The organism is Arhodomonas sp. SL1 (assembly GCF_052060015.1).
Lineage (GTDB): Bacteria > Pseudomonadota > Gammaproteobacteria > Nitrococcales > Nitrococcaceae > Arhodomonas.
Genome location: NZ_JBPODZ010000001.1, coordinates 509,088 through 618,378 on the forward strand (window position 1 = coordinate 509,088; position 109,291 = coordinate 618,378).

Sequence of the window (109,291 nt, forward strand, 5' to 3'; positions counted from 1 at the left end):
CCTGTGAGTCACCGCCTCACGGCGGCGGACATGGGCGAGTTGATCCGCCGCAGCGGGGCCCGGGCGGTGCTGGCGGACCCACAACTGGATACGGTGGTGGCGGGCTGGCCGCAGCTCGAGCTGCCGTGGTGGTGGCTGGACGAGTCGACCCTCGCGGCGGAGCCTGTGGTCCCGATCCGGCCCGTGAACCGGCCACTCCGGCTCAACGACCCGTTCCTTTATGTCCACACCGGCGGCAGCACGGGCACGCCCAAGCTTTGCGTCATCTCCCACCGGCAGATGCTGTGGAACTCCTTCGAGCTCATCGCGGCGAATCCCGAGGGCCTGGGCCGTCGCCGGGAGCTGGTGATCTTCCCCTTCGGCCACATCGGCGGCTGGAACACGGTCACCCCGGTACTCCACGCCGGCGGCTGCGTGGTGTTGCTCCCGGCGTTCGATCCCGGGGCGGTGCTCGAGACCATCGCCCGCTACCGGATCAACCATTTCGGGGCCGTGGAGGCGATGCTCACGGCCATCGCCGAGCATCCCGCTTTCGCAAGCACCGATCTCGCCAGCCTCCAGGCGATCACCACCGCCGGGGCGCCCTGCAGCGACGTCACCATGGCCCCGTTCCGGCAGCGGGGGATCGCCGTAGGGCAGTCCTACGGGCAGACCGAGGCCGGCCCGTCCAATTTCATCCATCTCGCCCGGGAGGGCGACCCGGAGTCCCTGGCGCGTCACTCCCAGAGCATCGGGACCGCGCTCATGCACTGCGATTACCGCATCGTCGACGCCCACGGGGCCGATGCCGCGGACGGGTCTGCCGGCGAGCTCTGGCTGCGCAGCCCGCACAGCTTCGACGGCTACGTGGGCGACCCCGAGCGCACCGCCCGCGTGCTCGATGACGACGGCTGGGTCCATACCGGCGACCTCGCGCGCGAGGAACCGGACGGCCGGGTGTATCTCGTGGGCCGGGCGGATAACATGTTCGTCAGCGGGGGCGAGAACATCGCGCCGGAGGAGATCGAGGCGGTTCTCGGTGGGCATCCGGCGGTGGCGGAGGCGGCGGTCTATCCCGAGTCCGATCCGCGCTGGGGGCAGGTAGCCGCGGCGCTGCTGGTGCCCGCCGGTTCCGGGCGACCCGACGCGGAGGAGCTCGGGCAATGGCTCGAGCCACGACTGGCCCGGTTCAAGCATCCTAGGCGTTATCATTGGTGCCGGGCGCTGCCGCGTACCGGGACGGGCAAGATCGACCGCGCCCGGCTGGCGGCACCGGTAAGCCCCGAGTGACGGGAGACGAGAGGATCATGGCCCCACCCCGTGTGCTGATCATCGCAGGTTCCGATTCCGGCGGCGGCGCTGGAATCCAGGCGGACATCAAGGCAACCACCAGCCTGGGCGCCTACGCCACCACCGCCATCACCGCGCTCACGGCCCAGAACACCCTAGGCGTACAGGGCGTGTACCCGGTCCCGGCGGAGTTCATTGGGGAGCAGATGGACGCGGTCCTCACCGATATCGGTACCGATTGCGTCAAAACGGGAATGCTCCACGACACCGCGGTGATAGAAGCGGTATGTGATAGACTGGATAAGAATCGGGTAACGATCCCGGTGGTGGTCGACCCGGTGATGATCGCTCAGAGTGGTGACCGCCTGTTGCAGGAGGCCGCCATCGCGGCCCTCGTCGGGGAGTTGTTGCCCCGGGCGACCCTGATCACCCCGAACATCCCGGAGGCGGAAGTCTTGCTGGGCGACTCGGTGAGGGGGGAGGCGGACCAGCGGGAAGCGGCCGAGGCCCTGCGGGCCATGGGTTGTGCCGCGGCACTCGTCAAGGGTGGGCACGCCGAGGGTGACGAGGTCGTCGACGTCCTCGCGAGCGCCGCGGGGGTGACGGTGCTTCGTTACCCGCGGATTGAGACCACCAACACCCACGGCACCGGTTGCACGCTGGCGTCGGCCATCGCTGCGGGGCTAGCCGCGGGTCGTGAGCTGCCGGCGGCGGTGGCACGTGGCCGGGCCTATCTGCAGCGGGCCCTGGAGACGGCCCCGGTGCTCGGCCATGGCCACGGTCCGGTGAACCATGGGCACACGGTAGCGCCCTTCGAGGAGACCTGAGGATGCTGCGACTCTCCACCAAGAGCCGCTATGCGGTGAGCGCGCTGCTGCACCTGGCCATTCACGGCGGGCGACAGCCGGTGCCACTGGCGGAGATCTCCGTCTGTCAGGGCATCTCGGTATCCTACGTGGACCAGATCTTCACTCGGCTCCGCCGTGCCGGGCTGGTCCAGGGCATACCGGGCCCCGGTGGTGGCTACCGCCTCACCCGTGACCCCGAGGACCTCGCCATCGGCGAGATCATCCGGGTCATGGACAACGACAGCCGGGGCGGGCCGCGGGGTAGCGCCCTGACCCGGGCGCTGTGGGCGCATCTCTCCACGCGGCTCGATGACTACCTCGACCGGCTCAGCCTTGCGGATTTCGTGGAACGGCCGCAGATTCGCGAGACCCTGGCCCGCCAGTACCAGGGGGGGCGCTGGCGCTGCGAGGTTTGTGGCGCGCTCGCCGAGCGCAGTGCCCCGGCGCTGGAGTCGCGGCGATGACCTATGTGGTCACCGAGCCCTGTATCGGCTGCCGGTACACGGACTGTGTGGCCGTCTGCCCGGTGGACTGTTTCCATGAGGGACCGAACTTCCTGGTCATCGACCCGGAGGAATGCATCGACTGCGCCCTGTGCGTGACTGAGTGCCCGGTGGACGCGATCCATGCCGACGACCGACTGCCCGCCGGCCAGGAACGGTTCCTGGAGATCAACGCCCGGCTTTCGCGGCAGTGGCCGGTGATCACCGAGCCAAAGGCGCCACCGCCGGACGCCGATGCCTGGGTCGAGGTCACCGACAAGCTACATGCGCTTCAGGAGGATACGTCGCCGCCGTAGCGCCGGGCGACGTACTCCTCGACGATGGCGACGAACTCCTCGCCGATGCGCTCTCCCTTCAGGGTGACAGTCTTCTCGCCGTCCACGTAGACCGGGGCCACCGGTTTCTCACCGGTACCGGGCAGGCTGATGCCCACGTTGGCATTGCGGCTCTCGCCGGGGCCGTTGACCACACAGCCCATCACCGCCAGAGTCATCGCCTCAACGCCGGGATAGCGTCGCCGCCACTCGGGCATGCGCTCGCGGACATGGGCCTGGATCTGCCCGGCGAGCTCCTGGAAGAAGGTGCTGGTGGTGCGCCCACAGCCGGGGCAGGCCGTGACCAGGGGCGCGAAGGCGCGCAGGCCCATGGTCTGGAGCAACTCCTGGGCGACCACCACCTCCCGGGTGCGGGACTCGCCGGGCTCCGGGGTCAGCGAGACCCGTATGGTGTCGCCGATGCCTTGCTGCAGCAGCACTGCCATCGCCGCCGAGGAGGCGACGATGCCCTTCGAGCCCATGCCGGCCTCGGTGAGGCCAAGGTGCAGGGGGTGATCGCAGCGCGCGGCCAGGTCCGTGTACACGGCGATGAGGTCCTGGACCACGCTCATCTTGCAGGAGAGGATGATGCGGTCGTGGGGCAGGCCGAGCGCCTCGGCCTTCTCCGCGCTGTCCAACGCCGAACGCACCACCGCCTGCCGCATTACCGCCTCCGGGGGCAGGGGCTCGGAACGGCGGGCGTTGTCGTCCATCATCGTCGCCAGCAGGTCCTGGTCCAGGCTGCCCCAGTTGACGCCGATGCGCACGGGTTTATCCAGGTCGCGGGCGATCTCGATCATGGTGGCGAACTGCGGATCCCGCCGCCGGCCCTTGCCCACATTGCCCGGATTGATACGGAGCTTTGCCAGAGCCTCGGCGCAGGCCGGGTAACGGCTGAGCAGGCGGTGGCCGTTGAAATGGAAGTCCCCCACCAACGGGACGTCCAGACCCATGTCGTCGAGGCGCTGGCGGATGGCCGGCACGGCCTCCGCGGCCGCCTCGTTGTTGACCGTGATGCGCACCAGCTCCGAGCCGGCGCGGGCCAGATCCGCCACTTGTACGGCGGTGCCGACCTCATCGGCCGTGTCGGTGTTGGTCATGGACTGGACCACGATGGGCGCTTCGCCGCCGACGGTGACGCCGCCGACATCGACGGGTACGCTGGGCCGCCGGTGGATCAGGGGATCGGACATGGGTGCGTGGTCTTTCGTACAGCCGCCTGCGGGAATGCCATGGTAAAACATTCGCGGCGTCACGGCATCGCCCGCGCCGTGACATTTGCCCTGCTTGCGCCGGTGTTGCTGGCCGGCTGTGCGACCCTGACGGCGGGTCCCGGCCGGGAAGCGGCGGATGCCGCCTACGAGGCGAACCAGTGGCGATCCGCGGCCCGCGGTTACCAGCGATATCTGGAACGCGCGCCCCGGGATCCCCATGCCTGGTATCGCCTGGGCAACGCACGGACGGAGCTCGGCGAGCTGCCGGCGGCCGAGCGGGCCTACCAGGCGGCGCTGGAGACGGCTCCCGAGCTCGCCCGTGCGCGACATAACCTGGGACTGGTGCAGCTGCGAATGGCCGTGGAAAACCTGCTCGGCGCGCGCGAGGGGTTACCGGCGGACGCTCGTCGGGAGGCGCGGACGCGTCGTCTGGCCACCTGCCTCCTGGAGGGACTGGAACGTGGGACGCTGCCCAGCGCCTGCCCCAACGGCAACGAAGGAAACGAGGAGCAACGATGATCGACGTCTACAGTTGGCCCACCCCGAACGGACACAAGGTGCATATCGCCCTGGAAGAGCTCGACCTGGATTACCGCGTCCACGCCATCAACATTGGCAAGGGGGATCAGTTCGGGGAGGAGTTCCTGCGCATCAGCCCGAACAACAAGATCCCCGCCATCGTCGACCAGGAGGGTCCGGAGGGGCGGCCGTTCAGTGTCTTCGAGTCCGGCGCCATACTGTTGTATCTGGCGGAGAAGACGGGTCGGCTCCTGCCCGCCTCTGGTGAGGCGCGCTATCGGGTCATGGAGTGGCTGATGTTCCAGATGGGTGGGCTCGGCCCCATGCTTGGCCAGGCCCACCACTTCCGCAACTACGCGCCCAAACATATCCAGTACGCCCACGATCGCTACACCAATGAGGCGGGGCGCCTCTATCGGGTAATGGATCGCCAGCTCGCCGCGCATGCCTGGTTGGCGGGTGAGGAGTACAGCGTCGCCGACATCGCCGCCTTCCCCTGGATCCGGCCGCACCGCAACCAGGGTCAGGACCTCGACGACTACCCGAATCTCAAGCGCTGGTACCAGGCGATGGACGCGCGGGAGGCGGTGCAGCGCGGCGTGGCCGTGCTCGCCGAGGCCCGACAGCAGGGCTTCGACGAGGAGGCGAAGCGCCTGCTCTTCGGCGAGGGGCAGTACCAGCGCCGCTGACCCGGCGGGGCGGCATTCAGCGGGAGGTCTCGTCCTCCGCCGGGGGGCGAAGGCCGGCCTCGATGAAATCGAGCACCGTCTCCACCACGGATTCCTCGGGCAGGCGGCCCTCCCAGTTCGCGTAGCGGATGCCGAAGAAGTAGGTCATGCCGATCAGCGCCCACGCGAGCGCCTTCGGATCGCCCTGACGCACCTCCCCGCGGCTTTGAGCCTCGGCGATGCGATGCTCGTAACCGGAGAGCAGCCGCTCGTAGTACTGGCGGTGGATGTCGCGGTCGACGAACTGTGACTGCATGACGATGCGGTAGAGATTCTTGTGCTCCAGCGCGAAGCGCAGGAACTGTCGGAAGCCGGTGCGCTCCGCCTCGATGCGGTCGGTGCAGTCGCTGACCGCCTCGCTCTGGCTGCGCCGCAACTCCTGGCTCATGTGTTCGACAAGCGCTCGGAGTATCGCCTCCTTGGAGGCGAAGTAGATGTAGAAGGTGCCCTGGGCTACCCCGGCGCGCTTGGTGATGTTGCTGATCGAGGCGTTGTGGAAGCCGCGTTCGCCGAATTCCTCCTCCGCCGCCTCGAGCAGTCGCTGACGGGTCCTTTCCCCCTTGGGGGTGGCGGGCGTTACGGGTTTAGCCACGACAATCCTCTCTGCTGCTGCCCGGCCGGGGCGGGGACCGGCCGCATTGTGGTTATCGGATGCGTGTTTCGCTTATTCTGGCCGCCCGGACAGGCAAGCGTCCACACCAGCGGCTTCGGAGGCGCCGAGTCACGATGAGTCACAGCCCCATGGATCGACTGCTGGCGGTCATGGCCGCCCTTCGCGACCCGGAGACCGGCTGTCCCTGGGATCTCGCCCAGGACTGGCGCAGCATCGTCCCCCACACCCTGGAGGAGGCCTATGAGCTGGCCGATGCCATCGAGCACGGTAGTGACGACGAGGCATTGCGCTCGGAGCTCGGCGACGTGCTCTTTCAGGTGGTCTTCTACGCCCGGCTGGCCGAGGAGGAGGGCCGCTTCGATTTCCAGCAGGTGGCCGCCGGGGTGGCCGACAAACTCGTCCGCCGCCATCCTCACGTCTTTGGCGGCGCAGCCGAACGCGACGCAGCCAGCCAGTCGGGTTCCTGGGAGGCGATCAAGGCCGTCGAGCGCAACCAGCGCGCCCGCCGCCAGGGCCGGGCGCCGGGTCTCCTCGACGACGTGCCGCTGGCTCTGCCGGCGCTCAGCCGCAGCGCCAAGCTGCAGAAACGTGCCGCCCGGGTGGGTTTCGACTGGCCGGAGGCGACGCCGGTTTTGGCGAAGATCCGCGAGGAGGCCGGCGAGCTGGAGGAGGCCATGGCGGCGGCGGACGACGCCGCCATGGCCGAGGAGTATGGCGACCTGCTCTTCGCCATGGCCAACCTCGGGCGCCACCTTGGGGTGGACCCGGAGCAGGCCCTGCGCGACGCCAACGCCAAATTCGAGCGTCGCTTCCAGGGCATCGAGGCGGAGCTCGAGGGTCGGGATCAGCCCCTGGAGGGGGCCGGTTTCGAGACGCTGGAGGCCGCCTATCAGCGTGCCAAGGCGCGCGACAAGAACGGTGGTTGACCGCCCCGGTCAGGGTTCCAGCAACAACACGTGCACGCTCCGCGGACCATGGGCGCCGAGCTCGATGGTCTGCTCCACATCTCCGGTCCGCGACGGACCGGTGACGAGATTCACCCCCCGTGGCAGGGACCCGGCGGCGTGGACGCGCGCCCAGGCATCCTCCATGTAGGCGACGATGGACTCCGCCGGCAGCAACACGAAGTGATACTCCGGCAGGAAATTCAGGCTCGCCGGATTGTCCGGCCCCGAGGTGAAGGCGAGGGTGCCGGTCTCGGCGATCCCGGCCACCGCTACCGTCACCGCAGCCGGTGCGTCGCCGGCGCCTTCCAGACCCTCGATCACCGTCGCCTCCGAGGGCCAATCCAGCTCGGCGAGCCGCGGGTCGGCCCCGACCTGTATGCGCGGTGCCACCCCGCGCTCGACAAGGAACCGACACACGGCCCCGGGTAGGGCTCCGGGGGTGCCAATGGGCTCCCAGGTAGCGGCGGCCGCCTCCAGGCGCGCAAGGAAGCGGTCGCGGTCGTTCGCCTCCCAGGCCGGCCGTGGTGCCGGTTGTGCCATCATCGAGCGGCGCTCGCGTTCCACTGCCTCGGGATCGGGGGCACTGCCGCGGCCGAGGGCACGGCGGATGGTCTCGATCATTCGATCCGCCTCGCCGGTCATGTCGCCTTCCTCCCGGCGCGCCGCCAGGCGGCCTGGAAGGTCGAGCCCTCGGGTAGCGGCAGGTCACGGCTGCCCGTCCAGCCCCCGGCCAGGGGCAGACGGCGGGCGGATCCACGGCCTCCAACCAGGCGCAACGCCCGTGTCCCCACCCGGGTGAGTCCGTGATAGAGGCGGGGATGGCGGGCCACCCACGCCCAGGCCTGCAGCCCCAGCCGGCTGGTGCGGCTGCCGAGGCCGGCATCGAACTGCCAGTCCCGCAGGCGCCGGATGAGATCGGGCAATGGGATCTTCACCGGGCAAACGCTGGCACAGCGGCCGTTGAGCGTGCAGGCATTGGGCAGATCCACCGTGCCGTCGAGGCCCCGGAACATCGGCGTGAGCACCTTGCCCATGGGGCCGGGATACACCCAGCCGTAGGCATGCCCGCCGATGGCGCTGTAGACCGGGCAGTGATTCATGCACGCCCCGCAACGGATGCAGCGCAGCATGGGGCGGAACTCATTGCCGAGCATGCCGGTGCGGCCGTTGTCCAGCAGCACTACGTGGTACTCGTCCGGGCCATCCGGGTCCTCGGGGCGCTTGGCGCCGGTGAGGAAGCTGGTATAGGCGCTGATCTCCTGGCCGGTGGCGCTGCGGGCGAGCAGCCGTAGCATCGTCGAGGCCTCGTCGGTGCCGGGCACGAGCTTCTCGATCCCGGCGATCACGATATGCACCCGCGGCCGCGTCGTGCCGAGATCGGCGTTGCCCTCGTTGGTCACCAGGGTCACCGTGCCCGTATCGGCGATCAGGAAGTTGGCCCCGCTGATGCCGACATCCGCACTCAGGAATTTCTCGCGCAGGACCTTGCGGGCCTCGGCCACCAGCTCCGGGGCGGGCCGCAGCGGGCCGTCGAAGCGCTGGTGGTGGTGCTCGTCGAACAACCGCGTGATCTCGGCCCGGGTCTTGTGCACCGCCGGCGCGATGATATGACTCGGCGGCTCCTTGGCAAGCTGGATGATGTACTCGCCGAGATCCGTCTCCACCAACTCGAACTCGCGCTCCAGGGCCTCGTTGAGCCCGATCTCCTCGCCGGCCATGGTCTTGGACTTGATCACCCGCCGTGCTTCGACGTCCCGGCAGATCCCCAGGATCGCGTCACGGGCCTCGGCGGCGTCCATGGCGTAGTGGACGTTGCCGCCGCGCTCGGTCACCGCCGCAGAGAAGCGCGCGAGGTAGTGGTCCAGGTTGGCCAGGGTGTGGTCCTTGATCGCCGCGCCGCGCTCACGCAGTGCCTCGAAATCCGGGTAGGCCGCCACCGCATCGGTGCGCTTGCCGACGAATCCCCCCTTGGCCTTGGCCAGGGCCTGGCGGAGGTTTTCGTCCGCCAATGCGGCCCGCGCGTTGGCCTTGAAGGTATGCGTGCGTGCCTCCATCAGCGCTTCTCCTCCTCGCCGATCGCCGGGCCCTCGCCCATGCCCGCGAGTACCTCGGCGGTGTGGAAGGCGCGGACGCTGCCACCGCGCCGGCGCAGCCGTCCGGCGATGTTCATCAGGCAACCGAGGTCGCCGGCGAGCACCGTATCGGCACCGGATTCCACGATACGATCCGCCTTGTCGTCGACCAGCCGTTCGGAGATCTCCGGGTATTTCACGCAGAACGTGCCGCCAAAGCCGCAACAGATTTCGGTGTCCGCCATCTCCCGGAACTCGAGGCGGTCCACGGAGGAGAGCAGTTTACGGGGCTGTCCCCGCACCCCGAGCTGGCGCAGACCCGAGCAGCTATCGTGATAGGTAACCGCGGCCGGGAATTCCGCCGTGACCCCCTCCATATCGCACACATCCACCAGGAAGGCCAGCAGCTCCCAACTGCGCTCCGCCAGGGCCTCCGCCCGGCGTCGCCAGGGATCGTCGTCGTCGAAGAGCTCCGAGTACTTGCGTAGCTGACCGATACAGGAGCCGGAGGGGCCGACCACGTAGTCGTAACCCTCGAAGGCGGTGATGGTCTGCTGGGCCAGGGCCCGGGTATCGTCCAGGTCGCCGTTGTTGTAGGTCGGCTGGCCGCAACAGGTCTGGCCTTCGGGGACCCCCACCTCGCAGCCCGCCTGCTCGAGGAGCCGGACGCTGGCGAAGCCGACCCTCGGGCGGAAGAGGTCCACCAGGCAGGTCACGAAGAGGCCGACCCGCGGCCGGTGTTGTCGGTCATTGTCCGTCATTATGCCGGTTCTGCGGTGCGTTCTGGTCAGACCACAGTACCGCCGGGGCCGCGGAGGCTCAAGCGTGGGGCGTTGGAATTCATTGTGCTCTGCCCCAAGGTAGGAAAGGAGAGTTACGGCACCGGAGGTCAGCGATGAGCCTGAGCGAGAAGCACTGTGTCCCCTGCCAGGGCGGGATCCCGCCCATGGATCGCGACGAGGCCGAACGCCACCGCGAACAACTCCCCGACTGGGAGATCACCGGCGAGCCCATGCGACTGCGTCGGGCGTTTCGCTTCCGGAACTTCCAGCAGGCCCTGGATTTCGTCAACCGGGTCGGGGAGATCGCCGAGGCCGAGCAGCACCACCCGGAGATCCACTTCGGCTGGGGCCACGTCGAGGTGGAGATCTGGACCCACAAGATCAACGGCCTCCACGAGAACGACTTCATCCTGGCGGCGAAGATCGACGCTACGCTCTAGGCGTTCCAGTCCCCGGAGCGGCCACCGCTCTTGTGGCGCAGGCGCACGCCGTCGATGATCATGCCACGGTCCAAGGCCTTGCACATGTCGTAGACGGTGAGCAGCGCAGCCTGCGCCGCATTGAGGGCCTCCATCTCGACGCCGGTACTGCCGTGGGTTTCGGTACGCGCCCGGCAATGCACCGCACCGGCGGCGGGATCGGCCTCCAGGTCCACGGCGACGTGGGTCAGCGGAAGGGGATGGCAAAGCGGTACCACCTCCGCGGTGCGCTTCGCCGCCATGATCCCGGCCACCCGCGCCACCGCGAGTACGTCCCCCTTCTTCACGTTGCCGGCCTGCAGGGCGGACAGGGCCTCCGCGCTCATACGGATGCGGCCCTCGGCGACTGCGACCCGGTGGGTGGTGTCCTTATCGCCCACGTCCACCATATGGGCCTCGCCGCGCTCGTTGATATGGGTCAGTTCGCTCATGCTGTTACCGGTACTGTCCAAAAGCGCCATTCACGGTTAGGATTGCCGCCCCTCATCATAGGCGTGGGGGCTCGGTAGGGATACAGGAGGCCGATACGGTGGAGCGTCGACCGGCGACAGGGACCATGGCGGGGCGGAGGCGAGCCGCGGCGGGCCCGGCATGATCCTGCGCATCCTCGAGATCATCGTCCCGGTCTTCGGGCTGGTCCTGGTCGGCTTCGTCTACGGCCGTATCCGCCCGGCGGATATGTCCACCGCGAACCGGCTCAACGTCAACCTGTTCGTGCCCGCGCTCATCTTCTTCGTGCTCTCCGAGCGCATGGGCGCCGACCTGACCCTCGGCGGCGCGGCCCTGGGTGCCGCCGCCATTATCCTCGGCTCCGGGCCGCTGGCCTGGCTCATCGCCCGGCGCGTGGGCTGGGATTCCCGCACGGTGGTGCCGCCGGCGATGTTCAACAATGCCGGCAATTTCGGGCTGCCGCTGGCGGTATTCGGCTTCGGTGAGCACGCCCTGCCCATCGCGGTGGTGATGTTCGTCGTGGAGAACACCCTGCACTTCACCGTGGGCCTGTGGCTGCTCACCCGCAAGGTGGGCCTCACCCAGCTGCTCGGCAATCCCATGGTCCCGGCCACGGCGGCGGGCCTGCTGTGCATGGCCATGGACTGGCATGCCCCGGCGATGATACTGCCGGGCATCGAGATGCTGGGCAACGTGGCTATCCCCTTGATGCTGGTGGCCCTGGGGATCCGGCTCACCGAGATCGATCTGTCGTACTGGCGTATCGGCCTCGGCGGCGGGCTGCTGGCACCGTTGACCGGCCTGGCCATCGCCGTGCCCTGGGTGGTGATCTTCCAGCCACCGCAGCCCCTGGCGGGGCTGCTGCTGCTGTTCGGCGCACTGCCGCCGGCGGTGCTCAACTACATGCTCTCCGAGCATTACGACCAGGAGCCCCAGGCGGTGGCCTCTATCGTCGCCATGGGGAACCTGTTGTCGCTGGCCGTGATCCCACTGGTCCTCGTCTTCGCCCTGTAGGGGGGCCGTCCTACCGGGGGGCGCGAAATAGACGCAAGATCAACGCGATAGATCACGTATTTCACGTGGCGTCGCGCGCACCTGGCGGTTTTTCCCGAGTGCGGGGGGTCGCCCCTCGCGGACGACCGCCCCCTAGCGGAACAGCTCGTCGATGGCCGCGATCTCGTCCAAAGATTCCGGGTTGGCCAGGGCCTCGCGGTTCTCCACCTTCTCGCCCCGCAGGATCTTGGACACCGCCAGCTCCACCTTCTTGCCGCTGCGGGTGTAGGGGACTTGGCTGACGGCCACGATCTTTGCCGGCACGTGGCGGGGGCTCGCCCCCTCCTTGACCCGGCTGCGGATCTTGCGCTTGAGCGCCTCGGTCAGGTCCTGGCCTTCGTTCATCACCACCATCAATACGACCCGGACATCATCCTTCCAGGGCTGGCCGACGACGATGCTGTCGGCGATCTCCTCGATGGTCTCTACCTGGCGGTAGATCTCGGCGGTGCCGATGCGCACGCCGCCCGGGTTGAGGGTCGCATCCGAGCGGCCGTGGATCACGCAACCGCCGCTGTCGTGGAAGCTGATGAAATCCCCGTGGGCCCACACCCCCGGGAAGGTCTCGAAGTAGGCGGCACGGTAGCGCTTGAAATCCGGGTCGTTCCAGAACTTCACCGGCATGCTCGGCGCCGGCTGGGTGCAGACCAGCTCGCCGCGCTCGTTGACCACGGGCTGGCCCTGTTCGTTGAACGCCTTCACGTCCATGCCGAGCATGGCGCACTGGATCTCGCCGCGGCGCACCGGCAGGATCGGGCAGGCGCCGACGAAGCAGGAGAGGATATCCGTGCCGCCGGATATGGAGCCGAGCAGGCAGTCTGCGCGGACGCGCTCATAGACGTAATCGTAGTCCTCCGGCAGCAGCGGCGAGCCGGTGGAGAAGATCACCCGCAGGGCGGAGAGGTCGTGGTCCTCCCCCGGGGCCATCCCGGCATTGCGGCAGCCGCCGAGGAACTTGGCGCTGGTACCGAAGTGCGTGACCCCCTCGTCCTCGGCCATCTGCCAGAGCACATCCAGGTTCGGATAGCCCGGTGAGCCGTCGAAGAGCACCAGCTCGGCGCCGGTCAGCAGCCCCGAGACGAGCCAGTTCCACATCATCCAGCCGGTGGTGGTGAAGTAGAAGAAGGTATCGTCCCGCTTGATGTCACCGTGGAGCTCGAGCTCCTTGGCGTGCTGGAGTAGCACCCCGCCACTGCCGTGGACGATGCACTTGGGCACCCCGGTGGTGCCGGAGGAGTAGACGATGTAGATGGGATGGTCGAAGGGCAGCTGCTCGAAGTGCACCTCGCCACCACGCCCCTCGGCCACCGCGGCATCCCAGGAGACCATTCCGGGTTCGTCGGGGATGGGCTCCTCCGCGAGATTGGAGATGATCACCACCGCCTCGATGGAGGGGATGCGGCGCCGCAGCTCGCGGATTTCCTCGAGCCGGGAAAAGGTCTTGCCGTTGTAACCGTAGCCATTGACCGCGACCAGCACCTTCGGCTCGATCTGGCCGAAGCGGTCCTCGATACCGTTGACGCCGAAATCCGGCGACGCCGAGGACCAGATGGCGCCGAGCCCGGTGGTGGCCAGCATCCCGATCACCGCCTCCGAGGTGTTGGCCACCACGCCGGCGACACGGTCGCCCACGCCCACACCGCGCTCGCGAAGGAAACGCTGCAGGCCGGCGACCTCGCCGAGGAGCTCGCCGTAGGTGAGCTGCCCGCGGGGACGGGTCTCGGAGCGCTCGATGATCGCCACCCGGTCCGGGTCCCCCTCGAGGGCCTCGCGCAGGAGGTTCTCGGCGAAATTCAGCCGGGCCCCGGGGAACCATTCCGCCCCGGGCATCTCGCGGCTACCGAGGACCCGCTCGTAGCCCCGCGTGGCCCGCACGCCGGTATATTCCCAGATGCTCTCCCAGAACCGCTCGATGTCGTCCACCGACCAGCGGTGCAGGGCGTGGTAGTCGGGAAACGGCCCATGGCCCTTGCCCTCGAGCCAGCGGATATAGTTCGCCATGTTGCTGCGGTTGAGCTCGTAGTCGGAGGGCTCGCGAACAATGGGGTAGTCGGCGCTCATGGTTGGTTGATCCTTGTCTCCTGCCTCTTGGGCGGAATCGTAACCGATTGCCCGCCGTGCTTGCATACCGACGGAGCCGGCGCGCGATAATAGCGCTTCGACAGGACAACGGAGCGAACCCGGACATGGCACTCACGGACAAGGCAGCGGTGGTCACCGGCTCGACCAGCGGCATCGGCAGGGCGGTGGCGGAGGCCCTCGCCGCGGAAGGGGCGAGCGTGGTCATCAACGGCATAGAGCCGCGGGAGGAGGGCGAGCGCGTCGCCGCGGAGATCGCGGACCGCCACGGTGCGGCGGTGCGCTTCAACGGCGCCGACATGAGCCGCCCCGACGAGGTCCGCGCGCTGATCGAGGATTGCGTGAATGCCTTCGGCGGTATCGATGTGCTCGTCAACAACGCCGGCATCCAGCACACGGCGCCCACCGAGGAGTTCCCCCCGGAGAAATGGGACGCCATCATCGCGATCAACCTCTCCTCGGCGTTCCATGCAGCGAGCGCCGCGCTACCGCACATGCAGCACAAGGGCTGGGGCCGGATCATCAATACCGCTTCTGCCCACGGTTTGGTGGCCTCGGTGAACAAGGCGGCCTATGTCTCCGCCAAGCACGGTGTGGTCGGGCTGACCAAGGTCATCGCCCTGGAGAATGCCGGGCGCGGGATTACCTGCAACGCCATCTGTCCGGGCTGGGTGGAGACGCCGCTGATCCGTCCGCAGATCGAGAAGATCGCCGCCGAGCAGGACCTATCCATCGACGACGCCAAGGTCGAGCTGGTGCGCCACAAGCAGCCGTCGCGGCAGTTCGTGCAGCCCGATCAGATCGGCGCCCTGGCGGTGTTCCTCTGCTCGGAGGCGGCCTCCCAGATCACCGGGACGTCGCTACCCGTGGATGGCGGCTGGACCGCCCAGTAGGCGCCTGCCTACCAGCCCACCGGTTCGCCGTGACGATAAAGCACCCCGCTGGGGGCGCCATCCGGCAGGCAGGCCACTTCGACGACCCGCGCGGCGGCGTCCTGGGGGGTGCTGGTGGCCTGGCGCCCGCCCATGCGGGTGCGCACCCAGCCCGGGTCCACTGCGTTGACCAGGATGTTCTCGCCATCCGTTTCCGCGGCCAGTAACCGGGTGATGGCATTGAGCCCCGCCTTGGAGAAGCGGTACGCGGGGTAGCCGCGACCCATGCGCGCGAGCTGGGCATAGCCACTGGTGAGATTGACCACCCGCCCGTAGCCGTGGCGCCGCATCATCGGGATCACCGCCTGGGCGAGCCGTAGCGGCCCGAAGGCATTCACCGACAGGTGCTCCTGCAGGGTGGCCTCGTCCACCTCGAGAATCCCCGGCGAGGGCGTGCCGTCGCTGCCCGCATACTCGGGGAAGATCCCCGCGTTGTTGATCAGCACGTCCACCCGGTGGAAGGCGTTGCCCAGGAAATCGGTGAACCGGCGTATGCTCTCGCCGCGGGTGACGTCGAGGGGGTGGTAGGCGACGTCCAGCCCCTCGCTCTGCAGCTTGTCCGCGGCGGCCTTGCCGAGGATGCCGTCCCGGCTGGTGAGCACCGGCTTGAGGCCGGCGCGGGCGAGCTGCCGCGCCGTCTCGAAGCCGATCCCCCGGTTGCCGCCGGTGATCACCGCGATACGTTCGGGTTCGCTCATGATGGCCCCGCGTCAGTTGTCCCGCAGGTAGTAGCTTCGCGCGACCCGGCAGTCCCCGTCGAGCTCGTAGACCAGTGGCTGCCCCGTCGGTACCTCCACGCCGGTGATGGCGTCGTCGGAAACGCCGTCGAGGTGCTTGATCAGCGCCCGCAAGCTGTTGCCGTGGGCCGAGATGAGCACGGTGTCCATCCGTTGCACCACCGGAAGGATGTCGCTCTCCCAGTAGGGTAGCACCCGCTCGAGGGTGGATTTCAGTGACTCGGTGGCCGGCAGCTCGTCGGCGGGGAGATCCCGGTAGCGGGGATCGAAGCGCGGATGGCGCGGGTCGTCGGCTACCAGGGCCGGCGGCGGGGTGGCATAGCTACGCCGCCAGGTGTGTACCTGTTCCTCACCATATTCCGCGGCGGTCTCGGCCTTGTCCAGCCCGGTAAGGGCCCCGTAGTGGCGCTCGTTGAGATGCCAGTCCTTGGTCATGGGGATCCAGAGCTCATCGAGCTCGTCGAGCACCATCCAGGCGGTGCGGATCGCCCGGGTGAGCACCGAGGTGAAGGCGTAGTCGAAGCGGAACCCGCGTTCGGCGAGCAGCCGACCGGCGGCGGCGGCCTCCTCCCGGCCCTTCTCGCTGAGGTCCACGTCCTTCCAGCCGGTGAACCGGTTCTCCAGGTTCCATACGCTCTGCCCGTGGCGCAGCAGCACCAGACGCTTCATGCCAGCTCCTGTCGTTGCCGTTGAATGGGGGACTGGCGCGGAGTGTACCAGAGCCACCGCTCAGGGCAGGGCGGCGAACACCCCCTCGAACCGGGCAGCGGGTTGGTTTGCGTCCGGGAGATGGACGACCAGCCGGCTCCGCGCCCGACGGCCCCGCCGCAGGGGCTCCAGCAACGCAGCTGCCTGATCGTCGGTGATGGCGAGCACCGCGCGTAGCTCGCCGTGCGCGGGGTGGAGGTACTGGATATCGCCCTCGGCAAGCACCAGCTGCGGCTCGAGGCCGTGGCAACGCGTACAGGCGTACAGCCACCCCCAGCCGGCGAGACAGGCCAGGCTGTAGAGGCTGCCGGCGAAGCCGGTGCCGGCATGGTTGTGATTGGCGTCGATCGGGGCGCTCACCGCCACGCCGTCGTCGCCGAGATATTCAACGCGCACACCCATGAAACGGGCGGGTGGTATGAGCTCCCGGAGCCGGGTCTGTAGATCGATCGCGTGCCACATGAGCCGTTCCCTGCGCCCTGGTCGCTTGTAGGATACCATTGCCGCCTGAATCAAGCCGCAGAGGTCGGGCATGGCGACGGAGATCGAGCGCAAGTTCCTGGTTACCGGCGACGGTTGGCGGGCGCAGGCGGATGCCGGTGTGCGCATCCGCCAGGGGTATCTGGCCAGCGGGGAAAGGGCGAGCGTACGGATACGCCGGGCCGGCACACAGGCGTGGATCAACATCAAGGGGGCGACCCTCGGGGTGGAGCGCCAGGAGTACGACTACGAGATCCCGCTCGGCGAGGCGGAGGAGATGCTCGAGCAGCTCTGCCGCACCCCACTCATCGACAAGACCCGTTACCACGTGCCTGTGGGTGGCCATGTGTGGGACGTGGACGTCTTCGAGGGCGAGAATGCCGGGCTGGTGGTGGCCGAGATCGAGCTCGACGCCGCCGACGAGCCGTTCGAGCGCCCGGACTGGGCGGGCGAGGAGGTCTCGGACCGTCCCCGATACTATAACGTCGCCCTGGTGGACCACCCCTACCGGGACTGGAGCGCGGCGGAGCGACGCGGTGACCCCTGACGGGCGCTGGCTGCATGTGAGCCTGGTTCGCCAGCGACTCACGCTGCTGGAGGGCCGGCGTACGCTCGCGGTGTGGCCAGTGTCCACCGGTGCCGCCGGTGCCGGCGAGCGACAGGGCAGTGGCGCCACACCGCGCGGGTGGCACCATATCCGTGCCTGTATCGGCGCCGACCTGCCGGCGGACGCGGTCCTGGTCGGACGGCGTCCCACCGGCGAGCGATACTCGCCGGCGCTGGCTGCACAACACCCGGGGCGCGACTGGATCCTCGGTCGCATTCTGTGGCTGAGCGGCCTGGAAGTGGGGCGCAACCGCCTGGGCCGCTGTGACACCATGCGGCGCTACATTTATATCCACGGTGCCCCACCCGAGGCCCCCCTGGGGCGAGCACTCTCCCATGGCTGTGTGCGCATGCACCCGGAAGCGGTGGTGGCGCTGTTCGATCGGGTCGGCCCCGGTACCCGGGTGCTGCTGGAATAGCCATGTCCTTGGGACCACTGATGATCGGCCTCTGTGGACCGGCGCTTACCGGCGAGGAGCGCCGGCGCCTGCTCCATCCCGGGGTGGGCGGGGTGATCCTGTTCCGGCGGAATTTCCGGGATGTCTCTCAGCTGATTGAGTTGGTAGCGGAAATCCGCTCCCTGAGAACCCCGCCGCTGATCGTTGCCTGCGACCACGAGGGCGGGCGGGTGCAGCGCTTCACGGAGGGCTTTACGAGCTTGCCCGCCGCCGCCCGGCTCGGCCGTCTGCGCCGGTGCGATCCCGCCGCGGCCCGGGACGCGGCGGAGCGGCTGGGCTGGTTGCTGGCCGCCGAGCTCCGCGGCATCGGTGTCGATCTCAGCCTGGGCCCTGTGGTGGACGTCAATTACGGGGTGAGCGGGGTCATCGGCGACCGGGCGCTGGCAGATACCCCGGAGGGCGTCACCGAGCTCGCCGCGTCGCTGGTCCGGGGCATGCACCGTGCGGGCATGGCGGCGGTGGCAAAGCATTTCCCCGGCCACGGGGGGGTGCAGGCGGACTCCCATGCGGCCTCCCCGAGCGACCCCCGGGACTATCAGGACCTGCTCGCGACGGATCTGCAACCGTTCCGGCGGTTGATACTCAACGGTATCGAGGCGGTAATGACCGCGCATGTGATCTACCCCGGCGAGGATCAGTGGCCGGCGAGTCTGTCATCGTTCTGGATCGGTACGGTACTGCGCCGCCGCCTCGCCTTTCCCGGGGCGGTGATCAGCGATGACCTCTCCATGGCTGGGGCGGCGGTGGCCGGCGATTTGCGTGCCCGGGTCTCCCGCGCCCTGGCGGCGGGTAATGACCTCGTCATCATCGGCAACGAGGGGCGGGCGGTGGATGCACTGCTCGACGAGCACGGTCGTGGCGCGGATCCAGCGGCCGCCCTGCGTCGCGCCCGCCTGCATGGCCGGCCGGCGGTGCCGCTGGGACGGTTGCAGCGTGAGCGCCGCTGGCGGGAGGCACGCGCGCTGGCGGCACGGCTGGCCGGCGGTAGCCCCGAGGGAGACGGGTGCCTATAATTCCGCGCCTTGATGGCCAAACCCGCTCGGGATAGGGAGACGCCGATGAGCGATCATAATCCGGTCACGCCGCAGCAGCTCGACGAGATACTCAGTAGCGCGGAGATCCTGCACAGCGAGGAAGCGGTGGAGCGGGCCCTCGACGACCTGGGCCGGCGCATCGAGGCACGGCTGGGCGGAACCATGCCAGTGGTGCTCGGCGTAATGACCGGCGCCATCGTCCCCCTGGGACGGTTGCTGCCGCGGCTGCAGTTTCCCCTGGAGGTCGACTACATCCACGCCACCCGCTACCACGGCTCCACCATCGGGCGGGATGTGGTCTGGCTCGCACGGCCCCAGACACCGCTGAAGGGACGCACCGTCCTGGTGGTGGATGACATCCTCGATGAGGGCCATACCCTGGCCGGCATCATCGAGGAGTGCCACAACGAGGGGGCCCGCGAGGTCTATACCGCCATGCTTTTCGACAAGCACCACGACCGGCGTTATCAGGGGCTGGAGGCGGACTTCGTCGGCCTTGAGGTGATCGACCGCTACGTGTTCGGCTCCGGCATGGACTATAAGGGCTATTTCCGGAACCTGCGCGGTGTCTATGCCGTCCACCCGGACCACGAGGGTGGGTGATGGGGACGCCGGCGAACCCTCCAGGTTTCCGCAAGCCGCAAGCGTACGAGTGAAACCATGACTTTGGCGATCATCGGCGGCACCGGCCTGACTTCGCTGCCCGGTCTTGAGATCGACCGGCGCGAGATGGTGCACACCCCCTTCGGAGAGCCCTCGGGGCCCCTGACCCATGGCCATCTCAACGACCAGCGAGTGATCTTCCTTGCCCGCCACGGCTACGGCCACACCATCCCGCCCCACGGCATCAACTATCGTGCCAATATCTGGGCGTTGCACCAGACCGGGGCGACGAAGGTGCTGGCGGTTGCGGCGGTGGGGGGCATCTCCCCCGAGCTCGGCCCCGGCCAGCTCGGCGCACCGGACCAAATCATCGACTACACTTGGGGCCGGGCCAATACCTTCTTCGATCAGGACCTGGAGCGGGTGACCCACGTGGACTTCACCCATCCCTATGATGCCCGGTTGCGGGGTCGGCTCCTGGAGGCCGCCGAGCGCTGCGGCGTGGCCATGGTGGACGGGGGCTGTTACGGCGCCACCCAGGGACCTCGCCTGGAGACGGCCGCAGAGATCCGCCGGCTTCGAAACGACGGCTGTGACATGGTGGGGATGACCGGGATGCCCGAGGCGGTACTCGCTCGGGAGCTGGAGCTACCCTATGCCAGTTGCGCAGTGGTGGCCAATTGGGCGGCGGGGATCAATGACGACGAGCCCATCTCCATGGCCGCCATAGAGGAGATCCTGAAGACCGGCATGGGCAATGTGCGTGCGGTACTCGGCGCGCTGATTAACAGCCTCTAGGCGTCATTGTCGAGCCGTCGGGCCTGGATGATCACGCCGAGTATCGGGTGATCCAGGTAGTGGAGCTCGCCGCTGCGCATCCGCCGTCGGGTGCGCATGGGATAGACCGTGTCCTCATCGCGCAGGCGGAGCTCGGTCTCCACGTGTAGGTAGCGCCCGACGTAGACCCGCATCCCGCCATATAATCCCGGGGCGTCCCCGTCCCGGCCACGGCCCACCGCGACCCACGGTGCCCGTGACTCGGGCAAGTCCGCCTGGATCCAGCCGAGGTGCTCCAGGACGCGGTAGCGCCCCGAGCCATCCAGGCGCTGGCGAACGCCCCCGAGCTCCATGGCCGAGCCCGATAGCCTGCGCACCGGGCCGTCCCCGGGGCGGTGGAGCCGAACGCCCTGGACGAGCTCCGCCACCTCGCCAGGCCAGTGCTCACGGTCGACACCGCCGGCCTCCTGCTGCTGAAAGACGATGACCTCCACCGCGTAGTCCCGCGCCTGCGCAGGGAGGGCGAACGCGGCGACCCAAACCAGTAGCGCGACGGGCAGGGCCCGTGACAGTGGCATGCTCATGATCCTCCCTCGCCGGTGCTCGAACCGCCCCCCAGCGTGGCCAGCAACCCCGCCACCTGTTGGATGCGGGTATCCGCGTCCTCGGCGGGCAGGTGGAAGCGCAGCCGCTCCTGGCCCTCGAGACGATACACCCGGGGTTGCTCCTGGACCAGCGTCACCAAGGCGCCGGGATCCACCGCCGGCTGTTCGCCAAACTCCAGCTTACCACCCCCCGAGCCCGCCTCGATGCGGCGGATACCGAGTGCCTCGGCGTCAAGCTTCAGCTCAGTGACCCGGAACAGATTCTTTGCCGGCTGCGGCAGCAGCCCGAAGCGGTCGATCATCTCGACCTGGAGATCGCGGAGCTGGTGGCGGTCGCGGGCGTTGGCGATGCGTTTGTACTGCACTAGGCGGGTGTGTACGTCCGGGAGATAGGCCTCGGGCAGTAGCGCGGGGATGCTGAGATCCACCTCGGCGCCGTGCTGCATGGGTCGCTCCAACGCCGGCTCGCGGCCGGCGCGGATGTCGCGCACGGCACGCTCGAGGAGCTCGGTGAACAGCGAGAAGCCGACCTCCTGCATCTGTCCGCTCTGATCCTCGCCGAGGAGCTCGCCGGCGCCGCGGATCTCCAGGTCGTGGCTCGCCAGGGTGAAGCCGATACCGAGATCCTCGTGGGCGGCGATGGCGTCCAGGCGCTTGGCCGCGTCCGCGGTCATGCTCCGCCGCGGGGGCGCGATCAGGTACGCGTAGGCGCGGTGATGGGAGCGGCCCACGCGGCCGCGGAGTTGGTGGAGCTGGGCCAGGCCGAGATGGTCGGCGCGGTTGATGACGATGGTGTTCGCGGAGGGCACGTCGATGCCGCTCTCGATGATGGTGGTGCACACCAGGATATTGAAACGCTGGTGGTAGAAATCCAGCATCACCCGCTCGAGCTCGCGCTCGGGCATCTGGCCATGGGCGATGCGTACGCGGGCGTCCGGCACGAGTGCCTCCACGTCCCGGGCCATGCGCTCGATGCTGTCCACGTCGTTATGCAGGAAGTACACCTGGCCGCCACGGTGGAGCTCGCGCAGGCACGCCTCCTGGACCAGCGCGTCGTTCCACTCGCTGACGAAGGTTTTGACCGCCAGCCGCCGGGCCGGTGGCGTGGCGATGATGGAGAGGTCGCGCATCCCCGACAGCGCCATATTCAGCGTCCGCGGAATGGGCGTGGCGGTCAGGGTGAGCACGTCCACGCTCGCGCGCAGGCCCTTGAGGCGCTCCTTCTGGCGGACGCCGAAGCGGTGCTCCTCGTCGAGTATCACCAGGCCCAGATTGTGGAATTTCACGCTCGGCTGCAGCAGTTTGTGGGTGCCGATGACGATGTCTACCTTTCCCGCGGCAAGGTCGGCAAGGACGGCATCCTGCTCCTTTTTCGAACGGAACCGCGAGAGCAGCTCCACCCGCACCGGCCAGTCGGCGAAGCGGTCGCTGAAGTTCTGGTAGTGCTGCTGGGCGAGCAGGGTGGTGGGCACCAGCACCGCCACCTGGTGACCCTCCTGGACACCGATGAAGGCCGCGCGCATGGCCACCTCGGTCTTGCCGAAACCGACGTCCCCGCAGACCACCCGGTCCATGGGCTTCTCCGAGGCGAGGTCATTGACCACGGCGGCGATCGCGCTCTCCTGGTCCGGCGTTTCCTCGAAGGGGAACTGCTCGGCGAAGCGACGGTAATCGTCGCGATCGAAGCGATAGGCGTGCCCGCCCCGGGCGGCACGGCGGGCATAGATGTCGAGCAGCTCCGCGGCCACGTCCCGGGCACGCTCGGCGGCCTTGCGCCGGGCGCGTTCCCACTGCTCGCCGCCGAGGCGGTGCAGCGGCGCCTGCTCGGTATCCAGCCCGGTGTAGCGGGAGACGAGATGGAGGGAGGCCACCGGGACATAGAGCTTGTCGCCGCCGGCGTACTCCAGGGTCAGGAACTCGGTGGGGACGCCACCCACCTCCAGGGTCTGCAGCCCGCGGTAGCGGCCGACGCCGTGATCCTCGTGGACCACTGGCGCCCCGATGCTGAGATCGGTGAGGTCGCGGATGATGGCGTCCGGGTCCCGCTCGGCGCGCTGGCGCCGCCGGCGCTGGGTGGCCCGCTCGCCGAACAGCGCGGCCTCCGGTATTACCGCGATCCCGCGTCCCGAGAGGATGAAACCGTGTTCCGCCGGGGCAGTGGTGATGGCGAGGGCCGCCGCGTCCTCCAGGAACCCCTGCCATCCGGCCAGCGGTTTCGGCCGGAGCTCGGCGGGTTCGAGGCGCTCGAGCAGCCGTTCCCGACGGCCGGCGGTTTCGGCGAGTAGCAGGGCGCGTCCGTTGTGGTCGGCCAGGAAGTCGTTCAGCCGGGTCAGCGGCTCGCTACCGTGGCTGTCGGCGCCTAGCTCGGGGAGCGGGTCCACCGCATAGCGGACCACATCGCCACGCTCGCGGGCCGGTGGGCCGTGGTTGGCGGAAACCTGACGGTAGCCGTTGAGCCTTGCGCGCAGCTCGTCAGGCCGAAGGTACAGCGCCTGCGGTTCCAGCAACGGCCGCTCACGGTCATGGCGGCGCTGCTCGTAGCGCTCATGGATCTGCCGCCAGTCCTCCTCCAGGGCCGCGTCCGCACCCTCGATCCGTATCGCGAGGGTGCTCTCCGGGAGATAGTCGAACAGCGTCGCCGTCTCCTCGAAGAACAGCGGCAGGTAGTACTCCACACCGTTGGGTACATGGCCCTCGCTGACGTCCCGGTAGACAACGCTCTCCGTGGGGTCACCGGAGAAGCGCGCCCGCCAGTTGCCGCGGAACCGCCGGATCCCCTCCTCGCCGATGGGGAATTCCCGGGCCGGCAGCAGCTCGAGCGCCGAGACGCGTCCGCTGCTGCGCTGGGTCTCCGGGTCGAAATGCCGGATGGTCTCAATCTCATCGTCGAACAGCTCGATGCGGACCGGGGCCTCGCTGCCCATGGGGAAGAGGTCGAGGATGGAACCGCGGACCGCGAACTCCCCGTGTTCCATGACTTCGGAGACGCAGCGGTAGCCGGCGTGCTCCAGGCGTGCGCGCATCGCCTCGAGCTCGAGGGGCTCCCCCTCGCCGAGCAGCAGGGTGGTGGCGCGGAGGAAAGCCGGCGGCGCGATGCGCTGCATGAGCGTAGCCGCCGGCACGATCACGATACCCTGGCGGATCTCCGGGAGGTGGTAGAGCGCGCGCAAGCGCTGGGAGATGATGTCCTGGTGCGGCGAGAAGACGTCGTAGGGCAGTGTTTCCCAGTCCGGCAGGATATCCACCGGCAACCCTTCGCCGGCAAAGAAACGCAGGGTCTCCGCCAGTGCCTGGGCCTGCTGCGGCGCCGGCGAGACCACAAGCAGCGGCCCGGTATGGGCACGGGCAGCGGCGCCCAACGCCAGCGCCAGGCTGTCGCCGCTGAGGTCGTGCCAACGCAGCCACTCGCCGGGGGCCTGTGGGAGCTTGGGTTCGAGGGGATCGTGTCGATGTCCGGGCATTGAGTGATGTCGGGAACGCCGGCGCGGCCGGTGGATTGCGTAGGCGGGAGAGTGTACTCAATGGTCCCCGCCCACGGAAGCGCCGGGCACGGCGGGGCCAGTTCTGGCATCATTGCCGCCTCCACGGTGAGGGAGCGTAAATGGGGGGCGAAGCCAACGCGAACATCGCGCCGGTGACCGGGGGGGCGACCCTGGCGGCGGCGCTGGCAGTCTACGAGCGGGTGTTCCCGGGCCGGGAGCGCGAGCCCCGCGAGTCCATCGAGGCGCGGATAGCGGCGGGTCGCTATGAATGCCTCGCCTTGTCGCCATCCCCCGGCGCCGTGGCGGCAATGAGTATCACCGACCAAAGGCCGATGCTGGGATGCACGGTGCTGACCTTCCTGGCCGTCGCCCCGGAGCGACGCCGGCAGGGGCTCGGTACTACGCTGCTGTCCGCCGTGATCGAGCGCTTCCGTGCCGGCGGCCCCGGCCACTGGTTGTTCGTGGAGGCACGGCAACGGCCGGCACGCCTGTATCGCCGCTGCGGTTTCCGACGATTGGCGATGGATTATCATGTGCCCCACTACGGTGCCGAGGCCGGCTGCGAGGCGATGTCGCTGATGGCCCTCCCGCGGGCCGCTGACCATGCCGCCACGGTGGACGGTGCGTTGGTCGCGGCGATGGTGCGCGATGCCTTCGTCGACGGCTATGGCCTTGAGCCGGGAGATGCCCGGCTCGCCGCGCAACTGGCACGAATACCTGCGAGGGTGGAGTTGGAAGGATGCTGAGCTTCGGACAACACAGCGAGGACGGTGACTGGGTGGAGCACCGCGTCGATACAGTGATTGCCGCCGGCGAGACCGACTATCAGTCCTACCTGTTCTTCCGTTCGCCGGTCCATGGCGTGTGCGTGGCCCTGGACGGCGATATACAGTCCTGCGCCGAGGACGAGGCGATCTATCACGAGGCGCTGGTCCACCCCGCCATGCTGCTCCATCCCGACCCCCGTCGCGTGCTCATCATGGGTGGGGGCGAGGGCGCCACCGCGCGGGAAGTGCTCCGCCATCCCGGTGTAGGCGAGGTGGTGATGGTCGATATCGACCGGCGCTTCGTCGAGCTCTGCGGCGAGCATCTTGCCAGCTGGAACGCCGAGGCCTTCGCCGATCCGCGCTTGACCGTGCTCTGTCGGGATATCAACGAGTACCTGTGCGAGCCGGGGCCCGGCTTCGACGTGGTCATCGGCGATCTGGTCGATTTCAGCGATCCCGCCGACCCGGCGGCGGCGCTGTACAGTGACCCGCTCTACGCACGGCTGCGGCCGCGCCTCGAACCCGGGGCCGTTGTGGCCACCCAGGCCGGCGGCGTCACGACCTCCCGGACCGCCGCCCATGCGCACGTTCGCGCCACGCTGAGGCGGGCATTCGCCGGCGTTGCCAGCTACGGGGTGGTGGTACCGAGCTTCTATCACCTGTGGAGCTACGTGGTGGCCTCCGATGGCCCGCTCCCGGCGGCGGGGGAGCTCCCCCTGGAGCGCTTCTCCCACCGTGCCGCCGAGCGGGGGTTGAGCCTGCCGGCGACCGGCGCCGTCCATCTCGCCACGGCGTTCTCTTTGCCGGCGGCCATCGCCGACTCCCTCGATCAACCCGGAAGCTGAACGGATTATGTCGACGCTGCGCTATCAGTTGCTGCCCAACCGGACCCCGGAGTCGGCAGATGTCATCGTACTGCCGCTGCCTCACGAGCAGACCGTCTCCTACAAACCGGGCACGCGCAATGGCCCGGAGGCCATCCTCGACGCCAGCGCCCAGCTGGAATACTACGAGGAGGACGGTGGGTGGTCGCCGTTTCTCCACATGGGGATCTCGGTGCTGCCGGCCATGGAGAAGCAGCTCTACGAGGTGGCAGAGGACTACCATCGGCGTGTGACTCAGGGCACTGCGACCCTACCCGCCCAGGCGCTGCTGCTGGCCCTCGGTGGCGAGCATTCGCTCACCCCGTCGCTGGTGGCGGGCCGAATGCCGGAACCTGGAACGGTGGTATGCCTGGATGCCCATGCCGATCTCCGCCCCCGCTTCGAGGGCAGCGAGCACAGCCACGCCTGCCCCATGCACCACGTCCGCGCGGCCGGCCATCGGGTCATCCTTATCGGGGTGCGTTCGCTGATGGACCGAGAGGCCGAACGCGTCCGCGAGGACGATGGCATCGAGTGTCACGCCGACCGTGACCTGCGCCGTCCCGGCGCCTGGGAGGCCCTGATCGAGCGTCTGGGACGACTGGAGGGGCCGGTATGGCTGAGCGTGGACATGGACGCCTTCGACCCGGCCCTGGTCTCCGGCGTGGGCACGCCGCAGCCCGGCGGCCTGGACTGGTATCGCGTCGTCGAGGTGGTGGAAGCGGTCATCGGCAATCCGTCGATCGACCTCCGCGGTTGCGATATCGTCGAGCTCATTCCGGAGCCGAGCTGCGTCTCGGAGATGACCGCCGCCAAGTTGAGCCAGCGGATGATCTCCTGTTGGGGGCGCCATGCGGGTTACCCCGAACGCCCCGCCATCGGCAGCCAGAGCGAGGTGGACTATGAGTGACGCGCTGCCGGTGTTTGTGCCGGCGGAGCACGCGGCGCACCAACCCCGGTGGGATTTCTCCGATGGTCATCCTCCCGTGGCCTATCCCGAGGTGGCTGCCCGGATCGAGCAGGTGCACGCGGGCCTGGAGCGGACCGGGCTACTGTCCGTGGAAACGGTCTCCGGCGCGGCCGAGGCGGCGGTAGCGGAGCTACACGACGGCGACTACGTCGCCTTCCTGCGCGAGCTCTGTGAGCGCCTTGGACCGGAGGAGGAATACATCCCCAGCATCTTCCACGGTGATCTGCGCGGGGGACCCCTGCGCTTTCGCGGCGGGATGTATACCGCAGAGATCGGCTCGCCGCTGACCCGCGGTGCCTACACCGCCGCCCTTCGCTCCGCCGAGGCCGCCCGGCGAGCCGCCGCCCGGGTCCGCGAACGCGGCGGCACGGCCGTCGCCCTGTGTCGCCCCCCGGGACACCACGCCGGACGCCGGCGCTACGGCGGCTACTGCCTGTTCAACAACGCCTATATCGCCGCCCGCGTGCTGGCGGAAGGGGGGCAGTGCTGCCCGGTCCTGGACGTCGACTACCACCTGGGGGACGGCAGCGCCGAGCTGGCGGATTCGGCCTGCCCGTACTTCTCCCTGCACGCCGATCCGTGGAGGAATTATCCGCACCTGGACGCCCGATGGGTGGCTCCGAAGGACGCACACCTGACCACGCTGGGCGACGGCACCGACGGCGCCACCTACCGGCAAGCCCTCGAGGGGACGCTGGAGGCCCTCGCGCGGAGCGATCCGGACGCCCTGGTCCTGTCCTTGGGTTTTGACACGGCCGCCACCGACACCATCCAGGACGATTCGGTGCTCCTGACGGTGGCCGACTTCGAGGCCCTGGGGGCACGCATCGGTGCTATCGGCCGACCCCTGGTGGTGGTGCTCGAGGGCGGCTACGACGTGGCGGGACTCAGTGGCTATATGGAAGCCTTCGCTCGCGGCCTGCGGGGCGCAAGCGGGCGCTAGGGATCCCGGTGGAGCGGACGCGCGACCGTATGGATGACCCGTTCGCCCTCGAAGTAGACGGTAACCTCCGGGTACTGCCAGCGCGTGATCGCCGGTTCGCCCACCGGGTCGAGGCGGCGCTGCGGGGAGCCCAGGCGGGCGCGAACGGCCTCCATGGTCGCGCCGTTCGGCGGTGCCGTGGTGGCCGGCGGCACTGCATCCACGAGGAGGGTCTCGGCAGGCAGCGGTGCCGTAAAGGCCATGCCCAGCAGGGCCGTGAGCATGAGTCGGCGCATGGGTCCTCTCCGCTGAGAATCTCCGGCGGATCATAGCACCGGCCGATGCGCGGAAAAACCGAGCGCGGCGGCCCCTAGGAGAAGACATTTGGAGTATTCGAACCCGTTGCGCGAGGCCCGTCTCGTGCGCCGCTACAAGCGCTTCCTCGCCGACGTCGAATGTGTCGACGGCGAGGCGTTGACCGCGCATTGCCCCAATACCGGGTCCATGCTGGGCTGTGCCGAGCCCGGCCTGCCGGTGTGGTTGAGTCACTCAGCGCGGGCCGGGCGCAAGTACCCATGGACATGGGAGCAGGTGGCCGTGCACGGCGGCACCCGGGTGGGCATCCATACCGGACGTACCAACGACATCGTCGCCGAGGCCATCGCGGCCGGGCTGTTCCCCGAGCTCGGCACGATCACGGCTATTCGGCGGGAGGTGCGGGTACCGCAGGCCGACATGCGCGCCGATTTTCTCCTCGAAGGCGACGACGGCTTCCACTTCGCCGAGGCCAAGAACGTCACTGCGGCGGTCAGCGACGGGGTGGCGTTGTTCCCCGATGCCGTCAGTACCCGCGGGAGCCGGCACCTTCACGTGCTGCGCGACCTCGCCGGGGCGGGGCGGCAGGCGTCACTGATCTTTTGCGTCCAGCGCGATGACGTCACGGAGGTGCGGCCCGCGGATGCCATCGACCCGGACTACGGCGCGGCACTGCGCCAGGCCCGAGAGGCCGGCGTCGGCGTCTATGCGTTCACTGCAACACCGGATGACCAGGGGATCACCCCGGGTCGCCGGGTCCCCGTGGTCTGTCCCTGAGGCGCGTCGCGATGTTCAAGCCCCTACAGCTATTCATCGGATTGCGTTACACCCGCGCCCGCCGGCGGAATCACTTCGTATCGTTCATTTCGGCCTCGTCCATGCTCGGGATCGCCATCGGGGTGACCGCGTTGATCACCGTGCTCTCGGTGATGAACGGCTTCGAGACGGAGCTTCGCGAGCGCATTCTCGGCATGGTCTCCCACGGCACGGTCAGCGGCTACCAACGCCCCCTCCAGGACTGGGAGGCGCTCACCGGCCGGCTGCAGGAACGTGGTGACGTACGCGGGGCGGCGCCCTACGTAGACGGGCAGGTGATGCTCACCCGCGGCGGCGAGGTCACCGGCGCCATGGTCCGCGGCATCCTCCCGGCGCAAGAGGGGCGGGTGTCTACCGTGGGGGAGAACGTGACCTCCGGATCCCTGCAGGCACTGGAGCCCGGCGACTTCGGGATCGTCCTCGGCCGTGGCCTCGCTGACCGTCTCGGGGTGGGGCGGGGGGATAAGGTCACGATGGTCACCCCGGAGGCGCGGGCCTCGGCGGCGGGCATCCTGCCACGGCTGCGGCGCTTCGAGGTGGTGGGCGTGTTCTCCGTGGATATGTCCCAGTACGACAATAACCAGGCGCTGATTCACCTGGAAGACGCCCAGGTGCTGTTCCGGCTCGATGGGGCAGTGACCGGGATCCGGCTCGCCTTCGAGGACCTCTTCCAGGCACCACGGCTGGTGCGCGGTATCGCCGAGGACCTGCCGGGGATCTACCGAATCTCCGACTGGACCATGCAGAACCGAAACTTCTTCCGCGCCGTTCAGACCGAGAAGACCGTGATGTTCGTGATCCTGATGCTGATCGTTGGCGTGGCGGCCTTCAACATCGTCTCCACCCTGGTGATGGTGGTGACCGACAAACAGTCGGATATCGCCATCCTGCGCACCCTGGGGGCGACACCACGGGGGATTATGGGGATCTTCATCGTTCAGGGGGCCGTACTCGGGGTGGTGGGGACGTTGCTCGGCGTGGCCGGCGGCACGGCGCTGGCGCTCAACGTGGAAACCATCGTCCCCGCCATCGAGGCTGTGTTCAATACCGAGTTCCTGCCGGCGGACGTCTATCTTATCAGTGACTTGCCGTCAGAACTTCATTCGGAGGATGTGGTACGGATCACCATCGCGGCCATCGCACTGTCCCTGATCGCCACGCTGTATCCCGCCTGGCGGGCGTCGCGGGTGGCGCCGGCGGAGGCACTACGCTATGAATGAGGCCATCGTGCTCGAGGCACGGGATCTCGCGCTCAGCTACCGCGAGGGGCCGGGGCGGCTGCAGGTCCTCGACGGGGTCTCACTGGCCTTGTCCCGCGGCGAGCGTATCGCCGTGGTCGGGCGTTCCGGCTCCGGCAAGAGCACCTTGCTGCACCTGCTCGGGGGCCTTGAGGACCCGGAGCGCGGCGAGGTCCGCGTCGACGGCCAGCCGTTGAGCCGCCTCGGCGCCGTCGCCCGCGGACGTCTACGCAACCGGGCGCTCGGGTTCGTCTACCAGTTCCATCATCTGCTCGGTGAGTTCACCGCCCTGGAGAACGTGGCGATGCCGTTACTCATCGGCGGCGCGCGCCCCCGGGACGCGCGAGGGGAGGCACAGGCGATGCTGGAGCGGGTGGGGCTCGCCCCGCGGCAGCGGCACAAGCCCGGCGAGCTCTCCGGCGGGGAACGCCAGCGCGTGGCCATCGCCCGGGCCCTGGTCACGCGGCCCGCCTGTGTGCTGGCCGATGAGCCCACCGGGAATCTGGATGCCCACACCGCGGCCACCGTGTTCGCGCTGTTCGAGGAGATGGCCGCCGATCACGGCACCGCCGTCGTGGTGGTCACCCATGACAGCGCCCTGGCCGGCCGGCTCGACCGCGTGCTCACCCTCGAGGAAGGGCGGTTGCGCGACGCCGGCGACGGCGAAGGTGGGCGATGATGTAGAGCCGCCAGAGCAGGTGCACCGCGCCATAGCCCGCCAGGGCGACCACCATCCCCGTGGCCAGTGAGCCTAGCAGCAGCGGCTTCCAGATCACCGCCACCTCGTTCCAGAACCAGGCGAGAGTGGGCTCGAAGCCGGTGTGAAATACCGGCGTGCCGATCAACCAGGTCCCTACCATATAGCTGAAATAGAACATGGGCGGGATGGTCAGCGGGTTGCTGATCCACACCAGGGCCACGGCGAGCACGAGATTCACCCGGATCAGTATCGCCAGCGCCGCCGCGATGGCCATCTGGCCGGGCAGTGGCAGGAAGGCGGTGAACAGGCCCACGGCGACAGCGCCGGCCACCGAACGGCGGTTGAGGTGGAGTAGGAAGGGGTCCTCCAGCATACGGCCCAGCCAGCGCAGATCCCGCCGCCCCTTGATCGCCTTTGGATGCGGCAGATGACGCTTTAGAAACCGTCGCGGCATTTCCCCTCCCGTAGCCCGGCGCCTATTATCCATGGGCAGGAATCGCGATGACAGTCCCTGCCATGGAGGGCGAAGGGAATGCTGGCACTGGTCTGCGGCCTGCTGCTACCACTGCAGCTGTCACTGGCCCAGGCGGCCTGGGTCCTGCCGGCCTGCTGGGCGCTGCTGCTCCTCGCCCCCGCGCGGCATCCGGTGCCGCGCGCCCTCGCGGCCTTCGGCCTCGGGGTCAGCTACTCGGCCATCGTGCTCGCCCACGGACTGGAGGCACGACTGCCCGCCGAGCTTTCCGGGACGACCTTCACCGTGGAGGGACGCGTGGTCGACCTTCCCCAGCGTGATCCCGGCGCGTTGCGCGTGGTGATTGTCCCCGAGCGGCTGTCGCCGTTGCCCCCACGCATCCCCCGCCGCCTGCGTCTGGCCTGGTACGGCGATGCGCCGTCGATCCGCGCTGGGGAACACTGGCGGTTCCAGGCGCGGTTGAAGCGCCCGCGGGGATTCATGAATCCAGTCCGGTTCGATTACGAGGCCTGGCTGACCCGGCAGGGCATCGACGCCACCGGCAGCATACGCGCCGGCGAGCGCCTCGCCCCAGCGACCGGCCTCGCCGGCTGGCGCGGCCAGCTCGCCGGCGCGGTCGCCGAGCGCGCCGGGTCGGGGGCCGGGCCCGCGGTGCTGCGGGCGCTGCTACTCGGGGACCGACGGGCGTTCTCCGATGACCTGTGGGACGCCCTCCGCACCCTGGGCCTGACTCATCTGGTCGCGATCTCGGGGCTGCATATCGGCCTGATGGCCGGGCTCGCCGGCACCCTTGGGGCGATCGCGTGGCGACGCTGTCCAGCGTTCGCCACACGCGTGCCGGCGGCCGTGGCCGGCGGGGTCATCGGCCTCGCTGCCGCGACGGCCTACGCGGCAGCGGCGGGCTTCGCACTACCGACCCTGCGGGCCCTGATCATGACTGCTGTGGTGGTGGCGGCGCTCGCCTGGCGTCGCCGACCGGCGGCCTGGCGGGCCCTGGGGCTCGCCGCCGTCGTGGTGCTCGTCGCTGACCCCTGGTCGGTGCTGGCCGCGGGCTTTTGGCTGTCCTTCTCCGCCGTCGCCGTCATCCTCCTCGTCTGGGGTCCCGGCCGGGGCCGGCTCTACAACGCACTGCGGGTGCAGGTGGCGATCAGCCTATGCCTGGTCCCGGTGCTGGTCGCCTGGTTCGGCACCTTTTCCTGGGTGAGCGCACCGGTGAATCTGATGGCGGTGCCGCTGACCGGGGCGGTCATCGTGCCCGGCGCATTTGGCGCGGCGGCGATCGAGCTGCTCTGGCCGGCCAGCGGCGCGTTGGCACTGGCCGGCGCGGCCCTGGACCGGCTGCTGGGACCGATGATGGCGCTCGGCTCCGCCGTGCCGCTGGCGAAGCCGGGCCCGCTAGCGCTCGCGGCGTGGATCCTTCTTGGCGGGGCCCTGGGCGCGGTCTTCCTGCCCCGCGGATGGCCCGGACGCTGGCTGGCGCTCCCCATGGCGGCCCTGGCCCTGGTCGGTAATGGACACGTCCCACCGAGGTTGGAGGTGACCTTCCTGGAGGTAGGGCAGGGGGCGGCGGCGGTAGTACGCACCCCCGGCCGTGTCCTGGTCTTCGACACCGGACCGGCCTGGGGCGGCGGGGCCGCGGCGGCCCGTTTCACCCTGCTGCCGTTCCTCCGGGAACGGGGCATTGACACCGTCGACCGGCTGATTCTCAGCCACGGCGATCGCGACCACGCCGGCGGCGCCGCGGTACTGGCGGAGGAGCTGGCCATCGCCGATACCCTGTCCGGGGAACCGGAACGAACCGGCGGACGACCCTGCCGGCAAGGGCAGCAATGGCGCTGGGACGGGGTCGCGTTCCGCGTTCTGGCACCGGCGCACACCGACAGGGAGGGCAACGCGGCCTCCTGTGTCCTGGAGATCGATACCGGTCAGCGCCGGGTGCTGCTCACCGGTGACCTGGTCATCGAGGACGAGCCGGCGGTGGCCAGTAACCTCGGGGGCACGCTGGATGCGCTACTGGTCGCCCACCATGGCAGCCGTACCTCCACCGGCGCCGCGTTCCTGCGGACGGCCCGTCCCCGACTGGCCATCGTGTCAGCGGGCTGGAACAACCCCTACGGCATGCCGCACCCCAGCGTCCTGGAGCGGCTGGGGCACTGTGCCGGCGAGGTCGTTGAGCTCGCCCGCTCCGGCGCGGTCACGGTTACCGAGGGGCGGAACGGCGACTGGCGCATTCGCCGGGAACGCCCGACGCGGGCCCGGCTTTACCACGAATCATCCGGGAACCGATTTCAGGCAGCCGCGGAAAACCGGTATGATTCCCGGCCATCCGCAGGTAGCCCCGCGGGGGAAGGTGAGCGCACGTGTGGGAACTGATCCGTGCCGGCGGGTGGTTGATGCTGCCCATCATTGGCTGCTCGGTGCTGGCGCTGGCCATTGTCGTGGAACGGCTCCGGGCGCTGCGGCGCTATCGGGTGCTGCCCCGGCATCTCGTGGCCGAGGTGTGGAGCCGGCTCAAGGCGGACACCCTGGACCAGGAGGCGATCCGGGGGTTGCGTCAGCACTCCCCGCTGGGCCGGGTCCTCGCCGCAGGCCTGGTGAACCGGCATCTCAGCCGGGAGGCCATGATGGAGGCCATCGAGGATACCGGCCGCCACGAGGCGCATAATCTGGAGCGCTACCTCAACACCCTGGGCACCATTGCCGCCGTCAGTCCGCTGCTCGGCCTGCTGGGCACCGTCATCGGCATGATCGACGTGTTCGGTACCATCTCCGCGGAAGGGGTGGGCAACGCCCCGGCGCTCGCGGGTGGCATTTCCCAGGCCCTGATCACCACCGCTTCCGGCCTGGTGGTGGCGATCCCCGCGCTGATGGCGTATCGCTACCTCCGCGGCCGGGTGGACGAGCTGATCGTGGAAATGGAGCAGCAGGCGCTACGGCTGGTGGAGGCGCTGCACAGCCAGCGCCCGGCGGGGGGAGGCCAGCACCGGTGAACCTGAGCCCGAGGCGCCAGCACGAGCCCGAGATCAACCTGACCCCGCTCATCGACGTGGTCTTCCTGATGCTGATCTTCTTCATGGTGAGCACCACCTTTATCCAGCAGACCCGCCTGGACGTGACTCTGCCAAGCGCGAGCGCCGTGGCCCCGGAAGCGGAGCCGGACGCGCTGCACCTAACCATAGACGCCCAAGGCAACATGTTCCTCGACGAGCGACGCCTGCGAAACGGCCGACGCGAGACCATTGAGCGCGCCCTCGCTGAGGCCCTGGCAGGGCGGGACCCCGATGCCGCTCATTTGATCATCGACGCCGATGCCCGCGCCCGCCACCAGATGGTCATCCGAGCCCTCGACGCCGCCGGACGGGCGGGCGTCAGCCGGGTGGGAATGGCGGCTGCCGCCGAATCGGCACAATGACCAGGGAAACGTCCCGCGGCATGGGGGTGTACCGTCGCCTGCTCGGCTACGTACGGCCCTATTGGCCGTTGGCCCTAGCGGCGGTGGTAGGCATGGTCATCAGCGGCGGCATGGAAACGGTATTCGCCTGGCTGATGAAACCCATGCTCGACAGTGGCTTCGTCGAGCGCGATCCGGCGTTCATTCGCCTTCTTCCCTTCGCGCTGATGGGCATATTCCTGGTGCGCGGTAGTGCCAGCTTTGCCGCCACCTTCGGGATGATGTGGATCAGCCGTCGCGTGATCCACCGATTGCGAGCCCAGGTGTTCGACCGTCTGCTCACCCTCCCGAAGTCCTACTTCGACAACGCCTCCTCGGCACGGCTGCTCTCGCGGCTGACCTACAACGTCGAGCAGGTGGCCCAGGCGGGCACCGACGCGCTCATTGTGCTCATCCGCGACAGCGCCACGGCGCTGGCGTTGCTCGGCTACATGTTCTTTGTCAGCTGGCGGCTGGCGCTGATCTTCCTCGCCCTGGGGCCGGCGCTGGCATTCGTGGTGGTCTATATCAGCAAGCGTTTCCGCCGCATCAGCCGGCGTATCCAGCGCAGCGTGGGCAGCGTTGCCTACGTGGCGGAGGAGGCCATAGAGGGTCATGAGGTAATCAAGGTCTTTGGTGCAGAAGCCCACGAGCGCGAGCGCTTCGCCGGCGCCAACGACCGCAATATGCGCCAGTACATGAAGTTCGCCGCCACCAAGGCCCTGAGCACCCCGGTGGTCCAGTTCATCTCCGCGGCGGCACTGTCTCTGGTCATTTTCCTCGCGACCCTCGAGGGCATGGTCGCCGAGATCACCGTGGGCGGATTCGTCTCCTTCATCACGGCGATGTTGCTGCTGATGCAGCCACTGAAGCGGCTGACCAACGTGAACGCGACCATCCAGCGTGGCATCGCTGCCGGCGAGAGCATATTCGAGATCATCGACGAGACCCCGGAACCGGACGACGGCAACCTGCCACTGCAGCGTGTCGAGGGGGCGCTGGTCTTCGACGGCGTGAGCTTCGCCTACAACCGCGGTAATCCCCTGGTGCTGGAGGACGTCTCCCTGGAGATCCACCCCGGGGAGACGGTGGCGATCGTGGGCCGCTCCGGTAGTGGCAAGACCACGTTGGTCAGCCTCCTTCCGCGCTTCTACGACCCGATCGCCGGCGAGATCCGGTTGGGGGGCGTAGCGCTTCCGAGTTACCGATTGGCGGACCTCCGCCGCCAGATCGCCTTGGTAGGACAACAGGTCGTGTTGTTCAACGATACCCTGGCCGCGAATATCGCCTACGGTGCCGCCGGTGAGGCGGACGAGGCCGCCGTGCGGCGGGCCGCGGATCTGGCGAACGCCCGGGAGTTCATCGAGGCGCTGCCGGAGGGCTTCGATACCGTGGTCGGTGAGAACGGCGTCATGCTCTCCGGGGGGCAACGCCAGCGTATCGCCATCGCACGAGCGCTGCTCAAGGATGCCCCCATCCTGATCCTGGACGAGGCGACCTCGGCGCTGGATACCGAGTCGGAGGCCCACATACAGCACGCGCTGGAGACCCTGATGGCCGGACGGACCACCCTGGTGATCGCGCACCGGCTGTCCACCGTCGAGGCGGCCGACCGGATCGTCGTTCTGGACGGCGGCCGGGTGGTGGAGACCGGGGACCATCAGGACCTGCTGGCTAGGAACGGCGCCTACGCGGCTCTCTACAATCTGCAGTTCCGGCGACAGGCGCAGGACGGGTGAGGCCTTCCGTGCAGGGGGTGCCCGGCTGGTGGTTGCGTCGCGGGGTGCTGAGTACGGCGTTGGCGCCGCTTGGGGTGCTGTACGGCGCGGTCAGCCACGCGCGGCGCCGGTACTGGGCACGCCATGCGCCGTCCGCGCCCCTGCCGGTGATCGTGGTGGGCAACCTCTTCGTCGGCGGAAGCGGCAAGACACCGTTGGTGATCCATCTGGTCGAACGAGCCCGTGCCCTCGGGATGACCCCCGGCGTGATACTGCGAGGCTACGGGGGTAGGGGGCGGCAGTGGCCGCAGCCGGTAACGCGAAACTCGGATCCTGCCATTGTGGGGGATGAAGCGGTGCTCATCGCGGAACGGGCCGGTTGCCCGGTGGCGGCCGGCCCGGACCGGGTCGCCGCCGCACGTCTGCTCGCGGGTTCGGGCTGTGACCTGCTGATCAGCGACGACGGCCTCCAGCACTATCGCCTGCGACGCCAGGCGGAGGTGATCGTGATCGATGCGGCGCGGGGGCTCGGCAATGGGCGTTGCCTACCGGCCGGGCCGCTCCGCGAACCACCGGCGCGCCTGCGGGACGCGGACCTGGTGCTGGCCCGCGACGGTACCCGGCCGGAGGCCGCGGCGGGATACCGCCTGCAGCCGGGTGCCTTGCAGCCCCTCGAAGCGACATGCCAGGCCACACCGCCGGTGCCGGGCTCGAGTGTCCACGCGGTCGCGGGCATCGGCCACCCGGGGGGATTCTTCGCGATGCTGGAGGGGCTGGGCTACAAGGTGCTCCCGCATCCGTTCCCCGACCACCATCGCTTCCGACCGGTCGATCTCGAATTCGATGACGACCGGCCCGTGGTCATGACCGAGAAGGATGCCGTGAAGTGCCGACACCTGATCCGGGGCTGGTATCTTCCGGTCACCGCGGTCCCCGATGAGGCCGCCGCCACTGCCATGGACCGCCTGATTCTCAAGGCCCGCAACGAGAGGATCCCCTGATGGAGCCCTTCATCGTCGTGATCCCGGCCCGCTACGCCGCCTCACGTCTACCGGGGAAACCGCTGGTGGACATCGGTGGACGCCCGATGATCGCGCACGTTATCGACCGCGCCCGGGAGAGCCGGGCCGAACGGGTGATCGTGGCCACCGACGACCGCCGCATCACCACCGCCTGCCGGAACCTGGGCGCCGAGGTGATGGAGACGGACACAGGCCACGAGAGCGGCACGGACCGCCTTGCCGAGGTGAGCCGCAGGTGTGGACTGGATGATGATACGATTGTGGTCAATCTCCAGGGCGACGAGCCACTGATGCCACCCGAGCTCCTGGACACGGCGGCCGGGACCCTGGCCGCGGATGCGGATGCGGACCTCGCCACCCTGTCGACGCCGCTTCAGCCAGCGGAGGCCGAACGCCCGGATGTGGTCAAGGTGGTCTGTGACCGTTTCGGGCGTGCAATGTACTTCAGTCGTGCCCGGATCCCCTATTGCCGCGAAGGTGAACCTCCGGCCGATCTCTACCGGCGCCATCTCGGCATCTATGCCTACCGGGCCGGGTTTCTCCGGGCCTTCACGGAGCTGACACCGTCGCCCCTGGAGGTTACGGAGAAGCTCGAGCAGCTGCGGGCCCTCTGGCACGGGTACCGCATCCGTGTCGGCATCGCCGGGCATATCCCCAGCCACGGCGTGGATACGCCGGAGGATGTGCCGCGGGTGGCAGCGGCCCTCGGGCAGTTGGGTCACGGCGATTCCGCTGGAGGAGATAACGAATGATACGCGTGCTGATGGTATGTATGGGCAATATCTGCCGTTCGCCCTCTGCCGAGGGTGTCTTCCGAGCCCTCCTCGAGGAGGCCGGCCTGGAGACGTTGGTGGACGTGGATTCCGCGGGTACGCATGGCTTTCATGTGGGTCGTCCACCGGATCCCCGTGCCCGTGAGGCGGCGGCGCGCCGCGGCATCGACATCGGCGGGCTCCGCGCCCGCCAGGTGGATGCCTACGATTTCGAGGCCTTCGACTACATCATCGCCATGGATGACGCCAACTACGGGATCCTGATCGCCGATGCCCCATCGGCGGCCCGGGAACGCGTGCACCGACTCCTGGACTTCGCGCCGGGACGCGGGGAGAGCGAGGTCCCGGACCCCTATTACGGGGGGCACGACGGATTCGAATACGTCCTCGACTTAGTGGAGGAGGCGGCGCGCGGCCTCCTCTCGGAGCTCCGCGAACGCCACCGCCTGTAGGGGCCGGTCAGTCCCGCCCCTCGCCACCGGATGCGGTCACCGCACGGTTATCCTCAGTTTCCTGACCCGGCTCTCCGGTGACCGGCTCGGGTTGGCCGGCGGGGGCGGCGCTATCGGAGGCCATCTCCCGCTTATCACCGCCGTCCTCGCTACCAGCCTGGATGCGGGGCCGACCGGGCCAGCGCCGCGGATCGTCCTTGCGTCCCCCCTTGCGCCGACCTTCCGGCTGGCCAGCTGACCCCCGCGCCTTGTCTTCCGTGCCGTCACTGCCGTCGTCGGCCTTCTCGGGGGATTCGGCGGTGCCGGTGGTGCGCGCGGCTTTGCCAGAGGAGGATGCCTTGCCGGCGCCGTCCTTCTCGGCGGCGGCGTTGTCGGTGTCTTCCTGGGCCGTGCCTTCGCCGCCCTCGCCATCCTGCTGTGGGGCCGTAGCGTCCTGCTCCGCGCCGGTGCGGTTGGGACGGCGGCGCCGACGCCCGCCACGCCGGCCCCGCCGGCTGCGCCCGGTGCTCCGTTGCGCCGCGCGGGACTCCTCCGACTCGGCATCGGCGCCCGCATTCGTGGCGGGCCGCTCAGGTTCCGTCGGCACCTCGGCGGAAGCCACGGGCGCATCTGCCTTTTCGGTCGCCTTGTCACCGCCGGTCTTCGCTGCGCCGCTGGAGCGGGGCGACTCGGAGCGCCGGCGACGGCCCTCCGAGCCCGAGCCCCGTTTCCCGGTCGCTTTCCGCTGCCCGCTGGTCGTTCCCTCCGTAGCGGACGGCTGGCCGGTGCGAGGCCCGCTCTCGTCGGCGCTCGGGGCCGGTGCCGCATCGGTGCCTCGCTGCCGCGTCGGCTCTGTCTCCCCGTCGCCCACCACGATCTTGCGTAACCAGCCGAAGAAGCCACCCAGCGCGCGGGCGGGCTCGGCCACCGGTACGCCCCCTTCCGCCGTGCTCTCCGACGGCGTCTCCGCGGCGGCGCTCGTCGCCCCTTCCGCCGGTTCGGTGGGGGCGCCGGGCGCAGGTTTGGCCGGTCGCACGGACTTCACGGCGGGCTGCTCCGCCTTCGGCCGTTCCGCGGCGACCAGTTGTTCCGCATCGCTGGGTTCCTCGGATCCCGTGGCGAGCCGGTAGCTGACATCCTCGCTGGTGGCGTCGTCGCTGCGGATCCGATGGAGCTCGTAATGCGGGGTCTCGAGATGGCGATTGGGGATGAGGACCACATCCACCCGGTTACGCTGCTCGATCTCGGCGATGGCACCGCGCTTCTCGTTGAGCAGGAAGGTCGCGACATCCACCGGCAGCTGGGCGAGGACCTTGCCGGTCTTGTCCTTCATCGCCTCCTCCTCGACGAGGCGCAGGATCGACAGGGCGAGGGACTCCACGCTTCGCACGGTGCCCTGTCCCCCGCAGCGGGTGCAGACCTCCTGACTGGACTCGCCGAGCGAAGAGCGCAGCCGCTGGCGTGACATCTCCAGCAGGCCGAAGCGTGAGATTCGGCTCACCTGCACTCGGGCCCGGTCCTGTTTGACCGCCTCACGGAGACGGTTCTCGACCTCCCGCTGGTTGCGGTTCGGTCCCATGTCGATGAAGTCGATGACGATCAGCCCGCCGAGATCCCGCAGCCGCAGCTGCCGGGCGATCTCGTCGGCGGCCTCGAGATTGGTGTTGAACGCGGTCTCCTCGATATCGGCGCCCTTGGTGGCCCGCGAAGAGTTGATGTCGATCGAGATCAGCGCCTCGGTGTGATCGATGACGATGGCACCGCCGCTCGGCAGCCGTACCTCGCGCTGGAAGGCCGACTCGATCTGGCTCTCGATCTGGTACCGGGTGAACAGCGGCACCTCGTCGTCATAGCGCTTCAGCCGCGGCAGGTTATGGGGCATGACCTGCTCCATGAACTGCCGCGCCTGCTCGTGGACCTCGGCGTCGTCGATGAGCACCTCGCCGATATCCGAGCGCAGGTAGTCCCGCAGCGCCCGGATGATGACGTTGCTCTCCTGATAGATCAGGAACGGGGCAGGGCGCTCGGCGGCGGCCTTCTGGATGGCATTCCAGAGGTTGAGGAGATAGTCCAGATCCCACTGGAGCTCCTCGACACTGCGGCCGACACCGGCGGTGCGCACGATCAGACCCATCCCCTCCGGCACTGCCAGCTGGCGCAGCGCCTCACGGATCTCGGAGCGATCCGAGCCCTCGATGCGGCGCGACACGCCGCCGGCGCGGGGGTTGTTCGGCATCAGTACCAGGTAGCGCCCGGCGAGGCTGGCGAAGGTGGTCAGCGCCGCCCCTTTGTTGCCGCGCTCCTCCTTCTCCACCTGGACGACGACCTCCTGGCCCTCCTTGATGACGTCCTGGATGCCGACCTTTCCGGGGTCCGCATCGCCATCACCCTGGAAGTACTCGCGGGAGATCTCCTTGAAGGGGAGAAAGCCGTGGCGCTCCGCGCCGTACTGGACGAACGCCGCCTCGAGACTCGGCTCGACGCGGGTAATCTTACCCTTGTAGACGTTCGCCTTCTTGCGCTCCCGGGAGGGCGTCTCGATATCCAGATCGTAGAGGGACTGTCCGTCGACGAGGGCCACACGCAGCTCTTCGGGCTGCGTGGCGTTGATCAGCATGCGTTTCATAGGACGGGGATCTCCGGCGCTCGACCCGGCCGGCCGCGTCGTCGTATGCCGGACGGTGATGTCTCGCCGGACCGATCGCCGCATCGCAGCCACGGCCCGGGGCGGGCAGCGTGCCGCGCACGCCGGCCATCAGCGGGACGACCAGTGCGGCGATGAGATGGGTCACGAAGAATCCAGGCATATAAGGGCACGACGCCGGCGCCGGGGGGCGCATTGGCCACTCGGACACAGCCGAGCGGGTGATTGGTTTTGTAAACTGCAACAGCGGCAGCCCGCAGCGTCGCCGCAGGCCGCCTGCAATCCCTTTTCACACCGGGTCACAGGATCGCGGCACGCACACGCGCCTGAACCCCCTGTAACACCGGTGCAAATATACCAATGTTGACAGTTGCCTTCCAAGCTGTATTCGCACTGGTATGATACGCGGTCACCCCGCAGCCGCGAGCCGTGAGCCGAATGGCCGATCAGGTCCGCCATATCCAGATCCACGCCGAGTACGATGGCCAGCGGATCGATAACTTCATCAGCCGGGAGCTGCGCGGCGTGCCGCGGAGCCTGGTCTATCGGCTGCTACGCCGCGGCGAGGTGCGGGTCAATGGCGGCCGGGTGAAGCCGGCGCGGCGGCTGCGCACCGGCGATACCCTGCGCCTGCCCCCGGTCCGCGCCGGGCGGGGGACCACCCGCGCCGCCTCGGAACGGGTCCTTGCCCGGCTGCATGATGCCATCCTCCACGAGGACGGCGAGCTCCTGGTGATCGACAAGCCCTCGGGTATGGCGGTACATGGAGGTAGCGGCCTTGGCTACGGGGTCATAGAGGCATTGCGGCAGATGCGCCCGGATTGCCCCTTTCTGGACTTGGTGCATCGCCTCGATCGCGATACCAGCGGTTGCCTGGTGGTGGCCAAGCGCCGCTCGACGCTGACGCGCTTGCACGAGGCGCTGCGGCGTGGCGAGGTCGGTAAGCGTTACCAGGCCCTGCTTGCGGGTACCATGGCGCGGCCGACGCTCGCGGTGGAGGCCCGTCTGGAGCGCCAGACCGGTCGCGGGGGGGAGTCGGTGGTGCGTGTCAGTGCCGCAGGGAAGTCCGCGCGGAGCGTGTTTCACCGGCTTGCGGCGGTGCCGGACTGGACGCTGGCGGAGGTAGAGCTGCATACGGGACGCATGCATCAGATCCGCGCGCATGCCGCCCATCTCGGCCTGCCCGTGGCGGGGGACCGCCGTTACGGTGATCCGGAGGCCAACCGGCGGGCGCGCCACGCCGGTCTGCGCCGCCTATTCCTGCACGCCGCCGCGCTGGACCTGCCCGGGGAGGGTGGGGCGCGGCTACGGATCCGGGCACCGCTTCCCGCCGAGCTGCGGGCGGTCCTGGAAACGATGGGCATGCCCATCCCCCACGAATAGGGAGCAGCGTTGTGGAAGAGCAGGAACGATGGGCACGTGAGAGCCTGCGTGAGATCGCCCTCGAGGGGATCCGGGAGCGGCGCCGGGCAAGGCGCTGGGGGATCTTTTTCAAGCTGACGATCCTTGCCTATCTCGTGGGCGTCCTCGTGCTCGCCCTGCCGCAGCTGCGAATGCCGGATCCCACGGCAGAGGGACCCCATACGGGTGTGGTCGATCTCGAGGGGGCCATTGCCGCGGACTCCCCGGCGGCAGCGGACCGGATCATTCGCGGGCTGGAGGCTGCCTTCGCAGCGGAGGGCACCGCCGGCGTCATGCTCCGCATCAACAGCCCCGGCGGCAGCCCGGTGCAGGCCCGCCGCATCTATGCCGCCATGGAGCGACTCCGCGCGGAGCATCCCGACATCCCCCTGTACGCGGTAGCCGGTGACATGGCCGCCTCCGGCGGCTATTACGTGGCTGCCGGCGCTGATCGGATATTCGCGGATCCGGCCTCCCTGGTGGGCTCCATTGGCGTCATCATGGGGGGGTTCGGATACACGGAGGCCATGGAGAAAGTTGGCGTCGAACGCCGGTTGTATACGGCAGGCCGCAACAAGGCCATGCTCGATCCGTTCTCGGAGTCCGATCCCGCCGTCGAATCCCATGTCTCGGCCATGCTCGACGAGATCCACGAGCAGTTCATCGATGCCGTACGGAATGGCCGCGGCGACCGGCTCGCGGAGGACGAGGAGTTATTTTCCGGGCTGATCTGGACCGGCGAGCGCGCCCTGGCCCTCGGGCTGGTCGATGAGCTCGCCACCCCGGAACACGTGGCCGCGGAAGTCATCGGTACCGAGCGCACCATTGACTACACCCCGCGCGGCGGACTCATTGAGCGGATTACCCGGCAGCTCGGCCGTACTGCAGCGGCGGTGCTGGAGCGCCTCGCCCGGCCATCGGCCGAGTGGTAAGGGGAACCGGCGGCACCGCGTCAGGGCAGGGCGAAGCCGGCGGCACGCAAGCGCTCGCAGAGCGCGATCAGGGGTAGACCGATGAGGGTATTCGGGTCCCGGCCCTCGAGGGCGCGGAACAGGGTCACCCCCATTCCCTCGGCACGGAAGGATCCGGCGCAGTCCCAGGGCTGGTCGTGGTCTACGTAGCGCTCCACTTCGGCCCGTGTCAGGGCGCGGAAGATCACATCCAAGCGTTCGAGCGCCGCCTCGGCATTGCCGGTCCGTGTATCGAGGATGGCCAGTCCTACCCGGAAGCGCACGCGCCGGCGACTGCTGGCCAAAAGTTGGCGCACCGCCGCCTCCCGGTCGCCCGGCTTGCCGAGGATGCGCTCCTCGAGGCAGGCGGCCTGGTCGCAACCGATGACCAGGGCGTCCTCCTCGTCCACGGACGCCGCCCGCGCCTTCTCCCGTGCCAGGCGGAGCACATAGTCTTCCGCGCTCTCCCCGGGATGGACGCTCTCGTCGACCTGGGGGGCGCGCTGGCTGAACGCCACTCCCAGGCGCCGCAGCAGCGCCGCCCGGTAGGGCGAGCCCGAACCGAGGATCAATCGCCGTGGCTGCATGCGCCGATGCCCCTCCGTTGCCCATCCACTGCGGGATCGGGCGTATTTTGACAGGGTCCAAAGGCATGGATAATATGCGCTGCCTTATGCACGAGGAAACCCTGCCGTCCACGATCGATCTGCGTCGCGTCGGCGCGGCGGGGCTCGCGCTTTCCGGCGATCTGCCGCTCGGTACTCTCAAGCGCCTGGCGGCGGTGCTTGCCGGTGAGGCACAGGCGGCAACCGCTGAGATCACCATTGCCCGCAAGGGCGATGACAGCGTGGAGGTCGCAGGCTCGGTGGCGGCCACCTTGCCCCTGACTTGCCAGCGCTGCCTGGAGGTGGCGGCGGTGACGGTGCGCGGCGAGTTCCGGATCACCGTGGTGGCTGACCAAGCGACCGCGGAGGCTTTGGACGAGGCATTCGTGGCGCCGCAGATGCAGCTCGCGCTGCATGAATTGCTCGAGGAGGAGCTCCTCCTCGAGCTGCCGGTGGTGGCGAGGCACGCGGAGAACGAGCCCTGTGTCGAACGCTCGCAACATTTCGGCCCGCCGGGGGAAGCAGTCCCCGAGCGGGAGAATCCGTTCGCGGTACTCGCCGAGCTCAAAGGGCGGGACCGGGGCGGCAACTCGGATCAAGACTGAACACAACCCCAACGGGAGTGGCCGGAGATGGCAGTACAGCAGAATCGCAAGACCCCGTCGAAACGCGGCATGCGGCGTTCCCACGACGCGCTCGGGACCCCCACGCTTTCCACCGAGCCCACCACCGGCGAGACCCACCGCCGGCACCATATCTCGGCGGATGGCTATTACCGTGGTCGCAAGGTGACCAAGGGCAAGGACGACTAAGCGCTACGGCTGCGCGGATTCGTATATCGGTCCCGGCCACATGCAGCGATCATGACCCGTCGCTATAGCATCGCCCTGGACGCCATGGGGGGCGATCACGGCCCCTCCGTCGTCGTGCCTGCCGCCCTGCGCGCCCTCAAGCACATGGACGAGGACGTGCGGCTTGTCCTGGTGGGCGATGGCGAGCGCCTGCGCGAGGCCCTTGCCGCGGAGGGAGCGGCCGAGGACGAGCGCCTTGCGGTCCACCACGCCAGCCAGGCCGTGGACATGGACGAGCTGCCCTCTCAGGCGCTACGCGCGAAGAAGGACTCCTCCATGCGGGTGGCCGTGAACCTGGTGAAATCCGGGGATGCGGACGCCTGCGTCAGCGCCGGGAACACCGGGGCGCTGATGGCCACCGCCCGCTATGTGCTCAAGACCCTCCCGGGCATCGACCGTCCCGCCATTTGCACCACCATCCCGTGCCAGGATGGCGTGTTTCAGATGCTCGACCTCGGGGCCAACGTCGACTGCACCGCGGAACATCTGTTCCAGTTTGCCGTGATGGGATCGGTGCTCGCGGAGACCGTGGCGCGCCTGCCCGCGCCCCGGGTGGGCCTGCTCAATCTCGGCGAGGAAGAGATCAAGGGCAACGATGAGGTCAAGCAGGCCGCACAACAATTGCAGGCCAGCGACCTCAACTACGTCGGTTATGTGGAAGGCGATTCCATGTTTAAGGGCGTCTCCGACGTGGTAGTGTGCGACGGCTTCACCGGCAACGTGGCACTGAAGACCAGCGAGGGGGTCGCCGGCATGATCTCCCACTACATGCAGCAGGAGTTCCGCCGCAACCTGTCCACCCGCGTCGCTGGTCTGATCGCAATGCCCGTGCTCCGCGCCCTGCGCCGCCGCCTCGATACCCGGCAGTACAATGGGGCCAGCCTGCTCGGCCTGCGGGGGGTGGTGGTGAAAAGCCATGGCAGTGCCGACGCGGTGGCCTTCGAGCACGCGATTCGGGTGGGCCTGCTGGAGGCACGCCAGGGGGTGCCCTCACTGATCGACCAGCGGCTCGGCGAGACCTTCTCCAGAGGAATACAGACGTCGTGACCATCTACTCGCGGATCCGGGGCACCGGCAGCTACCTGCCGGAGAGGGTCGTGACCAATGCCGAGCTCGAGGCCTTGGTGGACACCTCGGACCAGTGGATCCGCGAACGTACCGGGATCGCCGAGCGGCATGTCGTCGCCGAGGGCGAGGGCTGCGGGGATATCGCCACCCGGGCGGCTGAGGCGGCGCTGGACGCCGCCGGCCTGACCGCCGCCGACATCGACCTGTTGGTGCTGGCGACCTCCACGCCCGACCAGATCTTCCCCAGCACTGCGTGCCTGGTCCAGCAACGCCTGGGGATGCGGGGCGGGGCCATCGCCTTCGATATCGCGGCCGCCTGCTCGGGTTTCATCTTCGCCCTCGATACCGCGGACCGCTTCATACGCACCGGTGGGGCACGGCGGGCCCTCGTTATCGGCGCCGAGACGTTCTCCCGGATCCTGAATTGGGAGGATCGCGGGACCTGCGTAATCTTCGGCGACGGTGCCGGTGCCGTGGTCCTGGAACGCAGTGATCGCCCCGGCATCCTCTCCAGTCATCTGCACACCGACGGCCGTCAGGAGCCACTGCTCAACGTGCCGTGGGGGGTATCCCAGGGCAGCGAGGCGCTGCTCCGTGACCCGCTTGCCGGCAAAGTGACCATGCGCGGCAACGAGGTCTTCAAGGTGGCCGTGCGCACCCTCGGTGCGGTGGTGGAGGAGGTCCTGCAGGCCAATGACCTGGAGTACGGCGCCATCGACTGGCTGGTGCCCCATCAGGCGAACATTCGGATCATGGCGGCAACGGCCCGCAAACTCGGCCTGCCCATGGAGCGCGTGGTGGTGACAGTGGACCGTCACGGTAACACCTCCGCCGCTTCCATTCCCCTGGCCCTGGACGTGGCGGTGCGCGACGGCCGTATCCGGCCCGGGCAGCTCCTCCTGCTGGAGGCATTCGGGGCCGGGTTCACATGGGGGGCCACCCTGGTCCGCTACTGAACGGCCCCGCCATGGGCAAGGGGAGACAGTGCATGGAAACCGACGACACCCTCGGATTCGTTTTTCCCGGTCAGGGCTCGCAGTCGCTGGGCATGCTCGCAGAACTCGCCGAGCACCATCCAGCAGTCCGCGCGACCTTTGACGAGGCCTCCACCGCGCTGGCGCTGGATCTCTGGCGCATCGTCCAGGAGGGACCGGAACAGGAGCTCAACCGCACCGAGATCACCCAGCCGGCCCTGCTAACCGCCGGGGTCGCGGTATGGCGCGCCTGGGTGGCCGCGGGCGGACCGCGACCTGCGGCCATGGCAGGACACAGCCTCGGCGAGTACACCGCCCTGGTCTGTTCCGGTGCCCTGGCCTTCGCGGATGCCGTGACCCTGGTCCACGACCGCGGCCGGTTCATGCAGGAGGCGGTGCCGGCGGGTGAGGGCGCCATGGCGGCGATCCTCGGGCTGGATGACGAGGCGGTGACAGCCGTGTGCGCCGACGCGGCACAGGGCGAGGTGGTGGAGGCGGTGAACTTCAACGCCCCCGGACAGGTCGTCATTGCCGGCAATCGAGCGGCGGTGGATCGGGCCATAGAGGGGGCGCGGGAAGCCGGCGCGAAGAAGGCCGTCCCCCTCCCGGTGAGCGTTCCCTCCCATTGCGCGCTGATGCGCCCGGCGGCGGAGCGGATGGGGGAACGCCTCGCCGGGGTGGCACTGGAGACCCCAGCCATCCCGGTGCTCCACAATGTGGACGCGGCCGCCAGCGATTCCGCTGATGGGATCCGCGAGCGACTGGTCGCCCAGCTTTATCGCCCGGTACGCTGGGTGGAGGTGATTCGGGCCATGCAGGCACGGGGCGTTGGTCGGATCGTGGAGGCCGGTCCCGGAAAGGTATTGGCGGGCTTGAATCGGCGCATCGACCGGCGTATGCCGGTGAGCGCGGTCCTGGACCCGGATTCTCTCGACAAGGCGCTTGAACAATAAGGTTTAACCCGATGTTTTCTATTGATAATGAAGTGGTGCTCGTTACCGGCGCGAGCCGCGGCATCGGCCACGCCATTGCCCGTACCCTGGGGGAGGGTGGTGCGCGCGTGGTGGGTACGGCCACCTCGGAAAAGGGGGCGGAGGCGATCACCGGGGCGCTGCGCGATGCGGGCCTGGAGGGCTTCGGCATCGTACTCGATGTCACCCGCACCGAGAGCATCAACGCCGGGCTCAAGGAGGTCGGCGAGCGCTTGGGCGCGCCGTCTGTCCTCGTTAACAACGCTGGCATCACACGGGACAACCTGCTGATGCGGATGAAGGAGGAGGAGTGGGACGCGATCATCGACACCGATCTCAGCTCCGTCTACCGCATGAGCAAGGCCGTGTTGCGACCGATGATGAAGGCGCGCCGCGGGCGCATCATCAATATCGCTTCCGTGATTGGCCTGATGGGCAATAGCGGCCAAACCAACTATGCTGCTGCGAAGGCGGGGGTTATGGGCATGACCCGCTCGCTGGCCCGCGAGGTGGGCAGCCGGGGGATCACCGTCAACGCCGTGGCGCCGGGATTCATCGAAACCGAGATGACCGAGGCGCTGCCGGCGGAGCAGCGCGAGGCGCTGCTCAACCAGACACCGCTGGAGCGCCTCGGCCGCGCCGAGGACGTGGCGGCGGCGGTGCTCTACCTGGCCTCGCCAGCGGGGGCGTTCGTCACCGGTGAGACGATAAACGTCAATGGCGGCCTGTACATGAGCTGAGCGGATTTTCGCCCGCGCCGGTGGCGTGGCCGTAACGGTTCACCTAAAATACCGCCGCATTCGGCCCGGGATCCGAGCCGGGGGGCAGGCGGGTCGGAACTTTCCACACTCCGGAGGAAGGATCGAGATGAGCAGTATCGAAGAGCGCGTTAAGAAGATCGTCGTCGAACAACTGGGGGTCAAGGAGGACGAGGTGACCGCCGAGGCCTCCTTCGTCGACGATCTCGGCGCAGACTCCCTCGACACCGTCGAGCTGGTGATGGCGCTCGAGGAGGAATTCGAGTGCGAGATCCCGGACGAAGAGGCGGAGAAGATCACCACCGTACAGCAGGCGGTGGACTATATTAACGCCAATCTGGAGTAACTACTCCCGCGGCCCCGCAGCTGTTGCCGGGACGCTGATACAGGGCCGGCCATCGCCGGCCCTGTGCGTTTTCCGGGGGGTGTAAGACTATGGAGGTGGGCGTGGCAAGACGCCGTGTAGTGGTCACCGGTATGGGCATCGTCTCCCCGGTGGGAAACTCCCTGGAGACCGCTTGGGACAATGTCCTCGCGGGCCGCTCCGGGATCGGCCCGGTCCAGGGTTTCGACGCCTCGGCGTTCGCGGTCCGCTTTGGCGGGGAAGTACGGGATTTCGAAGTCACCGATTACCTCTCCGCCAAGGAGGCGCGAAAGATGGACCCGTTCATCCACTACGGCATTGGTGCCTCGGTGGATGCGGTCCGCGACGCCGGTCTGGAGATCGACGAGGGCAATGCGGAGCGGGTCGGCATCTCGGTGGGCTCCGGTATCGGCGGCATCAACTCCATCGAGAAGGGCCACCAGTCCTATCTCAACGGTGGTCCACGCAAGATCTCGCCGTTCTTCATCCCGAGCGCGATCATCAACATGATCTCGGGTAACCTCTCCATACTCCTCGGAGCCAAGGGGCCCAACCTCGCCCAGGTCACTGCCTGTACCACCGGAACCCACAACATCGGCCAGGCGGCGCGGGTGATCGCCTACGGCGATGCCGATGTGATGATCGCCGGCGGGGCGGAGTTCGCTACCACCCCCACCGGGCTCGGCGGTTTCGCCGCCGCCAAGGCGCTGTCCACCCGCAATGACGATCCGGAAGGGGCGAGCCGTCCCTGGGACCGGGGCCGGGACGGCTTCGTGCTCGGCGATGGTGCTGGGGTGCTGGTCCTTGAGGACTACGAGCACGCCCGTGCCCGCGGGGCGAGGATCTATGCGGAGGTTGCCGGTTTCGGGATGAGCGGCGACGCCCACCACATGACCCAGCCACCCGCTGACGGCGACGGGGCCCGGCGCTGCATGGTCAATGCCCTGCGCGACGCGCGCATGGACCCCAGCGGGATCGATCACGTCAATGCCCACGGCACCTCCACGCCGCTGGGGGATCGGGCCGAGGCTAAGGCCGTGCGCGAGGCCCTGGGCGCGCACGGGGCGGAGGTGGCGGTGACCTCGACGAAGTCCATGACCGGTCACCTACTGGGGGCGGCCGGCGGCGTCGAGGCGGTGTTCAGTGTCCTTGCCATTCGCGACGGCGTGATCCCGCCTACGATCAACCTGGACGATCCAGACGAGGATCTGGGGATCGACATCGTGGCCGGTGGGGCACGGGAGTGCCCGGTCCGCGGCGTGCTCTCCAACTCCTTCGGTTTCGGCGGCACCAACGGCACCGTCATTTTCCGCCGGTTGGCGTGAGCCGGCCGCCATGTGGCGCGTCGACGGCCGGCCCGCCGATCAGGTGCCGGTCGATGATCGCGGGCTTGCCTACGGCGACGGGCTGTTCGAAACCCTGCCCGTGGTCGGAGGGCGGCCGGCCCTGTGGCCGGCACACCGGGAACGGCTGAGGAGCGGCTGCCGGCGTCTCGGCTTCGCTCCGCCTGACCCCGATGCCTTGGACCGGGAAGTGGATTTCCTGGCGGCCGAGGGGGCGGGGATGGTTAAGCTCCTGGTGACCCGTGGCAGCGGCGGCCGTGGCTACAGCCCACCCCCGGAGACACGGCCGCGGGTCATCGCCGGCGGGTTCCCGGTACCGCAACGACCGGCGGAATGGTGGCGCGATGGGGTAGCGGTAATTCGCTGCACCACCCGGCTATCGCCCCAGCGGGCGCTGGCCGGCCTCAAGCATCTGAACCGCCTCGAACAGGTGATCGCCCGCACGGAATGGGACGATCCCCAGATCGCCGAAGGCCTGATGAGTGATACCTCCGACCGACCGGTGGCGGGTACCATGTCCAACCTGTTCGTGCGCAGCGGCGATCGCCTGCTCACGCCGCCGCTCGCCGAGGCCGGCGTTGCGGGCGTAATCCGGCGCCGGATCCTGGCCGTGGCGCCAGAAGTGGGGCTTCGCCCGCGGGTGGCACGCCTGGACTGGGGGGACCTGACCGATGCCGACGAGCTCTGGCTCACCAACAGCCTGATCGGCCTGTGGCCGGTGCGGTGCCTGGACGACAGGCACTGGTCGCGATTCGAATATGGGCGGTGCCTGCTTGAGCGGATGGTCGCCGAGGGCTGGATCCACCCCCCATCACAGGGAACGGAGCGCGGATGAAACGCATACTGGCAATGCTTGCGGTGGCCGCCATCCTCGGCCTGGCGGGGGCGGCCGCCCTGGTATGGCAACAGTATGATGAGCTCCGTCACGCGGCGCTGATTTCGCCCGATGCCGACGCGGAGATCATCGAAGTACCGCCGGGGAGCAGCCTGCGCGCCACCGCCAAGGAACTCGCCCGACGGGGGTACCTGGACTCACCGTGGCCGCTGCGGCTGTATTCCCGCTATACCGGCGATGCCGGCCGGATCCAGGCGGGCGAGTACCGCATCGAGCCAGGCATGACCGCGGTGGCACTGCTCGGGCGGATGCGTCGCGGCGAGGTCGTGCAGCACCGTCTCACCATCGTGGAGGGCTGGAGCGTGGACGACCTGCTGGGGGCGGTGGCCAGCCATGAAGCCCTGGAACAGACGCTGCCGCCGGATGATCCTGCCGCGCTCATGGAGGCGCTGGGCCATCCCGAGCGGCATCCGGAGGGCCGTTTCCTGCCGGAGACCTATCGCTTCCCCCGGGGCACCACGGATGTCGCCCTGCTTCGTCGCGCCTACCGGGCCATGGAACAGGCACTCATCGAGGAATGGGAGGAAAGGGCCGAGGGCCTGCCCCTGGACTCGCCGGAGGAGGCACTGATCCTGGCCTCCATCATCGAAAAGGAGACCGGTCGCGCCGACGAGCGGCGGCGCATCGCCGGGGTGTTCACTCGTCGCCTTGAACGCGGCATGCGGCTGCAGACGGACCCTACAGTCATCTATGGCCTCGGTGACGCCTTCGACGGTGATCTCCGCCGTGTCGATCTGCGCACGGATACCCCCTATAACACCTACATCCGGGACGGCCTGCCGCCCACGCCCATCGCACTACCGGGCCGGGCCAGTCTCCATGCCGCCGTCCATCCCGAGGAGGGCAGTGCCCTGTACTTCGTCGCCGACGGCCGCGGCGGCCACGTCTTCTCCGATACCCTGGAGGCGCATAATCGGGCGGTACGGGAGTATCAGCTCGACGGTAGCAGAGGGGAGCCATGAGCCGCGGGCGCTTCATCACCATCGAAGGCCTGGAAGGGGCAGGGAAGACCACCGCCATGGCCGCCGTCGAGGCCTGGCTGCAGGCACGGGGCATCGACCCGCTGATGACCCGGGAGCCCGGGGGCACCCCAGTGGGCGAGGCAGTACGCGGGTTGTTGCTGGATCACACCTATCACGGCATGACCGCCAAGGCGGAGGCGCTCCTGGTCTTCGCGGCCCGCGCCGAGCACCTCGAGCAGGTCATCACCCCGGCCCTTGAGGCGGGTCGATGGGTGGTCTCGGATCGCTTCACCGATGCGAGCTATGCCTATCAGGGGGGCGGACGTGGCCTCGGTGAGGCGCGTATCGAAGCCCTGGAACGCTGGGTGCAGGACGGCCTGCGCCCGGACCTGACCCTCTATCTCGATGTGCCGGTGGCCCGCGGTCTGGAACGCGCGGCCACCCGGAGCGACCCGGATCGTTTCGAGAGTGAGCGCGAGGGCTTCTTTGAACGAGCCCGGGGCGTGTACCGGCGTCGGTGTGCCGAGCACCCCGAACGTATGCGCCTGATCGACGCATCCGGCGAGGTGGAAGCGGTGCGCCGGCGCATCGAGGCCGCGCTGGCGCTGAGCTTCGGGGAGTCGGAATGACCGTGACCCCCGACCCGCAGCATATGCCCTGGCATGACAGCGCCTGGGGAAGGCTGCGCGGACGCATCGAGGCAGGCACCCTGGCCCACGCCCTGCTGATCCATGGCCCGCGGGGTGTGGGTCGTCGTGCCCTGGCCGGCCGGATCGCTGCGCGCTTGCTGTGCCGTAGCCCCGACGCGGAAGGGGAGGCCTGTGGCCACTGCCACGGTTGCCGGTTGCGGCGTACCGGGGCCCATCCCGACTATCACGTTGTCGAGGTCACGGAGGGCCGCACCCGCATCCGGGTCGGGCAGATCCGCGAGCTCACCGAGTTCGCCAATCTCTCCAGCCAGTACGGCGAGCACCGTGTGATTGCGCTCCCGGAAGCCGATCGGATGAACACGGAGGCCGCCAACGCGCTGCTCAAAACGCTGGAGGAGCCACCGGCGCGCGCGGTGATCCTACTGGTCTGCGAACGGCCCACGGCGCTGCCGGCGACCATCCGCAGCCGCTGTCAACGGATCGCCTTACAGGCCCCGGCGCCGGCTGCCGCGCGACGCTGGCTCGGCGACGCCCATGCCGACGCCGCCTCCCTCTTGGGGCTGGCCGGGGGGGCGCCCTTGCGGGCCCTGGCGCTGGCGGAGGGTGAGGGCCTGGCGCAGTACCGACAGCTCATCGGTCAACTCCGTGCCCTGTACCGCTCCGAGCTCTCGCCCACGGTGGCGGCGGCCCAGTGGCAGGGAATGGATCGCAGTGCCTTTATCGAGCTTCTCCAGATGGCCGCCGGGGAGATCGCCCGGCGCGCCGCGACGGGGGCGGGCCACGGCCCCGAGGTGGAGGGGTTGTCGGAGCTGGCCGCATGGGTAGACTGTGGGGCGGCACAGGCGTTCTACCGCCACGTCACTCGGCTGCGGGCCGATGCCGGGCAGCCGCTGAACGCGCAGCTGCTCATCGAAGGGGTCCTGGCCCAATGGGTGCTGCAGGCACGGGATAATCGCTGGGGGTTTGATGAGCGAGACTAGCGGGGCCGGCGGCGGGCAGGGGATCCTCTCCCTGGCGATCCGCGACAAGAACGCACTCTATTCGGCGTATATGTCCTTTGTGCGCAACGGCGGGCTGTTCGTAGCCACCAACCGCCGTTACCGCATCGGCGACGAGGTCTTTATCCTGCTTACCCTGATGGAGGATCCGGAGAAGATCCCGGTGGTCGGCCGCGTGGTCTGGATCACCCCGGAAGGGGTGCAGGGCAACCGGACGCCGGGCATCGGCGTGCAGTTTACCGAGGGCGAGGGCGGGCCGGCACGCAACAAGATCGAGACCTACCTCGCCGGCGCCCTGGAGTCCGACCGGCCCACCCACACGATGTAGACGCGGAGAAGGCGGCGTTGCTTGTCGATTCACACTGCCATTTCCATCTCCTCGAGCGTCAGCGTGACACCGAGGCCGCCCTGGCGGCGGCGCGCGCGGAGGGGGTAGGGCATTTCCTCAACGTCGCGGTGGACGTGGAGAGCCGGGAGTCGCTGATCGCACTGGCCGAGCGTCATCCCGAGATCTCCACGACCATTGGAGTGCATCCCAGCGGTACCGGCGCCGACCCGGACGAGGAGCGCCTCGCGGCCCTGGCCGACCATTCCCGAATCATAGCGGTAGGCGAGACCGGCTTGGACTATGCCTACAACGAAGACCGACCCGCCTGGCAACGCGAGCGCTTCCGCCGCCACATTCGCGCCGCCCGCCGGGTCGGTAAGCCCATCATCGTGCACAGCCGGGCCGCGCCGGAGGATACGCTCGCCATCCTCTCGGAGGAGGGCGCCCGGGAGGTCGGCGGGATCATTCATTGTTTCACCGAGGACTGGGCGACGGCGCGGGCCCTGCTCGATGAGGGTTTCTACCTGTCGCTCTCCGGGATACTGACCTTCCGCAATGCCGACGCCCTGCGCGACACCGCGGCCCGGATCCCCCTCGACCGGCTGCTGATCGAGACGGATTGCCCCTACCTCGCACCGGTCCCCCACCGGGGTCGCGAGAACCAGCCGGCCTACGTGCGCCACGTGGCGGAGTGCCTGGCGCAGGTACGGGGGCTCCCGTTGGAGCGGGTGGCCGAGGCCACCACGGAGAACTTCTTCCGCCTGTTCCCGCAGGCCCCGCACGAGGGCCTGGCGGACGGCGCGGCCTGAGGATCAGCCTTCGTCGGCGAGCCCCAAAAGGCGATCCACCGCGCTATGGAGCTGCTCGGCGGTGTTATAGCAGTGGGGGGAAAAACGGATACCTCCGGCCCGTGCGGCACAGGGGATGCCGGCACCCCTGAGCCGATGCAGCAGCCGAGAGGGGTCCGCATTGCCCACGGTGAAGGTGACGATGCCGGCATGGCGCGCTTGCTCCACCGGGGTCACGGGGGCGAGCCCCGACTCTGCGCCGATACGCTCCAGCAGGGTCGCGGTGTTGGAGAGCACCTGCTCGGCGACGGCGTCCATGCCCAGCTCTTCCAGCAACGAGAGGCTCGCGTCCAGGGCGTGGATCCCCAGCATGTTCGGGCTACCCGCCTCGAAGCGCCGGCTATTGTCGGCGATCTCCCAATCCCGACGATCGAAGTCGCCGGGCTGCGAGCTCATGTGCCAACCGTACTGGGTCAGCACCAGGGCCTCCCGCGCTGCCGGCGTGGTGTAGAACACGCCCAACCCCTCGGGGCCCATCATCCACTTGTGGCCGTCGGCGACGACGAAATCCGCACCGATAGCGGGGGCATCGAAGGGCAGGGCACCGAGCTGCTGGATGGCATCCACGCAGAAGAGCGCGTCCAGGGCGCGGCAGGCGGCGCCGAGGCGCTCCAGGTCCATGCGCAGGCCGGTGCCGTACTGCACGGCACTCACCGGCAGGATCCGGGTTCGCTCATCCATGGCGTCCATCAGCGCGCCCTCGGGATCGTCGACGCCGGTGATGGTGACGTCACGGATCTCGACACCGTGGCGCTCGGCAAGGGACTCCCAGACCATGCGATTGGAGGGGAACTCCTGGTCGTTGATCACCACGTTGTCCCCCTCGCGCCAGTACAGGCCATGGGCGATGAAGGACAGCCCCTCGGAGGTGTTCTTGACCAAGGCCACGTCATCGCTCTCCGGGGCGCCGACGAGACGGGCGAGGCGCTGGCGAAGGCGCGCCTCCACCTCCAGCCAAGCGGGATACTCCGCCGCTCCGCGGGTGACATTGAGCGTGGCGAAGGCGTTTACTGCCTCCGCCGTGCGGCGTGGCCAGGGGCTTACCCCCGCATGGTTCAGGTAGATCAGATCCTCGTCCTGGGGGAACTCCTCGTGCATACCCCTGCCCTCAGCCGATTAGCTTGCCGGCGATGCGGAAGCCCGCGAGATAGGTCCCCGCCGCCGAGCCCAGGGTGCTCATCAGAAAGATCAGCAGGGTGCGGGAGACCCGGTTGCGCCACCACCCACGCAGCCGGGTGACGTCCCCTCGGAGGCTGCGGAAATCGCGGACTTGGGGCTTGCGCAGCCACATCTCGGCGCCGGCGGTGACCATGCCGGCCCCCACCGTTGGGTTGAGCGATGTCAACGGGGCAGCGACAAAGGCGGTGAGCACCGTGAGCGGATGGGCGAGGGCGATGGCCGCCCCGAGCGCGGAGAGTGCCCCGTTGATCAACACCCAGTCGAGGACCAGCTGCACCCCGAGATCCGTGCTCCGGCTGAACCCGATGGCGAAGCCGGTGAGCACTAGGGCGACGACGACCCAGGGGATCAGGCGCAGCCAACGCCCCCTCGGGGGCGTGTAATTCAGCCGTTCCAGCTCCGCCTGGGGTGCGTCGATCCCCTCGCGCAGTGCCGCCTCCAGACCGGCCAGATGCCCGGCGCCCACCACCGCAAGCACCCGGGAGGGGCCATGTTCACGCGTTTCGGTGAGCAGGCGCGCCGCCATGAACCGGTCCCGCTCGTGGATGAGGGTCTCGTAGAGCACCCGGGAGCGGTCCGCGAACTCCGAGAAGGTGGATTCCAGGATGTCCCCCTCCTTGAGCCGCTCGATCTCCTCGGCATCGATGCGGTCCCGGGAGAACAGACTCGCGAGCAGCCCGGAGGCGAGCATCATCCGCTGCCACCACGGGGTGCGACGGTAGATGCGTTTCAGCGTGATCCCGATCTCCCGATCCACCAGGAACAATGGCAGACCGTCCGCCTCGGCGCCACGGATAGCGGCCTCCATCTCCGCGCCCGGACGGATCTGGAACTGCTCGGCCAGCCGTTGCTGGTAGGCGCCCAGCGCAAGGCTCGCCGCCACCATCCCCGCCTTACCGTCCCGGATGACCTGAAAGAGGTCCATCTCCTCCATCGCCCGGGGATTGGTCAAGGCGTGATAGCGGCTGTCGCAGAGCTCCACCGCTACCGCGTCGTACTGCCCGGAGTCGATCTCGCGGCGAACATCCGCAACGCTCTGGGGTGAGACATGGGCCGTGCCGAGAAGGGTAAAGGTCGTGGACCCCACCGTGACGGTGCGTACGAGGTGGTGGTCCGCGGTGGCGTGTGTCATGAAGTGGCTGCGCATCCAAAGCCGACCCTAAAGCTGGCATTATCGCCGATAGGAATGCCGATCGGCAAAAAAGCACCGCTGCCGGCGTCTCCCCATTCTCCGTCCATCGCTAGGTTTGACCACGCCGGCGCGAGGCCGGATCCTTGGCCATCTGCCCCCGCGAGAATGGTCTTGACGATGAACATCGTTTTCCTGGTGATCGTGCTGGTGGCGTTCTTCACGGCCGCCTGGCATCAGATCCAGTACCGTCCTCCGGAGGGCGGTGAAGGCGATGGCGCTGTCGCGCCCATGGCGGAAGTCTCCGAGGCGGTGGTGGAATCCGCCGGCGGCGCGGTGGAGCTGGCCATCGGGCTCATCGGCGTGATGACCCTGTTCCTGGGGCTCATGAAGGTCGCCGAGGCCGGGGGCATGCTCACCGTGCTGGCACGCCTGATCCGGCCGCTCATGACCCGGTTGTTCCCGGACGTCCCACCGGATCATCCGGCCATGGGTTCCATGATCCTCAACATCTCCGCCAACGCGATGGGGCTGGGCAACGCGGCAACCCCCTTCGGCATCCGCGCGATGCAGGAGCTGGACCGGCTGAATCCGCACAAGGGGACGGCAACCAACAGTATGGCCCTGTTCCTTGCCATTAATACCTCCAGTGTCACGTTGCTCCCGACCGGCGTGATCGCCTTGCGCGCCTCGGCAGGTTCGACGGAGCCGGCGGCAATTCTGCCCTCGACGCTGTTCGCCACGGCCTGTGCCACCGTGGTCGCCGTAGCCGCCACCAAGGCCTATCAGCGCTTCAGCCCTGCGCCGCCGCCGGACCCGCAGAAGGCGCACGCGGCGGAGGAAAAGAGCGACGCGCCGATAGGCGGTGGTGACGAGGCAGAAGACCCACCTGAGCATCTAGCGGATGCCGTCGCCGGTGCGGCCTCGGGCTACCCCCTATGGGTGTCGTATACCTTCCTCGCGGGGTTGCTCGGGCTGATTCCCCTGAGCATTGCCTACGGGCATGTCATAGCGCCCTGGATTATTCCGGGGCTCATCGTGTTCTTTCTGCTCTACGGCGCCGTCCGGCGTGTGCGGGTCTACGAGGTGTTCGTCGAGGGCGCCCGCGAGGGGTTCCAGGTGGCCGTCCGCATTATTCCGTATCTGGTGGGCATACTCGTGGCAGTGGGGATGTTCCGAGCGAGCGGCGCCATGGATGCCCTGGTGCAATGGGTGGGAGGGTACACCGAGCACCTGGGCATGCCCGCCGAAGCCCTGCCCATGGCGCTGTTGCGCCCGTTGTCCGGTTCCGGCGCCTACGGCGTCATGGCCTCCATCATCAATGATCCCGCCGTAGGGCCGGACAGCTACACCGGGTTTCTGGTGACCACGCTCCAGGGGTCCACCGAGACCACTTTCTATGTCCTGGCGGTGTACTTCGGGGCGGTGCAGGTCAAGCGCATTCGGCACACCCTGGCTGGGGCGCTCACCGCTGATATCGCCGGCATCATCGCCGCGGTGGCCGTCTGCTTGTACCTATTCGCATGAGCCGCCGACTTGTCCGCTGTTGCTTCGGGCGAGGGACGTAAGCAGACGCGGGCCAGCGGCGTCCATATAGATGCGTATAAGGTATATTATGTTAAATCCCGTACTTGTGACATGCTTCTTCTGCCAATCCAACGCCGTGCTTCATTAACTAGGGTCCATGCTATGGGCCTTGAGGGTGGCCATATCGATGACCGCGAGGGTTTCCTCGTGGGTGGCGCGGAGGTTTACCGGCGGTGCCACCCCGGCCCGGTAGGCCTCCAGCCAGCGACCGGCGCACAGGCACCACCAGTCCCCGGGGCGCAGCCCCGGAAACCCCATCAGTCCGTTGGGGGTACTCAGGTCGTTGCCCTGGCGTAGCGCGAAGTCCAGGAATTCCCGGGTCATGCAGGCACAAACCGTATGCATGCCCTGGTCGTCGTAGCCGGTGTTACAGCAGCCATCCCGATAGAAGCCAGTGACCGGGTCATCGCCGCAGCCCGCCAGGGGCTCGCCGAACACGTTAGTAGCAGGAAAACGGTCCATGGGCGCACCTCCGGATACAGGACCCGTTAGGATAACAGCGTATTCGCCTGATCCCCTCCCCTGACGCGCCCCCGATTAAAATAACCTATCCGTATATGCTAATATCGGTTGGTTACAGGTGAAGGGCGGAGCTTTCCATGAGCGCAGCGATGAGCTACGAGGCATACGTGTTCCTGCAGGTGATACACGTACTCGCCGGTGTGTTCTGGGCCGGGGCCAGCTTCGTCATGGCGGGTTTTCTCAATCCCACCGCGCGGCGCCTCGGTCCCAAGGCGGCACCGTTTATGCAGTCACTGAACGCCCGAGCGCGCCTGCCCGTGGCCTCCTCCGCCGCGGCGCTGGCCACGCTGATCACCGGCATCGTGCTCCTCGCATGGGTCTCCGGCGGTTTTCGTCCCCCTTGGTTCACCACCGCCTATGGGATCATCCTCACTACGGGGTCCATCGCCGCGTTCGCCGCCTTCCTCACTGGCATGCTCGTTCAGCGCCCGGCCCTGAGCCGCGCCGGCCGGCTCTCCAGCGCCTTGGAAGGGGCCACAGAGGCGGAGGCGGAAGACCTGCGCCGCGCGATCGCGGCGGCGCAGGCGCGGGCGCGCCACGGTGGTCAGGTGGCGGCCGTGCTCCTGGTGGTCAGCGTAGTGGCCATGGCGGGGGCGCGATGATAGCCGCGGAGTCTGTTACGCGGTAAACTATTACTATTTGGACGGCTCGGTCTCAATGCGCTTGACCCTCTACACAGACTATTCCCTTCGGGTGCTGATCTATCTGGGCATCAAGGAGGATCGCTTCGCGACGATTAGCGAGATCGCCTCCCGTTACGACATCTCCCGCAATCACATCATGAAAGTCGTCTACGGGCTTGCCCAAGGGGAATATATCCGCACCGTCCGTGGTAAAAAGGGCGGGATGTATCTCCAGCGTGCGCCGGAGAGCATCAATATCGGTACGTTGATTCGGCGTACGGAGCAGGACCTCACCTTGGTGGAATGCTTCGCGCCCGACAACCGTTGCACCATCACCCATGGTTGCGAGCTAAAGCGCATACTCGGCGAGGCGCTGCAGGCCTTTTTCGCAGAGCTCGACCGCTACACCCTCGCCGATCTCCTCACCACGGAGGACGAGCTGCGCCAGCTCCTGGGCCTGAGCGGTGCGCCCGTCCAGTGGGGGGAGCCGCGGCTAGCGCGGCGGGGCTGAACGCCCCGCCGTCACGGCCTCGAAAAGCCCTCGGCAATGTCGGCGAGGCCAGCGGCGTCGAGCAGTTCCAGCCGCCGGCCTTCCACCGCGATCATTCCCTCACGGCGTAGCTGGGAGATGGTCCGGCTCACCGTTTCCAGGGTGAGGTTCAAGTAGGCCGCCATCTCGCGCCGGCCCATAGCCAGACGCATCCGTACATCGTTGAGCCGCCGCTCGCGCCGGCGCCGCCCCACGTCCAGCAGGAAGGCGGCGACGCGTTGGCGGGCGGTGCCGCGGCAGGCGCGGATCAGTTGCTCCCGGGAGCGGTTGATCTCTTCGCGCAACAGTCGATTCACTGCATCACGGACCCGTGGGTCCTCGGCCATCGCCGCCTCCACGTTCTCCCAGGGGACCTCGCAGAGACGGGTGCTCTCCAGCGCCACGAAGCGCTCGTCCGGCATGCCACCCTCGATGGACTCGAGCCCGATGGTCTCGCCGGCGAAGGCGAAACCCGCGATCACCTCGTCACCATCCGGCGTGAAGCGGCTGCGCTTGATCGCCCCGGAGCGCAGGACGCACAGGCGCCGGCCCTCGCGCCATTGGAGCTCCCGGCCAGCGGGCAGGACCGTGCGACGGCGTTCGAGTAGCGGGTCGGGCTCGCCCTCGGGCCCGACTAGGCCATCGGGGAAGCACAGGCGATAGAGGTCGCAGTCGCTACAGGCCTGCAGGGCCATGACGACCTCCTGGCGGAGTGCACTGGGGGACGGTGCGGCGATGGTCATGGCACACTCCTGATCGACATTAAACTGGTACTTAGTATACCTCAAATTAGAGACGCCACAACCGATGCTCGTGCGTGACCATCCGGTTGGTCGCCTCAAAAAGGGGTATCCAAGGTGTTCATTTAAAGAAGCATATAAGGTACTTTATAAAAAACTGAAGAGGAGCTCACTGGGATGCATGCCGTCGAGGAAACCCTACCCCACGCCGCCACTCCCCCCTTCTACCGCCCTCTGGGCGATGAGGTGGCGTTATTCGAGCATGCCGCTGGGGGCCGCCTGCCGGTGCTGATCAAGGGGCCCACCGGCTGTGGGAAGACGCGCTTCATCCACCACATGGCGGCCCGGCTGGGGCGCCCGGTCTATACCGTGGCCTGTCATGACGACCTCACCGCCGCGGACCTCGTCGGCCGCCATCTCATCGGTACCGAAGGCACCTACTGGCAGGACGGGCCACTCACCCGAGCGGTCCGCGAGGGGGCGATCTGCTATCTCGACGAGGTGATTGAGGCGCGCAAGGACACCACGGTGGTGCTACACCCCCTCGCCGACGACCGTCGCGTACTCCCCATCGACGCTACCGGCGAGACCATTGAGGCCCATCCGGACTTCCTCCTGGTGGTCTCCTATAACCCCGGCTACCGGAACCTTATGAAGGGGTTGAAACCGAGCACCCGTCAGCGCTTCGTGGCCCTGGCCTTCGATTACCCGGACGCCGAGGCGGAGCGTCAGATCCTGGAATCCGAGGCCGGGGTTAGCCCGGAGACGGCCGCGTCCTTGGTGCGCCTGGCCGCCGATCTGCGCCGCCTGGATGGGCACGATCTGGAGGAGGCCGCCTCCACCCGATTGCTGATCCATACCGGCCAGCTCATGGCCCGCGGGGTGGACCCGATCACCGCCAGCGAGGCCTGTCTGGCCCAGCCGCTTACCGACGAGGCGGCGGCGCTAGAGGCACTGATGGACGTGGTTCGCGCGCACCTGGGTTGAGGCGGCGAGGCATCATCGCCGTTGCGCCCATAAAGATTCATCTATTTTGCATTGTTTAAAGGAAGGAGACCCATGTCGGACCGCTTCACCAAGGGCATGGCCCGCAATATCTACTACGGTGGCAGCCTGTTCTTCATCCTGCTGTTCCTCGCCCTGACCTTCGACACGGTGATCGCCCTGCCGGAACGGGAGAACCGCGCCGAGCTCACTGATTCGGTGGCCCACGGCAAGGAGATCTGGGAAGAGAACAACTGCGTGGGCTGCCACTCCATCATGGGCGAGGGCGCCTACTTCGCCCCAGAGCTCGCCAACGTCTTCGAGCGGCGTGGCAACGCCAACGAGGCCGCGTTCAAGGCCTACCTCAACGCCTGGATGAACGCCCAGCCCACCCAGGCACCCGGGCGGCGGCAGATGCCACAGTTCGATCTCTCCGATAGCGAGATCGACGCCCTCGCGGATTTCCTGATCTGGACCTCGCGGATCGATGACAACGACTGGCCGCCGAACATCGAAGGCTGAGTGAGCCAAACCGCGGATCCGAGAAACGACAAAGGAGCCAGACCCAGTATGAAATACCAGAGCCAGTCGGTGGCGATGCCCTACTTCGTCTTCGCCATCATCCTGTTCGTCGCCCAGGTGGCCTTCGGCCTGATTCTCGGCCTGCAGTACATCATCGGTGATTTCCTGTTCCCCGCGATCCCGTTCAATGTGGCGCGGATGGTGCACACGAATCTCCTCATCGTATGGCTGCTGTTCGGTTTCATGGGTGCCACCTACTACCTGGTGCCCGAGGAGGCACAGCGCGAGCTCGAGAGCCCGTGGCTGGCGCGGCTGCTGTTCTGGGTGTTCGCCGCGGCGGGCACGCTCACCATCGTCGGCTATCTCGCCGTGCCCTACGCCAAGCTCGCCGAGATGACCGGCAACAGTCTCCTGCCCACCATGGGCCGGGAGTTCCTCGAGCAACCCACCATCACCAAGATCGGCATCGTCCTGGTGGCCCTTGGATTCCTCTATAACGTCGGGATGACGGTGTTGCGGGGGCGCAAGACGGTGGTCAACCTGGTCCTGATGACCGGCCTCGTGGGGCTGGCGGTGATGTTCCTGTTCGCCTTCTACAACCCCTCGTCGCTGACCATGGACAAGTATTTCTGGTGGTGGGTGGTCCACCTCTGGGTGGAGGGCGTTTGGGAGCTGATCATGGCCAGCATCCTCGCCTTCGTGCTGATCAAGACCACCGGGGTGGACCGGGAGGTCATCGAGAAGTGGCTCTACATCATCATCGCCATGGCGCTGATCACCGGCATCCTCGGCACCGGCCACCACTACTTCTACATCGGCGCCCCGTCGTACTGGCTGTGGATAGGCTCCATCTTTTCTGCCTTCGAGCCGCTGCCGTTCTTTATGATGATGCTCTTCGCCATCAGCATGGTGCGGCGCCGGCGGCGCAACCACACCAACCGTGCGGCGACCACCTGGGCGCTGGGCACCTCCATCGTGGCCTTCCTCGGTGCGGGGGTCTGGGGGTTCCTCCACACCCTGGCGCCGGTGAACTACTACACCCATGGCAGTCAGCTCACCGCCGCTCATGGCCACCTCGCCTTCTTCGGCGCCTACGCAATGATCAACCTGGCGATCATCTCCTACGCGGTACCCGCCCTCCGGGGACGGCCCGAGGGCAACAGTGAGCGGGCCCAGTCCCTGGAGGTCGCCAGCTGCTGGCTGATGAGCCTGTCCATGATCGCCATCACGCTCTTCCTCACCGCCGCGGGTGCCATGCAGATCTGGCTGCAGCGCTGGCCGGAGAGCGGCCAGGCGCTGTCGTTCATGGCCACTCAGGAGAAGCTGGAGATCTTCTACTGGCTGCGCTTCGTCTCTGGGGTGTTGTTCGCCTTGGGACTAGTGCTCTATATCGCCAGCTTCTTCGTCGGCCAAGAGTCGCGAGAGCCGGCGGCCGTGGAGTCGGAGACCGCCACGGCGTAAGCCCCCGGCGCCGCCCACGCGCCCGGGATCCGTTCCGGCCCCGGAGGACTAACGCAATGGAAGAGTACGTCGGGCTCCGCTGGCATCGCCTCATCACCGGCCTCGCCCGCCGTGGACACGACCAGGCGGCGGTCTCACTGGCCGACGAACAGGCGCGGCTCGCCATGGTGTTCCGCGCCCTCAGCGGTGATCCGGGGCTTCGGGTGGCGGCGGCCACCCCGCGGGTGTTGCGGAACCGCCGGCGCTGGCTGGAGCGCATCGCCGGCACCGGCCGGCGCCATGAGTTGGCCTGGCGGGACGACGAAAAGGTCTGTGTGCCCGAGCGTCTCGCCGTGTTCCCCGCACGGCAGTTGAATCGCGATCTCTACCTCTGGCTGATCGCCCTGGCGAGCCGCAGCGATGGTGCCCACGGTGCCGACTGGTTCGTCGCCAATCAGCGGCAGGTGGCCCGGGTGCTGGCGGAGCTGCCGGGCCTGTCCGGTGTCTACCGGCGCCTGGCCACTGAGGTCCTTGCCGGCCGGCCCGATCCCGCCCGCCTTGGCCCCCGCGAGGGCCGCCGCGAATCCGCCATCCAGGCGGCCCTGCGCGTGCCCGGATGCCGCGACGCACTGCCGGAGGCGCCCGGCGACCCCCTGCCGGTGCCCCTTTGGCTGTACCCGGCCCCGCATGCCGGTGACGCCCCGGACCCCGCCGAGCGAGACCAAGACGACGACGCCAGTGGTGTGGGGGGTGCCGGTAAACAGGGCCGCGGGCGCCGCAGCGCGGAGTACGTGGACGACGTGGACGGTCGCAGCGGCCTGATCGTCTTCCGCCTGGAGAGCCTGTTCTCCTGGTCGGAGTACGTCCCGGTGGACCGCACCGTCGACGACGGCGAAGACGAGGACGCCCTGCGCGTCGCCGAGGACCTGGACCGCCTGAGCCTGACCCGTACCGGTGAGGCCCCGGCCTCCCGCATCCGGCTGGACCTGGATCTGCCCTCGGCCGCCGAGGACGACGTACCCTTGGCCGACGGTCGGTTGCTGCCGGAATGGGATTGGCGGCGCAAACTCCTGCGCCCACGCCATTGCCACGTCATCCCCATGCTCCCACGGGATGCCGCCCCTGCATCCATGCCGCAACACCTGGCGCCGATGGCCGCCCGGCTGCGCCGGCGCTTCGAGGCCCTGCGTCCACAGCGTTACTGGCAGCACCGCCAGCCCCAGGGGCGCGAGCTCGACCTGAGCGCCTGCATCGCCCACCAGGCTCAGCGGCGGCAAGGCGCGGCGAGCAGCGCACCACGGTTATGGCGCAATCCGCAGCAGCGCCACCGGGACCTGGCCTGCCTGGTGCTCGCCGACCTCTCGCTGTCCACCGAGGCCTGGGTGGACGATCATCAGCAGGTCATCGACGTGGTCCGCGACGGCCTGCACCTGCTCGGCGAGTCCCTTGACGCTGGCGGCGACCGCTTCGCCCTCTACGGCTTCTCCTCGCGCCGCCGCGCCCATGTGCGCTTCACCCTGATCAAGAACTTCGCCGAGCCCTGGGGCGAGCCCGTACACGGGCGCATCCAGGCCCTGCAGCCCGGCTACTATACCCGCATGGGGGCGGCGGTGCGCCAGGCGACCGAGGTGCTCCGCGAGCAACCGGCGGAGCAGCGCCTGCTCCTGCTGCTCACCGACGGTAAGCCCAACGACCTGGATATCTATGAGGGCCGCTATGGCCTCGAGGATACCCGTCACGCCCTGCTTGCCGCCCGCGGCGAGGGCGTGACCCCCTTCTGCGTGACCATCGACCAGGAGGGCGCGGACTACCTGCCCTACCTGTTCGGGCCACGCCATCACACGCTGATCCGTCAGGCGGGTCAGCTCCCGGAGATGCTGCCGCGGCTGTACCTGTTGCTCACCGGGGAGGGGCAATGAGCGAAATAGGCCTCATCGCTGACGGGGCGATCGCCGAGCGGGCCGCCGAACCGCACTCCACCAGCTGGTATCCCGGGGACCTGGCCATGTGGTTCTTCATCCTGGCGGAGTTGGCGGTATTCGGGGCATTGCTGGTGAGCATTGCCGTCGCGGCGCGCCTTGCGCCCGGGGAGTTCGCCACCGGCCGGGCTGCCCTGCATCCCCTCGCCGGCCTCGCCAACACCGCGGCCCTTCTCACCGGGAGCTACTGGGTGGCCCGGGGCATCCGCGCCGCCCGCCGTGGCAGGGTCCGCGACTGCACGCCGTGGCTGCTTGCCGGGGCCGGCAGCGGCGCGGTCTATGCGGTGATCAAGATCGCGGAATGGGCGGAGCTCGCGCTGGCGGGCTACACCTTGCGCAGCGGGACCTTTCACTTCTTCTATTTCTTCACCACCGTCTTCCATTTCCTGCATGTGCTGCTGGGAATGATCGTGCTCTTCGCCGTGGCCTGGCGTGCGCGATCCGGCGCCTATGACCGGGAGGGGCTGCGCGCCCCGGAGAGCGCGGCGAGCTACTGGCACATGGTGGACCTGGTATGGTTGGTGCTCTTCCCACTGCTCTACGTGTTGCCGTGATGCGCCCCCAACCGCTCAAGCTCGCCTGGATCAAGCTGCTGGCCCTGACCGTCCTCGCCGCGGTGGCGGGCCAGGCGTTGGCCCCGCGCTACCTGGTTGCCGGCGTCGCGCTGCTGACCTTCGTCAAGGGGCGGACGGTGATCGGGGCCTTCATGGACCTCGACCGGGCGGCGCCGTGGCTGCGCCGCGCGGTATCGGGATGGCTCGCCGTGGTGATCGGCGCCACCACCACCGCGATGCTCCTGTAAACGCCGATCCCGCTCATTCGGTCTCCTCGCCGAGCAGGAACAGCGGTGAGGTCAGCGCCCTGGCGTCCTCCGTGCGACGGGGATCGCGGGGGTAGAACTGCTCCGGCAAGCGCGCTCGACGCCGGAAGTGACGGGTCCGTTTGTAGGGCAGCTTCATGAACCCCGCGATACCAAGGCCGCGAATCTGGTCCGCCGCCGAGACGATCTGTTCGAGCAGCGCGGCGAACTCGGCCTCGCGCTCCGGCGCGAGGAGGATGTAGTAGCTGTGGATCTTCAGGTGGGTGGGCTTGCTCTCGAAAATAACGCAACCCGTGTGGGGGATGTTGTTAAGGGCGGCGACGGCGTCGACGATGGCCTGGGGCAGGGGCAAATACTCGTCGGGATCGCGGCCGTCCTCGAAGTAGGAATGGGGATGCAGACGCGGTTCAGCGCTCTCGGGGGGCACCACCTCGTAGGGGATGCGCAGGTCCGGCGGCACCTCGAAGGGCTCCCCTTCGGCGGCGCGCTCCAGGTGCAGGGTGTGCTTGGCGTCGAACATCACGCACTTGAATACCCCCTCTCGCTCCAGCGCACGGGCCAGGGTGACCACCACGTTCACCGCCGCCGAGAAGGCCGCCACCTGCTCGGGGTCACGAAGCTCCAGGTAGCTGTCGATCTCGATGCCATCAGGCTTCCAGCGGATGCCCAGCCCGCCGACCACGGGGTAGCGTGACAGGCGGCTGACCGCCGCCATGAGCGCCTTTTCCCGATCGCCCATGCCGTGCATGAAGTTCTTGTAATAGCGCTCGAGTTGGGCATCGTCGGCGCCGGCCAACGCCCCTTCGGCGACCTCCTCGCGCAGGAAGGACTTCCGAGAGCTGTAGACCACGCTCTCCATGGCCTGGGCCGGCGCAACCTTGATCGGCAGCAGGCTCATGGGCGTCAGCGTGGGCCGGGAGACGGTGACGATGCGGGCCAGCTTGTCCATCTCCGCCAGGAAGTAATCCCCCGCCCGGCGTCGGGTCGCCGGGTCGGTGCTCAACAGCCCGTCGAGCACCCGGGCGAAGGCCCGCGGCAGGCCGAGGGCGGCGGCGGGGATCACCTCGGTACCGAAGCGACAGGACTGCGCCGAGGCCAGGGCGTAGAGGGTGCTCGCCGCGCCCTGCTCGTCGAAACGCGGCGAGGACAGCCCGCCATTGAGCTGCTCCTCGCCGATGAAGTAGACGTCGCCGAGGCGGGCGTTGGTCTGCTCGTCACCACCGAGCCCCGCCAACGAGGTAGGCTGGCCGCGGTGATCCACCTGGGCGAAAACCGACGACCCCCAGTCGATCAGTGAGACACGGCCGTCCTCCGGATCAAAGACCAGGTTGGAGGGCTTGATATCGCCGTGGACGATGGGTCCGCCCGGGTGATGGCGCAGATAGTACAGCAGCGTGGCCAACTGTCTGGCGATGAGCAACAGCTCCCGCACCGGCAGTGGCCCGTGGCGGATGGACAGGGCATCCAGGTCCTCGCCCGGCGCGCGTTCCATGACCAGGATGCGCTGGTCACGAATCCGTTCGTAGGCGACGAACGCCGGAACGTTGGGATGCCCGATCCGCGAGAGCATATACGCCTCTTCCTCGAGGCGGTCCTGGACGTGTTGCGGCAGGGTGATGCGCGAGAACTTGAAGACCTGGAAGGCGCCCTCGGAGCGGCGCCCGGTGAAGACAAAGCTGTACGCGCCCTTACCGAGCAGCGCCACCTGGCGATAACCGAGCCCCTTAAGCTGGTCCTGGCAGAGCTGCACCCAGGCCTTGAGCCGATGGGCCTCGTCCTTGCTGAGCAGATAGACCGACTGCTCTTCGGGGATGTAGAAGTGCCGGATGGACTCGGCGGTGGCGGCCCCGGACATCGCCCTCCCCCGCCCGCGCTCAGCCGGCCTCGGCCAGCATCAGTGCGGGCTGCTCGAGCAGTCGCTTCCAATGGTTGCTGAACCGCGCCATGGTGGCGCCGTCCACTACCCGGTGATCGGCGGACCAGGATACCGGCAGGATGTCGCGGGCGACGACGCTGCCGTCGACATCGAAGCGCGGCAGCCGCTGGGTTGCCCCCAGGGCGGCGATGGCCAGCTCCGGTTTGTTGATGATGGGCGTGGCCACGGTACCGCCGATGGCCCCGATGTTGGAGATGCTAATCGTACCGCCCTTCATGTCCTCGGCCCTGACGCGTCCCACCCGTGCGGCCTCCACCAGCTCGTTGAGGGACTTGGCCAGGGCGACCAGGGACAGGGTCTCCACCGCCTTGATGTTCGGCACCATCAACCCCTGGGCGGCATCCACGGCCACCCCGATGTTGTGATGACGGTGATAGCAGATCTCGGCGGCCTCATCGTCGAAGGTGGCATTGAGCTGCGGGAAGACACGAAGGGTCAGCGACAACGCCTTGATGAAGAAAGGCATCAAGGTCACCCGTAGCTCTTCACGATAGTGCTCCCGCACCGTCCGGTGCACCACGAGGAGCTCGGTGACATCCACGTCGTCGGAATAGGTGTAGTGGGGGATGGTGCTGGCCGAGGCACTCATCTGCCGCGCCATGGCGGCGCGCACGCCCTTGAGGGGTTCGCGGCGGATGATCTCCCCTTCCCCGGCGCCCGAGCCGGTCGCCACCGCGCTGGGCGGCTCCGTGGCCGCGGCCCGTTGGCCAGCGCCCTCGGCGAAGGCGCGGACGTCCTCCTTGTAGACCCGCCCCTTCTTACCGGAACCGGGAACCTGCCGGAGATCCACCCCCAGCTCCCGGGCCAGCCGCCGAACCGCGGGGCTGGCCGGCACGGGCCCCGGACGGACGGCGTTTGCCCCCGTTTCATGGATGGCGGTTCGCTCCGTGGGCGTGGCCGCACGCTCCCGCTCACCGGTGCCCTCCCCCTCCGATGCGGGGGAGGTGGCCTCCGCCCCCCCCTCCGCACCACCGCCCTCGTCGCCGCCGTCCGGCTCTTCGGGGACCTCGACGGCGAATAGTGGCTCATGCACCCGCGCCACATCGCCCTTGCCGTAGTAGAGTTTCTTTACCCGTCCGGCCTGCATGGCGGGAATCTGCACCAGGGCCTTGTCGGTGAGCACATCACAGACCGGCTGGTCCTCCTCGATCCAGTCGCCCTCGCTGACCAGCCACTCCGAGACCTCGCACTCGACGATGCCCTCGCCGATATCGGGCAGGATGAAGTCCTTGATCATGTTCGGAATCCTAAAAGTTCACCGTCTCTTCGATCGCGCTCAGGGTCTTGAGATGATCCGGCATGTACTCCCGCTCATGGGCCATCGGGAACGGGGTGTCCAGGCCGGTGACCCGGCAGATCGGCGACTCGAGGTAGAGGAAACATTTCTCCTGGACGGTGGCGGAGAGCTCCGCGCCGAAGCCCCCCGTGCGGGTGGCCTCGTGATTGATGACCAGCCTCCCGGTCTTGAGCACCGAGTTGGTAACCGTCTCCACGTCCCAGGGCAGCAGCGTGCGAAGGTCGATGACCTCGCATTCGATCCCCTTCTCCGCCGCCAGCTCCGCCGCCTTTTGCACCGTTTCCACCTGGGCGCCCCAGGCGAGCAGCGTCACGTCACCGCCCTCGCGCAGTACCTCGGCGCGGCCGAGATCGATGGTGTAGTCTCCCTCCGGGACATCGCCAACGGCGGCACGGTAGAGGCGCTTCGGCTCGAAGAAGATCACCGGGTCGGGGTCGCGGATAGCGGCGAGGAGCAGGCCCTTGGCCTGGTAGGGGGTGCTCGGGATGACCACCTTCAATCCGGGTGTGTGGCAGAAGTATTCCTCCGGCGACTGGGAGTGGTAGTGCCCGCCGGAGATCCCGCCGCCGTATGGGGCGCGAATGGTCAACCCGCCCACGTTGAACTCGTTGCCGGTGCGGTAGCGGAACTTGGCGGTCTCGTTGACGATCTGGTCGAAGGCCGGAAAGATGTAATCCGCGAACTGGATCTCCGCCACCGGGCGGTAGCCCGACGCCGCCAGCCCGTTGGCGAAGCCAGCGATACCCTGCTCGGTCAGCGGTGTGTTGAAGCAACGGTGCTGGCCGTAACGATCCCGGAGGTGGCTGGTTGCCCGGAACACCCCCCCGAACTGGCCCACATCCTCACCGAAGCAGATCACCCGCTCATCGGCGGCCATGGCGGTGTCCAGTGCGTTGTTGAGCGCCTGCAGGAGGTTCATCTGCGCCATCACCCGGCCCTCCCCGCGGTATTGGGATAGGCCTCGGGGTGCGCGTCGACGTGCCTCTTCACCGCCTCCAGCTGCTCGGCGAGATGCCACGGCACCGCGGCATACACATCCTCGACGAGCCGCTCCAGCGGCGGCTTCGGCAGCTTCTCCGCCGCCTTCATCGCTGCCAGGATCTCATCGCGGTAGCGCTGGCGCAGGGCCTCGTCGCGCTCGGCGTCCCACCAGCCCCGGGACTCCATGTAGGCCCGGATGCGGGCGATGGGGTCGAAGCGCTGCCAGGCCTCCTCCTCCTTGCGGCTGCGATAGCCTGACGGGTCGTCGGAGGTGGAGTGGGCGCCCAGGCGATAGGTCATGGCCTCGATAAGCACCGGCACCCCCTCGCTCACCGCCTGCCGCCGCGCCTCCCGCGTGGCGAGATAGACCGCCAGAAAGTCATTACCGTCGACGCGGATCGAGCGCACGCCGTAGCCAACCCCGCGCGCCGCCACACCATCGCCGGCGTACTGCTCGCTCACCGGTGTGGAGATGGCGTAGCCGTTGTTGCGGCAAAAGAAAATCGCGGGACAGCGGATCACCGCCGCCATGTTCAGGGCGGCATGGAAGTCCCCTTCCGACGCGGCACCCTCGCCGAAGTAACAGATGCTGCAACGCCCGGCCCCGTCCAGTTTCTGGCCGTAGGCATAGCCAGCCGCCTGGGGGATCTGGGTAGCCAGCGGCGAGGACACCGTCATGTAGTGAAGCTCGCGGCTACCGTAGTGCACCGGCATCTGGCGTCCCTTGCCCAGGTCCATGTCGGTGGCGAAGAGCTGGTGCATGAACTGCTCGGCGGTGAAACCGCGGTAGCGCAACGCCCCCTGCTCCCGGTACTGGGGCCAGATCATGTCCTCCGCTTCGAGGCCGGCGGCGCTGCCCACCGTCGCTGCCTCCTCGCCCGTGCAGGTCAGGTAGAACGGCAATCGTCCCTGGCGCTGGGCGCCGAGCATGCGCTCGTCGAGGAGTCGCGTGAACACGGCGGCGTCGTGCATTGCCACGACCACCTCCTCCGCGACATCCGGATCGCCGGCGTCGGGATAAGGGCTACCGTCTTCCCGAAGTACAGCGTAAATGGGGATCTGCAGGGCAGACTCGGTGATGAACTCGGGGCTGTGGATGCGCGTGGCATCCAGGGCGGACGGATCATACATCGGCGGTTAACCTCTCCTCCGTCAACGGTGGCACCGGCGAGGGTTCGCCCCGCCGGTCTCCCGGACCCTTGTAACACCACGGTGATGGCGTCAGGGCCAAACCTCTTCTAGGATTTGTCGAGAGCATAGAATGAAACCCGTGCCCTGCGCATCCCCCGGATCATGCAATCCGGCGAATGTAACGGAACACGGCACACCAACGAGGAGGCTCCCAATGACCCGGCTAAACCCGTCCGCATCCCGCCACCGACTCTTCCCCCGGGCCGTCACGACGGTCGGCTTCTCGATCGCGATGGCTTGTGCCCCGATGCTGCTTGCCCAAGAGGGTGACGGCGCGGCCACGGAGGAACAGCGGCTGGAAGAGGTCCGCTCCGAGCTGGAGCAGGCCCGGTCACGGCTCGAGGAGGCGGAACAGCAACGTGAACGCCTGCGCGGCCAGCTCGAGGAGGCACGGGAACGGGCCGCCACTGCAGAGGAGAACCGCGAGCAGCGCCGCGGACGGATTGAAGAGCTTGAGGGCCGCCTGGAGCAACTTCGCGGTGAACACGAGGAGCTGAGCACGGAGCTTGAGGCGCGTGACCGCCGCGTCGGTGAGCTGGAGACCGAGCTCGAAGGACTCGCGCAATCCCGCGACGAGCTTCGTGATCAGGTATCCACGCTGGAAGAAGAACTGGCCAGCGCCGAGGACGCCCTCGCCGAGGCCCGCTCCGAGGGGGAATCCCTGTCCGGGGAACTCGCCGATGCCGAGGAGCAGCTGGCGGCGGCACAACAGAGCAACTCGGAGCTCGAGGAGCGAGTCGCACAGCTCCGCGACGAACGTGATGAGCTGACCGCGGAGCTCGACCGCAGCGAGGAGCGGGTTACCCAGCTCGAGTCCGAGCTAGAGTCCGTCACCCAGTCCCGCGACGAACTCCGCGAGCAAGTATCCGGGCTCGAAGAGGAGCTTGCCGCCACCGAGGAGGCCCTCGCCGAGGCGCGCTCCGAGGGGGAATCCCTGTCCGCGGATCTCGCCGATGCGGAAGAGCAGCTGGCGGCCGCTGAGCAGCGGAACACCGAGCTGCAGACCCGCGTGGAAGAGCTCCGTGGCGAGCGCGACGAGCTCACCGGGGCGGTCGAACAGCGCGAGCAGCGCATCGGCGAGCTGGATTCGGAGGTCGAGGCGCTCACCGGCTCCCGCGACGAGCTCCAGGGACAGGTGTCCTCGCTGGAAGAAGAGCTTGCCGCCACCGAGGAGGCCCTCGCCGAGGCGCGCTCCGAGGGCGAATCCCTGTCCGCGGAGCTTGCCGATGCCGAGGAGCAGCTGGCGGCCGCCGAGCAGCGTAACACCGAGCTGCAGACCCGCGTGGAAGAGCTCCGTGGCGAGCGCGACGAGCTGACCACGGCGGTCGAACAGCGCGAGCAACGCGTCGGCGAGCTGGAATCGGAGGTCGAGGCGCTCACCGGCTCCCGCGACGAACTCCAGGGACAGGTGTCCTCGCTGGAAGAAGAGCTTGCCGCCACCGAGGACGCCCTCGCTGAGGCCCGTTCCGAGCGCGACGAGATGGCCGCGGAGCTGGAGGCACGCATCGATGCGCTAAGCGCGGATCGCGACAACCTGGAGGCCGCGCTGGAACAGGCCCTGGAGGAGCAGGATTCCCTGCGCGAGGAGCGCGAGGCGGCGCAGGCGGAGGTCCAAAGCCTTGAGGAACGCCTCGCCGAGCGTAACGCGGAACGCGAGCGCCTGCGCAGCGAGCTTGCCAGTTCACGTGAGCGGGTGGAGGACCGGGGCGAGTCCCTCGAGGACCTGCGGGTCCGCCTAACCCCGGCGGAGGGGGGTGACGCGAATCTCGCGCAGGCCCGTGAGGCGGCGGCTGAGGCCGCGGCCCACTTCCGCGACACCCACCAGGCCGTGCGTAACGACGAGGCGTCGGAATCGGCGCTCTCGGAGGCAGTCGAGCGGCTCCGCGCGCGGCAGTCCCTGGTTGCACGGCTGCAGGGCACCGGGCTCTACGAGGTCCGCCCGGGCGACAGCCTCGGTGCCGTCGCCGCCCGCCTGTACGGCGACGCCAATCAGTGGCCGGCCCTGTTCGAAGCCAATGACCACGTCTTGGAGGACCCGGATCGACTTCGGGAGGGCATGATCCTCATCACCCCCTGAGCATCGCGTGCCCGGGTAGGCAGCGGAGGAAATCGCCGATTTGCCGGGCGGTTTCCTCCGGCTGCTCCTGGTGCAGGGCGTGGCCGGCACCCGCCACCTCCCCGGTCTCCAGGCGTTGGAAGCAGGCGAGTCGCTCGTGCCAGTCATCGCTATCGCGCTGACGGCGGGCCATACCGGATTCGCGCCCCCAGAGCCAGAGCACAGGGGCCGTGATCTCCCGCCAACACGCCATCGCCTCGTCGAGCCGATACAGCACCGGATTCGGCCGACGATGAGCACCATCACCGCGCAGCACTATCTGTCCGGCGGATTCGCGCCCCCAGCAGTGGGCCAGAAAGGCGGCAACGGCGGCCGGCATCTCCGGGTTTCGCTGGCGCAAGTGCCCCGCGAGTGCCCCGAAATCGGGAAAGCTCCGCAACCGTGGGGTCTGGGTGAGGGCCTCCAGCCACTGGCGGTAACGCACCGGCGCGCTAGCCGGGTCCGTCCGGGACAGCCCGAATCCTTCCAGTGAAACCAGCGCCCGGACCCGCTCCGGGCGCACTCCGGCGTACAGCCCGGCGACGTTGCCGCCCATGCTGTGGCCCACCAGGATCACCGGTTCGCCGTCGGGCAACAGCCCGTCAAGCAACCGATCCAGATCGGCCAGATAGTCGGGGAACCAGTAGCGACCCTGGGGATTGCGGGCGCTGTCGCCGAAACCCCGCCAGTCCGGCGCGACGCAACGCCACTCCTCGCCCAGGGCCGCGGCGAGGGGCCCGAACCCCGCGCCGGTGTCCATCCAGCCGTGGAGTAGCACCACCGTTGCCGCCTCCTCGACCGCTGGCCACTCGTGGACGGTGTGGGTGTGGCCATCCAGGCTCAGGGGATAGGAACGCGCCGGCCACCAGCGCGGGTCAATGGATTCCGAAACGTCCGCCGTGCTCACGGATATCCCACTCCTGTGCACTGAAGCTGGTCTCGTCGGTCTCGGCAAGCACCGCCGCGGCGAAGGCCGCCACCCGCTCGGGGCTCTCGAGCGCGCCCTGTGCCTTGAGGGCGCGGAAATGCTCGACGGCCGGGAAATCCTCCTCGTCCTGGCCGCGGATGAGCGCTTGCATCTGTGTGTCCACCACCCCTGGCCGCAAGCTGCCTACCGCGATGCCCTGTTCGGCGAGCTCCTCGCGCAGCACCGCGTAGAGCATGTGCAGCGCGGCCTTGGCCGTGCAGTATGCCCCCCAGCCCGGGATCGCCCGGTGCGCCGCCCCGGAGGAGATGTGGAGGACCCTGCCACCGGACAACAGAGGCAGCAGCCCCTGGGTGAGGAACAGCGGGCCTTCCACGTTGACCGCCTGATTGGCGCGCCACTGCGCCAGCCCGACACGTGCCAGCGGGCCCACCGGTTCCAACACCCCCGCATTGTGCACCAGATAGCGCACGCGGCGTCCGCCCACGGCCGCGACGACGGCGGAACGCCCCGCCTCGGAACCTACATCCGCCACCACCGTCTCGATGCCCGTTGCGGCTGCGGCGGTCGCCTCCAGGGCACCGTCACGGCGGCCGACCACAAGCACCGGCATCCCGCCGCCGGCGAGCCGGAGCGCAAGGGCGCGACCTATGCCGCTGCCGCCGCCGGTGACGATACTGATCTCGCTCATCTGCTACTCCCTCCCCATTCCCGGCCGCTGCCGGTAGAAGGCCGCCAGCTGTTCGTGGACCGCCGGGAAGTGCCGAGCGGTCCGTTCCGGGGTCTCGAAGAATGTCTCACTGAATACTGCGAAGCACTCCGCTGGATCCGTCGCCGCGTAGCCGTCCACCACCGGCTCCTCCCCGCGGTCCACTGCTCCTCCGATGACCTCGAAGGCCTCGGTGAACGCCCGCGTCCAGGCCCGGCGGTCCATTCCCGGGTGCAGCGGCGGCATGCCGTTGGCCTCGCCATTGAGCATATCCAGTTTGTGTGCCAGCTCATGGATCACCACGTTCCAGCCATCACGGGCACCCCCGGCGACGATATCCTCCCAGGACAGCACCACTGGCCCGTTGTCCCAGGCCTCGCCCACCAGTGCACGCTCCTCGTCGTGGACCACACCGGCGTCGTCCACATCCTGATGGCGGGCAAGGAAACCGCTGGGATAGATGATCAGCGAGTGCCAGCCACGATACCAGTCGATATCCAGTCCTAGTACGGGCACTGCAGCGAGGGCGGCGATGCGTACCAGCTGCGCCTCCTCCAGCTCCCCACCCCCGGCGGCGTAGAAATCCTTTTGCGCCAGGAACAGCGTGGCGAGATCGCGCAGCCGCCGACGGGAGGCCGGATCGACCTCGCCGAGGACGGCATCGCTGGCCGTAGCCGAGCGCCAAAGGGCATCCGGGATGGCATGCCGGGCCAGTTGCCGGCGCCGCCACCACTGCCGGAGTATCGACATCAGCGCGGCGCACCCGCGACCACCTGGCGCAGCGGCTCCCCCCGTCGCCAGGCCGCGATGTTCTCGGCGGTCTGGGCCACGATGGCCTGTCTCGCCTCCAGGCTGCCCCAGGCGCAATGCGGGGTGACGAGGAGGTTGGGCAGTTGCGCCGTAATCAGCGGGTGATTCGCCGGTGGTGGCTCGCCGTCGATCACGTCCAGTGCCGCCCCGGCAATCTCGCCATCCCGGAGGGCCTGCAACAAGGCGCCCTCGTCTACGATCCCGCCTCGTGCGGTGTTCACCAGGTAGGCTCCCGGCCGCATCCGTCGAAGCTCCGCCTTCCCGATCAGACCGCGGGTTTGATCCGTGAGGGGACAGTGAAGGCTGAGCACGTCGCTGCTCTCCAGGACCTCATCGAACGCAAGCCGCCCCGGGCGTGGCTGCGCGCCCGGGCGCTCGGCAATCACGACCTCCATGCCCACCGCCTCCGCCAGCCGTGCCACCTCCGAGCCGATGGCCCCGTGGCCCACCAGCCCCAGCCGCCGTCCCTGGATCTCCAGGATGGGGTGGTCGAGCAGACAGAAATGCGGCGACGCACTCCAACGGCCCTGTTCGACGTCCCGAGTATACGCGGGAATGCTGCGGGCCAGCATGAGGATCAATGCGAGCACATGCTGGGCCAAGGAACGCGTACCGTAGCCCTGGCAGTGCACCACCGTGACCCCGTGCCGCTTCGCCGCCTCCAGATCCACGTTGTTGGTCCCGGTCGCGACGATGCATACCAGCTCCAACGCCGGGAAAGCCGCGAAGAACCCGGCGTCCAGTACCACCTTGTTGACCACGACGCACCAGGCGTCGCCTACCCGCTCCAGCAGTTCCGCCGGGGTGGTGGTCGGGTGATACATCAGGCCCGGCAGCTCATCCTCCAGCGGGGTAAGATCCAGGTCACCGCGATCCAGCGAGGCGGCATCGAGGAACACCGCCCCACCGGCAGGGTTTGCGGGCTCAATTCCGTGCACAGGCGACCTCCGTAGTTCCGCGCCGGCCGCAAGTTAGCGGCCAGGACTTGAGTTTATATCGAGGTAATTATTTTAACGTACTGACTGAATGCTATTTTATAAAGTTCTGTCGAGTTTCCGGTCAATCCGAAGGCACGCCCGCTGCGGCAACCACTTACCACCGTTGTCCGCCATTCTTTCACAGGCTTGTCCACAGCCATTGTGGATAGCCACGGGACGAAGTCACCGGCGCCGGCGGCCGTCTTTGCACTCCCGCTTACCACGTCCGATCGGAGGTGCGCAAAAGTTGCCGCGGCCCCTTTCCGTTATGCCTCGATTCGCGCCATCATAGCCATCTTTGGTGAACGACAAGAAGGAGGATGCAGTCCATGCAGCAGGCGAACGGTCGCTACTTCTCCGACGCCGAGTATGAGCGGCGCCGGCGCCTGGTACGCCAGAGCATGGCCGAACGCGGTCTGGACGCGTTGCTCATCGCCAGCCCGGAGAACATCAACTATCTCTCTGGTCTGGACCACATGGGCTACTTCGCCTGCCAGCTGCTCATCTTCCCCGCCAAGGGACAGCCCATGCTGGTGACACGGGCGATGGAACGGGCGGTGGTTCGCGACCAAGTGCCCGATTTGATCCACATTGGCTATACCGATGGCACCGCGCCCGATGCCGATGACAGCGACGGCGACTCGCTGACGCTGACGGCAGCGTCGGGCGAGATCACGCGGGAGCCGCGGCGCCGCCCGCCACTGATGAGCTCGGCGGCGGTTCGCGAGACGGTGCGCGCCCTCCGCGACGCGGGGTTGGCGAGCGGCCACATCGCCGTGGACCAGACCAGCACCTTCCTGCCCTATGCGGTGCTCGACGGAATCATCGAGGGCACCCCGGAGGCGAATTGGGAGGATATCGGCAGCCTGGTGGACGACGTCCGCCTGGTGCAGTCCCCCGACGAGCTGGCGCTGACCCGGCATGCCGCGGCCATCTCCGACTCCATGATGCTCTCGGCCATTGCCACTGCTGGCACGGGAATCAACGCCAAGGAGATCATGGCCGCCATCTACGATGCCATGTTCCGGCGCGGCGGCACCTACCCGGGCTTTGTGCCACTGGTGCGCACCACCAGCAATCTCGACCACGAGCACGGCACCTGGGAAGATCGCGAGCTCGTGCATGGTGACCTGCTGTTCCTGGAGATGTCTGGCTGCGTGCGCCGCTACCACGCGCCCATGGGACGGCTGGTCTTCGTCGGTGAGCAGCCGGCAGAGGCGCAGCGCATAAACGAAATCTGTCAGGAGGCGATGATGGCGGCGGGCAGGACCATGGCCCCCGGGGTCGCCGCCGGCGACGTCTACGAGGCGTGGCAGGGGGTACTTGACCGCAACGGCCTCTCCCACTACCACCGCCATCACTGCGGGTATTCGGTGGGCATCGGCTATCCGCCGAGCTGGTCCGGCAGTGGGGTCCCGGTAGGGCTGCGACGGGACTCCGATCTGCGGTTGAAACCGGGGATGGTCTTCCACCTGATGAGTTGGCTGCTGGGTTCCGGCCAGGGAGACGCCTTCCTCTCCGACACCGTCGTCGTAACCGAGCAGGGCTGCGAATTCCTCACCACGGTGAACCGCGATGCCTGCGTCCGCTAGCACCACGGCGCTACCGGACGTCGGGGCCATCCGCGAGGCGGCGGCTCGGATCGCGCCGTCCATAGCGCCGACCCCGGCCTTCGCCGCCCACGATCTGGGGGCAAAGCTGGGGATGCCGTTATGGCTGAAGGCGGAGAATCTCCAGCGCACCGGCTCGTTCAAGGTCCGCGGCGCACTCAACTGGATCACCACCGCCGATGACGAGGAAACGCGTAACGGCCTGATCACGGTTTCTGCCGGCAATCACGCCATGGCCCTCGCCTGGGCCGCGGAACAACGCGGAGTGCCAGTCACTGTGGTCATGCCGGAGGGCTCCAGCGAGATGAAGGTGGAGGCCACCCGCGCCTTCGGTGCCGAGGTCATCCTCCACGGCGACATACGCGCCGCTGTGGCCGAGTGCCACCGCCTCTGCGAGGCCCGGGATCTCACCCTCGTCCACCCCTATGACAATCCCCGGATCATGGCGGGCCAGGGTACCGTGGGGCTGGAGATGCTGGAGCAGATCCCCTCGCTTGGCCGGGTCATCTGCCCCATCGGCGGCGGCGGCCTGATCTCAGGGCTCGGCATCGCCATCCGCAGCCAGCGACCCGACATCGAGCTTATCGGGGTCGAACCCGAGGGGGCGGCCACCATGCGCAACGCCTGGGACCAGGGCTCATCAGCGGCCACCCTGGAATCGGTACACACGATCGCCCCCAGCCTCGCGCCGGCGGTCGTGGGGGAATATACCTACGCGGCGAGCCAGCAGTGGGTGAACGACATCGTCACCGTCAGCGACGACGCCATCGCCCATGCGACTCGGGATCTGCTGACCCGCGGGCGACTCTACGTGGAAACGGGGGCAGCGGTCGGGCTTGCGGCCCTCATAGAGGGTGCGCTCCCGCGGAACGCCCCGGAAGGCGTCAGCGCACTGGTAATCACCGGTGGCAATATGGACGCCGCCCAAGCCCGGGAGCTGCTCACCTGAGCGGGTCAACGGCCCCGCCGTGGGCGGGGCCGGCCCGGCTCACATGTAGACGCCACCGTTGACGTTGATCTGCTGGCCGGTGATGTAGTCGCCGTCGGCGGCCAGGAACACCACCGCCCGCGCGATCTCGTTGGGCTCTCCGAAGCGGCGCATCGGGATCTTGGCCAGGATCTTCTCGCGGACCTCTTCGGGAACCTTTTTGAGCATCTCCGTCTCGGTGAACCCGGGCGCTATGGCGTTGACGGTGATGTTGTGCTTGGCGAACTCCTGCGCCGCGCTCTTGGTGAAGGCGATGATCCCACCCTTGCTCGCGGCGTAGTTGGTCTGCCCGAAATTACCGGCCTGCCCGACGAAGGAACTGATATTGATGATGCGCCCGTAATTGCGCTCCATCATGCTGGCGTAGGCGGCACTAGTCGTATAGTAGACGCTGTTGAGGTTGGTGTTGATCACCTCCTCCCAGTCCTCGTCGGTGAGCTTCTTCAGGGTCTTGTCCCGGGTGATCCCGGCATTGTTTACAAGGATATCGAGTTGCCCGAAGTGGTCGATGGTCTTGTGGACGAGGCCGCGGGCTTCATCCTTATCGGCAACGTTTCCCTGTAGGACCAGGCATTCACTGCCCAGTTGCTTGACCTCCTCGGCAACGGCATTCGCGGCATCGGCGCTGCTGTTGTAATTGATGGCGACCCGGGCCCCCAGACGAGCCAGCTCCAGGGCGATCTCCTTGCCAATGCCGCGGGAACCGCCGGTCACCAGCGCGACTTGGTTGTCGATGCGGCTAGCCATGCTTGTTACTCCTTGTTGGCCTGTGTGGAATCGGTCCGGTCTCGGACCCTGCCTTTGATTATGGTCACTGTCGGCGACAGGGCAAACGCCCAACGCCCCGACTATGCCAGAGAAACCACCGGCGGTGCAGCCGCAACGCTCAGAGCATCAGCCGCCGGCGCGGTTTGATGGGCAGGCGGCCACGCCAGTAGAGGATCATCAGCAGCCCGAAGGCCATCCCCCCCAGATGGGCGAAGTGGGCGACGCCGGAGAAGGTGTTGGTGACACCGGCGAAGAGCTCGAAGGCGCCGTATAGGATGACGAAGTACTTCGCCTTCATGGGGATGGGGGGGAAGATCAGCACCACCGGCTGGTTCGGAAAGAGCATCCCGAACGCCAGCAGGATACCGAACACCGCGCCGGAGGCCCCCACCGTCGGATAGATCATGCCGTTGCGCGCCGCCATGGTAGCCACCACCAGCTGAATGAGGCCGGCACCGACGAGACAGACGAAGTAATAGATAAGGAACGGGCGGGTCCCCAGCGTGCGTTCGATGGAGGTGCCGAACATCCACAGGGCGAACATGTTCACGAACAGGTGGAACAGCCCGCCATGCAGGAACCCGTAGGTCACCAGCTGCCAAACCTGAAAGTCGGGGACCCGCATCACCCCGCCCATCGTTCGGGCCATATCCGGCGTGCCCAGCGGCCACAGGGCGAGCTGGTCGGCGGCGACCATCCCGACCATACCTTGGGCGAGAAAGGCGAGCCCATTGATCACGAGCAGGGCGAGCACCGCCGGCGGCAGGCTGGTATCACGTTGTAGCATCACGACTCCCGGTCAATGAACGCGGGCATGATAGCCTTCCCGGCGCGATCGGCGCATCTCCGGTACTCGGTAAGGACAGGAGCATCAGGCCATGAACGGACAGTCTCCCCCGGGACGTGACCCAACCGGCCTCACCCCGCACCCGTTGCGCCCCGAGCTGCTCGGCGAGGCCCACGCACGCCCGTTCGAGATGCTGCGGGCGCCGCTGCAGGTGGCACAGATCGCCTTGTACACGGGTACCGACGGAACTGGCGAACCCGACGCCGACCCGACCGCTGCGGTGACCCGGCTGTGCCGCCTGCTCAATGCCCCGGCCCCGGACGAGGGTGCCGGCCACTGGGTCATCGACGCGCCAGGATGCCGCATCCGCTGGGAGCGCCACACAGAGTTCGTAACCTATACGTTCCTGATGGGCGACGGCGGTCCTACGCCGTTCGCGGCCCATCCGCTGCGTCACGCGCCGGCCGAATGGCTGGACAGCCTCCCCGGCGACCTGCTCGCCGCCTGCGACCTTTGGCTGACCGAGGCGGGGACCGTGCAAACCGATAGCGAGGCGGTCCCGCAGTATTTCCGCTCCGAGAGCCTGGCGGGGTCCCACTGCGCGGGTGGCGCCGCCTCGGCGTGGACGGATTTCCATCCCGACGAATGCGGATTCATCCGTTTTCTGGTGGTCGATCATGGCCTCCGGGGCGCCCAAGGGGGACGCGTCGTCCAGCGCCTGCTGGAGATCGAGACCTATCGGATGATGGCGCTGCTCGCCTTCCCCCGGGCCCGGGCCATGAACCCCGATATCGAGGCCATGGAGGATGAGCTCGGTGCCCTGACCGGGGAGCTCGCGGACCCGGGTAACCCCGAGGAAGAGCACGCGCTCCTCGACACCCTTTCCCGGCTCTCCGCCCGCGTGGAGCGCACCATCGCCACCACCAGCTTCCGCTTCAGCGCCACCGAGGCCTATGCCACCTTGGTGCGGCGCCGGATCGAGGCCCTGCGGGAGCGGCGCATCGAGGGCGTGGCCACCATCGACGAGTTCATGGAGCGCCGCTTCGCCCCGGCAGTCGCCACCTGCCGGGCCACCGGCGAACGCCTCGACCGGTTATCACGCCGGGTCTCGCGGGCCGCCAATCTCCTGCGGACGCGGGTCGACGTTGCCCTGGAGGCGCAGAACCGGGACCTCCTGGCCTCCATGAACCGCCGCGCCCGGCTGCAGCTGCGCCTGCAGCAGACCGTGGAAGGCCTGTCCGTGGTCATCCTGAGTTACTACAGCGTCAGCCTGGTGGGCTACGCTGCGAAGGCGGTGAAGGCCGCCGGCGTGCCGATCTCGGCGGAGCTCATCACCGGGCTGAGCATTCCTGTGGTCGTCGCGGTGGTAGGCTGGGGTTTGTTGCGGCTGCGCCGCCGCGTGGAGGCCGCGGACCAACCGGACTGATGCGGGGGCAACCGCTCACCGCCCCTTGCGGGCCTCCTCGCGCTCGCGCAGCTCGCGGCGGATGATCTTGCCGGTGGTCGTCATGGGCAGCTGATCGACGAACTCCACCTCCCGCGGATACTCGTGGGCGGCAAGGCGCTCGCGGACGAACCGCTGGATCTCCTCGACAAGGGCCCCGCCGGTCTCCGTGCCGGGCTGCGGCACGATAAAGGCCTTCACCAGCTGGCCGCGTACCGGATCCGGGCTACCGACCACCGCCGCCATGGCCACGGCCGGGTGGTGCATCAGGCAATCCTCCACCTCCCCCGGCCCGATGCGGTAGCCGGCGGAGCTGATGATGTCGTCGTCCCGACCGACGAAGCGGAAATACCCATCGTCGTCCCGGCTGCCGATATCGCCGGTAACCAGCCATTCCCCGCGAAACTTCTCGGCGGTGGCCTCTGGGCGGCCCCAATAGCCGAGGAACATCACCGGGTCCGGCGCCGCTACCGCGATGGCCCCGGTCTCTCCGGCCGGCAGTTCGCGGCCCTGCTCATCGACCACACCGACCCGGTGGCCCGGCACGGCCCGCCCCATCGAGCCGGCGCGGACGGGCATCAGGCCCGCACGATTGGCGATCACCAGATTGCACTCGGTCTGGCCGTAGAACTCGTTGATGGTCACCCCCAGGGTCTCCCGCCCCCATTCGAGGAGCTCCGTGCCCAGCGTCTCCCCGCCACTGCCCACGGAGCGGAGATCGTGTCCGAAGCGCTGAGCGGCATCGGGGACCTGCCGCATCATCTTCAGCGCCGTGGGCGGGAGAAAGGTGTTGCGCACCCCGTGGCGTGCCATCAGGGCAAAGGCCTCCTCGGGGTCGAAACGCCGCGCCCGGTGGGCCACCACGGGGACGCCGTGATGCCAAGCGGGCAGAAGCACATCGAGCAGGCCGCCGATCCAGGCCCAGTCCGCCGGTGTCCAGAAACAGTCGCCGGCTTGGGGGAAACCCTCATGCGGCTGTTCCACGCCGGGCAGGTGACCGAGCAGCACCCGATGGGCATGCAGCGCGCCCTTCGGCTGCCCGGTGGTCCCCGAGGTGTAGATGATCAGCGCCGGATCGTCCGCGCGGGTCTGCGCCGGGCGGAACCGGTCGCTGGCCCGCTCGAGGAGGGAATCCCACGCCTGCACGCCGGCCGGCCCCCTTCCCCCTTCCACTCCGGCGACGATGACATGCTCCAGATCGGGCAATCGGTCCCGGATCCCCGCCAGTGTCTCCATGCCGGCGGTGTCGGTGATTACCGCCCGGGCGCTACAGTCACCGAGCCGGTAGGCGAGTGCTTCCGGACCGAACAGGGTGAACAGCGGCACCGCGATAGCGCCCGCGCGGTAGATCGCCGTGTGGGCGATGGCGGTCTCCGGGCTCTGGGACATCAGCACCCCGATGCGGTCACCGCGCTGGAGACCCAGTCCGAGCAGCGCATTGGCCAGGCGGTTGGAGGCGGCACGGATATCCGTAAACCGCCACCGCTCCACTGCTCCGTCACCGCGTTCATGGATCAAGGCAAGCCGCTCGGGGTCCGCATCGGCGTGGCGGTCGACCACATCCACACCGATGTTGTAGCGGTCCGGGATACGCCAGCGGAACGCGCAGCACAGGGCCTCGTAACTCTCGGCGCTCGGCAGCATGCTCTCCTCCGCGGTCACTGGATCGCCCACCATTGCAGTCATTAGGATATAGGCCCCGCGGGCCGCGGGGGAATGCCGGAGTTCCGAATCACCGGCCGCAGCTCGTACAATACCGAGAACAAACACCCATCGTCCCGACTGCGCCCCGATGCGCGGGCCGGTGGGGCACGATTCCACGGAGGTTTCTTTCCCATGACCGACTACCGCGAACTCGAGGATACCATCGAGCGGATGGCCGCCCCGGGCAAGGGCATCCTTGCCGCCGACGAGAGCTTCGGCACCATCGCCAAGCGGCTGAAAGCCATCGACGTGGAGTCCACCGAGGAGACCCGGCGCACCTACCGCTCCCTGCTGGTCACCGCCGACGGCATCGAGGAACATATCGGTGGCGTGATCTTCTTCGAGGAGACCCTGGGCCAGCGCAGCGACGACGGCCGGACCCTGCCAGAGATCTGTGAGGCCGCCGGTATCGCCCCCGGCATCAAGGTAGACAAGGGCACCCTGGAGCTGGTCAACGCCCCCGGCGACAAGATCACCCAGGGGCTCGACGGCCTTCCCGAACGCCTGGCCACCTATCGCGAGCAGGGCGCTCGCTTCACCAAGTGGCGCAACGTCTACGTCATCGGCGCCCACAATCCGACGCCGCTGGCGGTCACCGCCAACGCCGAGGTGATGGCCCGTTACGCCGCCTTGGTCCAGGAGGCGGGCATGGTACCCATCGTTGAGCCCGAGGTGCTCATGGACGGCGACCATGACGTGGGGCGCTGCGCGCAGGTAACGGAGTGGGTACAGCGCGCCGTCTTCGACGCGCTTTATCGCTATGGTGTGCGCCTCGAGCACATGGTGCTCAAGCCCAACATGGTCCTGCCGGGCAAGGAGCGGGAACGGCTCACGCCGGAGGCAGTCGCCGAGCACACCCTGCGGGTATTGCGCCGGACCGTGCCGGCGGCCGTTCCCGCCATCGCCTTCCTCTCGGGCGGCCAGTCCCCCGAGGAGGCCACCGCCAATCTCAACGCCATTAACGCCGCCGGTGGTGATAAGCCCTGGGCGCTGACGTTTTCCTACGGCCGCGCGCTCCAGGAACCGGCCCAGCAGGCCTGGCGTGGCAAGGCAGAGAACATCGCAGCGGCCCAGCAGGCCTTCCTGCAGCGCGCCCGCTTGAACGGGGCGGCCCGTCAGGGCAGCTACCGGGCCGACATGGAGGCCGCCTGAACACCTTGCGGGGCCATGACCACCGGGTGGACGCCCTCGCCCATGCGCTGCTCGGTGCACGGCGGGTGCTCGCGATCACCGGAGCGGGGCTGTCCGCCGACTCCGGTCTGCCCACCTACCGTGGCATAGGCGGGCTCTACGAGGGCGGCGAAACCGATGAGGGAATGCCCGTGGAGGCCGCCCTGTCGGGGGAGGTATTCGCCCGCAACCCGGAGATCACCTGGCGCTATCTGGCCGCACTGGGGCGCGCGGGCAGCAGCGCCCGACCCAATGCCGGCCATCGGGCGCTGGCGGCCATAGAGGCCGACGGCCGTGAGGTGTGCGTGTTGACCCAGAACGTCGACGGTTTACACCGGGCCGCCGGCAGCCGCTGGGTCCTGGAGATCCACGGGCGCATGGACGCGCTGCTATGCACTGCCTGCAGCCACCGCGAGGCGCCGGTGGATTATTCCGCCCTTCAGGTCCCGCCCCGCTGCCCGGCCTGCGGCGCGGTGCTCCGTCCCCCGGTGGTGCTGTTCGGCGAGATGCTCCCCGACGAGGCCATCGCCGAGTTGCGCGCGGCATTGAAGGTAGGGTTCGACCTGGTCCTATCCATCGGCACCAGCAGCCTCTTTCCCTACATCGTCGAGCCCCTGCGCCTCGCCGCCGCGGAAGGGGTTCCGACGGCGGAGATCAACCCCGATCAGACCCCCGTCTCCACACTGGTGGACTACCGCATCCCCAGCCCGGCCGCCGAGGTGCTCCCGGAGGTGCATCGGCGTGCCGATGCGGCGCAGCGCGACTAGGGTAGCCGTATCCCCGCCAACACCACTTCGCGCCACGTCGTCCAAAGCCACGCCTCGCCCTCCTGCAGCGCCTCGTCCCAGAGCGAGGCGGGATCGGGTGAGACGAGCTCCAGGCGTCCCTCCAGCTCATCGTCGCCGCCACGGAGCTCCATACCGAATTTCCGGGCGATACTGCGCATGGGGCGGTTGTGGCGCATCGTCGTGAGATAGACGCGCCGGAGACCCCGATTCCGCGCGAAGGTGATCAAGCGGGCGAACAGTGCGGTGCCGATCCCGCGGCCCTGGAGGCTCGGCTCCACACTGAACGCGAGCTCGGCCTCCCGGGCTTGCTCGCCGGAGAGGATCTGGCACTCGCCGGCCGCGCGCAGATCGTCGCCGACGAAGACCCCGAACACCGTCCGCCGTGGCCAGCCCCCTTGACGGGCATAACTCTCCAGGAGGGCCTCATTGACATGCCCGCCGAAGCGCAGATAACGATCGTGCTCCGGCAATCGCTGCAGATGCTCGGCGAACGCGTCACGCTCCTGCCACAGCAGTCGCCGGACGACGACAACCGAACCGCCGCCGGGACGTGATTCATCGCTCATATTGCAAACCCGCCGTTTTGTTGCGGAACATGCGCAACATGCCGCTGGCCGCAGTTGACAGACAGCTCGCCGTGTTGCGACGCAACATCATCATAGCAAAAACATAGAGGAAACGCCCATGATCCGCTCCAAAAAAGCCTTTACCGCCGCTTCATTGGTCGCGGTGCTCCTAGTGGGTTGTCAGACAACCGACCCCTACACCGGTGAGCCCAAGACCAGCAGCACCACCAAGGGCGCGGCCATCGGTGCCCTCGCCGGGGCCGTGGTGGGGCTGGCCACCGGCGACGATGCCACCGAGCGGCGCCAGCATGCGCTCATCGGGGCGGGCATCGGCGGGCTCTCGGGCGCGGCGGTGGGCAACTACATGGACCGCCAGGAGGCGGAGTTGCGACGCAAGCTCCAGGGTTCCGGGGTGAGTGTTAGCCGTCAGGGCGATCGCATCGTCCTCAACATGCCCGGCAACATCACCTTTGCCACGGATAGCGCGGACCTGCGCCCGCAGTTCTTCGAGGTGCTGGACTCGGTGGCGCTGGTCCTGGAGGAGTATGAGAAGACACTGATCAATGTGGAGGGGCATACCGACAGCACCGGGCCTGCGGAGTACAATCAGCGCCTGTCCGTTCGGCGGGCGGAAACCGTGGCCGGGTACCTGCGCAACCGCGGGATTGACGGGCGGCGGATCATCGCGCGGGGCTTCGGCGAGGACTATCCCGTCGCCGACAATGACACCGAGGCCGGGCGCCAGCAGAACCGGCGCGTCGGCCTGGAGCTGGTGCCGATCCGGGAGGAGTGATCGGAAATTGCCCGCGGGGGGCGGCAGCGGATGGCCCGATACGGTATCTTTGGCGCGTAGTGTCGCCGAACGGCATCAGGCGGACAGGAGGTGTCATGTATCCGTTTTTGGCCTACAAGGTGCACCACGTCATGGTCCGGGACGTGGTCACCATTACCCCGGACCGGCCGCTGTCGGCCCTCGATGCCCTGTTCGCGGAATACGATTTCAATAGCGTGCCGGTGGTCGAAGAAGGCACCACCACCCTGCGTGGCGTGATCACCAAGCTGGACCTGCTCGCCGCCTTCCAGTTGGACCCGACGCATATCGTGCCGCCCTACGAGGAGATCATGACCCGCACCGTCGGCGAGTACATGAGCGCGGACCCGCTCTGGGTGCCGCCGGAGCTACCGCTAAGCCGTGCCCTGCAGCGAATGGTGGAGATGCGCAACAAGGCCTTCCCGGTCCTCGCCGACGGCCGGCTGACCGGCATTGTTGCCCGCGAAGACCTCCTCGCCGCCCTGCACCGGGCAGCCCGCGGCGAGGGGCCGCCGGAATCATGAGCCGCGAGCGTCGAGCCTACCGCCGTCACCCGATACGCTGGCCGGCGGAGCTGCGTTTCGCCGAGGGCGAACGGGTACCGGCAAGCATCGAGGACATCTGCGTCGGCGGCATGTTTGCCACCCCGGGGCAATCCGGTTACGCCATAAGCCGGCCGGAGGATACGCGCTTGCATGTCCGCTTCCACGATCCAGTGCGCGGCAGCACCCGCGAGATCGCCGCCCGGATTGCGCGGGCCTCCCGCAATGGCCTCGGTCTCGCCTTTGATCACCCGCAAACCGAGCTGGTTGCGCTGCTGCAGTCCATCGCCGGCAGAGGGGAGGAACCCTCCGAGCGCGGCCCCAGGGAAGGCGCGGAGACCCCTCGGGCGGAGTGGGTCCGCGAGCTGTGCCGCAAGCACGCAGGCTCCTTCTGCGAGGAGCACCTGCCGCGGTTCAGCGACGATGTCATCGATGAGCTGTTTCAACGGTCCCGGGGCATGCACAATCCCGCCGAGCAGGCGAGTGTTTTTCACGCGTATCAGCGGCTGAGGACGGAGGCCCCCGGGTTACCTGGTCGGTTCCGCGCGGCGCTGTTCGCGGAGGTGGACGCCATGGGGCGGCCGGAGGAGGAAAGCGAGGCCGAGGAGCTACCCTCCTCGCCGGATGAGCTGGAGCTCGTCGATGATCGCGAGTTCGAGGACTGGCTGCTGCGCTCGGAGCTGGTCAACGAGGCCGAGGGCCGCAACCGCCAGCCAATGCACCTGCTCAACCGCCGCCTCAGCTTCGTCCTTGACACCCCCATGGATGAGTCCTCCAACCCCCTGGCGCCGGAGGGATTTGCGCGGGTATTGAGCGAGGTGCTTTCGCTGGAACAGCTGCCAGCCATCGCCGTGCGCACCATTTACGAACGCTTCGCCCGGCAAGTCCTGGAGCGCCTCGGCAGCCTCTACGAGGCGATCAACGACGAGCTCCGCGAGGCGGACATCCTGCCCGAGGCCGAACGCGAGCCACTGCAGATCCGTATGCTCGGTGGCGGACGCACCCGGCACGGCGCCGGGCACCTGCCCCATCTCCCGGCGACTGCGGGGAACATCACTGCCGACGGCGCCCTGTCCAACGATATGGACTCGGTGGTCCTCCCGACACTGCCGAGCCAGGAAGGGACGCCCGCGGCACCGCAGCTGGCGGACATCGCACGGACCCTCCAGGGGCTGACCACGGAGCTCGCCCGGTCTCGGCAGACCGCCAGTGCCGGCGGGCCCGGCGTGGAAGACACACAGTCATCGACCGCCGCATCTGCACTGTTTCCGCGTCTCGAAGGTGCGATGCCGTCGGCGCCGGGCGATGTTCCCTTTTCCGACGCCTTAGACCTCAGGGACCTCCCTGAGCGTCAGCACGCCCAGCTCGCTGCCGTGGAACAGTGGTTCCGCGAGATCCAGACGGATCCGGCCACCCCGGCCTATCTGCGGGAATGGAGCGTGGGCCTCGCCGTGTTGGCGGCGCGACAACAACTCAATGACGGCGGTTTCCTGGAGGGTACGGCCACCCCCGTGAATCGCCTCATGAACGCCGTGGAGAAGGCAGGCCTGGCCCTGGACAGCATGCCCGCCAGCGCCGCCGCCCCACTGCGCGAGTCCCTGGACGCCACCCTACAGGCGGCGATGGCCGAGGGCTCACCACAGCGACTGCAGGAGGCCGCGGCGGAGATCGAGCGCCGGGTGGCGCCCCCCCTGGAGGATCGCAGCACCCAAATGGACCGTATGGCCGAACAGATCGCCGGCCAGGAACGCTTGGAGCGGGCTGGCGAGCTGGTGGACGCGGCGCTCGCCGAGCGTCTGGAGGGGCGCCGCATACCCCGGCTGCTCGCCGAGTTGGTGGACAACGGCTGGCGGGAACTGCTGGTGCTCATCCGGCTCCGCGACGGGGAGCGCCATGAGAACTGGCGCCGTTGCCTGGCGGTAGTGGATCGGTTGCTCACGGGGCTGGGCCACGACGGCGAACCACCCCGCCCCATCCGCGACCCGGATCGGGTGATCCGCTACATCCGCCATCAGCTCCACCAGTTCGGCCGCCTGACCGCGCGGATGGAAGAGACGGTGGCCGCCATCGCCACCGTCGTCCTCGCCATCTCCCATGGCGAGCCCGCGCCGATTACCCTGGAATACATCGAGTACGGCGACTCCAAGAACGATAAGCCCCCGGTCGGGTCACTATGGGAGGCCCGCGCGCGGCTGCTCCGCGTCGGGGAATGGCTGGTCACCGAGCAGGGGGACGAGCCGCTGCAGCTTCAGTGGATCTCCGGTGATGGTCAACGCTTTGTGTTCGTCGATCGCAGCGGCCATGAGGCTCGGCAGCTGGGTCTCGAGGAGCTCGCCTCGGCCCTGCAGGGGGGTGCCCGGGTGGCCGACGACCTGGAGGCCCCGTTCACGGAACGGCAATGGCGCCAGGCCCTCATCCATGCCCACGACGCACTGATCCAGCAGGCCACCCGCGACCCACTCACGGGGATGCTCAACCGCCAGGCGTTCGAGCGGGCGCTGGAGCAGCTCGCCCAGTATCGCGCGGGGCAGCGGTATGCCATCGTCCAGCTCGGTCTGGAAGACCTCGAACGCGTAAATCGTGAGGCAGGGCATACAGCCGGCGACCGGTTCCTCCGTCGCGCCGCGAACTTGGTCCGGCGTGCCGCCGGCGCCGCCGGCATCGTCGCAAGAATCGACGGCGACGAGTTCGCGGCGGTGATCGATGTCCCCGACGACGAGACTGCACAGATGCTCGCGGAGCGCCTGCGTCGCAGCATCGCCCGGCTGCCGGTCCGCATCGACGGAAACGTCCGCCGCGACGAGCGTGCGGTGACCGCCGTGGTAATGGTGATCGACACCGACGAGGGTACGGCGGGGCATCTCCTCGAGCGGCTCTCCCAGGTCTGTGACCAGACAAGGGCGGAGAATCCGGGCCGCACCACGACCCTCCCTCCGCCCTCCCCGGAACCAGACATCGACGAGGAACAGCTGTGTCGACTGATCGACGGCGCCATCGAGGCGGAGAACCTCTCCCTGCGCGCCCAGCGTATCGAGCCCCTCGCGGCGGAAGGCGATGCCGAGCAACGCTACGAGCTCTTCGCCGCCCTCCGCGACAGTAATGGCAATCAAACCCTGACCCCCGCCCGCTTCCTCGGAGTGGCCCGTCAACGTGGGCGGATGCCGCGACTGGACGCGGTGATGCTGCGCCACGGCATGACCCTCGCGCAACGCCTAGCCCGCCGGGACGGCCAACCGGTAGTGGTACACGTTAACCTCGGCGCAGCGAGCATCAACCACCCCGTGGTCCTCGCCGCCCTACGCCGGCTGGCCCCCGCGCGGCGCCAGGGTCAGGCGCGGATCTGCATCGAGGTCTCCGAGGCGGTGGCGGCGGGCAACCTGGAGGCGGTCGTGCATTTCATGGAACGCGCCCGGAGCCTCGGCAGTGAGCTCTGCGTGGACGGCTTCGGCACCATGCTGGCGACCTACGACTTCCTCCGCCTGCTCCCCGTGGATCTGTTCAAGCTGGATGCCCACTTCGTGCGCAGGGTGGACACGGACAAGGCGGACCGCGCCATGGCGAGGACCATCGCCGAGATGGCCCACCTCCTCCACCGGCGCGTGATCGCGGCGGGGGTGGAGGAACGGGAGCTGACCGAGACCCTCCGCGGGCTGGGCATGGACTACCTCCAGGGCTACGCCATCCAACGCCCGCAGCCGCTGCGCTGATCGCACAATCCTGTACGCACACGTGGATTGACCTATTCAATGTCGCGATCATAGGGGACTATGGTCCAATGGGACCTTGCGACGCCATGGGGCGTCCGCCGGACCGGCAACGGATCACGCAACGGACAGGGAGGAGAGCCATGAGCCGCTACCAGGATGTCTACCGCCGCTCCGTGGAGGACCCGGAAGGCTTCTGGCGGGAACAGGCCGCCCTCATCGATTGGTATGAGTTCCCCAACACCATTCTCACCCGGGACGAGAAAGGCCACTACCGCTGGTTCCCGGACGGACGCCTGAACACCTGCCACTTGGCTGTTGACCGCCACGTGGAGCGGGGCTGCGGCGAGCAGGCGGCGATCATCTATGACTCCCCCGTTACCGAAACGAAACGCCATATCAGCTATCGCGAGCTCCAGGACCAGGTGGCGCGCTTCGCCGGCGCCTTGCGGGGGCTCGGCGTGGGGCACGGCGACCGGGTGATCATTTACATGCCCATGATCCCGGAAACGCTGGTCGCCATGCTTGCCTGCGCACGCCTGGGGGCCATTCATTCGGTGGTCTTCGGCGGATTTTCCCCCCACGAGCTGGCGGTGCGCATCGACGACGCACGGCCCAAGGTCCTGGTAACCGCCGGCTGCGGCATCGAGTTTGACCGCGTAATCCCGTACAAGCCCATGGTGGACCGGGCCCTGGAAACCGCTGCACACCCGCCTGCGCATACCGTGGTGGTGCCGCGGGAGCAGGCGGAGGCGGAGCTCAGGGCGGGCCGCGACCATGACTACAACGAGCTCATGGCGGCAGCGGAGCCCGTGGATCCGGTACCCGTAGCCGCCACCGACCCCCTCTACATCCTCTATACCTCCGGGACCACCGGTAAGCCCAAGGGTGTCATCCGTGACCATGGCGGCCATGCCGTGGCCATGAACTACAGTATGCATGCGGTGTATGACACCGATCCCGGCGAGGTATATTGGGCGGCCTCCGACGTGGGCTGGGTGGTCGGCCACTCCTACATCGTCTACGGACCGCTGATCCGGGGCTGCACCACCATCGTCTACGAGGGCAAACCCGTGCGTACGCCGGACGCGGGGGCCTTCTGGCGGGTGATCGCCGAGCACGGCGTGAAGACCTTCTTCACCGCACCCACGGCCTTCCGGGCAGTGAAGAAGGAGGACCCGGACGCCCGGCTGAAGGCGGACTACGACCTCAGTGGCCTGGCCAACGTCTTCGTCGCCGGCGAACGCCTGGATCCCCCCACCTACGAATGGCTCAACGAACACATGGACTGCCCGGTCATCGACCACTGGTGGCAAACGGAGACGGGCTGGGCCATCGCCACCAATCCGATTGGCATCGAGCCCATGCCGATCAAACCGGGCTCCGCCACCGTCCCCTCCCCCGGCTACAAGGTCCGCATCCTCGACGACGAGGGCGAGCCCACCCCCGCCGGGCAGATTGGCAATATCGTCGTGGAGTTGCCCTTGCCACCGGGGACACTGCCCACGCTATGGAATGACGACGAGCGCTTCGAGCGCAGCTACCTGGATACCTTCCCCGGACATTACCTCTCGGGTGACGGGGGCTACATCGACGCGGACGGCTACCTCTTCGTGATGGGACGCACCGACGACGTCATCAATGTCTCCGGTCATCGCCTCTCCACGGGGGCCATGGAGGAGGTGATCGGCGCCCATCCCGCGGTGGCGGAATGCGCGGTCGTGGGCCTGCCGGACGAGCTCAAGGGCCAGATGCCGGTGGGCTTCGTGGTGCTGAAGGACGGAGTCTCGGACGACACCGCTGCCATAGAGGAGGCCCTGGTCCAGCGGGTGCGGGACGAGATCGGTGCGGTCGCGGCGCTGCGCCGGGTCATGGTGGTGGACCGGCTGCCCAAGACCCGTTCCGGCAAAATCCTGCGCAAGACGATCCGCAATCTGGCCGAGGAGGAAGACGTGCCGGTGCCCTCCACCATCGACGACCCCGCCATCATGGACGAGATCCGCGACAGCCTGGCCCGCGGCAAAGTGGGCCGCTTCGGCGGCTAGGGGTTGCTTGCCGCCACCCTCGCCACCATTCTCGGGAGACAGGATGGGAGGTAAGCAATGGCGGCACAGCAGCCTGTACGGGTAGACCGGCGCCGCTCGGCGTTGGTGGTGGTGGACATGCAGCCGGACTTCATGGAAGGCGGTGCCCTGGCCACGGTAGGTGGCTCCGAGATCGTGCCCGCAGTCGCCGAGCTGATGGCCAGCGGGCGCTTCGGGCAGATCGCCGCCACCCAGGACTGGCACCCGCCGGGGCATATCAGCTTCGCCAGCAGCCATTCCGGTCGGGAGCCCTTCGAGGTGATCGAGCTCTACGGCCACGATCAGGTCCTGTGGCCGGATCACTGCGTTCAGGGTTCCGCCGGGGCCGAGCTACACCGCGACCTGCCCTGGGAGCAGGCGGCGGTGATCGTGCGCAAGGGCGAGGAACCGGCGGTGGACAGCTACAGCGGCTTCCGCAACAACTTCGACGCCGACGGTGAACGCCCGCCCACCGGCCTTGGCGGCTATCTCCGCGAACGTGGGGTGGAAACCGTCTTCCTCTGTGGCCTCGCCCGGGACTACTGCGTGAAGTGGACCGCCGAGGACGCGGCGGCGGCGGCTTTCGAGACGGTGTTCCTCTGGGACCTGACCCGGCCCGTGGACCCGAGCGGCGATGACAGCGTTCGCGAGGCGCTCGCCGCCGCCGGTGTCCGCGTCACCGACAGCGACGCCCTCGCCTGAGCGGCCCTGGCCGGGCCGGGGCTCAGTGCTCCCGGGTGGCGCGGAATCGGATCTCCGGCCAGCGCTCCTCGGTGAGCTGAAGGTTCACCCGGGAGGGCGCGATGTAGGTCAGGCTGCCGGCCACGTCCTCGGCGAGGTTGGCGGCATTGCGCTCGCGGAACTCCGCGAGCCGCTTGGGGTCATCGCACTCCACCCAGCGCGCGGTGGCCACGTTTACCGGCTCGAAGGCGCAGTCCACCCCGTACTCGTTCTTCAATCGGAAGGCCACCACGTCGAACTGCAGGACACCGACGGCGCCGACGATGAGGTCATTGCCCTGCAGCGGGCGGAACAGCTGCGATGCCCCCTCCTCACAAAGCTCCACCAGCCCCTTCTGCAGGGCCTTCATGCGCATGGGATCGCGAAGCACGGCGCGGCGGAACAGCTCCGGGGCAAAGTTGGGGATGCCGGCGAACTTGAGCTTTTCGCCCTGGCTGAAGGTGTCGCCGATCTGAATGGTGCCGTGGTTGTGCAACCCGATGATGTCACCGGGGTAGGCATTGGCCACGTTGTCCCGGTCCGAGGCCATGAAGGTGATGGCGTTGGCGATCTTCACGTCCTTTCCGATGCGCACGTGATGGATCTTCATCCCCTTCTCGTAGACCCCGGAGCACACCCGCAGGAAGGCGATGCGATCCCGGTGGTTGGGATCCATGTTCGCCTGAATCTTGAACACGAAACCGGAGAAGCTCTCCTCGGTGGGCGCCACGTACCGGGTCTCGGTCTCCCGCGGTTGTGGCGGCGGCGCATCCTCGACGAAGCGATCAAGGAGCTCGCGGATACCGAAGTTGTTGATCGCGGAGCCGAAGAACACCGGGGTGAGCTCGCCGCGCCGATAGGCGTCCACATCGAATTCGTTGCTCGCCTCGCGGATCAGATCCACCTCTTCGCGCAGGGCGACGGCGTCATCGCCGAGCACCTCGTCGAGGCGGGGGTTGTCGAGCCCCTCGATGGTCTCGCCTTCATTGATCCGGCCCTCGTGGGTGGGGCTGAACAGGTGCACGCGATTGTCGAGGAGATGGAACACCCCCTTGAACCCCTTGCCCATGCCGATGGGCCATGTCACCGGCGCGCAGCGGATCCTGAGCACCTCCTCGACCTCGTCCATCAGCTCCATGGCATCACGGCCTTCGCGGTCGAGCTTGTTCATGAAGGTCATGATCGGGGTGCTGCGCAGCCGGCACACATCCATCAGCTTGATGGTGCGCTCCTCGACGCCCTTGGCGGCATCGATGACCATCAGTGCCGAGTCAACCGCCGTGAGGGTTCGATAGGTATCCTCGGAGAAGTCCTCGTGACCCGGCGTATCGAGGAGATTGATGATACGTCCCTGATAGGGGAACTGCATCACTGAGGAGGTCACCGAGATGCCGCGCTGCTTCTCCAGCTCCATCCAGTCGGAGGTGGCGTGGCGATCCGACTTCCGCCCCTTGACGGTGCCGGCGATCTGTATCGCCCCCCCGTAGAGCAGCAGCTTCTCGGTGACGGTGGTCTTACCCGCGTCCGGGTGTGAAATAATGGCGAAGGTACGCCGCCGGGCGACCTCCTGTTGGAAATCACTCATCGATTCGGGAACCGTTACGCTCGGGTGCTGGTACAGGGAAAGCGTCGCAAACGAGAAAGTATACAGGAGAATCCAGGTGCACGACGACTCCGCATGGCCCCCCACCAGCAATGCCCGCCCCTTCTGGGAGCGCAAGCGCCTCGAGGAGCTCTCCACCGAGGAATGGGAGGCGTTGTGTGACGGCTGCGGCAAGTGCTGCGTGCACAAGCTCGAGGATCCCGACGGCGAGTACGCCTTTACTCGGGCGGCCTGTCGCCTGTTGGACACCGACACCGGACTGTGCCGCGACTACCCGCACCGTCACCGCGAGGTGCCGGACTGCATCACCCTGACGCCACCCCGGGTGCGGAGCTTCGGTTGGCTGCCGCGGAGTTGCGCCTATCGCCGCCTCGACGAGGGGCGGGGCCTGGCTTGGTGGCACCCCCTCGTTTCCGGGGATCCGGAGAGCGTCCATTGGGCAGGGATGTCCATTCGCGGCCGGGTCGTCAACGAGCGATATCTGGCCCATGATGTCGCCCTCGAGGAGCTGATCGCCGAGGACCTGGACGATGACATCGACTGACGGCCAGCCCCTGGATACCGACAGCTATCCACTGCTGGCGGGCATCGACGACCCGGCAGCGCTGCGCGATCTGCCGCACCGGAAGCTGCCTGCGCTGGCTGCGGAGCTCCGCGAGTTTCTGCTCCACAGTGTCGCCCGCTCCGGCGGCCACCTCGCCGCCGGGCTGGGTGTGGTGGAACTGACCATCGCGTTGCACTACGTCTACCAAACGCCGGAGGACCGCCTCGTCTGGGACGTCGGCCACCAGTGCTATCCCCACAAGATCCTCACCGGTCGCCGCGGCCGGATACACACCGTACGCAAGACCGACGGCCTCGCCGGATTCCCCAAGCGCGACGAGAGCCCTTACGACACCTTCGGTGTCGGCCACTCGAGCACCTCCATCAGCGCCGCCATCGGCATGGCCCTGGCCGCCCGCGCCCAGGGCAGCGACCAGCGCACCTGCGCGGTCATCGGCGATGGTGGCCTGACCGCCGGCCAGGCCTTCGAGGCCCTGAACCATGCCGGCGACGCCCGCCCGGATCTGCTGGTGGTGCTCAACGACAACGAGATGTCCATCTCCGAGAACGTCGGCGCCCTCTCCCGCACCCTGGCCCGACTACTCGCCGGCGGCGTCTATGGCAACCTCCGCCGCGAGGGCAAGCGGATGCTCGAGCGTATGCCCAGCGGCATGCGTGAGCTGGCCAAGCGGGCCGAGGCACACGCCAAGGGCATGATCGCACCGGGGATGTTCTTCGAGGAGCTCGGCTTCCAGTACTTCGGGCCGGTGGACGGCCATGACCTGACCGCCCTGGTGCCGGTGCTACAGCGCCTGCGGGCGACCGAGGGACCACTTCTGCTCCATGTGGTCACACGCAAGGGCAAGGGCTACGCGCTGGCCGAGGAGGATCCTATCGCCTATCACGGGGTCAAGGCCTTCGATCCCTCGGAGGGTCTGCCCGAAGGCGGCGGTGGGGGGACAAGCTATACCCGGGTCTTCGGCGACTGGCTCTGCGATATCGCCGCACAGGATCGCCGTGTCTGGGGCATCACCCCGGCCATGCGTGAGGGCTCCGGGCTGGTGGAGTTCGCCCACCGCTTCCCGGAGCGCTATCTGGACGTGGGCATCGCCGAACAGCACAGCGTCACGGTGGCCGCGGGACTCGCCTGCGAGGGTGAGCGCCCGGTGCTCGCCATCTACTCCACTTTCCTGCAGCGCGGCTACGACCAGCTCATCCATGACATCGCCATCCAGAAGCTCCCCGTTGTGCTGGCCATAGACCGCGCGGGGTTGGTGGGAGCGGACGGCCCCACCCATAACGGTGCCTTCGATCTCTCCTACCTGCGCTGCGTCCCCAACCTAGTGGTGATGGCCCCCGCGGACGAAGACGAGTGCCGTCAAATGCTGTATACCGGCCACTGCCACGACGGGCCGGCCGCCGTACGCTATCCACGCGGGGCGGGGCCCGGCGTGCCGGTATCCCCGCGGATGCAGGCGCTGCCCATGGGCCGTGCCGAGTGGCGGCGCCGCGGCAAGGGGGTGGCCTTGCTCGCCTTCGGCAGCATGGTCACACCCGCCCTGGAAGCAGCGGAGGCGTTGGATGCCAGCGTGCTCAACATGCGCTTCGTCAAGCCCGTCGACGAGCAGGCCGTCATGGAGGCCGCCGCCGAGCATGACCTCTTGGTCACCCTGGAGGAGAATGTCATCGCCGGCGGCGCCGGCAGCGCAGTGGCGGAGTGCCTCGCCCGTGCGGGGGTGACGGTACCGATCCGCCACATCGGGCTGCCGGATCGATTCATCGAGCACGGCGACCCTGGCGTGCTCCTGCACCGCCTGGGCATGGATGGTCCGGGGGTTACCCGCCGGGTGGAGGAATGGCTCGCGCCACGCAGGCACGCCCTGCGCGGCGGCTGACCGGGGCACCGGAGGCGCCCCGGCGTAGCTCATACGTTGGCGTCGACGAACTGGGTCAGCTGCGCCTTGCTCAGCGCCCCGACCTTGGTGTCCGCCACGTCGCCGCCGCTGAACACGATCAGCGTGGGGATGCCGCGCACGCCGTACTTCGGAGCGGTCTCCGGGTTCTCGTCGATGTTGAGCTTGCAGATCTTGATCTTGCCGGCATACTCATCGGCCACCTGCTCCAGCACCGGGGCGATCATCTTGCAGGGTCCGCACCACTCGGCCCAGAAATCCACCAGTACCGGGCCATCTGCCCGCAGGACCTCGCTGTCGAAGGTGTCGTCGGTGACGTTGACGATGTTCTCGCTCATCGATGCCTCCATGAAGCCGGGAGTCTTTAATGCCGCGGCAAGGATAACGCTCGGGCCCTGCCTTGTATAATCGAGTCGCCAGCATTCCATGATAGCCGGAATCAATCGCGATCGGCTGGCACGCACAGGTTTCACTTGCCTCGCCGCCGGTCTCACAGTAGGGTTAGCGCGGGCTGACCGACCACTTTGTAGTCCCGGGGGCGACCCAGTCAAGGTAGCGCATCCGCCGGCGGCAATATCGAGAGACGAATGACCGGAAAATCCAGCTACGAGTACGAGGAGTTGCTTGCCTGCGGCCATGGCGAGCTCTTCGGCCCCGGCAACCCCCAGCTGCCTGTTCCGAACATGCTAATGTTCGATCGCATCCACCATATCGCCGGTGAGGGCGGGGCCTACGGCAAGGGCGAAGTGCACGCCGAGCTGGATGTGCATCCGGACCTGTGGTTCTTCGAATGCCACTTCCCCGGGGACCCGGTGATGCCCGGCTGCCTCGGCCTCGACGCCCTCTGGCAGCTCCTCGGCTTCTACCTGGGCTGGATCGGCGGGCAAGGCAAGGGGCGCGCGCTTGGCTGTGGCGAGGTAAAATTCGCAGGACAGATACTGCCACGCAACAAACTGGTGACCTATTCCCTGGATATCAAGCGGCTGATCCGCCGACGGCTGACCATGGGGATCGCGGACGGGCGGGTAATCGTCGACGGGGAAACGATCTACTGGGCCACCGATCTCAAGGTCGGGCTGTTCATCGATCCGGACAGCGCGCTGTAGGGCCACACGCAAACACAGCGAGGAAGGTATCGTGCGACGAGTGGTCGTCACTGGACTGGGCATCGTCTCCTGCCTCGGCAATGACCGGGAGACTGTGACCCGATCCCTGCGCGACGGGCGCAGCGGCATCCGCTTTCGTGAAGAATATGCCGCCTACGGGCTTCGCAGCCAGGTCGCGGGCGTGGTCGACATCGACCTCGACGAACGGGTGCCGCGCAAGCCAAGACGCTTCATGGGCGGCGCCGCCGGCTATGCCTACGTGGCCATGGAGGATGCCATGCGCGACGCAGGCCTCGAGCCGGAGCAGATCTCCGACCCAAGGGTCGGCCTGATCGCCGGCTCCGGCGGGGGCTCCACCTCCCACCTGGTGCAGGCGGCTGACACCCTTCGCGAACGGGGGGTGCGCAAGATCGGCGCCTTTGCGGTCCCAAAGGTGATGGCGAGCACGGTGTCCGCGTGCCTGGCCACGCCGTTCAAGATCCGCGGCGTCAACTACAGTATCTCCTCGGCCTGCGCCACCAGCGCCCATTGCATCGGCTCGGCCATGGAACAGATCCAGCTCGGCCGCCAGGACATCGTCTTCGCCGGTGGTGGCGAAGAGGAGCACTGGTCGATGACCATGCTCTTCGATGCCATGGGCGCGCTGTCATCGAAGTACAACGAGACCCCGGAGCGCGCCTCCCGCCCCTACGACGCGGAGCGCGACGGCTTCGTGATCGCCGGCGGTGCAGGCATGGTGGTGGTCGAGGAGCTCGAGCACGCCCTCGCCCGGGGCGCGCCCATCTACGGAGAGCTCATCGGCTACGGTGCCACCTCCGACGGCTACGACATGGTCGCCCCTTCCGGCGAGGGCGCGGTCCGCTGCATGCGGCAGGCGCTACAAGGCGTGGATGCGCCAGTAGATTACATCAATGCCCACGGCACCAGCACGCCTGCCGGCGACATCACCGAGCTGGAGGCGATCCGCGAAGTCTTCGGTGCCGAGCGGATGCCCCTGGTCAGCTCGACGAAGTCACTGACCGGTCACTCCCTCGGTGCCGCCGGCGTACAGGAGGCCATCTACTCGCTGCTCATGCTGGAGGAGGGCTTCGTCGCCGCCTCCGCCAATGTCGAACAGCTGGATCCGGAGGCCGAGGGGATGCCGGTGGTAACCGACTACCGGGAGCAGCCCCTGGAGGCGATCATGTCCAACAGCTTCGGCTTTGGCGGCACCAACGCCTCCCTGGTCTTGCGACGCTACCGGGGCTGACCCTTAACCGCCCCTTCCGCAGCCGACCCCGTCATCGACGGGGTCTCCGCTTTTCCGCGACGGACACAGCAGGCTCCCCATGGTCCCCACAGCAGACATCAATGCCGCCTTCGAGGCCTGGCTTGAGGGCACCGAGCCGGCGACGCCGGCCCGGGCGGAAGACAACACAGGCCTGCGACACCGCCGCCTCGGCCACGCCATTGGCGCCGTGGACACGGAATCGGACTACCTCGTGCTCTGCCGTATTGAGACCGATCCGGGCCACCGGGGCCACGGCGAGGCCACTGCGCTGCTGGAGCTGCTCAAGGGGATTTGCGAGCGTTTCCACGTCACCTTGCTGGGCCAGGCCACGGCCTACGAGGATACCGGCCTGGACCAGGCCGCACTGCTGGCGTGGTATGAGCGTCACGGATTCCAGATCGACCGCGAGCGCACCGCGCAACCGCTGGTCTGGTACCCGCGCCGGCCCTGGTGATCTACCCCTTGCTGAGACCGGCGCCGAGTCCGTCGCCGAGGATCCAGCGCTGCAGCATCGCCAGCACCAGACCGTACAGCGGCACGAATACCGCCATGCTGACCGCCAGCTTCGTGACGTAGTCCACAGTGGCGATCTCTACCCAGTGAGCGGCCATAAACGGATCCGGGCCGGCGTGGAAGGCGAGCGCGAAGAACGCCGCGGTATCCACCAGGTTGCCCAGCACCGTGGAGAATGCCGGGGCCACCCACCAGTGGCGCTGGCGACGACGCAGGCGATCGAAGACGTGGATATCCATGAGCTGGCCGAGCACGTACGCCATGAAGCTGGCCATCGCGATGCGGGCAACGAACACGTTCAGCCCCACCAGCCCCTCCAAACCCTGGTACTCGCCCTGCTGGAACGCCGCGCCAAAGATATAGGACAGCGCCAGTGCGGGCAGCATGGCGAGCAGCACGGTGCGCCGCCCCGCCTGTTTCCCCAAGACCCGGACCGTGAGATCGGTGACCAGGAAGATGAACGGGAAGGAAAACGCCCCCCAGGTGGTATGGACCCCCAGGATCTGGATGGGCAGCTGCACCAGGTAATTGCTGGCCGCGATGATCAGGATGTGGGCACCCGTCAGCAACAGCACGGCCCGTTGCCAACCCTCGGTGCTCAGCGGTCGCGTCATTGGTTCCCTCATGGCTCCGGCCCGCTCGGGGCCATCATCGATCGGGCGGCAACATTAGCCGATCCCGCCGGTCCTGGCAAAAAACCTCACCCCGCCGGGGCGAAATGGAGCAGGGCCATGAACGTGCCGGTACCGAGGGCGATGCTGGCCAGCGCGTTGCGCCAGAGCACGTGCGCGAGCGCGGTCACTGCGATCGCGGCCAGCTCATGGAGCCCGTGGGGTGGCGCCAGCGGCTCCACGTCGCGGACGGCGTAGATCACCAGCAGCAGCATCACCGCAGGGGGAAGATAGCGGCCCAGGTGGCGCACCAGCGGGCGATCCATGAGATCGCTGAGCATGAGAAACGGCAGTGCCCGCGTGGCGAAGGTCGCCACCGCCATAACGGTGATCGCAGCCAACAGGTATCCGTTCATCGCAGTTCCCCGCGCGCATGGCCGTCGATCACCAGCATGATCGTAACCAGGGCCAGGGCGGCCACGAGCATGTATTCCCGGCCCCCGATTGCGAGCCCGGCCGCCGCGGCCACCGTGGCGATCAGGAACGGCCGGGCGCTGCGGACCACCCTCGCCTGCTCCACGGTGAGCACGACGAACAGCGCGGTCAACGCGAATTCCAGGCCTTGTACATCCGTCGGCAGGCCGCTGCCCAGCATCACCCCCAAGGCCGTCCCGGCGACCCACCAGGCCTGATTCAGTGCCGCCACGGTGGTGCGGAAACGCACCGGATCCAAGGCCGGCGGTACCCGGGTGCTGGTGAGCAGGGAATAGGTCTCATCGGTGAGGGCAAACACCGGATACCAGCGACCCGCCCCGCGTGGCGGCAGGTACGGACCGATGGAGAGGCCATAGAAGAGATGCCGGGCGTTGACCACCAGCGTGGTCGCCGCGATCTCGACAACCCCCGCACCGGCGGCGAGCAGGGTAACGGCCATGAACTGCGCTGCCCCGGCGAATACAAGGACACTCATGGCCACCGCGTACCAGCCGGGATGGCCGAGCCGGATGAACAGCACCCCGAATACCATGCCCAGGGGCACATAGCCAAAGGCCACTGGCAGGCTGGTGCGAAGGGCGGCGGGGAACGCGCCTCCGTGGCGCTTCCCGGCGCACGGGCTATTGCTCACACCCGATACCCCAGCACCTCCGGTAGCCATAGCGCGGTGCCCGGGAAGACGATCACCAGCAGGAGCGCTGCCGTCATGGCGAGCACCATCCACGCCGCCCAGCCCACGGTCGCCTCCATCGGCACCTCCGCCACCTTGGCGGTGACCATCAGATTGACCGCCACCGGGGGCGTGAACTGCCCGATGGCGATGGTCATGGCCATGAGGATACCGAACCAGGTTACGTTCCAGGAAAAGGCCTGGACCACCGGCATAAGGATGGGGATGAGGATGAGATAGATGGAGACACCATCCAGGACCATGCCGGCGACGAGCAGTAACAACATGACCAACAGCAGCACCACCCATCCCGTGTCCGAGACCGCGAGAAAGGCCCCGGCCACCGCGTCGAAGGCACCAAGGGTGCTGCCCGCCCAAGCGAATATGCCCGCCAGCGAGATGATCAGCAGGATCACCGCCGAGAGCACGGCCGAGTCCGCGATCGCCCGGTACAGCCCACGCCAGGTCAGGGTCCGATAGACCACCATGCCGACGAAAACGCCGTAGGCCACGGCCACTACCGCCGCCTCCGTGGGGGTGAACAATCCGCTGCGCAGCCCACCGAGGATGAGCACGGGGGCGAACAGCGCCGGCAGTGCGCCGATGAAGCTCTCCTTGACCGGTGGTCGGCCCTCCACCTCATCACCCAACTCGAAACCATGCCGACGCGCCAGCCAGATGGCGGGAATGACGACCGCCAGCCCTGCCATCAGCCCCGGGAAGAGCCCGGCGGCGAACAGGGCGCGCAGGTCCACACCGGGCACGAGTATGGAGTAAAGGATCAGTGCCACTGACGGGGGGATGAGGATGGCGGTGGACGCCGAGGCGGCGATCACAGTGGCGCTGAATGCCCGAGGGTAACCCGCCCGGGTCATGCTCGGCACCATCACCATGGCCACCGCCGCGGCATCGGCAGGTCCGGAACCGGACATGCCCCCCATGATCAGGCAGACGATGGTGGCCACGGCGGCCAGGCCCCCGGGACGCTGGCCCACCAGGGCGCGGGCGAACCGGACCAGGTTCGCCGCTACACCGGTGCGCTCGAAGACGGTGCCGGTAAGCACGAACAGCGGAATGGCCACCAGGGGGTACTTCGCGATGGCGTTGTACGTGTTGGTACCCAGCGTCCCCAGCATGGGTGCGGGCAGCCCCATGACGATCCCCACCACACCGCCCATCGCCAAGGCGATGGCGATGGGCGATCCGATCAGGATCAGCCCTGCCAGCACCAGGAAGATCATGAGCTCCGGTGGCGGCATCAATCCGGGACCCCGTTACGGAGTTGTCGGACGAACCGTCCGATCACGCGAAGCGCGATCACCACGGCCCCAAGGGGCAGCCATACGGTGTAGAGCCAATTGGGTATGCCCAGACCAGGGGATGTGGTGCCCCAGCGCCACTCGTCATAGGCCAGGGCGGCCCCATAACGAACGATCAGTGCAAGCACGAGCAGCGTGGCCAGCAGCGAGATGACCGTGCTCGCCCAGCGCAGCCGCCGGGGCAAGCGCTGCTGGAAGAAGCCCACGCGAATGTGCTCATCGCGCACGAAGGCCACTGCTGAGCCGAACAGGGCCATGAATACCAGCAGAAAAACCGAGAACTCTTCGGTGAAGGCAAAGGACGCGTCCGTGGCATAACGCACCACTACATTGGCCAGGCTGATGACACAGATCACCGCCATGGCAGCGGCGGCCAGCCCCTCCTCGATCACCGCCGGCACCCGAGGTCGGGCCCGTCCCGGACGCTGCTCGCGATCCATTCTTCCCTACCCCTCAACGAGCGCACCGGGGCCGATGGCCCCGGCGCGATTATCTCGGCATTGGGTGGTTATCGCTCGCGCTCGGCCACGGCCTCGCGGGCCTGCTCTACCAGATCCTCACCGATACGCGGCGCCCACTCGTCGTAGACACTGGCGGTCGCCTCCCGGAAAGCCGCCCGTTCGCTGTCGCTGAGCTCGATGATCTCCATGCCCTCGGACTCCAGCGTGGCGATCCGGTCTTCGACCTCGGCACGGGATTTCTCGATCTCCCAGCGACCGGCCTCCCTCGCCGCCTCGTGGATGATCTCCCGGTCCGCCTCTGGCAGCGATTCCCACGTATCCCGGTTAGCGGCGAAGATCAGCGGGTCCGCCATGTAATGCCATCGGGTGACATACTCCTGGCCGACCTCCCACATCTTGGCGATCTGGATCACCGAGAGGGGGTTCTCCTGGCCGTCCACGGCCCCCGTGGACAGGGCCGGTTTGGCATCCGCCCAGCTCATCTGGGTCGGATTGGCGCCAAGTGCCTCGAAGGTGTCCTGGAACAGCGGAGAACCCACCACCCGGATCTTCATCCCTTCGACGTCCCCGGGGGTGCGCACCGGCCGCACGGAATTGGTCAGCTCCCGGAAGCCGTTCTCACCCCATGCGAGGGGCACGACGCCCTGGCGCTCGATGGCCGCAAAGATGCGATCGCCCACCTCGCCGCCGGTAAGGGCATCGATGGCCGCGTAGTCCGGCATCAGGAAAGGTAGCGAGAAGAGGTTCAGCTCCTGGACCTGGGGCGACCAGTTAATGGTCGAGCCCACGGCGAAATCGATCAGCCCGCTACGCAGGGCAGAGAACTCCTGGGTCTGGTTGCCCGAGACCAGCTGTGCCCCCGAGTAGACCTTGAGGTTGACACGCCCGTCGGTGCGCTCGTCGACCAGCTCGACCCAGCGCTCGGCTGCCTGCCCCCAGGGAAACGGGGTGGGCAGCACAGTGGAGACGGTGTACTCGTCCTTGTATTCCGCCGCCGTCGCGCCGGCGGACAGTCCGAACACGGCTACGCAGGCGATTGCCGATACAACGCTCTTTCTCATGCTCTCCCCCTAGGATCGATGGCTATCGTTCGATTCGAAATCGGCAACTCAATATGCAATCCGGCCCGCGGGGCGTCAAACTGCCCCCGGAATCCAGTCCAAACGAGGAGCGTCCGCGATGAACCAGGGACAAGGAGAAACAGACCAACCACCGGCGCGGGAGCCGCAGATCCGCACCATCGCCATGCCCGCGGACACCAATCCCAGCGGCGACATATTCGGCGGCTGGCTGATGTCGCAAATGGACCTCGCCGCCTCCAGCGTGGCGACCCGCGCCGCCCGCGGCCGGGTGGCCACGGTGGCGGTTGACGCCATGAGCCTGATTGCCCCGGTGCACGTGGGCGACGAGGTCAGTCTCTACGCCGCCCTGGTGAAGACCGGCCGTACTTCGCAGACCATCCATGTACAGGCCTGGCGGCGGGACCGCTTCTCCGAGGAGGCCACCCGGGTGACCGAGGCGACCTTTACCTTCGTCGCCATCGACGAGGATCGCCGCCCTCGCCCCCTGCCCCACGGCATGGGCGACGGCCTGCCCCCGGAGCGTTGACTTCCGGGGGCGAGCGCCTGGCGGTGGTTCACCCCCGATCCTTGGCCTTGCGCTCAAGCCGGCGGGCGTGCAGCACCGGCTCGGTGTAGCCGCTCGGCTGCTCGCGTCCCTTGAACACCAGGTCGCAGGCCGCCCGGAACGCCACCCCGTCGTAGGCCGGCGCCATGGGGCGGTAGTTCGGGTCCCCAGCGTTCTGGCGGTCCACCACCTCGGCCATGCGCTTCATGGTCGCCATCACCTGCTCCTCGGTCACGATGCCGTGGTGGAGCCAGTTGGCCATGTGCTGACTGGCAATACGGAGGGTGGCGCGGTCCTCCATGAGGGCGACGTCATGGATGTCCGGCACCTTGGAACAGCCGATGCCGTGATCCACCCAGCGGACCACATAGCCGAGGATGCCCTGGGCATTGTTGTCCAGCTCCTGCTGGATCTCCTCCGGGCTCCAGTCCGCAGACTCTGCCACCGGAATGGTGAGTAGGTCGTCCAGGCTCGCGCGGCGCTGTCCGGCCAACTCCTCCTGGCGGGCCCGGACGTCGACCTCGTGGTAATGCAGCGCGTGCAGGGTGGCCGCCGTCGGCGAAGGCACCCAGGCGCAGTTGGCGCCGGCCCTGGGGTGATTGATCTTCGCCGCCATCATGTCGGCCATGAGGTCGGGCATGGCCCACATCCCCTTGCCGATCTGGGCATGGCCGCGCAGCCCGCAGGCGAGCCCCACGTCCACGTTCCAGTCCTCGTAGGCGTTGAGCCAGCGTGAGGCCTTCATCTCGCCCTTGCGGATCATCGGCCCGGCCTCCATGTCGGTATGGATCTCGTCGCCGGTACGGTCCAGGAAGCCGGTGTTGATGAAGATGATCCGCTCGCGGGCCTCGCGGATGCAGGCCTTGAGGTTCAGCGTGGTACGGCGCTCCTCGTCCATGACGCCGATCTTCAAGGTATTACGCGCCAGCCCGAGGATGTCTTCGACACGGGCGAAGAGCTCGCAGGCGAACGCCACTTCCTCCGGGCCGTGCATCTTGGGCTTGACAATGTAGACACTGCCGGCGCGGGAGTTGCGCACCGAGCCCAGGCCCTTGAGGTCATGGATAGCGATCAGCGAGGTGAACATGGCATCCAGCATGCCCTCGGGGATCTCGTTGCCCTCGCCGTCGAGCACCGCCGGCGTGGTCATCAGGTGGCCGACGTTGCGCACCAGCATCAGGC

General features: G+C 68.0%; 113 protein-coding genes (2 of these 113 only partly in view). 71 read left to right on the top strand and 42 right to left on the bottom strand.

The features are described 5' to 3' along the window. The 4 genes in view from ACQ754_RS02400 to fdxA are tightly spaced (at most 17 nt apart) and all read left to right on the top strand, a layout consistent with a single transcriptional unit that may run on beyond the window. A protein-coding gene (locus ACQ754_RS02400; RefSeq protein ID WP_440995387.1) for a class I adenylate-forming enzyme family protein crosses the window boundary here: on the top strand, positions 1–1,269 show its 3' portion. Its footprint begins 276 nt before the window's first position; the window shows 1,269 of its 1,545 coding nt (coding positions 277–1,545); the start codon falls outside the window, past its left edge; the stop codon is at positions 1,267–1,269. 17 nt (positions 1,270–1,286) lie between these two features. Next, complete coding sequence (gene thiD / locus ACQ754_RS02405) at positions 1,287–2,096, top strand: bifunctional hydroxymethylpyrimidine kinase/phosphomethylpyrimidine kinase (RefSeq protein ID WP_440995388.1); 810 nt, start codon at positions 1,287–1,289, stop codon at positions 2,094–2,096. Positions 2,097–2,101: 5 nt separating this feature from the next. Beyond that, positions 2,102–2,581 carry an Rrf2 family transcriptional regulator gene (locus ACQ754_RS02410; RefSeq protein ID WP_440995657.1) on the top strand — a complete coding sequence of 160 codons (480 nt, stop codon included), beginning with the start codon at positions 2,102–2,104 and terminating at the stop codon, positions 2,579–2,581. Beyond that, complete coding sequence (gene fdxA / locus ACQ754_RS02415) at positions 2,578–2,916, top strand: ferredoxin FdxA (RefSeq protein ID WP_440995389.1); 339 nt, start codon at positions 2,578–2,580, stop codon at positions 2,914–2,916. Before ACQ754_RS02410 ends, fdxA begins: the two co-directional genes overlap by 4 nt. Here fdxA and ispG read toward each other — a convergent pair. Then, positions 2,892–4,127, bottom strand: a complete 1,236-nt coding sequence (gene ispG / locus ACQ754_RS02420; RefSeq protein ID WP_440995390.1) for a flavodoxin-dependent (E)-4-hydroxy-3-methylbut-2-enyl-diphosphate synthase — start codon at positions 4,125–4,127, stop codon at positions 2,892–2,894. The two genes, fdxA and ispG, sit on opposite strands and share 25 nt — an antisense overlap. A gap of 39 nt (positions 4,128–4,166) precedes the next feature. On the opposite strand from ispG, the gene ACQ754_RS02425 reads away from it, so the two are divergent. Together ACQ754_RS02425 and ACQ754_RS02430 are read left to right on the top strand one after the other, a co-directional pair. After that, positions 4,167–4,667, top strand: a complete 501-nt coding sequence (locus ACQ754_RS02425; RefSeq protein WP_440995391.1) for a tetratricopeptide repeat protein — start codon at positions 4,167–4,169, stop codon at positions 4,665–4,667. Then, a complete protein-coding gene (locus tag ACQ754_RS02430) occupies positions 4,664–5,356 on the top strand; it encodes a glutathione binding-like protein (protein WP_440995392.1) in 693 nt (230 codons plus the stop codon). The genes ACQ754_RS02425 and ACQ754_RS02430 overlap by 4 nt, the downstream gene beginning before the upstream one ends. A gap of 16 nt (positions 5,357–5,372) precedes the next feature. On the opposite strand, the gene ACQ754_RS02435 is transcribed toward ACQ754_RS02430, so the two are convergent. Next, positions 5,373–5,987: a TetR/AcrR family transcriptional regulator gene (locus ACQ754_RS02435; protein WP_440995393.1), complete on the bottom strand. Its 615-nt coding sequence runs from the start codon at positions 5,985–5,987 to the stop codon at positions 5,373–5,375. 134 nt (positions 5,988–6,121) lie between these two features. On the opposite strand from ACQ754_RS02435, the gene mazG reads away from it, so the two are divergent. Continuing rightward, on the top strand, positions 6,122–6,934 hold the full coding sequence (mazG, locus tag ACQ754_RS02440) for a nucleoside triphosphate pyrophosphohydrolase (RefSeq protein WP_440995394.1): 813 nt from the start codon (positions 6,122–6,124) through the stop codon (positions 6,932–6,934). Positions 6,935–6,943: 9 nt separating this feature from the next. Here the strand turns inward: mazG and ACQ754_RS02445 are convergent, their stop codons facing one another. From ACQ754_RS02445 to ACQ754_RS02455, 3 genes are read right to left on the bottom strand one after another with little or no spacing between them, the layout of a single operon-like run. After that, positions 6,944–7,597, bottom strand: coding sequence for a LutC/YkgG family protein (locus tag ACQ754_RS02445; protein ID WP_440995395.1), 654 nt, complete (start codon positions 7,595–7,597; stop codon positions 6,944–6,946). Further along, positions 7,594–9,009 (bottom strand): LutB/LldF family L-lactate oxidation iron-sulfur protein, encoded by a 1,416-nt coding sequence (locus ACQ754_RS02450; protein ID WP_440995396.1) that lies wholly within the window; start codon positions 9,007–9,009, stop codon positions 7,594–7,596. The genes ACQ754_RS02445 and ACQ754_RS02450 overlap by 4 nt, the downstream gene beginning before the upstream one ends. Continuing rightward, positions 9,009–9,788, bottom strand: a complete 780-nt coding sequence (locus ACQ754_RS02455) for a (Fe-S)-binding protein (RefSeq protein WP_440995397.1) — start codon at positions 9,786–9,788, stop codon at positions 9,009–9,011. Before ACQ754_RS02455 ends, ACQ754_RS02450 begins: the two co-directional genes overlap by 1 nt. A gap of 134 nt (positions 9,789–9,922) precedes the next feature. Here ACQ754_RS02455 and ACQ754_RS02460 point away from each other — a divergent pair, with 134 nt between their 5' ends. Beyond that, a complete protein-coding gene (locus ACQ754_RS02460; RefSeq protein WP_440995398.1) occupies positions 9,923–10,249 on the top strand; it encodes a 4a-hydroxytetrahydrobiopterin dehydratase in 327 nt (108 codons plus the stop codon). Here the strand turns inward: ACQ754_RS02460 and moaC are convergent. Continuing rightward, the gene (gene moaC / locus ACQ754_RS02465; RefSeq protein WP_440995399.1) at positions 10,246–10,719 is read right to left on the bottom strand and encodes a cyclic pyranopterin monophosphate synthase MoaC; all 474 of its coding nucleotides are present in this window, start codon (positions 10,717–10,719) and stop codon (positions 10,246–10,248) included. The two genes, ACQ754_RS02460 and moaC, sit on opposite strands and share 4 nt — an antisense overlap. A gap of 160 nt (positions 10,720–10,879) precedes the next feature. Here moaC and ACQ754_RS02470 point away from each other — a divergent pair, with 160 nt between their 5' ends. Continuing rightward, the gene (locus ACQ754_RS02470; protein WP_440995400.1) at positions 10,880–11,752 is read left to right on the top strand and encodes an AEC family transporter; all 873 of its coding nucleotides are present in this window, start codon (positions 10,880–10,882) and stop codon (positions 11,750–11,752) included. Positions 11,753–11,884: 132 nt separating this feature from the next. Here the strand turns inward: ACQ754_RS02470 and ACQ754_RS02475 are convergent, their stop codons facing one another. Next, positions 11,885–13,852: an acetoacetate--CoA ligase gene (locus tag ACQ754_RS02475; protein WP_440995401.1), complete on the bottom strand. Its 1,968-nt coding sequence runs from the start codon at positions 13,850–13,852 to the stop codon at positions 11,885–11,887. 125 nt (positions 13,853–13,977) lie between these two features. Here ACQ754_RS02475 and ACQ754_RS02480 point away from each other — a divergent pair, with 125 nt between their 5' ends. Next, entirely contained in the window at positions 13,978–14,763 is a 786-nt protein-coding gene (locus ACQ754_RS02480; protein ID WP_440995402.1) for a 3-hydroxybutyrate dehydrogenase, read from the top strand. Between the two features lie 8 nt (positions 14,764–14,771). Here the strand turns inward: ACQ754_RS02480 and ACQ754_RS02485 are convergent, their stop codons facing one another. From ACQ754_RS02485 to ACQ754_RS02495, 3 genes are all read right to left on the bottom strand, one after another. Next, on the bottom strand, positions 14,772–15,500 hold the full coding sequence (locus ACQ754_RS02485; protein ID WP_440995403.1) for an SDR family NAD(P)-dependent oxidoreductase: 729 nt from the start codon (positions 15,498–15,500) through the stop codon (positions 14,772–14,774). 12 nt (positions 15,501–15,512) lie between these two features. Continuing rightward, the gene (gene gpmA, locus ACQ754_RS02490) at positions 15,513–16,199 is read right to left on the bottom strand and encodes a 2,3-diphosphoglycerate-dependent phosphoglycerate mutase (protein ID WP_440995658.1); all 687 of its coding nucleotides are present in this window, start codon (positions 16,197–16,199) and stop codon (positions 15,513–15,515) included. A 69-nt stretch (positions 16,200–16,268) separates the two neighbouring features. Next, positions 16,269–16,709 (bottom strand): YiiD C-terminal domain-containing protein, encoded by a 441-nt coding sequence (locus tag ACQ754_RS02495; RefSeq protein ID WP_440995404.1) that lies wholly within the window; start codon positions 16,707–16,709, stop codon positions 16,269–16,271. A 70-nt stretch (positions 16,710–16,779) separates the two neighbouring features. On the opposite strand from ACQ754_RS02495, the gene ACQ754_RS02500 reads away from it, so the two are divergent. The 5 genes from ACQ754_RS02500 to ACQ754_RS02520 are packed head-to-tail and all read left to right on the top strand — an operon-like array spanning position 16,780 to position 20,226. Beyond that, entirely contained in the window at positions 16,780–17,274 is a 495-nt protein-coding gene (locus tag ACQ754_RS02500) for a CYTH domain-containing protein (protein WP_440995405.1), read from the top strand. Further along, positions 17,264–17,752, top strand: coding sequence for a L,D-transpeptidase family protein (locus ACQ754_RS02505; protein WP_440995406.1), 489 nt, complete (start codon positions 17,264–17,266; stop codon positions 17,750–17,752). The genes ACQ754_RS02500 and ACQ754_RS02505 overlap by 11 nt, the downstream gene beginning before the upstream one ends. A 2-nt stretch (positions 17,753–17,754) precedes the next feature. After that, positions 17,755–18,804 carry a beta-N-acetylhexosaminidase gene (gene nagZ, locus ACQ754_RS02510; RefSeq protein ID WP_440995407.1) on the top strand — a complete coding sequence of 350 codons (1,050 nt, stop codon included), beginning with the start codon at positions 17,755–17,757 and terminating at the stop codon, positions 18,802–18,804. A 45-nt stretch (positions 18,805–18,849) separates the two neighbouring features. After that, the gene (locus ACQ754_RS02515; RefSeq protein WP_440995408.1) at positions 18,850–19,428 is read left to right on the top strand and encodes a hypoxanthine-guanine phosphoribosyltransferase; all 579 of its coding nucleotides are present in this window, start codon (positions 18,850–18,852) and stop codon (positions 19,426–19,428) included. Positions 19,429–19,485: 57 nt separating this feature from the next. Further along, complete coding sequence (locus ACQ754_RS02520; RefSeq protein ID WP_440995409.1) at positions 19,486–20,226, top strand: S-methyl-5'-thioinosine phosphorylase; 741 nt, start codon at positions 19,486–19,488, stop codon at positions 20,224–20,226. Here the strand turns inward: ACQ754_RS02520 and ACQ754_RS02525 are convergent. Continuing rightward, complete coding sequence (locus tag ACQ754_RS02525; RefSeq protein ID WP_440995410.1) at positions 20,223–20,789, bottom strand: CsiV family protein; 567 nt, start codon at positions 20,787–20,789, stop codon at positions 20,223–20,225. The genes ACQ754_RS02520 and ACQ754_RS02525 overlap by 4 nt on opposite strands. Continuing rightward, positions 20,786–24,271: a transcription-repair coupling factor gene (gene mfd, locus ACQ754_RS02530; protein ID WP_440995411.1), complete on the bottom strand. Its 3,486-nt coding sequence runs from the start codon at positions 24,269–24,271 to the stop codon at positions 20,786–20,788. The genes ACQ754_RS02525 and mfd overlap by 4 nt, the downstream gene beginning before the upstream one ends. 140 nt (positions 24,272–24,411) lie before the next feature. On the opposite strand from mfd, the gene ACQ754_RS02535 reads away from it, so the two are divergent. The 4 genes from ACQ754_RS02535 to ACQ754_RS02550 are packed head-to-tail and all read left to right on the top strand — an operon-like array spanning position 24,412 to position 27,835. After that, positions 24,412–25,038 (top strand): GNAT family N-acetyltransferase, encoded by a 627-nt coding sequence (locus ACQ754_RS02535; RefSeq protein ID WP_440995412.1) that lies wholly within the window; start codon positions 24,412–24,414, stop codon positions 25,036–25,038. Further along, complete coding sequence (locus ACQ754_RS02540) at positions 25,032–25,904, top strand: spermidine synthase (RefSeq protein ID WP_440995413.1); 873 nt, start codon at positions 25,032–25,034, stop codon at positions 25,902–25,904. Before ACQ754_RS02535 ends, ACQ754_RS02540 begins: the two co-directional genes overlap by 7 nt. 7 nt (positions 25,905–25,911) lie before the next feature. Beyond that, on the top strand, positions 25,912–26,832 hold the full coding sequence (gene speB, locus ACQ754_RS02545; RefSeq protein WP_440995414.1) for an agmatinase: 921 nt from the start codon (positions 25,912–25,914) through the stop codon (positions 26,830–26,832). Further along, the gene (locus tag ACQ754_RS02550; RefSeq protein ID WP_440995415.1) at positions 26,825–27,835 is read left to right on the top strand and encodes an acetylpolyamine aminohydrolase; all 1,011 of its coding nucleotides are present in this window, start codon (positions 26,825–26,827) and stop codon (positions 27,833–27,835) included. Before speB ends, ACQ754_RS02550 begins: the two co-directional genes overlap by 8 nt. Here ACQ754_RS02550 and ACQ754_RS02555 read toward each other — a convergent pair. Continuing rightward, positions 27,832–28,110, bottom strand: coding sequence for a hypothetical protein (locus tag ACQ754_RS02555; RefSeq protein WP_440995416.1), 279 nt, complete (start codon positions 28,108–28,110; stop codon positions 27,832–27,834). The genes ACQ754_RS02550 and ACQ754_RS02555 overlap by 4 nt on opposite strands. An 88-nt stretch (positions 28,111–28,198) precedes the next feature. Here ACQ754_RS02555 and sfsA point away from each other — a divergent pair, with 88 nt between their 5' ends. Genes sfsA through ACQ754_RS02570 form a run of 3 tightly spaced genes read left to right on the top strand, consistent with a single transcriptional unit; the run spans position 28,199 to position 30,862 of the window. Continuing rightward, the gene (sfsA, locus tag ACQ754_RS02560; protein WP_440995417.1) at positions 28,199–28,906 is read left to right on the top strand and encodes a DNA/RNA nuclease SfsA; all 708 of its coding nucleotides are present in this window, start codon (positions 28,199–28,201) and stop codon (positions 28,904–28,906) included. Positions 28,907–28,917: 11 nt separating this feature from the next. Continuing rightward, positions 28,918–30,165: a lipoprotein-releasing ABC transporter permease subunit gene (locus ACQ754_RS02565; protein WP_440995418.1), complete on the top strand. Its 1,248-nt coding sequence runs from the start codon at positions 28,918–28,920 to the stop codon at positions 30,163–30,165. Then, positions 30,158–30,862, top strand: a complete 705-nt coding sequence (locus ACQ754_RS02570; protein WP_440995419.1) for an ABC transporter ATP-binding protein — start codon at positions 30,158–30,160, stop codon at positions 30,860–30,862. Before ACQ754_RS02565 ends, ACQ754_RS02570 begins: the two co-directional genes overlap by 8 nt. Here ACQ754_RS02570 and ACQ754_RS02575 read toward each other — a convergent pair. Beyond that, complete coding sequence (locus tag ACQ754_RS02575; protein ID WP_440995420.1) at positions 30,807–31,337, bottom strand: DUF2062 domain-containing protein; 531 nt, start codon at positions 31,335–31,337, stop codon at positions 30,807–30,809. The two genes, ACQ754_RS02570 and ACQ754_RS02575, sit on opposite strands and share 56 nt — an antisense overlap. Before the next feature lie 78 nt (positions 31,338–31,415). Here ACQ754_RS02575 and ACQ754_RS02580 point away from each other — a divergent pair, with 78 nt between their 5' ends. The 7 genes from ACQ754_RS02580 to ACQ754_RS02610 are packed head-to-tail and all read left to right on the top strand — an operon-like array spanning position 31,416 to position 38,750. After that, positions 31,416–33,728: a ComEC/Rec2 family competence protein gene (locus tag ACQ754_RS02580; RefSeq protein ID WP_440995421.1), complete on the top strand. Its 2,313-nt coding sequence runs from the start codon at positions 31,416–31,418 to the stop codon at positions 33,726–33,728. Beyond that, positions 33,716–34,345, top strand: a complete 630-nt coding sequence (locus tag ACQ754_RS02585; RefSeq protein ID WP_440995422.1) for a MotA/TolQ/ExbB proton channel family protein — start codon at positions 33,716–33,718, stop codon at positions 34,343–34,345. The genes ACQ754_RS02580 and ACQ754_RS02585 overlap by 13 nt, the downstream gene beginning before the upstream one ends. 2 nt (positions 34,346–34,347) lie before the next feature. Next, complete coding sequence (locus ACQ754_RS02590) at positions 34,348–34,767, top strand: ExbD/TolR family protein (protein ID WP_440995659.1); 420 nt, start codon at positions 34,348–34,350, stop codon at positions 34,765–34,767. Continuing rightward, positions 34,764–36,524 (top strand): lipid A export permease/ATP-binding protein MsbA, encoded by a 1,761-nt coding sequence (gene msbA / locus ACQ754_RS02595; RefSeq protein ID WP_440995423.1) that lies wholly within the window; start codon positions 34,764–34,766, stop codon positions 36,522–36,524. The genes ACQ754_RS02590 and msbA overlap by 4 nt, the downstream gene beginning before the upstream one ends. A gap of 8 nt (positions 36,525–36,532) precedes the next feature. Then, on the top strand, positions 36,533–37,504 hold the full coding sequence (lpxK, locus tag ACQ754_RS02600) for a tetraacyldisaccharide 4'-kinase (protein ID WP_440995424.1): 972 nt from the start codon (positions 36,533–36,535) through the stop codon (positions 37,502–37,504). Further along, the gene (kdsB, locus tag ACQ754_RS02605) at positions 37,504–38,277 is read left to right on the top strand and encodes a 3-deoxy-manno-octulosonate cytidylyltransferase (RefSeq protein ID WP_440995425.1); all 774 of its coding nucleotides are present in this window, start codon (positions 37,504–37,506) and stop codon (positions 38,275–38,277) included. Before lpxK ends, kdsB begins: the two co-directional genes overlap by 1 nt. Next, positions 38,274–38,750, top strand: coding sequence for a low molecular weight protein-tyrosine-phosphatase (locus tag ACQ754_RS02610; RefSeq protein ID WP_440995426.1), 477 nt, complete (start codon positions 38,274–38,276; stop codon positions 38,748–38,750). The genes kdsB and ACQ754_RS02610 overlap by 4 nt, the downstream gene beginning before the upstream one ends. Positions 38,751–38,757: 7 nt before the next feature. Here ACQ754_RS02610 and rne read toward each other — a convergent pair whose 3' ends face one another. Further along, positions 38,758–41,355, bottom strand: a complete 2,598-nt coding sequence (gene rne, locus ACQ754_RS02615; RefSeq protein WP_440995427.1) for a ribonuclease E — start codon at positions 41,353–41,355, stop codon at positions 38,758–38,760. A gap of 456 nt (positions 41,356–41,811) precedes the next feature. Between rne and ACQ754_RS02620 the strand changes: the two genes are divergently transcribed. Together ACQ754_RS02620 and ACQ754_RS02625 are read left to right on the top strand one after the other, a co-directional pair. Beyond that, positions 41,812–42,756 carry an RluA family pseudouridine synthase gene (locus ACQ754_RS02620; protein ID WP_440995428.1) on the top strand — a complete coding sequence of 315 codons (945 nt, stop codon included), beginning with the start codon at positions 41,812–41,814 and terminating at the stop codon, positions 42,754–42,756. A gap of 11 nt (positions 42,757–42,767) precedes the next feature. Then, on the top strand, positions 42,768–43,706 hold the full coding sequence (locus ACQ754_RS02625; protein ID WP_440995429.1) for a S49 family peptidase: 939 nt from the start codon (positions 42,768–42,770) through the stop codon (positions 43,704–43,706). A 20-nt stretch (positions 43,707–43,726) separates the two neighbouring features. Here ACQ754_RS02625 and ACQ754_RS02630 read toward each other — a convergent pair whose 3' ends face one another. Further along, on the bottom strand, positions 43,727–44,311 hold the full coding sequence (locus ACQ754_RS02630; protein ID WP_440995430.1) for a Maf family protein: 585 nt from the start codon (positions 44,309–44,311) through the stop codon (positions 43,727–43,729). Positions 44,312–44,376: 65 nt separating this feature from the next. On the opposite strand from ACQ754_RS02630, the gene ACQ754_RS02635 reads away from it, so the two are divergent. From ACQ754_RS02635 to ACQ754_RS02700, 14 genes are all read left to right on the top strand, one after another. Continuing rightward, complete coding sequence (locus ACQ754_RS02635; protein WP_440995431.1) at positions 44,377–44,934, top strand: YceD family protein; 558 nt, start codon at positions 44,377–44,379, stop codon at positions 44,932–44,934. Positions 44,935–44,961: 27 nt separating this feature from the next. Further along, the gene (gene rpmF / locus ACQ754_RS02640; protein ID WP_440995432.1) at positions 44,962–45,141 is read left to right on the top strand and encodes a 50S ribosomal protein L32; all 180 of its coding nucleotides are present in this window, start codon (positions 44,962–44,964) and stop codon (positions 45,139–45,141) included. A 51-nt stretch (positions 45,142–45,192) separates the two neighbouring features. Beyond that, a complete protein-coding gene (gene plsX / locus ACQ754_RS02645; protein WP_440995433.1) occupies positions 45,193–46,227 on the top strand; it encodes a phosphate acyltransferase PlsX in 1,035 nt (344 codons plus the stop codon). Beyond that, positions 46,224–47,204 carry a beta-ketoacyl-ACP synthase III gene (locus tag ACQ754_RS02650; RefSeq protein WP_440995434.1) on the top strand — a complete coding sequence of 327 codons (981 nt, stop codon included), beginning with the start codon at positions 46,224–46,226 and terminating at the stop codon, positions 47,202–47,204. The genes plsX and ACQ754_RS02650 overlap by 4 nt, the downstream gene beginning before the upstream one ends. Before the next feature lie 32 nt (positions 47,205–47,236). Next, positions 47,237–48,175: an ACP S-malonyltransferase gene (gene fabD, locus ACQ754_RS02655; protein ID WP_440995435.1), complete on the top strand. Its 939-nt coding sequence runs from the start codon at positions 47,237–47,239 to the stop codon at positions 48,173–48,175. Between the two features lie 11 nt (positions 48,176–48,186). After that, entirely contained in the window at positions 48,187–48,933 is a 747-nt protein-coding gene (gene fabG, locus ACQ754_RS02660; protein ID WP_440995436.1) for a 3-oxoacyl-ACP reductase FabG, read from the top strand. A gap of 127 nt (positions 48,934–49,060) precedes the next feature. Beyond that, positions 49,061–49,297, top strand: a complete 237-nt coding sequence (gene acpP / locus ACQ754_RS02665) for an acyl carrier protein (RefSeq protein WP_440995437.1) — start codon at positions 49,061–49,063, stop codon at positions 49,295–49,297. Between the two features lie 101 nt (positions 49,298–49,398). Next, positions 49,399–50,640 carry a beta-ketoacyl-ACP synthase II gene (gene fabF, locus ACQ754_RS02670; RefSeq protein WP_440995438.1) on the top strand — a complete coding sequence of 414 codons (1,242 nt, stop codon included), beginning with the start codon at positions 49,399–49,401 and terminating at the stop codon, positions 50,638–50,640. Between the two features lie 10 nt (positions 50,641–50,650). After that, on the top strand, positions 50,651–51,493 hold the full coding sequence (pabC, locus tag ACQ754_RS02675; protein ID WP_440995439.1) for an aminodeoxychorismate lyase: 843 nt from the start codon (positions 50,651–50,653) through the stop codon (positions 51,491–51,493). Further along, positions 51,490–52,515 carry an endolytic transglycosylase MltG gene (mltG, locus tag ACQ754_RS02680; RefSeq protein WP_440995440.1) on the top strand — a complete coding sequence of 342 codons (1,026 nt, stop codon included), beginning with the start codon at positions 51,490–51,492 and terminating at the stop codon, positions 52,513–52,515. Before pabC ends, mltG begins: the two co-directional genes overlap by 4 nt. After that, positions 52,512–53,144 carry a dTMP kinase gene (gene tmk / locus ACQ754_RS02685; protein WP_440995441.1) on the top strand — a complete coding sequence of 211 codons (633 nt, stop codon included), beginning with the start codon at positions 52,512–52,514 and terminating at the stop codon, positions 53,142–53,144. Before mltG ends, tmk begins: the two co-directional genes overlap by 4 nt. Then, positions 53,141–54,145, top strand: a complete 1,005-nt coding sequence (holB, locus tag ACQ754_RS02690) for a DNA polymerase III subunit delta' (protein ID WP_440995442.1) — start codon at positions 53,141–53,143, stop codon at positions 54,143–54,145. Before tmk ends, holB begins: the two co-directional genes overlap by 4 nt. Next, positions 54,132–54,491, top strand: a complete 360-nt coding sequence (locus ACQ754_RS02695; protein WP_440995443.1) for a PilZ domain-containing protein — start codon at positions 54,132–54,134, stop codon at positions 54,489–54,491. The genes holB and ACQ754_RS02695 overlap by 14 nt, the downstream gene beginning before the upstream one ends. 17 nt (positions 54,492–54,508) lie before the next feature. Then, positions 54,509–55,300: a TatD family hydrolase gene (locus ACQ754_RS02700; RefSeq protein WP_440995444.1), complete on the top strand. Its 792-nt coding sequence runs from the start codon at positions 54,509–54,511 to the stop codon at positions 55,298–55,300. A 3-nt stretch (positions 55,301–55,303) separates the two neighbouring features. Here the strand turns inward: ACQ754_RS02700 and ACQ754_RS02705 are convergent, their stop codons facing one another. From ACQ754_RS02705 to ACQ754_RS02715, 3 genes are read right to left on the bottom strand one after another with little or no spacing between them, the layout of a single operon-like run. Continuing rightward, the gene (locus ACQ754_RS02705) at positions 55,304–56,437 is read right to left on the bottom strand and encodes an aminotransferase class V-fold PLP-dependent enzyme (RefSeq protein WP_440995445.1); all 1,134 of its coding nucleotides are present in this window, start codon (positions 56,435–56,437) and stop codon (positions 55,304–55,306) included. A gap of 10 nt (positions 56,438–56,447) precedes the next feature. Then, positions 56,448–57,650 (bottom strand): TraB/GumN family protein, encoded by a 1,203-nt coding sequence (locus ACQ754_RS02710; protein WP_440995446.1) that lies wholly within the window; start codon positions 57,648–57,650, stop codon positions 56,448–56,450. After that, positions 57,647–57,835 carry a hypothetical protein gene (locus ACQ754_RS02715; RefSeq protein ID WP_440995447.1) on the bottom strand — a complete coding sequence of 63 codons (189 nt, stop codon included), beginning with the start codon at positions 57,833–57,835 and terminating at the stop codon, positions 57,647–57,649. The genes ACQ754_RS02710 and ACQ754_RS02715 overlap by 4 nt, the downstream gene beginning before the upstream one ends. On the opposite strand from ACQ754_RS02715, the gene ACQ754_RS02720 reads away from it, so the two are divergent. Then, positions 57,828–59,174 (top strand): nucleoside recognition domain-containing protein, encoded by a 1,347-nt coding sequence (locus ACQ754_RS02720; protein WP_440995448.1) that lies wholly within the window; start codon positions 57,828–57,830, stop codon positions 59,172–59,174. The genes ACQ754_RS02715 and ACQ754_RS02720 overlap by 8 nt on opposite strands. 144 nt (positions 59,175–59,318) lie before the next feature. On the opposite strand, the gene ACQ754_RS02725 is transcribed toward ACQ754_RS02720, so the two are convergent. Then, positions 59,319–59,696 carry a DUF2237 family protein gene (locus tag ACQ754_RS02725; RefSeq protein ID WP_440995449.1) on the bottom strand — a complete coding sequence of 126 codons (378 nt, stop codon included), beginning with the start codon at positions 59,694–59,696 and terminating at the stop codon, positions 59,319–59,321. A gap of 137 nt (positions 59,697–59,833) precedes the next feature. Between ACQ754_RS02725 and ACQ754_RS02730 the strand changes: the two genes are divergently transcribed. Both ACQ754_RS02730 and ACQ754_RS02735 read left to right on the top strand, forming a co-directional pair. Next, the gene (locus ACQ754_RS02730; protein ID WP_440995450.1) at positions 59,834–60,358 is read left to right on the top strand and encodes a hypothetical protein; all 525 of its coding nucleotides are present in this window, start codon (positions 59,834–59,836) and stop codon (positions 60,356–60,358) included. A 55-nt stretch (positions 60,359–60,413) separates the two neighbouring features. Continuing rightward, positions 60,414–60,890, top strand: a complete 477-nt coding sequence (locus tag ACQ754_RS02735) for an Rrf2 family transcriptional regulator (RefSeq protein WP_440995451.1) — start codon at positions 60,414–60,416, stop codon at positions 60,888–60,890. 11 nt (positions 60,891–60,901) lie between these two features. Here the strand turns inward: ACQ754_RS02735 and ACQ754_RS02740 are convergent, their stop codons facing one another. Then, on the bottom strand, positions 60,902–61,651 hold the full coding sequence (locus ACQ754_RS02740; protein WP_440995452.1) for a Crp/Fnr family transcriptional regulator: 750 nt from the start codon (positions 61,649–61,651) through the stop codon (positions 60,902–60,904). Between the two features lie 174 nt (positions 61,652–61,825). Between ACQ754_RS02740 and ACQ754_RS02745 the strand changes: the two genes are divergently transcribed. From ACQ754_RS02745 to ACQ754_RS02770, 6 genes are all read left to right on the top strand, one after another. Then, positions 61,826–62,635 (top strand): CbbQ/NirQ/NorQ/GpvN family protein, encoded by an 810-nt coding sequence (locus ACQ754_RS02745; protein WP_440995453.1) that lies wholly within the window; start codon positions 61,826–61,828, stop codon positions 62,633–62,635. A 72-nt stretch (positions 62,636–62,707) separates the two neighbouring features. Continuing rightward, the gene (locus ACQ754_RS02750; protein WP_440995454.1) at positions 62,708–63,154 is read left to right on the top strand and encodes a c-type cytochrome; all 447 of its coding nucleotides are present in this window, start codon (positions 62,708–62,710) and stop codon (positions 63,152–63,154) included. 48 nt (positions 63,155–63,202) lie between these two features. Next, positions 63,203–64,615, top strand: a complete 1,413-nt coding sequence (locus ACQ754_RS02755; protein ID WP_440995455.1) for a cbb3-type cytochrome c oxidase subunit I — start codon at positions 63,203–63,205, stop codon at positions 64,613–64,615. A gap of 56 nt (positions 64,616–64,671) precedes the next feature. Then, positions 64,672–66,513, top strand: coding sequence for a nitric oxide reductase activation protein NorD (locus ACQ754_RS02760; protein ID WP_440995456.1), 1,842 nt, complete (start codon positions 64,672–64,674; stop codon positions 66,511–66,513). After that, positions 66,510–67,127 (top strand): cytochrome c oxidase subunit 3, encoded by a 618-nt coding sequence (locus tag ACQ754_RS02765; RefSeq protein ID WP_440995457.1) that lies wholly within the window; start codon positions 66,510–66,512, stop codon positions 67,125–67,127. The genes ACQ754_RS02760 and ACQ754_RS02765 overlap by 4 nt, the downstream gene beginning before the upstream one ends. Further along, positions 67,127–67,375, top strand: coding sequence for a cytochrome C oxidase subunit IV family protein (locus ACQ754_RS02770; protein WP_440995458.1), 249 nt, complete (start codon positions 67,127–67,129; stop codon positions 67,373–67,375). Before ACQ754_RS02765 ends, ACQ754_RS02770 begins: the two co-directional genes overlap by 1 nt. A gap of 13 nt (positions 67,376–67,388) precedes the next feature. On the opposite strand, the gene ACQ754_RS02775 is transcribed toward ACQ754_RS02770, so the two are convergent. From ACQ754_RS02775 to ACQ754_RS02790, 4 genes are read right to left on the bottom strand one after another with little or no spacing between them, the layout of a single operon-like run. Next, positions 67,389–69,248: a protein kinase domain-containing protein gene (locus tag ACQ754_RS02775; protein ID WP_440995459.1), complete on the bottom strand. Its 1,860-nt coding sequence runs from the start codon at positions 69,246–69,248 to the stop codon at positions 67,389–67,391. 19 nt (positions 69,249–69,267) lie between these two features. Then, complete coding sequence (locus tag ACQ754_RS02780; protein ID WP_440995460.1) at positions 69,268–70,566, bottom strand: 2-oxo acid dehydrogenase subunit E2; 1,299 nt, start codon at positions 70,564–70,566, stop codon at positions 69,268–69,270. Between the two features lie 10 nt (positions 70,567–70,576). Then, positions 70,577–71,554 carry an alpha-ketoacid dehydrogenase subunit beta gene (locus ACQ754_RS02785; RefSeq protein WP_440995461.1) on the bottom strand — a complete coding sequence of 326 codons (978 nt, stop codon included), beginning with the start codon at positions 71,552–71,554 and terminating at the stop codon, positions 70,577–70,579. Beyond that, positions 71,554–72,738, bottom strand: coding sequence for a thiamine pyrophosphate-dependent dehydrogenase E1 component subunit alpha (locus ACQ754_RS02790; RefSeq protein ID WP_440995462.1), 1,185 nt, complete (start codon positions 72,736–72,738; stop codon positions 71,554–71,556). The genes ACQ754_RS02785 and ACQ754_RS02790 overlap by 1 nt, the downstream gene beginning before the upstream one ends. Before the next feature lie 214 nt (positions 72,739–72,952). On the opposite strand from ACQ754_RS02790, the gene ACQ754_RS02795 reads away from it, so the two are divergent. Further along, positions 72,953–74,875 carry a hypothetical protein gene (locus tag ACQ754_RS02795; RefSeq protein WP_440995463.1) on the top strand — a complete coding sequence of 641 codons (1,923 nt, stop codon included), beginning with the start codon at positions 72,953–72,955 and terminating at the stop codon, positions 74,873–74,875. Here the strand turns inward: ACQ754_RS02795 and ACQ754_RS02800 are convergent. Genes ACQ754_RS02800 through ACQ754_RS02815 form a run of 4 tightly spaced genes read right to left on the bottom strand, consistent with a single transcriptional unit; the run spans position 74,865 to position 78,275 of the window. Further along, the gene (locus ACQ754_RS02800; RefSeq protein WP_440995464.1) at positions 74,865–75,800 is read right to left on the bottom strand and encodes an alpha/beta fold hydrolase; all 936 of its coding nucleotides are present in this window, start codon (positions 75,798–75,800) and stop codon (positions 74,865–74,867) included. The genes ACQ754_RS02795 and ACQ754_RS02800 overlap by 11 nt on opposite strands. Continuing rightward, entirely contained in the window at positions 75,769–76,509 is a 741-nt protein-coding gene (locus ACQ754_RS02805; protein WP_440995465.1) for an SDR family NAD(P)-dependent oxidoreductase, read from the bottom strand. The genes ACQ754_RS02800 and ACQ754_RS02805 overlap by 32 nt, the downstream gene beginning before the upstream one ends. Positions 76,510–76,512: 3 nt before the next feature. Beyond that, a complete protein-coding gene (locus ACQ754_RS02810) occupies positions 76,513–77,277 on the bottom strand; it encodes a zinc-dependent peptidase (RefSeq protein WP_440995466.1) in 765 nt (254 codons plus the stop codon). Further along, positions 77,277–78,275 (bottom strand): NAD(P)-dependent oxidoreductase, encoded by a 999-nt coding sequence (locus tag ACQ754_RS02815; RefSeq protein WP_440995467.1) that lies wholly within the window; start codon positions 78,273–78,275, stop codon positions 77,277–77,279. Before ACQ754_RS02815 ends, ACQ754_RS02810 begins: the two co-directional genes overlap by 1 nt. A gap of 368 nt (positions 78,276–78,643) precedes the next feature. Between ACQ754_RS02815 and ACQ754_RS02820 the strand changes: the two genes are divergently transcribed. Together ACQ754_RS02820 and ACQ754_RS02825 are read left to right on the top strand one after the other, a co-directional pair. Further along, on the top strand, positions 78,644–79,906 hold the full coding sequence (locus tag ACQ754_RS02820) for a M24 family metallopeptidase (RefSeq protein WP_440995468.1): 1,263 nt from the start codon (positions 78,644–78,646) through the stop codon (positions 79,904–79,906). Then, on the top strand, positions 79,890–80,873 hold the full coding sequence (locus tag ACQ754_RS02825) for a threonine/serine dehydratase (RefSeq protein WP_440995469.1): 984 nt from the start codon (positions 79,890–79,892) through the stop codon (positions 80,871–80,873). The genes ACQ754_RS02820 and ACQ754_RS02825 overlap by 17 nt, the downstream gene beginning before the upstream one ends. 39 nt (positions 80,874–80,912) lie before the next feature. On the opposite strand, the gene fabG (ACQ754_RS02830) is transcribed toward ACQ754_RS02825, so the two are convergent. Together fabG (ACQ754_RS02830) and ACQ754_RS02835 are read right to left on the bottom strand one after the other, a co-directional pair. Beyond that, positions 80,913–81,659: a 3-oxoacyl-[acyl-carrier-protein] reductase gene (fabG, locus tag ACQ754_RS02830; RefSeq protein WP_440995470.1), complete on the bottom strand. Its 747-nt coding sequence runs from the start codon at positions 81,657–81,659 to the stop codon at positions 80,913–80,915. A 139-nt stretch (positions 81,660–81,798) separates the two neighbouring features. Then, positions 81,799–82,467, bottom strand: a complete 669-nt coding sequence (locus ACQ754_RS02835; protein WP_440995471.1) for a rhomboid family intramembrane serine protease — start codon at positions 82,465–82,467, stop codon at positions 81,799–81,801. 91 nt (positions 82,468–82,558) lie between these two features. Between ACQ754_RS02835 and ACQ754_RS02840 the strand changes: the two genes are divergently transcribed. Further along, a complete protein-coding gene (locus tag ACQ754_RS02840) occupies positions 82,559–83,893 on the top strand; it encodes a DUF3422 family protein (protein ID WP_440995472.1) in 1,335 nt (444 codons plus the stop codon). Positions 83,894–83,908: 15 nt separating this feature from the next. Here the strand turns inward: ACQ754_RS02840 and ACQ754_RS02845 are convergent, their stop codons facing one another. Next, positions 83,909–85,555, bottom strand: a complete 1,647-nt coding sequence (locus ACQ754_RS02845) for an acyl-CoA synthetase (RefSeq protein WP_440995473.1) — start codon at positions 85,553–85,555, stop codon at positions 83,909–83,911. Positions 85,556–85,747: 192 nt separating this feature from the next. On the opposite strand from ACQ754_RS02845, the gene ACQ754_RS02850 reads away from it, so the two are divergent. Together ACQ754_RS02850 and ACQ754_RS02855 are read left to right on the top strand one after the other, a co-directional pair. Then, a complete protein-coding gene (locus ACQ754_RS02850; protein ID WP_440995474.1) occupies positions 85,748–86,767 on the top strand; it encodes a class I fructose-bisphosphate aldolase in 1,020 nt (339 codons plus the stop codon). A 5-nt stretch (positions 86,768–86,772) separates the two neighbouring features. Further along, on the top strand, positions 86,773–87,552 hold the full coding sequence (locus ACQ754_RS02855; RefSeq protein WP_440995475.1) for an NAD-dependent deacylase: 780 nt from the start codon (positions 86,773–86,775) through the stop codon (positions 87,550–87,552). Here the strand turns inward: ACQ754_RS02855 and ACQ754_RS02860 are convergent. Beyond that, positions 87,549–88,139, bottom strand: coding sequence for a GNAT family N-acetyltransferase (locus ACQ754_RS02860; protein WP_440995476.1), 591 nt, complete (start codon positions 88,137–88,139; stop codon positions 87,549–87,551). The genes ACQ754_RS02855 and ACQ754_RS02860 overlap by 4 nt on opposite strands. A 118-nt stretch (positions 88,140–88,257) precedes the next feature. On the opposite strand from ACQ754_RS02860, the gene ACQ754_RS02865 reads away from it, so the two are divergent. The 5 genes from ACQ754_RS02865 to ACQ754_RS02885 all read left to right on the top strand — a co-directional run bounded on the left by ACQ754_RS02865 (position 88,258) and on the right by ACQ754_RS02885 (position 95,961). Then, complete coding sequence (locus ACQ754_RS02865) at positions 88,258–88,932, top strand: OmpA family protein (RefSeq protein WP_440995477.1); 675 nt, start codon at positions 88,258–88,260, stop codon at positions 88,930–88,932. A gap of 95 nt (positions 88,933–89,027) precedes the next feature. Next, positions 89,028–89,474: a CBS domain-containing protein gene (locus tag ACQ754_RS02870; RefSeq protein WP_440995478.1), complete on the top strand. Its 447-nt coding sequence runs from the start codon at positions 89,028–89,030 to the stop codon at positions 89,472–89,474. After that, positions 89,471–93,199 carry a DUF1631 family protein gene (locus ACQ754_RS02875; RefSeq protein WP_440995479.1) on the top strand — a complete coding sequence of 1,243 codons (3,729 nt, stop codon included), beginning with the start codon at positions 89,471–89,473 and terminating at the stop codon, positions 93,197–93,199. The genes ACQ754_RS02870 and ACQ754_RS02875 overlap by 4 nt, the downstream gene beginning before the upstream one ends. Before the next feature lie 140 nt (positions 93,200–93,339). Then, the gene (locus tag ACQ754_RS02880; protein WP_440995480.1) at positions 93,340–95,241 is read left to right on the top strand and encodes a propionyl-CoA synthetase; all 1,902 of its coding nucleotides are present in this window, start codon (positions 93,340–93,342) and stop codon (positions 95,239–95,241) included. A 57-nt stretch (positions 95,242–95,298) separates the two neighbouring features. After that, positions 95,299–95,961 (top strand): nicotinamidase, encoded by a 663-nt coding sequence (locus ACQ754_RS02885; protein WP_440995481.1) that lies wholly within the window; start codon positions 95,299–95,301, stop codon positions 95,959–95,961. 22 nt (positions 95,962–95,983) lie between these two features. Here the strand turns inward: ACQ754_RS02885 and ACQ754_RS02890 are convergent, their stop codons facing one another. Continuing rightward, entirely contained in the window at positions 95,984–97,564 is a 1,581-nt protein-coding gene (locus tag ACQ754_RS02890; RefSeq protein WP_440995482.1) for a peptide chain release factor 3, read from the bottom strand. A gap of 76 nt (positions 97,565–97,640) precedes the next feature. Here ACQ754_RS02890 and ACQ754_RS02895 point away from each other — a divergent pair, with 76 nt between their 5' ends. Both ACQ754_RS02895 and dxs read left to right on the top strand, forming a co-directional pair. Next, positions 97,641–98,126, top strand: coding sequence for a YcgN family cysteine cluster protein (locus ACQ754_RS02895; protein ID WP_440995483.1), 486 nt, complete (start codon positions 97,641–97,643; stop codon positions 98,124–98,126). After that, entirely contained in the window at positions 98,113–100,020 is a 1,908-nt protein-coding gene (gene dxs, locus ACQ754_RS02900; RefSeq protein WP_440995484.1) for a 1-deoxy-D-xylulose-5-phosphate synthase, read from the top strand. Before ACQ754_RS02895 ends, dxs begins: the two co-directional genes overlap by 14 nt. 29 nt (positions 100,021–100,049) lie before the next feature. Here dxs and trxA read toward each other — a convergent pair whose 3' ends face one another. After that, positions 100,050–100,376 carry a thioredoxin TrxA gene (trxA, locus tag ACQ754_RS02905; protein WP_440995485.1) on the bottom strand — a complete coding sequence of 109 codons (327 nt, stop codon included), beginning with the start codon at positions 100,374–100,376 and terminating at the stop codon, positions 100,050–100,052. Positions 100,377–100,625: 249 nt separating this feature from the next. Here trxA and fabA point away from each other — a divergent pair, with 249 nt between their 5' ends. The 3 genes from fabA to ACQ754_RS02920 all read left to right on the top strand — a co-directional run bounded on the left by fabA (position 100,626) and on the right by ACQ754_RS02920 (position 102,868). Beyond that, positions 100,626–101,144: a bifunctional 3-hydroxydecanoyl-ACP dehydratase/trans-2-decenoyl-ACP isomerase gene (fabA, locus tag ACQ754_RS02910; RefSeq protein WP_440995486.1), complete on the top strand. Its 519-nt coding sequence runs from the start codon at positions 100,626–100,628 to the stop codon at positions 101,142–101,144. 31 nt (positions 101,145–101,175) lie between these two features. Then, a complete protein-coding gene (gene fabB, locus ACQ754_RS02915) occupies positions 101,176–102,393 on the top strand; it encodes a beta-ketoacyl-ACP synthase I (RefSeq protein ID WP_440995487.1) in 1,218 nt (405 codons plus the stop codon). A 79-nt stretch (positions 102,394–102,472) separates the two neighbouring features. Beyond that, positions 102,473–102,868 (top strand): GNAT family N-acetyltransferase, encoded by a 396-nt coding sequence (locus tag ACQ754_RS02920; protein WP_440995488.1) that lies wholly within the window; start codon positions 102,473–102,475, stop codon positions 102,866–102,868. A 1-nt stretch (position 102,869) separates the two neighbouring features. Here the strand turns inward: ACQ754_RS02920 and ACQ754_RS02925 are convergent, their stop codons facing one another. The 6 genes from ACQ754_RS02925 to ACQ754_RS02950 form a co-directional block, all read right to left on the bottom strand. Continuing rightward, on the bottom strand, positions 102,870–103,541 hold the full coding sequence (locus ACQ754_RS02925; protein WP_440995489.1) for a 7-cyano-7-deazaguanine/7-aminomethyl-7-deazaguanine transporter: 672 nt from the start codon (positions 103,539–103,541) through the stop codon (positions 102,870–102,872). Positions 103,542–103,627: 86 nt separating this feature from the next. Further along, the gene (locus ACQ754_RS02930; RefSeq protein ID WP_440995490.1) at positions 103,628–103,954 is read right to left on the bottom strand and encodes a branched-chain amino acid transporter permease; all 327 of its coding nucleotides are present in this window, start codon (positions 103,952–103,954) and stop codon (positions 103,628–103,630) included. After that, positions 103,951–104,664 (bottom strand): AzlC family ABC transporter permease, encoded by a 714-nt coding sequence (locus tag ACQ754_RS02935; protein ID WP_440995491.1) that lies wholly within the window; start codon positions 104,662–104,664, stop codon positions 103,951–103,953. Before ACQ754_RS02935 ends, ACQ754_RS02930 begins: the two co-directional genes overlap by 4 nt. Then, entirely contained in the window at positions 104,661–105,962 is a 1,302-nt protein-coding gene (locus tag ACQ754_RS02940; RefSeq protein WP_440995492.1) for a TRAP transporter large permease, read from the bottom strand. Before ACQ754_RS02940 ends, ACQ754_RS02935 begins: the two co-directional genes overlap by 4 nt. Then, positions 105,962–106,462 (bottom strand): TRAP transporter small permease, encoded by a 501-nt coding sequence (locus ACQ754_RS02945; protein WP_440995493.1) that lies wholly within the window; start codon positions 106,460–106,462, stop codon positions 105,962–105,964. Before ACQ754_RS02945 ends, ACQ754_RS02940 begins: the two co-directional genes overlap by 1 nt. 68 nt (positions 106,463–106,530) lie before the next feature. Further along, the gene (locus tag ACQ754_RS02950; RefSeq protein ID WP_440995494.1) at positions 106,531–107,544 is read right to left on the bottom strand and encodes a DctP family TRAP transporter solute-binding subunit; all 1,014 of its coding nucleotides are present in this window, start codon (positions 107,542–107,544) and stop codon (positions 106,531–106,533) included. A 118-nt stretch (positions 107,545–107,662) separates the two neighbouring features. Here ACQ754_RS02950 and ACQ754_RS02955 point away from each other — a divergent pair, with 118 nt between their 5' ends. Further along, a complete protein-coding gene (locus ACQ754_RS02955; protein WP_440995495.1) occupies positions 107,663–108,091 on the top strand; it encodes an acyl-CoA thioesterase in 429 nt (142 codons plus the stop codon). Between the two features lie 28 nt (positions 108,092–108,119). On the opposite strand, the gene ACQ754_RS02960 is transcribed toward ACQ754_RS02955, so the two are convergent. After that, on the bottom strand, positions 108,120–109,291 hold the 3' portion of the coding sequence (locus ACQ754_RS02960; protein ID WP_440995496.1) for a malate synthase G. It continues 997 nt past the right edge of the window; only the last 1,172 of its 2,169 coding nucleotides appear in the window; its start codon lies beyond the right edge, outside the window; the stop codon is at positions 108,120–108,122.

What these genes read in the sequence shown, in the direction of transcription:
- mazG (WP_440995394.1), top strand. Translation starts at nt 6,122, where the DNA reads ATGAGTCACAGCCCCATGGATCGACTGCTGGCGGTCATGGCCGCCCTT.
- ACQ754_RS02535 (WP_440995412.1), top strand. Translation starts at nt 24,412, where the DNA reads ATGGGGGGCGAAGCCAACGCGAACATCGCGCCGGTGACCGGGGGGGCG.
- ACQ754_RS02955 (WP_440995495.1), top strand. Translation starts at nt 107,663, where the DNA reads ATGAACCAGGGACAAGGAGAAACAGACCAACCACCGGCGCGGGAGCCG.
- fabD (WP_440995435.1), top strand. Translation starts at nt 47,237, where the DNA reads ATGGAAACCGACGACACCCTCGGATTCGTTTTTCCCGGTCAGGGCTCG.
- ACQ754_RS02580 (WP_440995421.1), top strand. Translation starts at nt 31,416, where the DNA reads ATGCTGGCACTGGTCTGCGGCCTGCTGCTACCACTGCAGCTGTCACTG.
- fabG (WP_440995470.1), bottom strand. Translation starts at nt 81,659, where the DNA reads ATGGCTAGCCGCATCGACAACCAAGTCGCGCTGGTGACCGGCGGTTCC.
- ACQ754_RS02555 (WP_440995416.1), bottom strand. Translation starts at nt 28,110, where the DNA reads ATGCGCCGACTCATGCTCACGGCCCTGCTGGGCATGGCCTTTACGGCA.
- ACQ754_RS02920 (WP_440995488.1), top strand. Translation starts at nt 102,473, where the DNA reads ATGGTCCCCACAGCAGACATCAATGCCGCCTTCGAGGCCTGGCTTGAG.
- ACQ754_RS02755 (WP_440995455.1), top strand. Translation starts at nt 63,203, where the DNA reads ATGAAATACCAGAGCCAGTCGGTGGCGATGCCCTACTTCGTCTTCGCC.
- ACQ754_RS02570 (WP_440995419.1), top strand. Translation starts at nt 30,158, where the DNA reads ATGAATGAGGCCATCGTGCTCGAGGCACGGGATCTCGCGCTCAGCTAC.
- ACQ754_RS02445 (WP_440995395.1), bottom strand. Translation starts at nt 7,597, where the DNA reads ATGACCGGCGAGGCGGATCGAATGATCGAGACCATCCGCCGTGCCCTC.
- ACQ754_RS02950 (WP_440995494.1), bottom strand. Translation starts at nt 107,544, where the DNA reads ATGAGAAAGAGCGTTGTATCGGCAATCGCCTGCGTAGCCGTGTTCGGA.
- ACQ754_RS02470 (WP_440995400.1), top strand. Translation starts at nt 10,880, where the DNA reads ATGATCCTGCGCATCCTCGAGATCATCGTCCCGGTCTTCGGGCTGGTC.
- ACQ754_RS02725 (WP_440995449.1), bottom strand. Translation starts at nt 59,696, where the DNA reads ATGGACCGTTTTCCTGCTACTAACGTGTTCGGCGAGCCCCTGGCGGGC.
- ACQ754_RS02765 (WP_440995457.1), top strand. Translation starts at nt 66,510, where the DNA reads ATGAGCGAAATAGGCCTCATCGCTGACGGGGCGATCGCCGAGCGGGCC.
- fdxA (WP_440995389.1), top strand. Translation starts at nt 2,578, where the DNA reads ATGACCTATGTGGTCACCGAGCCCTGTATCGGCTGCCGGTACACGGAC.
- holB (WP_440995442.1), top strand. Translation starts at nt 53,141, where the DNA reads ATGACCGTGACCCCCGACCCGCAGCATATGCCCTGGCATGACAGCGCC.
- kdsB (WP_440995425.1), top strand. Translation starts at nt 37,504, where the DNA reads ATGGAGCCCTTCATCGTCGTGATCCCGGCCCGCTACGCCGCCTCACGT.
- ACQ754_RS02790 (WP_440995462.1), bottom strand. Translation starts at nt 72,738, where the DNA reads ATGTATGATCCGTCCGCCCTGGATGCCACGCGCATCCACAGCCCCGAG.
- ACQ754_RS02870 (WP_440995478.1), top strand. Translation starts at nt 89,028, where the DNA reads ATGTATCCGTTTTTGGCCTACAAGGTGCACCACGTCATGGTCCGGGAC.
- acpP (WP_440995437.1), top strand. Translation starts at nt 49,061, where the DNA reads ATGAGCAGTATCGAAGAGCGCGTTAAGAAGATCGTCGTCGAACAACTG.
- ACQ754_RS02745 (WP_440995453.1), top strand. Translation starts at nt 61,826, where the DNA reads ATGCATGCCGTCGAGGAAACCCTACCCCACGCCGCCACTCCCCCCTTC.
- ACQ754_RS02455 (WP_440995397.1), bottom strand. Translation starts at nt 9,788, where the DNA reads ATGACGGACAATGACCGACAACACCGGCCGCGGGTCGGCCTCTTCGTG.
- ACQ754_RS02500 (WP_440995405.1), top strand. Translation starts at nt 16,780, where the DNA reads ATGGCGACGGAGATCGAGCGCAAGTTCCTGGTTACCGGCGACGGTTGG.
- ACQ754_RS02635 (WP_440995431.1), top strand. Translation starts at nt 44,377, where the DNA reads ATGGATAATATGCGCTGCCTTATGCACGAGGAAACCCTGCCGTCCACG.
- ACQ754_RS02540 (WP_440995413.1), top strand. Translation starts at nt 25,032, where the DNA reads ATGCTGAGCTTCGGACAACACAGCGAGGACGGTGACTGGGTGGAGCAC.
- ACQ754_RS02835 (WP_440995471.1), bottom strand. Translation starts at nt 82,467, where the DNA reads ATGCTACAACGTGATACCAGCCTGCCGCCGGCGGTGCTCGCCCTGCTC.
- ispG (WP_440995390.1), bottom strand. Translation starts at nt 4,127, where the DNA reads ATGTCCGATCCCCTGATCCACCGGCGGCCCAGCGTACCCGTCGATGTC.
- ACQ754_RS02550 (WP_440995415.1), top strand. Translation starts at nt 26,825, where the DNA reads ATGAGTGACGCGCTGCCGGTGTTTGTGCCGGCGGAGCACGCGGCGCAC.
- ACQ754_RS02495 (WP_440995404.1), bottom strand. Translation starts at nt 16,709, where the DNA reads ATGTGGCACGCGATCGATCTACAGACCCGGCTCCGGGAGCTCATACCA.
- ACQ754_RS02780 (WP_440995460.1), bottom strand. Translation starts at nt 70,566, where the DNA reads ATGATCAAGGACTTCATCCTGCCCGATATCGGCGAGGGCATCGTCGAG.
- ACQ754_RS02850 (WP_440995474.1), top strand. Translation starts at nt 85,748, where the DNA reads ATGACCGACTACCGCGAACTCGAGGATACCATCGAGCGGATGGCCGCC.
- ACQ754_RS02515 (WP_440995408.1), top strand. Translation starts at nt 18,850, where the DNA reads ATGAGCGATCATAATCCGGTCACGCCGCAGCAGCTCGACGAGATACTC.
- ACQ754_RS02610 (WP_440995426.1), top strand. Translation starts at nt 38,274, where the DNA reads ATGATACGCGTGCTGATGGTATGTATGGGCAATATCTGCCGTTCGCCC.
- moaC (WP_440995399.1), bottom strand. Translation starts at nt 10,719, where the DNA reads ATGAGCGAACTGACCCATATCAACGAGCGCGGCGAGGCCCATATGGTG.
- ACQ754_RS02885 (WP_440995481.1), top strand. Translation starts at nt 95,299, where the DNA reads ATGGCGGCACAGCAGCCTGTACGGGTAGACCGGCGCCGCTCGGCGTTG.
- ACQ754_RS02760 (WP_440995456.1), top strand. Translation starts at nt 64,672, where the DNA reads ATGGAAGAGTACGTCGGGCTCCGCTGGCATCGCCTCATCACCGGCCTC.
- trxA (WP_440995485.1), bottom strand. Translation starts at nt 100,376, where the DNA reads ATGAGCGAGAACATCGTCAACGTCACCGACGACACCTTCGACAGCGAG.
- ACQ754_RS02865 (WP_440995477.1), top strand. Translation starts at nt 88,258, where the DNA reads ATGATCCGCTCCAAAAAAGCCTTTACCGCCGCTTCATTGGTCGCGGTG.
- mfd (WP_440995411.1), bottom strand. Translation starts at nt 24,271, where the DNA reads ATGCCCGGACATCGACACGATCCCCTCGAACCCAAGCTCCCACAGGCC.
- ACQ754_RS02775 (WP_440995459.1), bottom strand. Translation starts at nt 69,248, where the DNA reads ATGTCCGGGGCCGCCACCGCCGAGTCCATCCGGCACTTCTACATCCCC.
- ACQ754_RS02480 (WP_440995402.1), top strand. Translation starts at nt 13,978, where the DNA reads ATGGCACTCACGGACAAGGCAGCGGTGGTCACCGGCTCGACCAGCGGC.
- ACQ754_RS02720 (WP_440995448.1), top strand. Translation starts at nt 57,828, where the DNA reads ATGAACATCGTTTTCCTGGTGATCGTGCTGGTGGCGTTCTTCACGGCC.
- ACQ754_RS02715 (WP_440995447.1), bottom strand. Translation starts at nt 57,835, where the DNA reads ATGTTCATCGTCAAGACCATTCTCGCGGGGGCAGATGGCCAAGGATCC.
- ACQ754_RS02810 (WP_440995466.1), bottom strand. Translation starts at nt 77,277, where the DNA reads ATGTCGATACTCCGGCAGTGGTGGCGGCGCCGGCAACTGGCCCGGCAT.
- rpmF (WP_440995432.1), top strand. Translation starts at nt 44,962, where the DNA reads ATGGCAGTACAGCAGAATCGCAAGACCCCGTCGAAACGCGGCATGCGG.
- mltG (WP_440995440.1), top strand. Translation starts at nt 51,490, where the DNA reads ATGAAACGCATACTGGCAATGCTTGCGGTGGCCGCCATCCTCGGCCTG.
- ACQ754_RS02525 (WP_440995410.1), bottom strand. Translation starts at nt 20,789, where the DNA reads ATGAGCATGCCACTGTCACGGGCCCTGCCCGTCGCGCTACTGGTTTGG.
- dxs (WP_440995484.1), top strand. Translation starts at nt 98,113, where the DNA reads ATGACATCGACTGACGGCCAGCCCCTGGATACCGACAGCTATCCACTG.
- ACQ754_RS02735 (WP_440995451.1), top strand. Translation starts at nt 60,414, where the DNA reads ATGCGCTTGACCCTCTACACAGACTATTCCCTTCGGGTGCTGATCTAT.
- fabA (WP_440995486.1), top strand. Translation starts at nt 100,626, where the DNA reads ATGACCGGAAAATCCAGCTACGAGTACGAGGAGTTGCTTGCCTGCGGC.
- ACQ754_RS02575 (WP_440995420.1), bottom strand. Translation starts at nt 31,337, where the DNA reads ATGCCGCGACGGTTTCTAAAGCGTCATCTGCCGCATCCAAAGGCGATC.
- ACQ754_RS02825 (WP_440995469.1), top strand. Translation starts at nt 79,890, where the DNA reads ATGCCTGCGTCCGCTAGCACCACGGCGCTACCGGACGTCGGGGCCATC.
- ACQ754_RS02450 (WP_440995396.1), bottom strand. Translation starts at nt 9,009, where the DNA reads ATGGAGGCACGCACGCATACCTTCAAGGCCAACGCGCGGGCCGCATTG.
- ACQ754_RS02460 (WP_440995398.1), top strand. Translation starts at nt 9,923, where the DNA reads ATGAGCCTGAGCGAGAAGCACTGTGTCCCCTGCCAGGGCGGGATCCCG.
- ACQ754_RS02565 (WP_440995418.1), top strand. Translation starts at nt 28,918, where the DNA reads ATGTTCAAGCCCCTACAGCTATTCATCGGATTGCGTTACACCCGCGCC.
- ACQ754_RS02890 (WP_440995482.1), bottom strand. Translation starts at nt 97,564, where the DNA reads ATGAGTGATTTCCAACAGGAGGTCGCCCGGCGGCGTACCTTCGCCATT.
- thiD (WP_440995388.1), top strand. Translation starts at nt 1,287, where the DNA reads ATGGCCCCACCCCGTGTGCTGATCATCGCAGGTTCCGATTCCGGCGGC.
- tmk (WP_440995441.1), top strand. Translation starts at nt 52,512, where the DNA reads ATGAGCCGCGGGCGCTTCATCACCATCGAAGGCCTGGAAGGGGCAGGG.
- fabG (WP_440995436.1), top strand. Translation starts at nt 48,187, where the DNA reads ATGTTTTCTATTGATAATGAAGTGGTGCTCGTTACCGGCGCGAGCCGC.
- ACQ754_RS02770 (WP_440995458.1), top strand. Translation starts at nt 67,127, where the DNA reads ATGCGCCCCCAACCGCTCAAGCTCGCCTGGATCAAGCTGCTGGCCCTG.
- ACQ754_RS02940 (WP_440995492.1), bottom strand. Translation starts at nt 105,962, where the DNA reads ATGCCGCCACCGGAGCTCATGATCTTCCTGGTGCTGGCAGGGCTGATC.
- ACQ754_RS02840 (WP_440995472.1), top strand. Translation starts at nt 82,559, where the DNA reads ATGAACGGACAGTCTCCCCCGGGACGTGACCCAACCGGCCTCACCCCG.
- ACQ754_RS02845 (WP_440995473.1), bottom strand. Translation starts at nt 85,555, where the DNA reads ATGCTGCCGAGCGCCGAGAGTTACGAGGCCCTGTGCTGCGCGTTCCGC.
- ACQ754_RS02740 (WP_440995452.1), bottom strand. Translation starts at nt 61,651, where the DNA reads ATGACCATCGCCGCACCGTCCCCCAGTGCACTCCGCCAGGAGGTCGTC.
- ACQ754_RS02630 (WP_440995430.1), bottom strand. Translation starts at nt 44,311, where the DNA reads ATGCAGCCACGGCGATTGATCCTCGGTTCGGGCTCGCCCTACCGGGCG.
- rne (WP_440995427.1), bottom strand. Translation starts at nt 41,355, where the DNA reads ATGAAACGCATGCTGATCAACGCCACGCAGCCCGAAGAGCTGCGTGTG.
- ACQ754_RS02475 (WP_440995401.1), bottom strand. Translation starts at nt 13,852, where the DNA reads ATGAGCGCCGACTACCCCATTGTTCGCGAGCCCTCCGACTACGAGCTC.
- ACQ754_RS02695 (WP_440995443.1), top strand. Translation starts at nt 54,132, where the DNA reads ATGAGCGAGACTAGCGGGGCCGGCGGCGGGCAGGGGATCCTCTCCCTG.
- ACQ754_RS02860 (WP_440995476.1), bottom strand. Translation starts at nt 88,139, where the DNA reads ATGAGCGATGAATCACGTCCCGGCGGCGGTTCGGTTGTCGTCGTCCGG.
- speB (WP_440995414.1), top strand. Translation starts at nt 25,912, where the DNA reads ATGTCGACGCTGCGCTATCAGTTGCTGCCCAACCGGACCCCGGAGTCG.
- ACQ754_RS02425 (WP_440995391.1), top strand. Translation starts at nt 4,167, where the DNA reads ATGGTAAAACATTCGCGGCGTCACGGCATCGCCCGCGCCGTGACATTT.
- ACQ754_RS02820 (WP_440995468.1), top strand. Translation starts at nt 78,644, where the DNA reads ATGCAGCAGGCGAACGGTCGCTACTTCTCCGACGCCGAGTATGAGCGG.
- pabC (WP_440995439.1), top strand. Translation starts at nt 50,651, where the DNA reads ATGTGGCGCGTCGACGGCCGGCCCGCCGATCAGGTGCCGGTCGATGAT.
- ACQ754_RS02750 (WP_440995454.1), top strand. Translation starts at nt 62,708, where the DNA reads ATGTCGGACCGCTTCACCAAGGGCATGGCCCGCAATATCTACTACGGT.
- nagZ (WP_440995407.1), top strand. Translation starts at nt 17,755, where the DNA reads ATGTCCTTGGGACCACTGATGATCGGCCTCTGTGGACCGGCGCTTACC.
- ACQ754_RS02875 (WP_440995479.1), top strand. Translation starts at nt 89,471, where the DNA reads ATGAGCCGCGAGCGTCGAGCCTACCGCCGTCACCCGATACGCTGGCCG.
- ACQ754_RS02945 (WP_440995493.1), bottom strand. Translation starts at nt 106,462, where the DNA reads ATGGATCGCGAGCAGCGTCCGGGACGGGCCCGACCTCGGGTGCCGGCG.
- ACQ754_RS02925 (WP_440995489.1), bottom strand. Translation starts at nt 103,541, where the DNA reads ATGACGCGACCGCTGAGCACCGAGGGTTGGCAACGGGCCGTGCTGTTG.
- ACQ754_RS02785 (WP_440995461.1), bottom strand. Translation starts at nt 71,554, where the DNA reads ATGGCGCAGATGAACCTCCTGCAGGCGCTCAACAACGCACTGGACACC.
- ACQ754_RS02620 (WP_440995428.1), top strand. Translation starts at nt 41,812, where the DNA reads ATGGCCGATCAGGTCCGCCATATCCAGATCCACGCCGAGTACGATGGC.
- ACQ754_RS02520 (WP_440995409.1), top strand. Translation starts at nt 19,486, where the DNA reads ATGACTTTGGCGATCATCGGCGGCACCGGCCTGACTTCGCTGCCCGGT.
- ACQ754_RS02710 (WP_440995446.1), bottom strand. Translation starts at nt 57,650, where the DNA reads ATGACACACGCCACCGCGGACCACCACCTCGTACGCACCGTCACGGTG.
- ACQ754_RS02730 (WP_440995450.1), top strand. Translation starts at nt 59,834, where the DNA reads ATGAGCGCAGCGATGAGCTACGAGGCATACGTGTTCCTGCAGGTGATA.
- plsX (WP_440995433.1), top strand. Translation starts at nt 45,193, where the DNA reads ATGACCCGTCGCTATAGCATCGCCCTGGACGCCATGGGGGGCGATCAC.
- ACQ754_RS02430 (WP_440995392.1), top strand. Translation starts at nt 4,664, where the DNA reads ATGATCGACGTCTACAGTTGGCCCACCCCGAACGGACACAAGGTGCAT.
- ACQ754_RS02705 (WP_440995445.1), bottom strand. Translation starts at nt 56,437, where the DNA reads ATGCACGAGGAGTTCCCCCAGGACGAGGATCTGATCTACCTGAACCAT.
- msbA (WP_440995423.1), top strand. Translation starts at nt 34,764, where the DNA reads ATGACCAGGGAAACGTCCCGCGGCATGGGGGTGTACCGTCGCCTGCTC.
- ACQ754_RS02795 (WP_440995463.1), top strand. Translation starts at nt 72,953, where the DNA reads ATGACCCGGCTAAACCCGTCCGCATCCCGCCACCGACTCTTCCCCCGG.
- ACQ754_RS02880 (WP_440995480.1), top strand. Translation starts at nt 93,340, where the DNA reads ATGAGCCGCTACCAGGATGTCTACCGCCGCTCCGTGGAGGACCCGGAA.
- ACQ754_RS02930 (WP_440995490.1), bottom strand. Translation starts at nt 103,954, where the DNA reads ATGAACGGATACCTGTTGGCTGCGATCACCGTTATGGCGGTGGCGACC.
- ACQ754_RS02485 (WP_440995403.1), bottom strand. Translation starts at nt 15,500, where the DNA reads ATGAGCGAACCCGAACGTATCGCGGTGATCACCGGCGGCAACCGGGGG.
- ACQ754_RS02805 (WP_440995465.1), bottom strand. Translation starts at nt 76,509, where the DNA reads ATGAGCGAGATCAGTATCGTCACCGGCGGCGGCAGCGGCATAGGTCGC.